This is a genomic window from Methylobacterium cerastii (genome assembly GCF_022179125.1).
In the GTDB taxonomy this organism is placed as follows: Bacteria; Pseudomonadota; Alphaproteobacteria; order Rhizobiales; family Beijerinckiaceae; genus Methylobacterium; species Methylobacterium cerastii.
Genome location: NZ_BPQG01000051.1, coordinates 1 through 104,087, shown reverse-complemented (window position 1 = coordinate 104,087; position 104,087 = coordinate 1). Strand labels below are relative to the sequence as shown.

Below are 104,087 nucleotides of genomic sequence, written 5' to 3'. Positions count from 1 at the left end.
CCCCTCGTCCGCAAGTACTGACATCGACGTCGGTGCGGGCTTCGTTCGCGAAGCCCGCGCAGCAAAAAGGGCTCCTCCCATGCCGCCGCGGCGGATGGGAGGAGCCCTTTTTTCGTTCCGACCGACGTCGAGCGTCGCGGCGCCTCCTCAGACCCAGGTGCGCTTGAGCGCGATGGTGACGCGCCCGCCGCCATGCTCCGCATCCGGGTTGCGCAGCTCGCGCAAGCCCGGAGCCCGGCCCGTCGTCAGGTAGACGACCACCGTCAGCGCCAGCACCACCTTCGTCCGCATCGACCCTGTCCCGCTTGGTTAAGCGAGGCTGTGTAGGATCGCTTGGTTTTGACGAAGTTGCGCCAGCGCACCCCGGCCGGGTGTCCGGGCGATTCCCGTCGAACGTGGTTTGCGGATCGTGAACGCGACGCCAGTGGCGGCGCGGTTCAGTTCACCTCGACCTGCACCACGCCCGGCACCGCGCGCAGCATCCCGGCGATCTGCGGGGTGGCCTGGTACTTGTCGCGCAGCTTGATCTCGACCTCGCGCCCGCCGCCGTCGAGGAGCAGGATGAGCGAGACCTCGCCCTCCCCGCGCATGGCGAGGCGCTGCTGCACGGCGCCGATCGGACCCTCGTCGCGCAGGTAGATCCGCATGCCCTTCTGGTAACGGGCCACCGCAGCGTCGAGGGGTTCGGCGGCCAGGATCCGCGCGCGAACGTCCTCGCCTTCGAGGTTGGCCTGGAGCTGCAGCACCAGCGGCTGGCCCGGCTCCAGGATCTCGCGGTAATGTCCGAGGCCTTCGGAGAAGATGATCGCCTCGAAATGCCCGGTCTGGTCCGAGAGCGTGACGATGCCGAGCTTGTTCCCGGTCTTGGTGCGGCGCTCCGAGCGATCGAGCACCGAGGCGGCGACCTTGCCGACGCTCGACGTGCCGGCGCGGACCGAGCGGCAGAACTCCGCCCAGCTCTGCACCCGGAGCTTGCCCAGCAGGTCCTGATACTCGTCGAGGGGATGGCCCGAGACGAAGAAGCCGATCGCCTCGTATTCGCGCTTCAGTTTCTCGGCCATCGGCCAGCCCTCGTAGGCCGGGATGCGCAGGCTCACGTCGGTGGAGGTGACGCCGCCGAACATGTCACTGATGCCGGCGGTCTCCGCCTCGGCCGCGCCCTGGGCGAGCTTCATCATCGGCTCGACCGCGGCGCACGCCCGGGCGCGATCCAGCTCGATGCCGTCCATGGCCCCGGCCGCCACCAGGCTCTCCAGGGTGCGCTTATTGACGTGACGCGGGTTGAGCCGGCGGGCGAGGCAGGCGAGGTCCTCGAACGGCCGCTCGCCGCGCGCCTCGACGATCGACTTCACCGCCTCGCGGCCGACGCCCTTGATCGCGGCCAGCGCGTAGCGGATGCGGCCCTCATGCACCTCGAAGGTGACGCCGGACGTGTTGATCGAGGGCGGCTCGACGACGATCTTGAGGCGCTGCGCATCCTGCCGGAATTCGGCGAGCTTGTCAGTGTTGTCCATGTCGAGGTTCATCGCGGCGGCGAGGAACTCGACCGGATAGTTCGCCTTCAGGTAGGCGGTCTGGTAGGTCAGCAGGGCGTAGGCGGCCGCGTGGCTCTTGTTGAAGCCGTAATCGGCGAACTTCGCCAGCAGGTCGAAGATCTCGTTAGCCTTGGGCTTGGTCAGCCCACCCTCGATGCAGCCCTTCACGAAGCGCTCGCGCTGGGCGTCCATCTCCGCGCGGATCTTCTTGCCCATGGCGCGCCGGAGCATGTCGGCCTCGCCCAGCGAGTAGCCGGCCAGGAGCTTGGCGATCTCCATCACCTGCTCCTGGTAGACGATGATTCCGAAGGTCTCCTTCAGCGCCGGCTCCAGCTTGGGGTGCGGATACCACGTCGCCTCGTTGCCGGCGTCGCGCCCGAGCTTGCGCTCGCAATAGACCGGGATGTTGGCCATCGGGCCCGGCCGATAGAGGGCGACCAGCGCGATGATGTCCTCGAAGCGGTCGGCCTGCATCTCGCAGAGCGCTTTTCGCATGCCGGCCGATTCCACCTGGAACACGCCGACCGTCTCGCCACGGCCCATCGGCGCGTAGGTCTTCTCGTCGTCCAGCGGCAGTGCCGCGAGGTCGACGATCACACCGCGCTGCGCCAACAGGTCGGTGCAGCACCGCAGCATGGTGAGCGTCTTGAGGCCCAAAAAGTCGAACTTCACGAGGCCCGCGGCCTCGACCCACTTCATGTTGAACTGGGTCACGCGCATCCCGGTCTTCGGGTCGCGGTAGAGCGGCACCAGCTGCTCCAGGGGCCGGTCGCCGATGACGACGCCGGCCGCGTGGGTCGAGGCGTGGCGATGCAGGCCCTCGAGCTTCTTGGCGATCTCCATGAGCCGGGCGACGACCGGCTCTTCCTCCATCGCCTGCTGCAGCTTGGGCTCGCCCTCGATCGCCTGGACCAGCGTCACCGGGTTGGCCGGGTTCTGCGGCACGAGCTTGGTCAGCTTGTCGACCTGCCCGTAGGGCATCTCGAGCACGCGGCCGACGTCGCGCAGCACGCCGCGCGCCTGTAGCGTACCGAAGGTGATGATCTGCGCCACCTGCTCGTGGCCGTAGCGCTCCTGCACGTACTGGATCACGCGCTCGCGCCCCTCGACGCAGAAGTCGATGTCGAAGTCCGGCATCGAGACGCGCTCGGGGTTGAGGAAGCGCTCGAACAGCAGGCCGAACCGCAGCGGGTCGAGGTCGGTGATCAGGAGCGCGTAGGCGACGAGCGAGCCCGCGCCCGAGCCGCGGCCGGGGCCGACGGGGATGTCGTGGTCCTTGGCCCACTTGATGAAGTCGGACACGATCAGGAAGTAGCCGGGGAACTTCATCCCGACGATCACGTCGAGCTCGAACGCCAGGCGGTCGCGGTAGCTCTGCTCGGTGAAGCCCTCGCACGGCCCGTGCTGCCGCAGGCGCAGCTCGAGGCCGGCCTCGGCCTGGCGCCGCAGCTCGGTCGGCTCGTCGGCGGCGACCTCGGCCGGCACGCCAGGCGCGGCCTCGGCCAGCGTGTCCTGCCTCGGGGCCGCCTCACCCGCCGCGACGCGGGAAAAGTTCGGCAGGATCGGCTTGCGGGTGCGGACGCGGACGGCGCAGCGCATCGCGATCTCGACGGTCGCCTGCAGGGCGTCCGGCAGGTCGGCGAAGAGCTCGGCCATCTCCGCGCGGGTCTTGAAGCCGTGCAGCCGGGTGAGCTTGCGGCGGCGGTCGTCGGAGACGACGCGGCCGTCGGCGATGGCGAGCAGGGCGTCGTGGGCGTCGTAATCGCCCGCCTTGCCGAAGAACGGCTCGTTGGCGGCGGCGATCGAGAGGCCGTCGCGGTCGGCCATGCGCAGCAGCTCGGCCTCGATCCGGCGCTCGTCGTCGAGGCCGTGGCGCTGCAACTCGACGTAGAGCCGGCTCTCGCCGAACGTCGCGCGCAGCGCCGCGAGGCGCGACTCGGCGAGGTCGGGGCGGTTGGCGCGCAAGGCCGCGTCGACCGGCCCGGTGAAGCCTCCGGTGAGCGCGATCAGCCCGTCCGACGCTTCAGCGAGAGCGGCGGCGGTCACGCAGGGCGCGTCGCCGAGGTTGGTGTCGAAGTAGGCGCGGCTCGCTAGCCGCAGCAGGTTGCCGTAGCCGACCTCGTCCTGGGCCAGCACCACGATGCTGCCGGGAGGCTTGGCGGCGCGTGCCATCGGGTCGATCGCCTCGAACGCCACCGAGAGCTGCATCCCGGCGATCGGCTGGATGCCGGCGCCGGCGGCCTTCTCGGAAAACTCCAGCGCGCCGAACAGGTTGTTGGTGTCGGTGAGCGCGAGCGCCGGCTGATGGTCGGCCAGCGCCGACTTCACGATGTCGCCGACCTTGAGGGCGCCTTCGAGCAGGGAATAGGACGAGTGGACGTGGAGGTGGACGAATCCGACCTCCTTGAGCTGGCGCGCCATGACGGTCCTTGTGCGGGTGCCCCAGGAATCCGTCCTTCGGCCGCAGGAGTCGATGGCTGGCGCGCTGCGATCTCCGATATCCACCGCCGATGTGGCGTTTGGGACGCTGGGTCCGCGACCGATTCTCCTGTGCACGGCCGCGCCGGCAACCTGTGCCGGCGAGCCGCCGTCAACGGATCGGCGCCAAGGCTACCGCCCACCCCGCCACCGCGACCGCGAGCAGCCCGAAGGCCATGAACTCCGCGACGCCGACCAGAACCATCCGCTTGAGCATGTCGGTCACTCCGTTTCGATGACCGTATTTTGTTCCTGTTTTGTTCTATGTAAAGCGTGCGCTCGTTCGACGTATCGACTTGGTTAGCGAAGCGTTACGAACGCATCCTTGGTCCGGAATCCCACCGATTCCACCCACCACCATAGTGTTCGGGCTTCTAACATCCAATATTAAGATTGACGCCGTGTCTTCGGTCCGCCGAGATCGCCTTGCGGTTGCGTCCTGCGACGGACCGCACGTCCGGTCCGGGCCGCCGTCGCAGACGGCCGGCGCGATCTTTCAGGCCTGGCCCGGTCGGGGCTTGTCGCCCGATTCGAAGCGGGAGTACGGTCCCTTCGCCCAGCCGCGCGATGACGTCGGCGGGCCCAGGGAGTGGAAGCATTGGATTTTTCCCCGTCCTCGACGCAGGAGCGCTGGCTCAAGCGCGTGCGCGACTTCATGGCCGCCGAGGTCTACCCGGCGCTCGACGCCGTGAAGGCCGAGACGGCGCAGACCGTGCCCGACCGCTGGGCGCCCTCCGAGGCGATCGAGGGCCTGAAGGCGAAGGCGCGCGCGGCCGGCCTATGGAACCTGTTCCTGCCGCCCTCGCCCGAGCACGACACCGAGGAATTCCGGGGTGCCGGGCTGACCAACCTCGACTACGCGCGCTGCGCCGAGGAGATGGGCCGGATCGCGTGGGCCTCGGAGGTGTTCAACTGCTCGGCGCCCGACACCGGCAACATGGAGGTGCTGCACCGCTACGGCAGCGCGATGCACAAGGAGCGCTGGCTCAAGCCCCTGATGGCCGGAGAGATCCGCTCCGCCTTCCTGATGACCGAGCCGGAGGTCGCCTCCTCGGACGCGACCAACATCGCGACCTCGATCCGCCGCGACGGCGACCACTACGTCGTCAACGGCCGCAAGTGGTGGTCCACCGGCGTCGGCGACCGGCGCTGCAAGGTCGCGATCGTCATGGGCAAGACCGACCCCGACGCGCCGCGCCACCAACAGCAATCCCAGATCTTCGTGCCCCTCGACGCGCCCGGCGTCGAGATCAAGCGGATGCTCTCGGTGTTCGGCTACGACGAGGCCCCACACGGCCACGCCGAGGTGATCCTGCGCGACGTGCGCGTGCCGGCCGAGAACCTGATCCTCGGCGAGGGCCGCGGCTTCGAGATCGCCCAGGGCCGCCTCGGGCCGGGGCGCATCCACCACTGCATGCGCACCATCGGCGCGGCCGAGGCCGCCCTGGAGGCGATGGTGCGCCGCCTGCTCTCGCGCACCGCCTTCGGTAAGCGGCTGGCCGACCAGTCGGTCTGGGAGCAGCGGGTGGCGGAAGCCCGCATCGACATCGAGATGACGCGGCTGCTCTGCCTGAAGGCCGCCGACATGATGGACAAGGTCGGCGCCAAGGCGGCCAAGCTCGAGATCGCGATGATCAAGGTCGCCGCCCCGCGCATCGCGCTGAAGGTGCTCGACGACGCGATCCAGGCCCATGGCGGCGCCGGCGTCTCCGACGACTTCGACCTGGCGCGGACCTACGCCCACGTCCGCACCCTGCGGCTGGCCGACGGACCGGACGAGGTGCACAACCGCTCGATCGCGCGCCTGGAATTCGCCCGGCACAGCAACGCGGGCCCCGCCGCGTGAGCGAGACCGGGGACGCCGCCTTCGCCGGCACCAAGCCGGTCGACCCGCGCCACCGGATCGACGAGGCCGCGCTGTCGGCCTGGATGGCCGGGCACGTGGCGGGCTTTCGCGGCCCGCTCGCGCTGCGCCAGTTCAAGGGCGGCCAATCGAACCCGACCTATCGGCTGGAGACGCCGGGCGGGGCCTACGTGCTGCGACGCAAGCCGTTCGGCCCGCTGTTGCCCTCGGCGCACGCGGTCGAGCGCGAATACCGCCTGATCCGGGCGCTGCACGGCACCGGCTTCCCGGTGCCCCGCGCCGACGCGCTGTGCGAGGATGCCGGCGTCATCGGCGCGGCCTTCTACGTGATGGAGGCGGTCGAGGGCGCGGTGCACTGGAACGCGGCCCTGCCCGACCTCGGGCCGGCGGAACGGCGCGGCGTCTACGAGGGGATGATCGCGACACTGGCGCGCCTGCACCAGACCGACCACACCGCGATCGGGCTCGGCAATTACGGGCGGCCGGGCAACTACTTCGCCCGCCAGGTCGATCGCTGGACCAGGCAGTACCGCGCCGCCGAGGGCGACCGGCTCGAGGCGGCCGAGCGGCTGATCGCGTGGCTGCCGCGGACCGTGCCGGAGCAGGACCGCGTCTCAATCGTCCACGGCGACTACCGCCTCGACAACATGATCTTTTCGGGCGGCCGCGTGGCCGCGGTGCTCGATTGGGAACTCTCGACGCTGGGCGATCCGCTCGCCGACTTCAGCTACCTGCTGATGCACTGGGTGCTGCCGGCGGACGGGCGCAGCGCGCTCGGCGGCCTCGACCTCGGGAGCCTCGGCATCCCGGCGCAGGCGGAGGCGGTGGCGCTCTACTGCCGCGAGACCGGGCGCGACGGCCTGCCCGACCTGAACTGGTACTTCGCCTACAACCTGTTCCGCCTGGTCGGCATCCTGCAGGGCATCGCCGGGCGGATGAAGGCCGGCACCGCCGCGAGCGACCACGCCGCCGACATGGCGGCCCGCGTCCCCAAGCTCGCCGACGCGGCCTGGTCCTTCGCCGTGAAGGCCGGGGCCTGACCGCGATGGCTCGGATCGTCGTCGTTACCGGCGCTGCGGGCGGCATCGGCCGCGCCCTCTGCGCGCGGTTCGCGGCGGACGGCGCGACGGTCGTCGCCGCCGACATCGATGCGGCCGGCGCTGCCGAGACCGCGGCCGAGGTCGGCGGCACGCCCGCGACCTGCGACGTGGGCGAGGCCGAGAGCGTCGCCGACCTCGTCGCGCACACGATCCGCAACCACGGCCGGGTGGATGTCTACGCCTCGAATGCCGGCATCCTGCTCCGCGATCCCGATCCCGAGAACGCGGCCTCCGCAGCGGAAGCCGACTGGGCCAGCGCCTGGGCCGTCAACGTCATGGGCCACGTCCACGCGGCGCGGGCGCTGCTGCCGGATTGGATCGCCCGGCGCTCCGGGAGCTTCCTCGCCACGGTTTCCGCGGCGGGGCTCCTCAGCCAGATCGGCAGCGCCACCTATTCCACCACCAAGCACGCTGCGCTCGGCTTCTGCGAGCACCTGGCGATCACCCATCGCGATCACGGCATCCGCGTCGCCGCGCTGTGTCCGCAGGGCGTCGACACGGCGATGGTGCGCGGCGCCTCCCCGCGCGAGCCGGCTCTGCGCGACGGCCTGCTCAGCCCTGACGCCGTAGCCGAGGCGGCGTTCACGGGGCTCGCGGAGGGCCGATTCCTGATCCTGCCGCACGGCCAAGTCGCCGCGTACGTGCGCCGCAAGGCCGACGACCACGACCGCTGGATCGGCGGCATGGCCAAGCTCAGACGCGCGAGAGGATGATCCGATGTCGCTGTTCGATCTCACCGGCAAGGTCGCCGTCATCACCGGCTCGTCCCGGGGAATCGGCCGCGCCATCGCCCTGCGCATGGCCGAGCAGGGGGCGCGGGTGGTGGTGTCGTCGCGCAAGCGCGAGGCCTGCGACGCGGTCGTGGCCGAGATCGAGGCGGCGCACGGCGCGGGCCGCGCGATGGCGGTGCCGGCCAGCATCTCGGTGAAGGACGACCTCGTCCGCCTGATCTTCGAAACCCGCGAAAAATTCGGGGAAGTGGACGTGCTGGTCTGCAATGCCGCCAGCAACCCGTATTACGGCCCGCTCGCCGAGATCAAGGACGAGCAATTCCAGAAGATCCTGTCGAACAACGTCGTCTCGAACCACTGGCTGATCCAGCTCGTGGCGCCGTCGATGATCGCCCGGCGGGACGGCGCGATCGTCATCGTCTCCTCGATCGGCGGCCTCAAGGGCTCGCCGGTGATCGGCGCCTACAACGTCTCGAAGGCCGCCGACATGCAGCTCGCCCGCAACTACGCGGTCGAGTACGGCCCGCACAACGTCCGCGTGAATTGCATCTGCCCCGGCTTGGTACGCACCGACTTCGCCCGCGCCCTCTGGGAGGACCCGAAGGTTCTGGAAGCCGCGACCTCGGGCGCCCCGTTGCGCCGCATCGGCGAGCCGGACGAGATCGCGGGCGCCGCGATCTTCCTCGCCTCCGCCGCGGGGCGGTTCACGACCGGTCAGGCGATCGTGGTGGATGGCGGCGTGACGATCGCCAGCGGGGCGATCGGGTAAGAGAGACGATCGCTCGAAGCCCTGTGCGGCCCCCTCTCCCGTTCGGGAGAGGGTTGGGGTGTGGGGTCAGGTCGATCCGGACAGGGCACGCCCCTCACCCTGTCCCTCTCCCGAACGGGAGAGGGGACCAGCGGCACCTTCGGCAACCCGAGAAGTCGCAGCCGCGCGAAGGTTGGAGGGTGGCGCTTTCAGCCTGCGTTCCGCGCCGCCTTGTCGTACCCGGCGAAGCTCCCGCCTTCCGCGACGAGCTTTTCCAACAGGGCCGAGGGTGTGAATTCCGGCCCGTGCTCGGCTTCGAAAGCCTTCATCCGAGCCAGGATCGTGTCGAGGCCGATGGCGTCGGCCCAGTGCATCGGGCCGCCGGTGTAGACCGGCCAGCCGTAGCCGTTGATCCACACCGTATCGATGTCGGAGGCCCGCAGCGCCTTGCCCTCTTCGAGGATCTTGGCGCCCTCGTTGACCATCGGATAGAGGCAGCGCTCCAGGATCTCCTGGTCCGTCACGGTGCGGCGGGCGATGCCCTTGCGCTCGGACACCTGACGGATCACCGCATCGACTTCGGACGAGGGCGTGGACTGCCGGTTCTCGTCGTAATCGTAGAAGCCGCGCCCGGTCTTCTGTCCGCGGCGGTCCTGCTCGCACAGGATGTCGCGCACGCTCTCGCCCTTCGAGGTCTCGGCCGACCAGCCGATGTCGAGGCCGGCGAGGTCGCTCATCGCGAACGGCCCCATCGGCAGACCGACGCCCTCGACCACGCGGTCCACGTCCTGCGGCAGGGCGCCTTCGAGGATCAGCTTGTTGGCCTCGCGTTGGCGCTGCTCCAGCATGCGGTTGCCGACGAAGCCGTGGCAGACGCCGACCAGCACCGCGACCTTGCCGATCCGCCGCCCCAGGGCCATCGCGGTGGCGATCACGTCTGGTGCGGTCTTCGCGCCGCGAACCACTTCGAGGAGCCGCATGACGTTGGCCGGCGAGAAGAAGTGCATGCCGATCACGTCCTGCGGGCGCTTCGTCATGCCGGCGATCACGTCGATGTCGAGGTAGGAGGTGTTGGAGGCGAGGATCGCGCCCGGCTTAGCGATGGCGTCGAGCTTCTCGAAGATCGTGCGCTTGAGGTCCGTGTCCTCGAACGCCGCCTCGATGATCAGGTCGCACGCGGCGAGGTCGGCGAAGTCGAGGCTGTCGGTGAGCAGCCCCATCCGGGTCTCGACGTCGGCGGCGGTGATGCGGCCCTTCTTGGCCGAGCCGTCGTAGTTCCTGCGGATCGTCTTCAGCCCGCGCTCCAGCGCCTCGGGCTTGGCCTCGACGATCGTCACCGGGATGCCGGCGTTGAGGAAGTTCATGCTGATGCCGCCACCCATCGTGCCGGCGCCGATGATGCCGACGCGGGCGACCGCGCGGGTCGGCGTGTCCTTGCCCAGGCCCGGGATCTTGGCGGCCTCGCGCTCGGCGAAGAAGACGTGGCGCTGGGCGATCGACTGGGCGCCGTGCATCAGCCGCTCGAAGGTCTCGCGCTCGAAGGCCATGCCTTCCGCGAACGGTCTATTGCAGGCCGCCTCGACGCAGCGGATGCAACCCTCCGGCGCCTCGAAGCCGCGGAACTTCTTCGCATTCGCCTTGCGGAAGGCCTCGAAAAGGCCGGGGTTGTCGCGACCCTCGGCGATCCGGTCGTCGCGGTCGCGGATGCGCGGCGAGGCCTGCCCCTCGGCCAGGACGCGCTCGGCGAAGGCGACCGCGTCGGCCACCAGCGTGTCCGCGCCGGTCAACGCATCGACGAGCCCCATCGCCTGCGCGGCCTTGGCGCCGACGGGCTGGCCCGAGGTGATGATTTCCAGAGCCTTCTGCGGGCCGACCACCCGCGGCAGGCGCTGCGTGCCGCCGGCGCCCGGCACGAGGCCGAGCTTGACCTCCGGCAGGCCGAGCTTGGCCGAGGGCGTCGCGACCCGGTGGTGGCAGGCGAGCGCAAGCTCGAGGCCGCCGCCGAGCGCCTGCCCGTGGATCGCGGCGACCACCGGCTTGAACGAGGTCTCGATGATGTCGAGCAGCTCACCCAGGCCCATGCCGCGAGGCGGCTTGCCGAACTCCGTGATGTCGGCGCCGCCCGAGAACAGCTTGCCCGAACCGGTGAGCACGATCGCGCCGACCGCCTCGTCCGCGCCCGCTTCCGCGATCCGGTCGCGCAGGCTCTCGCGGACGGCCGAGCCAAGCGCGTTCACCGGCGGCGAGGCCAGAGTGATCACGGCGATGCGGCCGTCGCGGCGGAGGGTGGTCGGGGTGTCGGTCATGCTGGCTTCCTCATCGTCGCCGCGCCCGGTTCGCTCCGGGCGTCGGCCGTTTTCGAGATCGGGGTCCGGCCCTGTCGGCGAGGCTCAGCCAGCGACGACGCCGCGTGCCCGCAGGTCCGCGATATGCTCCGAATCGAGGCCGAGTTCCGTGAGCAGCGCGTCGGTGTGCTCGCCGAGGCTCGGCGGCGGCCGGCGCACCGGCGGCCGGTCGCCGTCGAGGCGATAGGGCGGCGCGAGGACGGGCGAGCGGCCCGCGTGCAGCATGCCGGCCTGCGCCGTGCGCTCGGAGCGGAAAGCCTCGTGCAGGCCCGCGACCTCGCCGCAGGGGATGCCCGCGGCGCGAAGCGCCTCGATCAGCGCCGCCCGCGGGATGCGGGTGAGCTCGCGGTCGATCTCGGGGGCGAGCCGTGCGCGATGGCGCGAGCGGCCGAGGTTGGTCGCGAAGTCCGGGTCGGCGGCGAGGTCTTCGCGGCCGATCACCGTGCAGAAGCGGCGATACTGGCCGTTGTTGCCGACCGTGATCACGAGGGGACCGTCCGCCGCCTCGAACACGCCGTAGGGCACGATCGCCGGGTGGGCGTTGCCGACCCGCTCGGGATCGCGGCCGAGGGCGAGGGCCGCGAGGCCGACATAGGAGGTGAGGCTGAGGCCGGAATCGTAGAGCGCCATCTCGACGTGGCGGCCGCGCCCGGTGCGGTGGCGTTGCAGCAGCGCGGCGAGCACCGCCTGCGCCGCGTACTGGCCGGTGAACAGGTCCACCGCCGCCACGCCGAACTTCAGCGGCGGCTCCTCGGGCCGGCCGTTCAACGCCATCAGCCCGGACTCGCCCTGCACCACGAGGTCGTAGCCCGGCCGGTCCGCCTCCGGCCCGTCGCCGACGTAGCCGGCCACCGAGCAGTAGACCAAGCCCGGGTTCTCGGCCGAGAGGCGCGCGTAGCCGAGGCCGAGCTTGTCGGCGCCGCCGCGCTTGAAGTTCTGGATCAGCACGTCGCAGCCGGCGGCGATCCTGCGCGCCAGGTCCGCGCCCTCTTCGGTCGCGAGGTCGAGGCCGAGCGAGCGCTTGTTGCGGTTCACGCTGTCGAAATAGGTGGTGTTGCCCGGGCTGGTGGCGACGCCCCAGTCGCGGGTGTCGTCGCCGCGCTCGGGATGCTCGACCTTGATCACGTCGGCGCCGAGGTCGGCGAGCACCTGTCCACACCACGGGCCGGCCAGCACGCGCGACAGGTCGAGGACGCGGATGCCCGACAGCGGCAGGTCCTGTTCCGTCGTCGGCTCCATCGGTTCCTCCAGATCCTGAATTCGGCGCGTCTGCAGCGCCGCCCGGCGTCGCGCCCGGCCTTCCGGTTTCGAAAAACCGGTATGTTCGGTTGACAGCGACCGCCATCGGCATAAATCGAATTTCGCAATCATGGAACAGCGGCCCGCCCGAGGTCGCGTCTGGGAGGTTGGCGTGTCGCATCCGGCGATCCGAGAGGCCGAATCGCCAGCGGAGGCTCGGGCGGAGGCTCGGGCGCGGCACTTCCCCGAAGCCTGCGACTGGGACGGCGCGATCGAGGTCGGAACGATTCCGGACCTGCTCGCGGCCGGCGTCGCCGGGGCGAAGGGGCCGGCTTTCGATTTTCGCGGACGCGCGATCGGCTTTCCCGAATTCGCCGACCACGTCGAGGCGATCGCCGCCGGCCTGATCCGGCTCGGGTTGGCGCCCGACGCCACGATCGGCCTGCACCTGCCGAACACCCCGTTCCACCCTGTGGCGTTCTTCGCCGCAGCCCGCGCCGGGCTGCGGGTGGCGCACCTGTCCGGCCTCGATGCGCCGCGGGAACTTGCGCACAAGCTCGGCACCACCCGCGCCCGCGTCCTCGTGACCACCAACCTGCCCGGCTTCCTGCCGGTGGCGCTGACGCTGCTCGACGAGGGCGCCGTGGACACCGTCCTCGTCGGCGACGACGCGGAATGGGGCGCCTCCACCGTGCTGGAGCCCCTGCCGATCCCGGACCGCTCCGGCGTCGTACCGCTGGCCGCGTTGCGCAGCGCGCCGCGCCCGGCCGCCTGGCCGCAGCGCAAGCCCTCCGACGTGATGCTGCTGCAATTCACCGGCGGCACCACCGGCCTGCCGAAGGCGGCGATGCTGACCCACGGCAACCTGACGGCCGCCGTCTCGATGTACCGGCTCTGGACAGACGACGGCGACGAGGGCGAGGCCTCGGCCCGCGCCGTCTGCGTTCTGCCGCTGTTCCACATCTACGCGCTGACGACGGTGCTCCTGCGCGGCATCCGCGGCGGCACGCAGATCCTGCTGCGCCAGCGCTTCGACCCGGAGGAGATCGTCGCCGACATCGAAGTCCGCCGCGCCACGGCGCTGCCGGGGGTGCCGACGATGTGGTTCGCGCTGCTGAATCACCCCGGCATCGAGGCGGTGGACTTCTCGTCGCTCCGCTCGTGCATGAGCGGCGGCGCGCCCCTGCCCTTCGACGTGATGGGCCGCCTGAGCCGGCTGATGGGCGTCAACCTCGGGGTCGGCTGGGGCATGACCGAGACCTCGCCTGCCGGCACCCGCCTGCCGCGCGCGGCCGAGCGCCGGCCCGGCGTGATCGGCATCCCGTTGAAGGGCATCGCCATGCGGGTCGTCTCCCTCGACGACCCTTCGGTGGAGGTGCCGACCGGGGAGACCGGCGAGATCGCGATCCGCGGGCCCAACGTCTTCGCCGGCTACTTCGAGCAGCCGGACGCCACGGCCGAAGCGTTCCGCGACGGCTGGTTCCTCACCGGCGACATCGGGCGAGTGGACGAGAACGGCCTGTTCGACCTCGTCGACCGGCGCAAGAACATGATCATTTCGGGCGGCTACAACGTCTACCCGGTGCAGATCGAGAGCGCGATCTACGAGCATCCGGCGGTCGCCGAGACCATCGTCATCGGCATCCCTTGCAACTATCGCGGCCAGGCGGCCAAGGCCTTCGTCACCCTGAAGCCCGGCGCCGAGCGCTTCACCCTCGACGAGCTCAACGCCTTCCTCGCCAGCCGCATCGGCCGCCACGAGATCCCGCGGGCGCTCGAATTCCGGGACGCCCTCCCCCGTAGCCCGGCGGGCAAGCTGCTCGCCAGCGTGCTCGTCGCCGAAGAACAGGCCATGACGGCGCGCGACAACACCGGAGCCCGACCCGCATGATCGACGCCGTCATCGTCTCCACCGCCCGCACGCCGATCGGCAAGGCGTTCCGCGGCGCGCTGAACCTGACAGACGGCGCCGACCTCGGGGCGCACGCGATCCGCGCCGCGGTTGAGCGCGCCGGCGTCGAGCCGGCCGAGGTCGAGGAGGTCGTGCTCGGCTGCGGCTATCCTGAGAACGCGACCGGCGGCAACGTCGCGCGGCACGCGAGCCTCGTCGCCGGCATTCCGGTCGGGTCGGCCGGCGTGACGGTGTCGCGGTTCTGCGCCTCGGGCCTCGAGGCGATCGCCAGCGCCGCACGGCGCGTGATCCTCGACGGCGTGCCGGTGGCGGTGGCCGGCGGCCTCGAATCGATCAGCCTGGTGCAGCCGAAGGTGCAGAAGGAGCTGACCCGCAACGACTGGCTCTTCGCCCACCTGCCGGCGATCTACATGCCGATGATCGAGACCGCCGACATCGTCGCCGAGCGTTACGGCATTTCGCGCGAGGCCCAGGACGCGTTCGCGCTGGAAAGCCAGCGTCGCACCGCGGCGGCGCAGGAGCGCGGCCTGTTCGATGCCGAGATCGTGCCGATCTCCGCGATGATGTCGGTGACCGACAAGGCCACCGGCGAGACCCGCACCGTCGAGACGCGGCTCGCCAAGGACGAGGGCAACCGCCCCGACACGACGCTCGAAGGTCTGGCCAGGCTCAAGCCCGTGCGCGGCGAGACCGCGTTCATCACCGCCGGCAACGCCAGCCAGCTCTCGGACGGGGCCTCGGCCTGCGTGGTGATGTCGGGGGCGGAGGCCGTGAGGCGCGGGCTTGCCCCACTGGGCACCTTCCGCGGCTTCGCGTCGGCCGGCTGCGGCCCGGACGAGATGGGCATCGGCCCGGTCTTCGCGGTGCCGCGCCTGCTGGAGCGGCACGGGCTCAAGGTCGCCGACATCGACCTGTGGGAGCTGAACGAGGCCTTCGCGAGCCAGTCGCTGTACTGCCGCGACACGCTCGGGATCGACCCGGAGCGGGTCAACGTCAACGGCGGCGCCATCAGCGTCGGGCACCCCTTCGGCATGAGCGGCGCCCGCCTCGTCGGCCATGCCCTGCTCGAGGGCCGCCGCCGCGGGGCGCGCTACGCCGTCGTCACCATGTGCGTGGCCGGCGGCATGGGCTGCGCCGGCCTGTTCGAGATCGGGAACTGAGCCATGGACCTGCGCTTCACCGCCGAGGAGATCGCGTTTCGCGACGAGGTCCGCAGCTTCTGCCGCGAGAAGATCCCGGCCGAGATCCGCCGCAAGGTCTCGGAAGGCCGGGGCCTCGGCAAGGACGACGTCGTCACGGCCCAGCGCATCCTCAACGCCCGCGGCTGGGCCGTGCCGCATTGGCCGAAGGAATGGGGCGGCCAGGATTGGACGCCGATCCAGCGCTACATCTACACCGAGGAGCTGCTGCAGGCGGCGGTGCCGCTGCCGCAGCAGTTCAACTGCTACATGTTCGGCCCGGTGCTCGCGACCTTCGGCAACCAGGCGCAGAGGGAGCGCTTTCTGGCGCGCGCCGCGAACCTCGACGACTGGTGGTGCCAGGGCTTCTCCGAGCCCGGCGCCGGCTCCGACCTCGCCTCGCTCAAGACGAAGGCCGTGCGCGACGGCGACCACTACGTCGTCGACGGCCAGAAGACCTGGACGACGCTCGGCCAGCACGCCGACTGGATCTTCTGCCTCGTGCGCACCGACATGGAGGCGAAGAAGCAGCGCGGCATCTCCTTCCTGGTGATGGACATGACGACGCCCGGCATCACCGTGCGCCCAATCATCACCCTGGAGGGGCGCCACGAGGTCAACGAGGTGTTCTTCGATTCCGTGCGCGTGCCGGTCGAGAACCTGGTCGGCGAGGAGAACAAGGGCTGGGACTACGCCAAGTTCCTGCTCGCCAACGAGCGCACCGGCATCGCCCGGATCGGCCTGACCAAGGAGCGGATCCAGCGCATCAAGCGCTTGGCGCGGGAGATGCCGTCCGGCGCCGGCTCGATGTGGGACGACGGCGACTTCCGCGGACGCGTCGCCGAGGTCGAGATCGAGCTGAAGGCGTTGGAGATCACCCAGATGCGGGTCGCGGCCAAGCAGGGCCGCGCCGACTCGGTGCAACCCGACCCGGCCTCCTCGCTCCTCAAGATCCGCGGCTCGCAGCTCCAACAGGCCGCCACCGAACTGCTGGTGGAGCTGGCCGGCCCGTTCTCGCTCGCGGCGCCCGCCCGCGGCGGCGGCGGCAACAATCCGCCCGGCGGCTTCGACTGGGTGGATGCGGCCGCGCCGAGCTACTTCAACAACCGCAAGGTCTCGATCTACGGCGGCTCGAACGAGATCCAGCACAACGTCATCGCCAAGGGCATCTTGGGGCTTTGATTTCTGCTCCGTCCGGCGGGCGTGGCTCCGGACCACCCCCTCTCCCGGTGGGAGAGGGTTGGGGTGAGGGGCGTCACCTATCCGGAAAGGTCACGCCCCTCATCCTGTCCTTCTCCCCCTGGGAGAAGGGACCCGCGGCCGCATCGGTCGCGTCGAGCGTCTCGTAGAAAGCGGTTCGTTTCATGGATTTCGACTTCAGCGAAGAGCAGAACCTGTTGCGCGACAGCGTCGAGCGCTTCTGCGCCGACGGCTATCCCTCGCTGGAGGCGCGCCAGGCCCGGACCCGCGAGCCGATGGGGTTCTCCGAGGCGAACTGGGGCAAGCTCGCAGAGCTCGGCGTCTGCGGCCTGCCGTTCTCGGAAGAGGATGGTGGGTTCGGCGGCGGCGCGGTCGAGACGATGATCGTGATGGAGGCCATCGGCCGGAACCTCGCCGTCGAGCCGGTCTTCGCCAGCGGCGTCCTCGGCGCGACGGCGATTCGCCTCGGCGCCGATTCGGACCAGAAGGCGCGCTGGCTGCCCGGCCTGATCGAGGGCACCACGCGTCTCACGCTTGCCCACACGGAGCGGCAGTCCCGCTACGACCTTCACGATGTCGCGACGAAAGCCCGCCGCGAGGGCTCGCACTACGTGCTCGACGGCCAGAAGAGCGTGGTGCTGAACGCCGATTCCGCCGGCCTGATCGTGGTCAGCGCCCGCCTCTCGGGCGAGCGCCGCGACCGGCACGGCATCGGCCTGTTCGTGGTGCCGGCGGACGCGCCGGGCGTGACCATCGAAGCGTATCCGACCCAGGATGGCGGGCGGGCCGCGGAGGTCGCCTTCGCCAACGTCGCGGTCGGCGCGGACGCCGTCCTCGGCGATTCGGAGGACGGCCTGCCGCTCCTCGTGCGCGTGGCCGAGCACGGCATCGCGGCGCTGGCGGCAGAGGCGCTCGGCTCGATGTCGGCGCTGCACGCGCTCACCGTCGACTACCTCAAGCAGCGCAAGCAGTTCGGCGTGACAGTCGGCAGCTTCCAGGCGCTGCAGCACCGGGCGGTCGACATGCTGATCGCCCTGGAACAGGCGCGCTCGATGGCGATCTACGGGGCGATGATGGTGGATTCCGCCGACGCCGCCGAGCGCGCAGCCGCGCTCTCCGCGGTGAAGGTTCAGGTCAACAAGGCCTGCCGTTTCCTCGGCCAGGAGGCTGTGCAGCTCCACGGTGGCATCGGCATGACCATGGAGTACATCGGCGCGCACCACTTCAAGCGCTTGGCGATGATCGAGTACCAGCTCGGCGACACGCCCTACCACCTGCGCCGCGTCGCCGACGACGGCGGCCTGATCGCGGCCTAGAGCTTTTTCCGTGATCCCTGGATCACGGAAAAAGCTCTAACCTGATGTGTGGTCGCATTTTCTTCACGCGAGCCGGCATCCACCTCGCATGAAAATGCTCTAACCGGCCGGAGCGTAGACGCCGACGAACAGCGGGCGTGCGAAGACGTCCGCCGCGTGCGCCCCCTCGACCTCGCACCAGCGGTCGAGGTCTGAGGCCGCGTCGATCATGCTGCTCACGACCTGGGCCGCGATCGACGGGTCGATCGCGCGGATCGAGCCGTCGGCGATGCCGTCCCCGATCGGGAAGGCGAGGCGCTCCCACAGCCGCCGCATGGTCAGCGGGATCTCGGCCCGCAGGCTGTCCGGCAGGGCGCCGACCGCAGTGCAGCGCAGGAGCGGACCGCGCTCGGAGACCTGATGGCGCATCAGGGCGCGGGCGCAGGCGGTGATCCGCATCCAGCCGCTGCCGCCGGCGGCCTCCGCCGCCTCCTGCTCCCGCCGCAGGATTTCGAAGGTGCGCGCGAAGCACTGGGCGATCAGGTCGTCCTTGTTGTCGTTGTGGTGGTAGAACGAGCCCTTCGTCACGCTGAGCCGCGCCGAGATCTTCTCGACAGACGCGCCGCGATAGCCTTCCGCGTTGATGAGCGCGGTCGCCGCCCGCAGGAACGGCTCGGTCGGGTCGGCGGGCGCCGTGACGGGATCGGGCGCATCGCCGCTCCAGCGGCTCTCCGGCCCCGCGAGCCCGCGCAGCAGCAGGTCGGCGACGCGCTCGCCGACGCGGGGGTAGTCCGCCGCCTCGTAGCGGTCGATCCAGGCGCGGACTGTGTGGACCACCGAGATCACGAGATGCGTCCGCGCGTTCAGCGCGTCCCGGTCGAGACCCGGGAAGGCGGCTTCGGGGAAGAACGCCGTGCGCGCCTGCCGGAAGAAGGCGTTGTAGGCGGCATAGACCATCGCGCTCTGCGGCTCGGGCAGCGCGCGCATGTCGGTGAGCCGGACCTGCGGCGGCCGCGCCCCGATCTCGATCGCCGCCAGATCGCGGAAATACGCGGCGAGGAAGGCGGAGAGCCGCCGAGGCGGGTCGGCGGAGGCCGCCGTCTCGGCCAGCAGGGCCTCATGCCACGCGATGGTGCTGACGTAGCAGGCGGCCGCCAAGTCCTCCTTGCGGCGATAATAGTAGGTGATGCTGTTCGGCATGAGGCCGACGCTGCCGCCGACGTCGTTCAGCGCCGTGCCGCGGATGCCGCGGGCGTTGAAGTGCCGTGCCGCGGCGTCGAGGATGGCCTCGCGCTTCTGGGCGTAGCGTTTGGTCTGCCCCGCGGCGGGCCTGCCTCCATCGATCATCGTCGCGATTGAGCATGGCCTTACCCGGACTGACAAGCGGGCGGCCGCGAGACATGATACCCCGAAGCCACAGGGCGGCGGCTTCGTCGTTTAGCCAGTTGCGGTGCTCGCGCGCACGACTGATCCTGCCTCCATGATGATGCAGCACGACGCGGCGTATCAGCCCCAACCGGAAGCCGTGACCGCCCGCTCGTCGGGCCGGTCGCGCACGAGTGCACGCCCCATGCTGTACGACGCGTTCGACATGCAATGCGACATGGCCCAGCAGACGCGGGCCTGGGGACGGGTGCTGCACGATGCGGTCTCGCCCTGGGCCGGCTTCGGCGAGTCGATGAACTGGATGTCGGCCGGCGCCCGCATGATGATGCGCGCCGGCCTGACCTTCGCGCGCCCCTCCTTCGGCATCGACACGATCGCGGTCGGCAACCGCGAGGTCCCGGTGGTCGAGGAGCCGATGCTCTCGACGCCGTTCGGCACCCTGCTGCGCTTCCGCAAGGACATCGACACCGAGCAGCCGAAGGTGCTGGTGGTGGCCCCGCTCTCGGGCCACTTCGCGACGCTGCTGCGGAGCACGGTGAAGACCCTGCTGCCCGACCACGACGTCTACATCACCGATTGGCACAACGCCCGCGACGTGCCGCTCTCGGATGGCGCCTTCGGCTTCGACGACTATGTCGGCCACCTCGTGCAGTTCCTCGGGGCGATGGGCGGCCCCGCCCACGTGCTCGCCGTGTGCCAGCCGACCGTGCAGGCGCTCGCCGCCGCCGCAGTCATGGCCGAGACCAAGGATTCGGCCGCGCCCCGCAGCATGACGCTGATGGCCGGCCCGGTGGATTGCCGCATCAGCCCGACCTCGGTGAACGCGCTCGCCACCTCGAAGCCGATCGAGTGGTTCGAGAAGAACCTGATCTCCACCGTGCCCCGGCGCCACAAGGGCGCCGGCCGGCGCGTCTACCCCGGCTTCGTGCAGGTCTCGGCCTTCGTGTCGATGAACACCAAGCGACACATGCAGGGCCATGCGGACCTGTTCTGGCACATGGCCAACGGCGAGGTCGAGAAGGCCGACGCGATCGCCGGGTTCTACGACGAGTACTTCGCCGTGCTCGACCTGGCGGCGGAATTCTACATCGAGACGGTGAAGACGGTGTTCCAGGACTACACCCTGGCCAAGAACGAGCTGACCTACCGTGGCAACCCGATCGACATGCGCTCGATCCGCAAGACCGCGCTGATGACGGTCGAGGGCGAGCGCGACGACATCTGCGCCGTCGGACAGACCATGGCGGCGCACGACCTCTGCACCGGCCTGCCCCCGCACATGCGCAGCCACCACCTCCAGGCCGGCGTCGGCCACTATGGCGTGTTCTCGGGCCGCAAGTGGGAAGGGCAGACCTACCCGCTTGTGCGCAACTTCATCCAGTCGCACGACTAACGGCCCTTGCTCCGCCCTGAGCGGATTTGACCCGCACGCGCACGATGCCCACCATGCTAGCCTGCCTGCAGAAAGATGCAGGTTCGAGAGCGGCGAGGCGATTGCGGGCGTGAGCAGAACCGATCCGAAGCGATCCGACACCGCCGCGCAGCTCGACCGGCTCGTGGCGCAGGCCAGCGCCGCCGGCTTCTGGGAGCGGGCCTGGCCGCTGCTGTGGCGGGGCTTGGGCGTCGTGCTGGCGTTCCTCGCCGTGTCCTGGCTCGGTCTCTGGCTCGATCTCCCCGCCACCTGGCGCATCGTTGGCCTCGTCGCCTTCGCTGCCGCGCTCGTCGCCGTCCTGTCGCCGCTCGTGCGCCTGCGCCGGGCCGACCGGCGCGCCGCGCTCGCCCGCATCGACCGCGAGGCGGCCGCGCGCGACGGGGCGCTGACCCATGCGCCGGCCTCGACGATAGAGGATACGCTGGCCGTCGGCACCGCCGACCCCGACACGCGCGCCCTGTGGGCGTTGCACCAGGCCCGCGCCGCCGCCGCGGTCGCGCGGCTGCGCGTCGGCCTGCCGCGCCCGGGCATGCCGCGCCACGACCCGTTCGCCCTGCGCGCCGGCCTCGTGGTCGCGGCGGTGGCGAGCTTGTTCGTCGCCGGCCCGGAATGGCGCGAGCGCCTCGGCAGCGCGTTCGACTGGCGCGAAGCCGCATCCGCCGGGCCGAGCTACCGCATCGACGCCTGGATCGACCCGCCGCTCTACACCCGGCTTCCGCCGCTGGCGGTCGCCATGTCCGGGGGCGAGCAGCGCCTGCGCGTGCCGGTGAACTCGCAGCTGATCGTGCGCATCGCGGGCGAAAGTCCGGCGCAGACGGTGCTGACGCCGGATGCCGGCCTCAAGGCCGTGCCCGGCAAGGAGCCGCGGCCGGACCTGCGCGAGGACCGGTTCCAAATCGTCGGCCCGAGCGCCGCGCTGACCATCGCGGCGCCGGGCCAGATTCAGCGCCTGGTGGTCGAGGCGATCCCCGACCTGCCGCCGGAGGTCCACGCCGTCGGCGGGCCCGAGGTGAACGGGCGCGGCACCTTCAACCTCAGCTATCGCGCCAAGGACGATTACGGCATCGCCTCCGCCGAGGGGGTCGTCGAGCCGATCGAGGGTACGCGCTCGCTGGTGCCGCCGCCGCGGATCGCCCTGGCCCTGCCCGGCGACGCCAACGGCGAGACCGACACCAAGACGCTCGTCGACCTCACCGACAACCCCTGGTCCGGCGCGCGGGTGCGCTTCACGTACCTCGTCAAGGACGAGGCCGGCCAGGAAGGCCGCACGCCGACGACCGAGATGGTGCTGCCGGCTCGCCCGTTCCGCGATTCCCTGGCGCGGGCGCTGGCAGAAGAGCGCCGCCGCCTCGTCGTGACGCCGGACGAAGGTCGCGTCCGGGTGCAGATGGCGCTCGACGCCCTGCTTGTCGCACCGGATTTGTTCACGCCGCAGCCGGGCGTGTTCCTCGGCCTGAAGACCGCGGCGCGCCGCCTGCGCGCGGCCGGGAACGACGCCGCCCTCACCGAGGTGGCGGACCTGCTTTGGGAGATGGCTCTCAAGATCGAAGACGGCGACCTCTCGGACACCGAGAAGAAGCTTCGGCAGGCGCAGGACCGGCTCAAGGAAGCGATCGACAAGAGGGCCCCCGACGACGAGATCAAGCGCCTGACGCAGGACCTGAAGCAGGCGCTCGACAAATTCATGAAGGAGCTTGCCGAGAAGCAGAGCAAGCAGCCGCGCGAGCAGGGTTCGCGCGACAAGCAGGGCCAGCCATCGAAGTCGGTGACGCCGGACGACCTCGACAAGATGCTCAAGGACATGGCCGAGGCGATGAAGCGCGGCGACACCGCCGAGGCGCAGCGCCTGATGGAGCAGCTGCGCAACATCCTCGAGAACCTGCAGAGCGCCGAGCAGGGCGGCAAGTCCGATCCGACCGCCCGCGAGATGCAGAAGCAGATGAAGGAGCTCGACCAGATGGCCCGCGAGCAGCAGGGCCTGCGCGACGAGACCTTCAAGGAAGGCCAGGAGAAGCCCGGCCCCGAGCAGGGCCAGCGGCCGCCGAACCGCAGCCAGCAGGGGCAGAAGCCCGGCCAGCGGGGGCAGCAGAGCCCCGGCCAGCAGGGCCAAAGTCAACAGGGGCAAAGTCAACAGGGGCAAGGCCAACAGGGCCAAGGGGAGCCGGGTCAACAGGGACAGCAGCAGGGCAAGGGCCAGCAGAAGGGCCAGCAGGGCGGCGTCGGCGAACGCCAGCAGGCCCTGCGCGAGCGCCTGCAGGACCTGCAGAACCGCATGAAGGAGAACGGCATGAAGGGCGAGGAAGGCCTGTCCGATGCCGAGGATGCCATGCGCGAGGCCGAGAACGCGCTGAAGGACGGGCAAGAGGGCGACGCCGTCGACGCGCAGGGCCGTGCGCTGGACGGGCTCAAGCGCGGCGCCGACGGCATGCAGCAACAGATGCAGGAATCGGCCGAAGCCGAGGGCGAAGGCCAGGGCGACAAGCCCGACGGCCAGCAGCCGGGCCAGCAGGGCCAGGCCGGCGCCAAGGACGACGACCCGCTCGGCCGCCCGACCCGCGGGCGCGACATGAGCGATGGCCGCGTGCGCGTGCCGACGGCCGACGAATCCGCGGTCCAGCGGGCGCGCCGGATCATGGAGGAGTTGCGGCGCAAGCTCGGCGACCCGACGCGTCCGCAGGAAGAACTCGACTACTTCGAGCGGCTGCTGCGCCGGAACTGATGGCACGCCGCCGACCGTCCTGCGCGGCCCGTCATTCCGGGGCGCCGCAGGCGAGCCCGGAATGACGGCTCTGGAGGCGTCTCTGTGCTAGCGGGGGAGCCCGTCCTGGCGCCAGCGGCGCTTCGCCCCTGCCGCCGCCGCCGCGAAGCCTCTATAAGCGGCGCCGAACGCTCTGCGAGATCCCCCCACCATGTCCGGCAACACCCTCGTCCTCGTCGCCTGCCTCGCGGTGGCCGTCATCCTCCTCCTCGGCCTCGCCAACATGATGCGTGGCGGCGACGCGAACCTGTCGCAACGCCTGATGCGGCTGCGCGTGCTGCTGCAGTTCGTGGCGATCCTGGTGATCATGGGCGTGGCTTGGTGGCGCTCCGCCTGAGGGCGCGCGACTGTGACCGGCGGGCCGCACCGGTCGGCATTCCACCCCGGCGCGGATGAAACGGCGATCCGGGCGCAGCCAAGCATGCTAGGGATTCCGGGTTCAATCCGGATCCGTTCCCGCATGAAGCCCACCTTCCACCGTCTCGTCGCCGGCGCGCTGGCCCTCGCGATCGCCTCGCCCGTCGCGGCGGCCGATCTCGGGTACGCGCCGCGGCCCGCGGCCTACGCGCCGCCGGTGCAGCCCCTCAGCATCGTCTCCGAGGTTCGGATCGGTGGCTCGGTGCAGGATCCCGGAAGCGCCGAGGGCAAGCTTCCCGGCTTCGAGAAGCAGAACGTCAACGGCGAAATCCTATTCACGAAGCCGCTGGTGAGCGCCGACCCGTTCTGGCAGGCGTTCGTGCCGCGCGCGACCGTGGGCGGCAGCTACAACACCGGCGGCCGGACCAGCTATGCCTACCTCGGCGCCACCTGGTCGGTGGACCTGTTCCCCGAGACCTTCGACCGCCGCGTCTTCATCGACGGCTTCTTCGGCGGCGCCGCGCATAACGGCTATACCGGCCCGAAGGCGCTCGCCCCCTACGGCTTCAACTCGCTCGGCTGCTCGCCGCTGTTCCGCGAGGCGGCGGCGCTGGGCTTCCGCATCACCGAGCATTGGAGCGTGATGGCGACCGTCGAGCACATGTCGAACGCCGGCCTGTGCGGCGAGAATCGCGGCCTGACGAACTTCGGCGGCAAGCTCGGCTACACCTTCTGATCTGAAAGCGTCGGCGGACCCGTGGTCACCCTCAATCGCATCTACACACGGACCGGTGACAAGGGCACCACGGCGCTCGCCGACGGGCAGCGCCGCTCGAAGGCGGACCTGCGGGTCGAGACCTACGGCACCGTCGACGAGACCAACGCCTGCGTCGGGCTCGCCCGCCAGCACGCCGAGCCGCGCCTCGACGCGATGCTCGGCGCGATCCAGAACGACCTGTTCGACCTCGGCGCCGACCTCGCGACGCCGCCGAGCGACACGCCCCCGGCCTACGAGCCGCTGCGGATCGTGGCCTCGCAGGTCGCCCGGCTCGAAGCCGACATCGACGCGCTGAACGCTAACATCGCCCCGCTCAAGTCCTTCGTGCTGCCCGGCGGCTCCCCGGCGGCCGCCGCCCTCCACCTCGCCCGCACCGTCAGCCGCCGCGCCGAGCGGCTTGCTGTCGCGCTCGCGGCGACCGAGGGTGAGATCGTCTCCGCGGAAGCGCTCAAGTACCTCAACCGCCTTTCGGACTTCCTGTTCGTGGCGAGCCGCGCCGCCAACTCGGACGGCGTCGACGACGTGCTCTGGGTGCCGGGCAAGAACCGGTAGCAAGCACCGGCTGCAAAGAGCCGGGCCGCACGCGCCCATCTCCGTACCGTAGAAGCGAACGCCCTTCGTCGGCCGGCCGCGGCTTTTCGAAAGCGCGGGCGCGCGCCGCGTTGACAAGGCGGAAATGTGGCCGTTACGGTCCGCGCCCTGTGCGAGCGGCCGATCGCGGCGCTCCGGTTTCCACCGATCAAAACAATCCGAACGCGGAGGAAGTAGACCGCCATGAAGGTTCTGGTGCCCGTCAAGCGGGTCGTCGATTACAACGTCAAGATTCGCGTCAAGGCCGACGGCTCGGGGGTCGAACTCGCCAACGTGAAGATGTCGATGAACCCCTTCGACGAGATCGCGGTCGAGGAAGCGATTCGCCTGAAGGAGAAGGGCAAGGTCACCGAGATCGTGGCCGTGTCGATCGGGCCGCAGCAGGCCCAGGAGACGCTGCGCACCGCGCTCGCCATGGGTGCCGACCGTGCGATCCTGGTGAAGACCGATACGGTCTGCGAGCCCCTCGCGGTGGCCAAGATCCTGAAGGTGATCGTCGAGAAGGAGAGCCCCGAGCTGGTGATCCTCGGCAAGCAGGCGATCGACGACGATTCCAACCAGACCGGCCAGATGCTCGCGGCTTTGCTCGGCTGGCCGCAGGGCACCTTCGCCTTCAAGATCGAGGCGGGCGAAGGCAGCCTCGACGTGACTCGCGAGGTCGACGGCGGCCTGCAGACGGTGTCGCTCAAGCTGCCGGCGATCGTGACGACGGACCTGCGCCTCAACGAGCCGCGCTACGCCTCGCTGCCCAACATCATGAAGGCGAAGAAGAAGCCGCTGGAGGAGATGTCGCCCGACGCACTGGGCATCGACGTCACCCCGAAGCTCAAGGTGCTCAAGACCACCGAGCCGCCGGGCCGCTCCGCCGGCGTCAAGGTCGGCTCGGCCGCCGAGCTCGTGCAGAAGCTGAAGACCGAGGCCAACGTCATCTAGTCCCGACTGCGCGCGCTCCCGCTCCCGGTCGAGCGCGCGCCCCATCCGAGATCAGAGGTTTGAACCGATGACCACCCTCCTCCTCGTCGAGCACGGCCAGTCCGAGATCAAGGACGGCACCCTGAAGGCGCTCACCGCCGCCAAGGAACTCGGCGCCCCCATCCACGCCCTCGTCGTCGGCGCCGGCAGCAAGGGCGCCGCCGACGCGGCCGCCAAGCTCGACGGCGTCGACAAGGTGCTGCTCGCCGACGACGCGGCCTACGACCACGACATGGCCGAGCCGGTCGCCGCCCTGATCGTCGCCATCGCCGAGCCCTACGACGCGATCGTGTGCTCGGCGACCACCACCGGCAAGAACATCCTGCCGCGCGTGGCCGCCCTCCTCGACGTGGCGCAAATCTCCGACATCATGAAGGTGATCTCGCCCGACACGTTCGAGCGCCCGATCTACGCCGGCAACGCGATCCAGACGGTCCAGGCCGGCGCCGGCAAGAAGGTGATCACCGTCCGCACCGCCGCCTTCAAGGCGACCGGTGTGGGCGGCGCCGCGGCTCCGGTCGAGGCGGTCACGGCGGCGGCGCCCGCCGCCGGCGGCTCGACCTTCAAGGGCGAGGAGATCGCCAAGTCCGACCGGCCGGAGCTGGCCGCTGCCAAGAGCATCGTCTCCGGCGGGCGCTCGCTCGGCTCGGCCGACAAGTTCAAGGAGCTGATCGAGCCGCTGGCCGACACGCTCGGCGCCGCCGTCGGCGCCTCGCGCGCGGCCGTCGACGCCGGCTACGCCCCGAACGACTGGCAGGTCGGCCAGACCGGCAAGGTGGTGGCGCCCGACCTCTACGTCGCGGTCGGCATCTCCGGCGCGATTCAGCACCTGGCCGGCATGAAGGACTCGAAGGTCATCGTCGCGATCAACAAGGACGAGGACGCCCCGATCTTCCAGGTGGCGGATTACGGCCTCGTCGGCGACCTGTTCCAGATCGTGCCGGAGTTGCAGGCCGAGATCGGCAAGGCCAAAGGCAACTGAGGCGAGGCTTCAGTTCTCTGTCCCGATCCGTGCGATGACGGATCGGGGCGTCCCGTCGAACCTGTCGCGTCTTAAGTAGCGCGACGGGTTCCACCGGGGCCGGTGAAGGCGCTAAAAGATCTGCTGCGCAGTCCGTGCTGCTTTCGCGGTGGATCGGGGACCGTGCAGCGCAGGAAAGCTCGGCAGCCGCTCCGGTTGTGGGCGTCGGGGGCATGGATCGACAGATGGGCATCGATATCAAGCGGGTCGGCATCATCGGTGCCGGGCAGATGGGAAGCGGCATCGCCCACGTCTGCGCTGCGGCCGGCCTCGACGTTCTGCTGAACGACCGCGATCCCGATCGGCTCAACGCGGGGCTCGCCAACATCGACGGCACCCTCGCCCGCCAGGTCTCGAAGGGCACGATCGACGAGAGCCACCGCCGCGAGGTGCGCGAGCGCATCGTCGCCGCGCGCAGCTACGACGACCTCGGCCCCTGCGACCTCGTCATCGAGGCCGCCACCGAGCACGAGGCGACCAAGCGCCAGATCTTCTCGACCCTGTGCCCGTCGCTGCGCCCGGATGCGCTGATCGCGACCAACACCTCGTCGATCTCGATCACGCGGCTCGCCGCCTCGACCGACCGGCCGGAGCGCTTCATCGGCATCCACTTCATGAACCCGGTGCCGGTGATGCAGCTCGTCGAGCTGATCCGCGGCATCGCGACGGAGGACCCGACCTACGAGTCGGCCAAGGCCTTCATCGCCAAGCTCGGCAAGACCTCGACGATGTCGGAGGACTTCCCGGCCTTCATCGTCAACCGCATCCTGCTGCCGATGATCAACGAGGCGATCTACACGCTCTACGAGGGCGTGGGGTCGGTGGAGTCGATCGACACCGCCATGCGCCTCGGCGCGAACCACCCGATGGGCCCGCTGCAGCTCGCCGACTTCATCGGCCTCGATACCTGCCTCTCCGTGATGCAGGTGCTCTACGAGGGGCTGGCGGATTCGAAGTACCGGCCCTGCCCGCTCCTGGTGAAGTACGTCGAGGCCGGCTGGCTCGGCCGCAAGGTCAAGCGCGGCTTCTACGATTATCGCGGCGAAACGCCGGTCCCGACCCGCTGAGCGCGGGCCGGGCTGCGCACAGCGCCTACTTCGGCTGGTTGCCGTTCGCGCTCGGCTGGGCCGGCTGCGGGTAGGTCGGGTTGCCGGCCGGCACGCCGCTCGTGTTGCTCGAGGACGGCGCGTTGTTCGAGCCCGTCACCGACCCGGTGACCTCCTTGCGCGACGCGTCCTGGCTCTGGCTGGCGTAGTCCTTCGGCGCGTTGGCGCCGTTCCAGGTCAGCAGGCCGATCGTGGCCACGGCGAGCAGCACGAGGCTGCCGACCAGCACCCAGAGCATCGACTTGCCGCGCTCGCCCTGGCGTGCGTTCTGATTGGGAACCTGCTCGACCATTCTCACACCTCACCGAAACGCCGTAAGGGCGCCGCCGCGCGCCGAAGGCCGGCACGCGTTCTCGACCCGGCAAACGCGGGGCCTTTGCCGGGGGTTCCTGTGATGGCCGCCGCCGACCGCCCTCAGCGGCCGGTGACGAGCAGGATCTTGCCGAGGTGGGCGCTCGATTCCATCAGCTCGTGGGCCTTCTGCGCCTCCTCGAACGGGAAGGTCGCGTGGATCACCGGGCGGATGCGGCCGGCATCGAGCTCCGGCCACACGTCGCGGCGCAGACCGTCGGCGATGCCCGCCTTCTCGGCGCTCGGCCGCGGCCGAAGCGTCGCGCCGGTGAAGGTCAGCCGCTTGATCATGATCGGCGTGATGTTGAGGGTCTCGGCCTTGTTGCCGCCCATCAGCGCGATGAGCACGAGGCGCCCCTCGATCGCGAGCGAGGCGAGGTTCTTGGCGAGGTAGCTCGCGCCGATCATGTCGAGGATCACGTCGACGCCCTTGCCGTCGGTGAGGCGCTGGATCTCCTCGGCGAAGTCCGCCTCGCGGTAGTTGATCGCTGCGTCCGCACCGAGCTTTTCGCAGAAGGCGCACTTCTCGGCCGAGCCGGCGGTGGCGAACACGCGTGCGCCCATGTGCTTGGCGATCTGGATCGCGGTCGAGCCGATGCCGCTCGATCCGCCGTGGACCAGGAAGGTCTCGCCGGATGTGAGCCGGCCGCGCTGCACGACGTTGGAATAGACCGTGAAGAACGTCTCCGGGATGCCGCCGGCATCGACGAGCGACAGCGCCTTGGGCTTCGGCAGGCAATGGCCGGCCTCGGCGACGGCGAACTCGGCGTAGCCGCCGCTGATCACCAAGGCGCAGACCTCGTCGCCGAGCGACAGCCCGGACACGCCCTCGCCGAGGGCGGCGATGCGGCCGGCGACTTCCAGGCCCGGCACGGCGGTGGCGCCCTTCGGCGGCGGATACTTGCCGCCGCGCTGCATCACGTCGGGACGGTTGACGCCGGCCGACACCACCTCGATCAGCACCTGACCCGGACCGGCCTTCGGCAGCGGCACCGTCTCGGTGCCGATCACCTCGGGGCCGCCGAAGCCGTTGAAGCAGACCTGGCGCATGGTCTCGGGCAGCGTCGTCATCGGGCGGTCTCCTCCAAGGGGCTCGCCCCTAGTTGCCGCCATGCGCCCCGTTGGCAAGCCCGCCGGCTTCAGCGCGTGCCGTACATCCGGTCGCCGGCGTCGCCCAAGCCCGGCACGATGTAGCTGTGGTCGTTGAGGTGGCTGTCGATCGCTGCCGTCCAGATCGGCACGTCGGGATGGGCGGCCTGGAGCCGGGCGACGCCCTCGGGGGCGGCGAGCAGGCAGACGAAGCGCAGGTCCTGCGCGCCGCGCGCCTTCAGGCGCGTCAGTGCGGCGATGGCGGAGTTCGCGGTCGCCAGCATCGGGTCGAGCACCAGCACCGTGCGGTCGGCGAGGTCCGAGGGCGCCTTGAAGTAGTACTCGATCGCCTCCAGCGTCTCCGGGTCGCGATAAAGCCCGACATGGGCGACGCGGGCCGAGGGCAGCAGCGACAGCATGCCGTCGAGGAAGCCGACGCCGGCCCGCAGGATCGGGGCGAGCACCAGCTTCTTGCCCTGGATCTGCCGCCCCTCCATCACCTGGATCGGCGTCTCGATCGTAACCGGTTCCAGCGGCAGGTCGCGCGTCACCTCGTAGGCGAGCAGCATCCCGATCTCGTTGAGCAGGTTGCGGAAGCCCTGCGTCGAGCGGTTCTTGTCGCGCAGCAGCGTGAGCTTGTGCTGGACGAGGGGGTGTTCGACCACCGTGACCGTTGCCTGGCTCATCGTGTCCTCCCGTCGCACCCGCCTCCGCTTTGCCGAAGGGCGCGCGCCGGCGCAACGCGAGGACGACGAAAAAGGGCCTCCCGCTCGCGCGGAAGGCCCTCGATCCACCAACCCGGCGACGCCTCAGGCGTTGAAGGTCTTGCCCTCGCCGTCGGCCCGGCGCTTGGCCATGAAGGCGTCGAACTGGTCGCGGTCCTTGGCCCGCTTCAGCTCCTCGACGAACTCGGCGAAGGCGCGGCTCTCCTCCTGCAGGGCGCGGCGCTGGGCGTCGAGCCGGTCGAGCTCGGCCTTGCGGTACTCCTCGAAGGCCCAGTTGCCGGTGGCGCCGCGGCGGTTGGATGCGTCGAACGAACGGGCGAAGCGCGAAGCCCTGGCGGTGCCGCCCTCCCAGCCCGCGGCGCCGCGCTTGGCGTAGTCGCGCAGCTCCCCGAGCGCCGGATAGCCGGCGACCTTCCACGCCACGAGGGCGAGGCCGACGGGCCACCAGTAGATGAAGCTGACGACGATGGCGCCGATCTCGATCGAGCGGCGCGGGAACGGACCGCAACGGCTGACCTTGCCGCCCGTCCAGGGAGAGGAAGAGGATGTGCTCACGGTAAGGCTCCGCTGTTCATGTGAACAGCGTTAACATGCGGGTGCGTCAGATCGCTTTCAAGGGGCGGGCCCGGCGCCGGCCGATGGCTTTCCGGCGGCGGCACCGTGGACGAGGGCGAGGACGCCGGCGCGCAGCAATTCGTAGGTGTCGGGAATGCCCGGCCCCTTCGGCAGGTGGCCGGCGGCGGCGAGGGTCGCGAGCCCGTGCGACAGCGCCCAGACCTCCAGCGCGATGAAGCGCGGGGCGACCCCGCCGAACCCGTCCGGAAAGGTCGATTGCAGCGCTTCCACCAGCAGGTCGAACGGGCTCGGACGCGGGCCGGCTTCGTTCGGCACGTTGACGCCGCGGGTCTCGAAGATCGCCGCGTAGTAGCCGGGCTCCTCTTCGGCGAAGGCGAGGTAGGCTTCGCCCATCCGCGTGAATCGCTCCAAAGGGGTGCCGCGGGCGGTGAGCGCGCGCGCCAGCCGTTCGGCGAGCTCGGCGAAGCCGCGGCCGGCGAGTTCCTCGAGCAGCGCCTCGCGCCCACGGAAATGCCGGTAGAGCGCGGCCGGGGTGACGCCGACGAGGCGCGCCGCGTCGACCAGGGTGAAGCCGCCGATGCCGCGCTCGGCGATGAACCTGCGCGCCGCCTCGATCAGCGCCTCTTTCAGGTTGCCGTGGTGGTAGCCGCGTCGATCAGCGGGTCCGTCGCGCCAGGGTCGCACCGGGTACTCCTCACCTGCAGCCCCGGACACGGGCGCGCGACGTTTACGAGCGAACGTCGCGTTTGTTTCGGCGCAGGCGCGAGCTTACCAGAAAATGGGCGCGGCCCGACAGCGTTCGGTCTACCGGTAGACGATCCGTCGCCGGCTGAGGCTTGGTGGACACGGGTGATGCAACAGTGTTTCATCGCCTGCGCCGCAAAAAGGAAGGCGCCCGCGCCGCCACGCGACCGCAGGAAAAGATCCGGGGATTCGAGAGCATGGCCTTCGTCAGCCTGAAGGCGTGGCGCGCCCGCTCCGCCGAGCAGGTGCAGCTCGCCAAGCGCGTGAAAGCCGCCTGCACGGTGGCGCTGAGCCTCGGCGAAGGCGACGCGATCACCGTCAACGAGATCGCCTGCGCAGACCCCGGCTGCCCCGACATCGAGACTGTCGTGCTGGTGATGCGGGCCGGCGAGGCGACGCGGGCCATCCGCATCCGCGCGCCGATGGAGGCGGTCGGCGCGGCGGAGCTGCTGCAGCTCGCCGCGGACGAGCGGGCGCTGCGGGAAGCCGCGCCGTGACATCCCTAGCGCTGCCTCGGCCTCGCTCGCGACCGGGCGATCCGCGCCGCGCCGACCCGCTGCGCACTATAACTTGACCAGCCGCACCCCACGATTGTGACCGCGATCACAGACGCAGCGCGCGCGCGGCCCTATGACGTATTGGATAGGACGGTGTCACCAAGAGCACCGCTGCAACGAACAAGACCCCGAGGAGAACGCCATGCGCCGCCCGATCCGAGACTCCCTCTTCGCCGCCGCGATCCTCCTGCCCGCCTTCGCGTCGTCTGGCGCGGCGCTCGCGGCCGCCGGCGACGGCGAGGCCGAGCGCGCGGCCCGCTGGAAGGAGCTGCAGCAGCAGGTGTTCGGCGACCGCAAAGTCGAGGCGGGCAAGCTGGTGGCGATCGACATGCCGGTGCGCGCCGAAGACGCCGCCCTGGTTCCGGTGACGCTCACCGTCGCCGACAAGGACCAGGTGAAGGGCCTGTACCTGATCATCGACGACAACCCGGCGCCGCTCGCCGCCCACGTCGACTTCGGGCCCGCGGGCGACCCGGCGCAGCTCAAGATGCGCGTGCGGGTGAACACCTACTCCAACGTCCACGCGGTGGCCGAGACCCGGGACGGGCGCCTCGTGGCGTCGGAGATCTTCGTCAAGGCGTCCGGCGGCTGCTCGGCTCCCATGGGCATGACCGAAGCGGACGCGCTGAAGGGCATGGGCGACATGCGTATGAAGTTCGCCGACCCCGCCGCCGACAAGGTGGTGCAGGCGACGCTGATGATCCGCCACCCGAACTTCTCCGGCATGCAGATGAACCAGGTCTCGCGCGAGTATACGCCGGCGCGCTACCTCGACCGGATCAGCGTCAGCCAGGGCGCGCGGAACGTCTTCACGATGGAGGGCGACATCTCGATCTCGTCGAACCCGGTGATCGGCTTCGAGATGCGGCCCGAAGGCGCCGCGCCGGTCAAGGTGGCGGCCACGGATAGCCAGGGCGGCACGTTCGACCACACCTTCCCGGTGCCCGCCGCCAGCAACTGATCATCACGGATCTGCTTGGCCGCCCACGGCCAGGCCTTCGCCATCGGGAAACACCAGCCATGATCCGCCGTACGCTCCTGGCGCTCCTCGCCCTCGCGCCCTTGGCCCTCGAAGCTCTGACCGTCGCCACGGCGCAGGCCGGCGAGATGAAGCCCTACTCCCAGGAGGCGTTCGACGCCGCGCAAAAGGCCGGCAAGCCGATCCTCGTCGAGGTGAGCGCGCCCTGGTGCCCGATCTGCAAGACGCAGAAGCCGATCCTGGCCAAGCTCAGCACCGACCCGCGCTTCAAGGATCTGCAGATCTTCGACATCGACTTCGACAGCCAGAAGGACCTGCTTCGCAAGCTCGACGTCCGCACCCAAAGCACGCTGATCGCCTACAAGGGCAGCGTCGAGACCGGGCGCTCGGTCGGCGAGACCCAGCCCGAATGGATCGAGGGGCTGGTCGAGAAGACGCTTTGATCGGCTCGGGGGTTCGATGATCGTCAGCCTCGGCCTCGCGCTCCTCGCCGGCCTGCTCTCGACGCTCTCGCCCTGCGTCCTGCCCCTGCTGCCGCTGGTGCTCGGCGCGGCGGCCTCCGAGCACCGCTTCGGCCCGGCGGCGCTGGCGGGTGGGCTGGCGCTGTCGTTCGTGGCGATCGGCCTGTTCGTCGCGACGATCGGCTTCGGCCTCGGGCTCGACGGCGACGTGTTCCGCCGCGTCGCCGCGATCCTGTTGATCCTCGTCGGACTCGTATTGCTGGTCCCGATGGCGCAGACGCGCCTCGCGGTGGCCGCCGGCCCGGTGGCGAACTGGACCGAGACCCGCTTCGGCGGCTTCTCCACCACCGGCCTTTGGGGCCAGTTCGGCGTCGGGCTGCTGCTCGGCGCGGTCTGGAGCCCCTGCGTCGGCCCGACGCTCGGTGCCGCCTCGATCCTCGCCGCGCAGGGCCGCGACCTCTGGACGGTCGGGCTGACGATGCTGGTGTTCGGCCTCGGCGCGGCCCTGCCGCTCCTGGTCCTCGGCGCCCTGTCGCGATCCGTGCTGGTCGGCTGGCGCGACCGGCTGATGCGGGTCGGCAAGGGGATGAAGGCGGCGTTGGGCGCGATCCTCGTCGTCACCGGCCTCGTCATCGTGCTCGGCGCCGACAAGCGGATCGAGGCGGTGCTGGTCGACGCCGCGCCGGATTGGCTGAACGCGCTGACGACCCGCTACTGACGCGGCCGGCTTGCGCGTCAGCGCTTGAAGAACGCGTCCGCCGCGCCGAGCGCGTCCTGCTTCGCCGTCCGCGCGGCTTCGAGCCGCCGGATCTCGGCGTTCAGCAGCGCGATCCGGTGATCGATCTCGTCCACCGACAGGGTGTCGAGCGGCTGGCCGACCTCGTGGTGGACCGGGCGCTTCACCTGCTCGTCGTCGTCGCGCATCGAGAAGGTCCTCACAGGAGAGGCGTTCCGGCAACCGGCGGTAGGCCGAGATGGAGGGCGACCGCGGCGCCGATGTCGGCGAACGACGCCCGGCGTCCCAGCGCCCGCGGCGCGATGTCCGATCCGAAGGCCAGGACCGGCACCTGCTCACGGGTGTGCTCGGTGCCGTGCCAGGTCGGGTCGTTGCCGTGGTCGGCGGTGACGAGGCAGAGGTCGCCCGGGCGCAGCGCCGCGCGGATATCGGGGATGCGGGCGTCGAACGCTTCGAGCTCGGCGGCGTAGCCCGGCACATCGCGACGGTGGCCGTGCTCGCTGTCGAAGTCGACGAGGTTGGCGAAGACGAACCCGCCGTCGCGAAGGCGTCCGAGCGCGTCGATCGCGGCGTCGAGACAGGCGCCGTTACCGCCGGGCTTGACCTCGCGGCCGGTGGCGCGATGCGCGAAGATGTCGCCGATCTTGCCGACGCTGACCACGTCGCGGCCCGCAGTCGCGAGCCGGTCGAGCAGGGTGTCGCCGGGCGGGGCGACGGAGAAGTCTCGGCGGTTGCTCGTGCGGCGGAAGCCGGCTTCTCCCGTGCCGGTGAACGGTCGCGCGATCACGCGGCCGACGCGGTAGGCGTCGCACAACTGGCGCGCGGTCCGGCACAGCGCGTAGAGGCGCTCGAGGCCGAAGGCCTCCTCATGGGCCGCGATCTGGAAGACGCTGTCTGCGGAGGTGTAGCAGATCGGCTTGCCGGTCCGGAGGTGCTCGGCGCCGAGCGCGTCGATGATCGCGATGCCGGAGGCGTGGCTGTCGCCGAGGATGCCGGGCAGGTCGCCGAGGCGGATCAGGTCCCGGATCAAGGCCGCTGGGAAGGCCGGCCGCGTGTCGGGGAAGTACCCCCACGGCTCGCGCATCGCGAGGCCGGCGATCTCCCAATGGCCCGAGGGCGTGTCCTTGCCGGCGGCGGTCTCCACCGCATGGCCCCAGGCGCCGAGGATTTCCGCTGGCGGCGCGAGCCCCGGCGGCATCCGTCCCGACGCGCCCTCGCAGGCGAGCCCGAGCCCGAGGCCGGCCAGATGCGGCAGGCGCAACGGGCCGCTCCGCAGGCCGGCGCGGTCGGCGCGCCCCGCGGCGCAGGCCTCGGCGATGTGGCCGACCGTGTCGGAGCCCGCATCGCCGTAGCGCTCGGCATCCGGCGCACCGCCGATTCCGACGGAATCGAGCACGATGAGCAGCGCCCGCGCCATCGCCCTAGACCGGCTCGACGTCGGCGACGCTGTCGCTCTTCAGCGCGAAGGCCGCCGAGAACAGGGTGCGGGTGTAGTCGGTCCTGGGCCGGGAGAAGATCTCCTCGGCTGGGCCCTCCTCCACCACCACGCCGTTCTGCATGACCAGGACGTAGTTCGCGAGCGCGCGCACCACCTTCAGGTCGTGGCTGATGAACAGGTAGGCGAGGCCGCGCGCCCGCTGCAGGTCGCGCAGCAGCGTCACGATCTGCGCCTGCACCGAGCGGTCCAGCGCCGAGGTCGGCTCGTCGAGCACGACGAAGCGCGGCTCCAACACCATCGCGCGGGCGATGGCGATGCGCTGGCGCTGGCCGCCGGAGAACTCGTGCGGGTAGCGGTCCATCGCCGCCGGATCGAGCCCGACATCGGTGAGCGCCCGCGCGACGATGGCACGGTGCTCGCGCTTCGGCACGTCCTGCACCACCAAACCCTCGGCGACGATGTCGGCCACGGACATCCGCGGCGAGAGCGAGCCGTAGGGGTCCTGGAAGACCACCTGCATGTCCTTGCGCAGCGGCCGCATCGCCGCGACGCCGTAGCGCTCGATGTCCTGGCCGAGGAAGACGATCGGCCCCTCGCACGCGGTGAGCCGCAGCAGCGCGAGGCCGAGCGTCGTCTTGCCCGAGCCGGATTCGCCGACCACGCCCACGGTCTCGCCGGCGCGGACCCGCAGTGAGACGCCGTCGACGGCCTTGACGTAGCCGGCTTTGCGCCGGAGCCAGCCTTCCTTCAGGGGAAACCAGACCTTCAGCGGGCCGGCCTCGACCAGGGCCTCGGCGTCCGCCGCCACCGGGTTGCCGCGCCCCTCCGGCTCGGAGGCGATGAGGCGGCGGGTGTAGTCGTGCTGCGGGTTCGAGAACACTTCGGCGACCGGCCCGGCCTCGACGATCCGGCCTTTGAGCATCACGCAGACCCGCGCGGCGATGCGCTCGACGATGCCGAGGTCGTGGGTGATGAACAGCATCGCCATGCCGAGCCGCTTCTGCAGGTCGGCCAGCAGCGAGAGGATCTGCGCCTGCACGGTCACGTCGAGGGCGGTGGTCGGCTCGTCGGCGACGAGCAGGTCCGGCTCGCAGGCGAGCGCCATCGCGATCATCACCCGCTGGCGCTGGCCGCCGGAAAGCTCGTGCGGGTAGGCGCCCATGCGCCGCGCCGCGTCGCGCAGGCCCACGAGTTCCAGCAATTCGAGGATGCGCGCGCGCGCGGCCTTGCCCGAGAGGCCGCGGTGGAGCCCCAGCACCTCGCCGATCTGCCGCTCGATGCTGTGGAGCGGGTTCAGGGAGGTCATCGGCTCCTGGAACACCATGGTGATGTCGGCGCCGCGCACCTTGCGCATTTCGCGCTCGGGCAGCGCCAGCAGGTCGCGGCCCTTGAATACGATCCGCCCGCCCGGATGGTGGGCGGCCCCGTCCAGCAGCCGCAGGATCGAGAGCGCGGTCACCGACTTGCCCGAGCCGGATTCACCGACGAGCGCCACGGTCTCGCCCGGCAGGATCGTGAAGGACACGCCGTCGACGGCCCGGCTCTCGCCCTCGCGCGAGCGGAAGGCCACCGAGAGATCCTCGACGGAGAGCAGCGGCTCGGGCATCAATCGCGTTCGTTCCGGGACATGTCCCGTCTGTATAGCGCGGCGGCGGCCCGACGGCGAACCACGCGTGCGAACCGAACTCGGGTTGAACGAGGGGGCGGCATGTCGGCGGAGCGTTTCGCGGCGACGATCCAGGATGCGTTGGGCGGCCCCTCGGACCGGGTGGCCCTCGCCTTCGCGGGGACCGGCGCCCTGCCCTCGGCCTTTCCGGTGACCGATCTGGCGGCCGGCTCCATCGCCGCGGCGGGGCTGGCCATCGCCGACCTCGTCGGCACCGCGCCCGGCGTCACCGTCGATCGGCGCCTCGCCTCCCTGTGGTTCCGCACCTCGCTCCGCCCGATCGGGTGGGCGCTGCCGGCCCCGTGGGACCCGGTGGCGGGCGACTATCGCACCCGCGATGGCTGGATCCGGCTCCACACCAACGCTCCGCACCACCGCGCGGCGGCCGAGCGCGTGCTCGGCGCGCAATCCGACCGCGACGGCATGGCGCTCGCCGTCGCCGGCTGGGACAAGGCGGCGCTGGAGGCGGCGATCGTCGCGGAGGGCGGCTGCGCGGCGGAGATGCGCTCGATCGCAGCCTGGGCGGCGCATCCGCAGGGGGCGGCGGTGGCCGAAGAACCCCTCGTCGGCTTCGATCCCGCGGCGCCCGCCTCCACCGCCTGGAGGCCGAGGCCCGATCGGCCGCTCGCCGGCCTGCGGGTGCTCGACCTGACGCGGGTGCTCGCCGGCCCCGTCGCCACGCGATTCCTCGCCGGCTACGGCGCCGAGGTGCTGCGCGTCGACCCGCCGGACTGGAACGAGCCGGCCATCGAGCCGGACGTGACGCTCGGCAAGCGATGCGCCCGGCTCGACCTGCGCCGGGGCGCCGACCGCGCGGTGTTCGAGGCGATGCTCGCCGGCGCCGACCTCCTCCTGCACGGCTACCGGCCCGAAGCCCTCGACCGCCTCGGCTACGGCGCGGTCGCGCGCCGCGCCCTGGCGCCCGGCCTGATCGACGTGCGCCTCGACGCCTACGGCTGGACCGGCCCCTGGGCCGGCCGACGCGGCTTCGACAGCCTCGTGCAGATGAGCTGCGGCATCGCCGAGGCCGGCCAGGCCTGGCGCGGGGCCGACCGGCCGGTGCCGCTCCCGGTCCAGGCCCTCGACCACGCCACCGGCTACCTCCTCGCGGCGGCCGCGATCCGCCTCGTCGCGCGGCGCCTGCAGGACGGGGTCGCGGGCGGCGCGCGGTTGTCCCTGGCCCGCACGGCGCAGCTGCTCCTCGACACCGAGCCGACGGCGTCGGCAGGGGAACTCGCACCGGAATCCGACGGCGATTTCTCCGCCGCCGTCGAGGCGACGGCGTGGGGGCCGGCGCATCGCTTGCGGCCGCCCCTGGCGATCGACGGCGCGCCGATGGCCTGGCCGCTCCCGGCGCGGCGCCTCGGCACGGATCGCCCCGCCTGGGTGTGACCGCGTGGATTGATCGCCGGTCGCGGGATGCTAGATCGGAGCGGGTGACACGGGGCGGTCGCACGCCGACCGCCGCCAAAGGGCTCGATCGCGAGGCATGACGGTTTCCGCTCGAGCGTCCACGTCGTCACCGAAAGATACGCGTTCGCGCCCCGTCCCGCCTCCCTCTGCAGAATCGCGCATTCCCCCGTCTCATCGGAGCCGAGTGCGATCGTCCCCGATCGTCCCCTCCCCGTCATCCCGGGGCGCCGAAGGCGAGCCCAGGATCCAGAACCGCAGGTCGTGCTCGGTTCTGCGCTGTCGGCGGCTCTGGATCCCGGGCTCTGCTGCGCAGACACGGGATGACGGAGAGGGTGTGACGACTGGGTGTGCGAGGCTTGTGAGCCCGCTCGCCTCACCTACAGATGGGACAAGGAAGGCGCTGGCGCTTTCCGCACTCGCCGTCCTCCTCCTGGCCACGCCCGCGCACGCCCTCCCCTCCGACGGGGCGACCGAGACCGTCGAGCAGGCGTTGTGCCGGCTGATCGAGGGGGCGGCGCGGGCGCGAGACCTGCCGGTGCCGTTCCTGACGCGGCTGATCTGGCGCGAGAGCGCGTTCCGCGTCGGCGTGGTCAGCCCGGTCGGCGCGCAAGGCGTCGCCCAGTTCATGCCCGGCACGGCCCGCGAGCGCGGGCTCGTCGACCCGTTCGACCCCGAGCAGGCGATCCCGCACGCCGCCCACCTGCTCGCCGACCTGAAGCGGCAATTCGGCAACCTCGGCCTGGCGGCGGCCGCCTACAACGGCGGCCCGGGGCGGGTGACGAACTGGCTCGCCGGCAGCGGCGGCCTGCCCACCGAGACCCGCGCCTACGTGCTCGCGATCACCGGCGCTCCCCCCGAGGATTGGCGCGGGGGCGCCGCGCGGATCGAGATGGGGCCGCCGGAAGGCGGCGAGACCACGGGCGGCGCGGCCAAACTTGCGGAAACCAAGCCCGCGGAGACCAAGGCGCGGGAGGCCGCGAAGGCCGATCCTGCGCCCGAGCCGCAGACCTGCCTCCAGGTCACGGCGAGCCTGCGCATCCCGTCGCGCGGCGATCGCTTCGCCATCGGTGCCAACGAGGGGCCGGCCGCCCCGTGGGGCATCCAGCTCGCCGGCAACTTCTCGAAGTCCCTGGCGCTGGCGACCTTCTCCCGCGCGCGCGCCACCTACGCCAAGGTGATCGGCGAGGTCCGCCCGATGATCATCGGTACGCGCCTGCGCAACCGCGGCACCCGCGCGTTCTACCGCATCCGCATCCCGGCCGAGAGCCGGCAGGCGGCCGACGGCCTGTGCGGCCGCATCCGCAGCGTCGGCGGCGCCTGCATCGTGCTGCGCACCTGACGCACGAACGAAGTTCGGCGCGATCCGGTCATGAATCCGCCCCGAGCCGCGCGCCATCTGGCGTTCGCGGCCCAATCGGACATCGAATGACACGAATCTTCACGGCTCTCGCCAGCCTGGCATGCCTCGCGCTCGCGGCGATCGGCATCGCCGCCTGCTCCCCCCTCGCCCTGTTCGACGCGATCGGCCCGCGCGATGCCGGCGGACGGCAGGTGCTGCGCGACGAGCCCTTCGGCGAGGGCCCGCGCCGGAGGCTCGACGTCTACGTCCCGGTCAACGCCCCCGAGAACGCGCCGGTGCTGGTGTTCTTCTACGGCGGATCCTGGCAGAGCGGCTCGAAGGCGGATTACGCCTTCGTAGGCCAAGCGCTGGCCGCCCAGGGCTTCGTCACCGTGCTGCCGGACTACCGGCTCTACCCGGAGGCGCCCTTCCCCGGCTTCCTCGAGGACGGCGCCGCGGCCATCGCCTGGGTGCGCGACAACATCGCGGCCTATGGCGGCGACCCGCGCCGGATCGTGCTGGCCGGGCATTCGGCCGGCGCCTACAACGCCCTGATGCTCGGCCTCGACACGCGCTACCTCAAGGCGGCCGGCGTCGACCCGAAGGTGATCCGCGCGGTCGCGGGCCTGTCCGGCCCCTACGATTTCCTGCCCTTCGACCAGGACACCACCCGCAAGGTGTTCGGCCAGGCGCCCGATCCGCGCGCGACCCAGCCGGTGGCCTTCGTCGGGCCGAGCGCGCCGCCGGCCTTCCTCGCCACCGGCGCCGACGACACCCTCGTGCGCCCACGCAACACGCAGAGCCTCGCCGCGAAGCTGCGCGACGCCCGCGTGCCGGTGCAGGAGCGCGTCTATCCGGGCCTCGACCACGCCGACACGCTGCTCGCGCTCTCGGTGACCTTCCGCTCGAAGGCCCCGGAGCTCGCGGAGATGGCCGCCTTCCTCAAGACCCAGGCGGCGAGCCGGCAGTCCATGACGATCGGGCGGCGCTGAGCGGCGACCGCGCGTCAAGGTTATCGCGAAGTCGCGCGGTGGTTCGGGCTGGTTCTCGGTGACCGCCGGGCCGGTTCCGGGCTACGCTGGCTTGGTCAACCGACGAAACGCTCGGACGGAATGCTCGCTTGTCTTCTGCTCCAGGGATCGCAACGCGGATCGGACGGGTCGAGTCTTCCGCGGTTCCAGCCGCGGGCGACCTTCCGGACTGGATGCGCGTGCTCCTGAATGGGACGGTGCTGGTCGTGCTGTGGAACCACCTCTGGTTCCACGATCTCGCCAACCGCTCGACGCTCGCGGCCTCCGAGGACGGCAGCGGGCTCACGCAGGTGATCTTCCTCGGCCTGGGGGCGGCGATGGCGGCGGCCCTCTGGCGGCTCGGGCCGGCGCGGCTGCGACCGCTGGCGACCTGGCCGCTGCTGCTCTGCGCAGGCTGGCTCGGGACCACCGTGCTGCTGTCGATCGAGCCGTCGCTGTCGATCCGACGCGCCGTGCTCATGGCGATCGCCCTGATGCTGTCGGCCGGCGTGCTGATCGTCGCGCGCTCCCCGCGCCAATTCGCGATGACGCTCGCCGGCAGCGCCCTCGTCATCCTCGTCGCGTCATACCTCGCCGTGGCGCTCGTGCCCGACCTCGCGATTCACTCGTCCTTCGACCTGAACTCCGATCCGAGCCATCCCGGGCTGTGGCGGGGCATCTTCCCGCACAAGAACGAGGCGGGGGCGGCGATGGTGATCCTGATCATCTGCGGCCTCTACGTGCGGGCGACCGCGAGCCGGTTCCTCGGCTGGGCCATCGTCCTGCTCGCGGTCGGGTTCCTGGTGGCGTCCGGCTCGAAGACCGCCCTGCTGGTGACGCCGGTGATCCTCGCCGTCACCGCCCTATGCCGGGTGTTTCGCGGAAACCTCGCCCGGACGTCGCTGCTGCTCGGCCCCGTCGTCGCCTTCTCCGTCGTGTCGATCGGCTCCGTCGTGGTGCCGGCGATCCAGGAGAAGCTCGGTGCGTTGATGACCGACGCGACCTTCACCGGGCGCAACGAGATCTGGGAATTCGCGATCGACAACATCTTCATCCGGCCGTTCCGAGGCTGGGGCTACGGCGCGTTCTGGATGACGGAGCGGACGATGTACGCCGGGTCGGAGCAGCTGACCTGGGTCAACACCGCCAACCACGCGCACAACGCCTACCTCGACACCGCGCTGACGATGGGGTTCCCCGGCCTCGCCTTCACGCTCGTCGCCTTCATGCTGATGCCGCTGCGCGACCTGCAGGCGACGGCGGGCGGGCGCGACCTCGACCCGACGACGCTGCTGTTCGTCCGCCTGTGGTTCCTCGGCCTCGTCTCGGCGTCCTTCGAGACCGTGCTGTACAACGGCAACAACGCCACCTGCTGCATGTTCATGATGGCGGTGTTCGGCCTGCGCCTGCGCACCGCCTACCGCCCGGCCGCCTGACCGGGCCTCAGGCCACGCCCGGCTCCGGCGGCACCGGCCTCGGCTTCCGCTCGGAATCGATCGCGACGAAGGTGAACAGCGCCTGCGTCACCCGCATCGTTGCCTCGCTCTCGCGCTCGCGGCGCCAGACCTCGACCTGGATGCGGATCGACGTGCGGCCGACCCCGAGGATCCAGGCGTAGAGGCTGACCTCGTCGCCGACGAAGACCGGATGGTGGAAGGTCATCGCCTCGACCGAGATCGTGGCGCAGCGCCCGCGCGACCGGCGGGCGGCGACGTTGCCGGCGGCGAGGTCCATCTGCGCCATCAGCCAGCCGCCGAAGATGTCCCCGGCCGGGTTCGTATCCGACGGCATCGCGATCGTGCGGATCACCGGCGGTCCGCGGTCGGAGGGCTGCTGCGTCGGCGATGGGGCCGGCGCGCCGTTCGCGGTGTCGTGGGCCGGCATCGGGTCGAGCTCCCGCTGCGAATCGGAAGCCGCGGCGTCGCTTGAGCCTGACACAGGCCCGATCGGGACAAAACGCTCGCGCGATGCAGGCGGCGACAGGGGGCGCCCGACGTCCTATGTTGCGGGCATGATCGATTTCCAGACCGTCGGCGACCTCTGCAGCTCACGTCACATCGCCGAGGACGAGGTCGACGCAGCCGTCGCCGCCTACCTCGCCGACCCGCTGCCGCCGATCTTCGTGTTCCGGCAGGGCTACCGGCTGAACCTGATGAAGGCGGTGCGCAACCACCAGGGCGCGCGGGTCTTCATGGAGCGCGAGGACGTCGGCATCGCGCTCAAGCGTCCGTTCGTCCGCGCGGCGATCCTGCAGGCGCGGCCGAAGGGCTGAGCTCCTAATCGGGCAGCGCGAACACCACCAGCGCATCGCCGGTGCCGAAGCCGGAGGCCTTGGTGTAGGACGAGCCGCCGGCGGCGACGGCGACGTACTGCTTCCCATCGAGGCTGTAGGTGATCGCCGGGCCGCTGATGCCGGCCCCGCACTGGAAGCGCCACAGGATCGCGCCGGTACCGACATCGTGCGCATCGAGATGCCCGTCCTCCTCGCCGGAGAAGACGAGCCCGCCGGCCGTCGCCAGCGTGCCGCCCGCGAGCCGGCTCGCAGACTTCACCGACCACGCGATGCCGCCGCCCTTGGCGAGGTCGACGGCCGTGAGCGTGCTGAAGCTCGGTTCGCCCTTCGCCTCGCCGGTCTCGGTGTAGCGGATCTCCGGCCGGCCGGGGCCGCCGGGCACGGTCTTGACGGTGTAGGTCGTCGCCCCGTGCCGGACCTGGGCGTAGGCGAGGCCGCTTCCCGCATCGTAGGCGGTGGGCGGCCATGAGACGGCGCCGAGCGGCCCCGGCGCCACGACGGTGCCCTCCGCGGTCGGGGGCGCGAACAGGTTCTTCTGCGCGATGAGGGGCGCGGAGCGCTCGATCAGCCGGCCGGTGGCGCGGTCGTGGACGTAGATCCAGCCGGTCTTGCTCGCGGAGGCGACCGCCTTCACGGCGCCGTCCTTGCCCGGCAGGTCGAGCAGGAAGGGCGGGCTCGCCACGTCGTAGCCCCACTCGTCGTGCGGCACCTGCTGGTAGTACCAGCGCAGGCTTCCTGTCTTCACGTCGAGCGCCACGAGGCTCATCGTGTAGAGGTTGTCGCCCGGCCGCGAGAGGCCGAAGTTCTGCGGCGCCGGGTTGCCGGTGCCGAGGTAGATCAGGCCGAGTTCCGGGTCGAAGGCCGGGGTCATCCAGAGCGAGCCGCCGCCGACCCGCCAGGCCTCGCGGTTGGCCGGCGCCGCGGCCTTCTCGGCGGCGACGTCGCGATGGAGCGGGACGCCGTCGGCGGTGGTCTCGACGAAGTCGCCCTCCCAGCCGTCGGCCTTGGTGACGTACCAGCGCCAGCGCTCCGCGCCGGTCTTGGCATCGTAGGCGGCGAGCCACCCGCGGCGGCCGTAGCCGCCCTCGATGCCCACCACGGAGCCGCCGTCGAGGCCGCCCTTCTCGTCCTCGACGTGGAGCCCGTAGCCGGCGCCGCTGACGCCGACGATGACGAGCCCGTCGGCCACCAGCGGCGGCATCTTGAAGCCGAGCCGGCTCGAACCCTGCACCGGCTTGCCGCCGAGCTGCTGCGCGAGGCCCGAGGCGGTCTCGGACTCGCCCTCCTCCGGCCGCACCGCCTCGTGGTCCCACACGACCTTGCCGGTCTTGGCGTCGAGCGCGATCACCCGCCCGTCCATCGTCGCCTGGAACACGAGGCCACCGGAAACCGCGACGCCGCGGTTCGAGGGCGGCCCGAAGATCTTCTCGGTGCGCGCCTTGTGCGTGTAGGTCCACAGCACCCGGCCGGACTTGGCATCGAGCGCGGCGACGTTGTTCTGCGTGGTCGAGAGGTAGAGCGTGCCGTCGACCATCACCGGCTGAGCCTGGAAGTAGCCGGTGATGCCGGTCTGGAACATCCAGGCCGGGCGGAGCCGTGCGACGTTCGACCGGTCGATCGATGACAGCGCGGAGAAATTCCGGTTGGTGTGATCGTGCCCGAACATCGGCCACTCGCCCGAAGGTTCGGCCGCCCGCGCAGGCAGGGCGAGCGCCAGGAGCGCCAGGGCTGCGGACGTCAGTTTCGATGAACGCGGCACGCTCGGGCTCCTCCAGCTCGACACTTCCGGTCGAGGCTTCTGCTCGTTGGTGCAACCGGTAGGGCATGTCCCGGAGGGTGTCGAACCGGGCGATCGTGGCCGACGCGGCTCAGTGTCCGGCGGGCGCCTCGCCGCCGCGCTCGACCCGCTTCAGGATCATCGCCAGCGGGACGGCCGAGGCCGAGACGAGGCAGAGCGCCCAGAACACGTCGATGTAGGCGAAGAAGGCGGTCTGCGTCGCGAGTTGCTGCCCGATCCAGGCGGTGGCCTGTCCCTGCGCGTCGACGCCGGGGGTGCCGTGGACCGTGAAGTACTGCGTCACCTGCCGCATGGTCTCCTGGTAGGCCGGGCTCGTGGTCGTGACGCTCTCCGACAGCCGGCTCTGATGAAACTGGCTGCGGTAGGCGAGGATGTTCTGCGCCAGCGACACGCCCATCGACCCGCCGACGTTGCGGGCGACGTTGATCAAGGCCGAAGCCTGGTCGGTCTGCGACTTGTCGATGCCTTCGTAGGACGCCGCGGTGATCGAGATGAAGATCATCGGCAGGCCGATGCCGATGTAGATCCGCGACCAGGCGAAGAACCAGAACGTCGAGTCGCCGTAGATCCGCGTCAGGTCGTACATCGCCAGCGCGACGATGGCCGCGCCGGTGGCGATCAGCCATTTCGGTTGGAAGTAGCCGGAGACCTGCCCGATCACCAGCATCATCGCCACGGTGACGAGGCCGCCGGGCGCCAGCACGAGGCCCGAGATCGTGGCGGTGTAGCCGTAATAATCCTGCGTGATCTGCGGGATGAACTGCGTCGTCGCGATCAGGATCGCGCCGGTGGCGAGCATGACGAGGAAGCACGAGCCGAACTGGCGCTTGCCCAAGAGCCGCAGGTCCACGGCCGGGTTCTTCGCCGTCAGGAGCCACGGGATCATCGCGACGAACGAGATCACGGCGAGGACGGCGAAGACCTGGATCAGCGGCGAGCCGAACCAATCCTTGCGCTGGCCCTCGTCGAGGCAGACCTCCAGCGAACCGAGGAAGGTCGCAACCAGGAGGAAGCCGACGAGATCGAAGCGCACGCCCTTCTTGCGAAGGGCCTTGCGCTCCTTCACCGCGGATTCGGAATCCTCCAGCAGCCACCACATCAGCGCCAGCGCGATCACGCCGACGGGTCCGTTGATCAGGAAGCACCAGTGCCAGGAGACGTTGTCGGACAGCCAGCCGCCGAGCGTCGGCCCCACCACCGGCGCGACGACGATGGCGAGCCCGTAGAGCGCGAACGCCTGTCCGCGCTTCGCCGGGGGAAACGAGTCGGCCAGGATCGATTGCGCCAGCGGCGCCATCCCGCCGCCGCCGAGCCCCTGGATGACGCGGAAGAGCAGGAGCGAGTTCAGGTCCCAGGCGAAGCCGCAGGCTAGGGAGGCGACGGTGAACAGCGCGACGCTGGCGATGAAGAACGCCTTGCGGCCGTAGCGCTTGGCCAGGAAGCTCGATGCGGTGAGCGCGATCGCGTTGGCGACCAGGTAGCTCGTGACCACCCACGCCGCCTCGTCCGGCCCGACCGCGAGGCCGCCGGAGATGTAGCGGAGCGCGACGTTGGCGATGGTGGTGTCGAGCACCTCCATGAAGGTGGCCAGCGCCACGACCAGCGCCACCGACCAGGGGCTGTGGCCGCCCGCGGTGCGCGGCAATCCGCCGGACTTCGCCTTCGCGGCGCCACCGGATTTACCGCCCGCCTTGCGCGAACCGCCGTTCGCCGCGGCGGCGTCGGCGCTCATCGCACCCGCACCGTCGGCACGATCGACATGCCCGGGCCGATCGACACGTCTTGTGGCCACTCGTCGACGACGATCTTCACCGGCACGCGCTGCACCACCTTCACGTAGTTGCCGGTGGCGTTCTGCGCCGGCAGGAGGCTGAAGGCGGTGCCGGAGCCCGGCTGCACCGAGGCGACCTTGCCGCTGATCCTGCGGTCCGGATACGCGTCGATCTCGATCCGCACTGACTGGCCGGGGCGCATGTCGGTGATCTGCGTCTCCTTGTAGTTGGCGACGACCCACTTCTCGTCGGGCACGAACATCGCCAGCGACTGGCCGGCTTGGGCGTATTGCCCGACCGCGCCGGTGAGCTGGACGACACGGCCCGGCTGTGCCGCCGTCACCGTCGTGTAGCCGAGGTTGAGCACGGCCTGCGCCGCCTGCGCCTCGGCGTTGGCGAGGCTCGCCTCGGCCGACGCCCGCTGCGCTTGAAGCGAGCCGATCTGCTTCTGCGCCTGCGTGACGCTGGCATTCGCACTCGTGAGAGACGCCTGCCGCTGCTCGAGGGTCGAGGTCGAGGATTGCGATTGCTGGACGGTGCCGGCGCCGCGGCTCGCGAGATCCTTGTAGCGGGCCGCGTCCGCCTTCGCGAAGTCGAGCGCCGCCTGGTTCTGCGTCACCTGCGCCTTGGCGACCTCGACCTGCGCCTTCTGCGCTTCCACCTGCGCGTCGACGTTCTGGATCGAGGCCTTCGCCGACGCGATCTGCGCCTGCGCCTGCTCCAGGGCGACCTGGTAGTCGCGCCGGTCGATCTGGAACAGCGTCGCCCCGGTCTCGACGTGCTGGTTGTCGGTCACCGCGACGGCGACGACGTAGCCTGACACCTTCGGGGCGACCGAGAATTGGCGCGCGTCGACGAACGCGTCGTCGGTGGATTCGTAAGGATGCAAGTAGATCTGCCAGTAGAAGAACCCGGCCACCCCGAGCAGCACGATCGCGATGCCGCCGAGGACGAACCACCACGGATGACGCTTGAGGATGCCCGGGCGGTTTTCTTCGTCCTCGTCGTCCGAATCGTCCTCCTGTTCGGAGCCGGCCTTCGCTTTGTCCTGCGCCTCGTCGTCGACCGGGGCGTCGTCCTCCGGCGGCTTGAGGTCGATGATGTCGCGGCGCTCGGGCACGGCGCGGTCTTCGAGCGGGCGCGTCGGCTGATCCAGGGCCGTCGCCTGGCGCTGTTCGTCTAGCATCGGATAAGATAACCGCCCACGCGCGTCCCGCCACCCGTGAGTGGCCGGAGCGATCGAACACCCGCCTCGCGGACTCAAAAGCCGGCGCGGCCGCAAAGTTCCGGACCTCGCGCGCGCCCACCGCGTCGGTGCCGACGTCGCGGTGGGAACGCGCGTTTGCGGTGCGGCGTTCTGCGCCGGACCGACATTCCGAATTCTCAGCGAGCCGACACGATGGCCCTCTTCACCCGAACCAACCCGGCCGGCGTTCCGCTCGTCGGCATCGCGCGCCTCGATGCCATGAGCCGGACGCTCGCGCGCAACTGGTGGCTCGTCGCCCTGCGCGGCGTGGTCGCGATCCTGTTCGGCGTGCTCGCCTTCGTGGCGCCGGCAGCCTTCGTGCTCTCGCTGGTGTGGTTCTTCACGGCCTACATGGTCGCCGACGGCATCTTCGCAATCATCGCGTCCGTGCGGGCGGCGCAGGCGCACGAGCGCTGGGGCTTCCTGCTGATCGAAGGTCTGCTCGACATCCTCGTCGGCGTGGCGGCCTTCTTCGTGCCCGGCGCCGCCGTGTGGGCCTTCGTGCTGCTGGTGGCGATCTGGGCGATCGTGACGGGCGCCCTGATGATCGCGGCGGCCTTCCGCCTCCACCTGCATTTCGGCCGCTGGTGGCTCGGCCTCGGCGGCCTGGTCTCGATCCTGTTCGGTGGGGTGCTGCTGGTCGAGCCGGGCATGTCGGCCCTGGTGCTCACGTGGTGGCTCGGTGCCTACGCGGTCGCCTTCGGCGTGCTGCTGGTGATCCTCGGCGTCCGCCTGCGCGACCGCCACGAGGCGGCCGGCTCGCCGATGCCCTTCCGCCACGGGGTCTGATCCATCGCCAATTCCGCCGGGCGGCGAACGGCATAGCTTCGCCCGGCCCGATCGTTCTAGAACGGCGCAACCCGGGGGCGGTCGCTCCGCATGTGCACCGGTACAGATCTGTACCCGTTCAGGAACGCGATGAGCTCACCCGACCCGGATCGACGCCCCCCCGACGCTGCCCCGCCCGACACGGGCGCCGCGGCGCGGGAAGCGGCCGCCGCCGCCAAGGTCCTGGCGCGCCAGCTCGGCATCCTCGCCGCGGGAGCGGCGCGGGGTGCCGGCCGCACGGGTCGGGATGCGGCGCGCGCCACCGGCTCGCTCGTCGGCGGCCTCGCAGCGCGGCGCCGGGCGGCGGCGGCAGCTGATCCGGGCGCTCCGGTCGAGAGTGCGGAGGCGGCGCTGCCCGCCCGGTCACTTCTGGCGTTTCGTCGAAGGCCGCTGCGCCCCATCCTCATTGCGGCCGCGCTCGTCGTCGCCCTGCCGCTGGCGGCGCTGGCCGCCTACGTCCTGTTCGCCTTCCTGACTCTGCCGCCGCTCGGCGGCGTGGTGATCGACCAGGGCCAGCGGGCGCTCACCGTCGAGGCCGACGACGGCCGGGTCTTCGCCACGCGCGGCGCGTTCCGCGGGCAGCCGATCACCAAGGCCGACCTGCCGCCCCACCTCGCCCAGGCGATCGTCGCGATCGAGGACCGGCGCTTTTACAGCCACTGGGGCATCGACCTGCGCGGGCTGATGCGCGCGGCGTGGCGCAACGCCGTCGGCGGCGGCGTGCGCGAGGGCGGGTCGACGATCACCCAGCAATATGTCCGCCTCACCTCGCTCAACCAGGAGAAGTCCCTGCGCCGTAAGGTCCAGGAGGCGTTCCTGGCGCTGCGGGTCGAATCTGAGATGAGCAAGGACGACATCCTGCTCGGCTACCTCAACACCGCGTATTTCGGCGCCGGCGCCTACGGGATCGACGCTGCGGCGCGGCGCTACTTCGGCAAGGGCGCCAAGGCCCTGACCCTGCCGGAATCGGCGATGCTCGCCGGTTTGGTGCGGGCGCCCTCGCAGCTCGCCCCGACGCGCAACTTCGGCGGCGCCAAGGAGCGCGCCGACGTGGTGCTGCAGACCATGGTCGAGACCGGCGCGATCACCGCGGAAGCGGCCGACGCGGCGCGCGCCAAGACCGTGACCCTGCGCACGCCCCCCGAGACGCCGCCGGGCAGCAACTATTTCCTCGACCTCTTGGCGGCCGACGCCAAGAAGCTCACCGACGCGCCCGGCGACCTCACCGTGCGCTCGACCCTGAACCTCGACCTCCAAAGCCTCGCCGAAGGCGTCGTCGCCCGGCGCCTCGACGCCGAGGGCGGCAAGAAGAAGATCGGCCAGGGCGCCCTCGTCGCGATGTCCAAGGACGGCGCGATCCTCGCGATGGTGGGCGGGCGCGACTACGAGGACAGCCAGTTCAACCGCGCGACCCAGGCCAAGCGGCAGGCCGGCTCGCTGTTCAAGCTGTTCGTCTACCTCACGGCCTACGAGAACGGCCTGACGCCGGAGACCGTGCTGGTGGACCGCCCGGTGCAGATCGGCGACTGGGAGCCGCAGAATTCGAACAACCGCTTCCGCGGCGCGGTGCCGCTGCGGACCGCCTTCGCCCTGTCGATCAACACGGTGGCGGCCCAGCTCGGCGACGAGCTCGGCATCCCGGCGGTGATCGCGACGGCCAAAGGGCTCGGCGTCCAGTCCGAGCTGCCGAACGTGCCGAGCCTCTCCCTCGGCTCGGCCGAGGTGACGCTGCTGGAGATGACGCGCGCCTATGCCGGGGTGCTCGCCAACCGCACGCCGGTGGAGAGCTTCGACATCCACGCGATCCGCGGCGGCGCGGCGGCCCCGCTCTACGTCCACCCGGACGCCAAGCCCGCGGCCGGCCTGCCGGGCGACAGCCGCACGATGATGCTCGATTCGCTGCAGGCGGTGGTCGACGGCGGCACCGGCAAGGGCGCGCGCGTGTCCGGCCAGCCGGTCGGCGGCAAGACCGGGACGACGCAGGACTATCGCGACGCCTGGTTCATCGGCATGACGCCGGACATGGTCGTCGGCGTCTGGGTCGGCAACGACGACAACTCGTCGATGAACCGCGTCGGCGGCGGCGACGTCCCGGCCTCGATCTTCCGCGACTTCGTGCAGCGCGCCTCGGCCCAGATGGCGAAGGGCCGAAAGCGCCCCTCCGCGGCGAAGGCCGAGCCGCAGCCGGCCGAGCCGGCGACCGCCGCCCCCGCACCGGCTGCGCCCGCCGCACAGCCCCCCGGCTCCGAGGCGCGCGGCGTGCCCGAGGTGATCGACACCGGCACGCTCTCGTTCCGCGGCCGCACCGTGCGACTCACGGGCGTCGACGGCCAGGGCGGCCACCTCGCCCGCCAGCTCGCCCGATACCTGCGCCGCCGCGAGGTGGTGTGCACGCCCGATGCCGGCGGGACCCAAGGCACCCGGTGCCGCATCGACGGCGACGACCTCGCCGCCCTGATCCTCTCGGCCGGCGGCGCCCGCGCCACCGAGGACGCCCCGCCGGACCTGTTGGCGGCGGAAGAGCAGGCCCGCTCGGAACGCACCGGGATGTGGGGCGGGCGGCGGTGACGGACGCGTGCCGGGACAGACGGCCTTCGCCCTCTCGGTCCCCACTCCATCCGGCCTGACGCGAACGCTGTCCGGCTGCTAGCGTCCCATCCGACGCGAACAGAACGTCGATGGGAGGTCACGATGCGGAAACCCGTCCTGGGCGGCGTATGCGCGCTGCTGTGCTTCGGCTCGCTGGCCCTGGCCGAGCCCGCCCCCGACCACCCGGCGACCTTCAAGCCGGCGCAGCGCGAGGGCTACTTCTTCGTCGGGGGCACCTACGAGACGGCCGGCGGCAAGGCGGCTGCGGTCGGGCAGATGTTCGTCCAGTATCACGCGCCGGCGCAGGTGACGCAGCCCTACCCCGTGGTGATGGTGCACGGCACGGCGCAGACCGGTGTCAACTTCCTCGGCACGCCCGACGGCCGTCCCGGCTGGGTCGACCGCTTCGTCGAGAAGGGTTTTGCGGTCTACGTGGTCGATCAGGTCGGGCGCGGCCGATCCGGGGACAACCCGGAGGCCTACGGGCCCTATGCGCGCCTCGCGCCGAACGACCTCGAGACGATCTTCACGGGCCAGGAAAACTTCGGCCTGTTCCCGCAGGCCAAGCTCCACACCCGTTGGCCGGGCGGAGCCGGCGTGAAGGGCAACGCGGCGTTCGACCAGTTCTATTTCTCGCAGGTCCCGTTCATCGCCAGCGCCCTGCGCAGCGAGGAGCTCGTCGACCCGGCGCTGATCGCGCTTCTGGAGAAGATCGGTCCCTCCGTCCTGCTGACGCACTCGCAGGCCGGCGTGTTCGGCTGGGCGGTGTCCGACCGGCGGCCCGACCTCGTGAAGGCACACGTCGCCGTCGAGCCGAACGGGCCGACCTTCTACGACATCCGCTTCAAGGGCGGCGCCGACTGGTACGAGAAGGTCGGCGAGGCCCGCGCGCGGCCCTACGGGATCACCCGCGTGCCGCTGACCTTCGATCCGCCGGTCTCGTCTTCGACGGACTTGGTGGTGGCGCAGTCCGAGGCGCCGCTCCGCCCCGGCCAGATCCGCTGCTGGCTCCAGGCCGAGCCGGCACGCAAGCTGCCGAACCTCGCGCGCGTGCCCGCCGTGATCGTCACGGCCGAGGCGTCGTTCCGCGCGACTATGGACGATTGCACGGGCGCCTTCCTCGAACAGGCCGGCGCCAAGCCCGACCGGCTGGCGCTGGCCGAGCACGGCATCCACGGCAACGGCCACATGATGATGCTGGAGACCAACAACGGCGAGGTCGCCGACGCGATCATCGGCTGGATTGCCGGCACGCTGAAATAGCGAGGACGCTCTACCGGAACGGCGGCTCGTCGAAGCTCCTGAGTTTGCGCGAGTGCAGGCCGTGGCGGTCGCCGCGCAGGATGTCGAGGGCGGCGAGCCCGATCAGCAGGTGTTCGGCCACCGCGCGCTCGTAGAACGCGTTGGCCGCGCCCGGCAGCTTGATCTCGCCGTGCAGCGGCTTGTCGGAGACGCAGAGCAGGGTGCCGTAGGGGACGCGGAGCCGGTAGCCCTGCGCGGCGATCGTCCCGCTTTCCATGTCGACGCCGATGGCGCGGCTGAGGTTGATCCGGCGGCGCTCCTGGCTGAAGCGCAGCTCCCAGTTGCGGTCGTCGTAGGTGACGACGGTGCCGGTGCGCAGGCGGCGCTTGAGCGCGTCGGCCTTCTCGCCCGTCACCTGCGCGGCCGCGGCCTGCAGCGCGAGCTGCACCTCGGCGAGCGCCGGCACCGGCACGTCCGGCGGCACCAGCTCGTCGAGGATGCGGTCGCGGCGCATGTAGCCGTGGGCGAGCACGTAGTCGCCGATGGTCTGCGACTGCCGCAGGCCGCCGCAATGTCCGACCATCAGCCAGCAATGCGGACGCAGCACCGCGAGGTGGTCGGTGATCGTCTTCGCGTTCGACGGGCCGACGCCGATGTTGACGAGCGTGGTGCCCTGCGCGGTGCCGTCGGCACCTTCCGCGACGAGGTGGTAGGCCGGCATCTGGAAGCGATGCCAGGGCGAGGCCGCCATCAGCGCCGCCGGATCGGCCGACGCCGCCTCGCCGCGCGTCACGGTGATGCCGCCCGGCATGACCAGCTTGGTGAAGCCCTCCGCGCCCGAGGCCAGGCGCTCCAGTCCGTGGCGGACGAACTGGTCGACGTAGCGGTGGTAGTTGGTGAGCAGGATCCAGGGCTGCACCTCGCGCCAGTCGCAGCCGGTGTAGTGCACGAGGCGGCGCAGCGAGTAATCCACTCGCACGGCGTCGAACAGGGCGAGCGGGCGCGGCTCGTCGGCCATTGGCTGCCACAGGCCGTCGGCGATCTCGTCGCCGACGAGCGACAGCAGCGGCACCGGGAACCAGGTCGCGAGCTCGGCCGGGCTCACCCGCCCGGCGCCGAGGTCGGTGCCCGGCTCGAGCACGTAGGAATACGGGATCTCCTGCGCGCTCAGGCCGACCTCGAGCCCGACGCCGTAATCGGCCACCAGCGGCTCGAGCTGCGCCGTCAGGTAGGCGCGAAAGTCCGCGGGGCTGGTCACGGTGGTGCTGTAGGTGCCGGGCGCCTGCATCTTGGCGGTGGCGCGGCTGATCCGCGGCACCGGGCCGGCGGGCCGGTAGGTGACGCGCAGCTCGGGGTAGCGGAACTGCAGCCGCTCGGCGGCGTCCGGCGGCGTGCCGCCGTCGAGGGTCCGGGTCAGCGCCGTGCGCAGGGCCTGGGTCGCGCCGGCATGCAGCTCGACGAGCCGGTCCACGGCGGTCGCGACGTCGGCCACCGCCTCCATCGGGCGCAGTTCGTTCTCGATCACGCGCGATCCCCTTGCTGCTTCGTCTCGGCTCTACACCCCCCTGCCCGGTCGCGCGAGGCGGGGCTTGCGGTCCGCGCCGACTTGTCGGAAAGCCGCCGGACGGACCGGTCGGGACGCCATGGACGCTGACAGCAACGATTTCGCGCGCCGCGAGGGCGAGGAGGCAATCGCCCTCCCCGAGCAGGCCGATGCCGGCGTGCACTTCATCGGCCGTATCCGCACGCCGTGGACCATCCGCGGGCAGTGCCCGAAGAACGGGCTGCAGACCGACGCGGCCTGCACCGTCGAGGTCGATCCGGTTTACGCCGCGGGCCTCCGGAACGTCGAGGGCGCGAGCCATCTGATCCTGCTCTACTGGATGGACCGGGCCGAGCGCGGCCTCCTCGTCCAGCGCCCGCGCCACGCGAACGGGAGCCGCGGCACGTTCTCGCTGCGCTCGCCGGCGCGCCCCAACCCGATCGCGCTCTCTGTGGTGGAGTTGCTAGGGCGCGATGGCGCGACGTTGACGGTACGCGGGCTCGATTGCCTCGACGGCACGCCGCTCCTCGACATCAAGCCCTACTACGCCACCACCGATTCCCGGCCCGGGGCCACGGTCGACCGAGCCGGGACCGTCCGCGCATGAGGCGCCGGGTCGCGCTCGCCGCCACCGCCGTGCTGCTCGTCGGCGCCGGCATCCTGGTCGGGCGGATGCTCGCCACCGCCCCTGTCAACGTACGGGCCTACGCCCTGGGACGGCTCTACGCGGTGCAGGCGCATCTCGACGAGGCGCCGGCGGCCTACGTGTTCCTGGCCGGCGATTCCCACGCGGAGCTGCAGGCCCCGGCCCAGCGGCCCTGCGGCCTGGAACTCGTCAACGGCGGCGTCAGCGGCGCCACCGCACCGGTCTACGCCGACCTCGTCGCGACCCTGCGGTTTCCCGTGCGTCCGCGGGCCGCCGTGCTGACGATCGGCACCAACGACATCCTGTCCAAGAACGACCCGCGCGACCCGGCCGCGGCGGCGCGCTACGAGGCGGCCGCGACGCGGATCATCCGGCAGCTGACGGCCACGACGGATCGCCTCGTGGTCACCGCGCTTCCGCCGATCGGGCGCGAGCTCGACGGACGCCTCGACCCGCTGGCGGTCGGCGACTACTCGGAGCGCCTGAAGGCCCTGTGCACGCGCCTCGGCTGCCGCTTCGCCGACCCGTTCGCCGCCATCCGAGACGGGACCACGGGCTTCGCCAAGCCCGGCGCGATGCGCGACGGCTTGCACTTGTCAGCCTATCGCCCCGCGCTCGCCGCCCTCGCGCCCGCTCTGTGCAGCGCCGGCACGCCTTAAGCGAACTTCCGCCGGCAAATAAGGTTGTGTCGGCGGAGACAAGTTTCCACGTTGCAGGTGCGCAACGCCCGGGAACAGGTCTAAGTATTCCGGCGACCGGGACGATCCGGCATCGCGTGGCGATGAACGGGTGAACAAGTCCCGGCGGGGTGTGGCCAATGGGTCGATCGAACGAGGGCGCAGACGAGACGCCCGACGTAAACGGAAGCACGAGCGCCATGGTGGACCCGAAGGTCTACGTGCCGGCGCTGCTGACCCTGTTGTCCAACACGCTGACCAACAACGCGTCGATCTTCTACCGGCAGCATTTCGGCGTCGGCCTGACCGATTGGCGGATCATGTACCGGCTCGCCTCGGACCCGTGGATCACCGCACACCGGATCTGCGAGCTGTCCGCCCTCGACAAGGCGGTGGTGAGCCGCAGCATCGCCTGGATGGAAAGCCGCGGCCTCGTGTTGATCCGCGGCGACGCCGAGGACGCACGCCGCCGCCTGCTGGCGCTGTCGCCCGCCGGCCTCGACCTGCACGACCGCATCACCGTGGTGGCGCTGCAGCGCGAGCGCAACTTCCTCGCCGCGCTCAAGGAAGACGAGGTGGCCGAGACGATCCGCCTGCTGACGAAGCTGGTGGACAACCTGGGCGCGTTCTCGACGCCGGTGGCGATCCCGCCGCAGCGGGTCGCCCCGATCGAGTCCGCACCGCCGACCTCGCCGCGGCGGGCGATCAAGCCGCGTTAGGCTTCGGACCGTTCGCGGCCGGCGGGCGGATCCGGTACCACCCGACGTAGAGCGCCGGCAGGAAGAACAGCGTTAGGAAAGTCGCCGCGATGATGCCGCCGATCATCGCGTAGGCCATCGGCCCCCAGAACACCTCGCGGGCGATCGGCACCATGCCGAGGCTCGCCGCCGCCGCCGTCAGCAGGATCGGGCGCATGCGGTGGCGCGTCGCCTCCACCACCGCGTCCCAGGGCCCGAGCCCGTCGGCCTCGCATTCCTCGATCTGGCTCACCAGGATCACCGCGTTGCGGATGATGATGCCGATGAGCGCCAGGATGCCGAGGATCGCGACGAAGCCCATCGGCTTGCCCGAGGGCAGGAGCGCCGCGACGACGCCGATGAGCCCGAGTGGCGCCACGCTCGACACCAGGAACAGCTTCTGGACGCTCTGAAGCTGGATCATCAGGAACACCGCCATGGTCAGCAGCATCACCGGCACCACCGCCGCGATCGGTCCCTGGCCCTTGGCCGCCTCCTCGACGGCGCCGCCGGTGGCCAGCGCATAACCCTCGGGCAGCGCCTCCGTGAAGGCGGCGATGTCGGAGGCGAGCGCCGCCACGATCGTCGGCGGCTGAGTCGCGTCGACGATCGGTGCGCGAACCGTGAGCGTCGCGACCCGGTCGCGGCGCCAGACGATCGGCTGCTCCAGGTCGAAGCCGATCCGCGCGAAGGCGAGCAGCGGCACCACCGAGCCGTTGGCCAGGCTCACCTGCAGGCTCTGTAGGGTGTCCAGCGAGGTCCGCTCCGCCGCCTGCGCCCGGCCGACGACGTTGACGAGGTAGATCGAGTCCCGCACCTGTGTGATCGAGGAGCCGCCGACGACGCCGTTGAGGATGCCGGCGATGTCCTGACTGGTGACGCCGAGCTGGCGCGCCTTGTCCTGCAGGATCTCGACCCGCAGCACCTTGCCGGGCTCGTTCCAATCGAAGGTCGGCACGCCGACATGCGGGCTCTTGGCGACGATGTCGGCGAGCGCCAGCGCCTTGGCGCGCACCACCTGCAGGTCCGGCCCGCTGAGGCGGTACTGGATCGGCCGTCCCACCGGTGGGCCGAGCGAGAGCGGGTTCACGAACACGTCGGTGCCGACGAAGTCGCGCTTCGTCCGCGCCTCGAGCTTGGGGAACAGGCGGTCGCGCGCCTCCAGCGACGTCGTCACGACGACGACCTGCCCGAAGAAGCTGTTGGCGAGCTGCTGGTCGAGCGGCAGGTAGAAACGCACCGCGCCCTGTCCGACATAGGACGACCAGCGCTCGATGTCCGGGTCGCCCTTCAACGTGGCTTCGAACCGGTCCATCTGCGCCCGCGTCTCGGTGATGGTGGCGTTCTGCGGCAGGGTGAAGTCGACCAGGATCTCGGTGCGGTCGGAGGCCGGGAAGAACTGCTGCTGCACGAAGGTCATGCCGAAGATCGACAGGCCGAGCAGCGCGACGCAGGCAGCGACCGTGAGCCAGCGCCAGCGCATGGCGGCGACGAGCACGCGCAGGAACAGGCGCCCCATGCGGCCGGGCTCGTGGCTGTGCTTCTTCATGGTCTTGGGCAGCAATGTCACGCCGATCAGCGGCGCGAACAGCACGGCCACCACCCACGAGACCAGGAGCGAGGCCGCGATCACCACGAACAGCGAGTAGGTGTACTCGCCGGCCGAGGAGCCGTTGAAGCCGATCGGCAGGAAGCCGGCCACGGTCACCAGCGTGCCCGTCAGCATCGGGAAGGCGGTGGAGGTGTAGGCGAAGGTCGCAGCCTTCTTCAGCGAATCGCCGAGCTCGAGCCGCGCCACCATCATCTCGACGGTGATCATCGCGTCGTCGACCAGCAGGCCCAGCGCGATGATCAGCGCACCGAGCGAGATGCGCTGCAACGTGACGCCCATGATCTGCATCACCACGAAGACGATGGCGAGCACCAGCGGGATCGAGATCGAGACCACCAAGCCGGCGCGCACGCCTAGGCTGACGAAACTCACCGCGAGCACGATCACCACCGCCTCGACGAGCGCCTGGGTGAAGCCGCCGACCGCCTCCTCGACGATGCGGGGCTGGTCGGAGACCAAGTGGATGCCGACGCCGATCGGCAGCTTGGCCTCGATCAGGCGCATCCGCGCCTTCAGGTCCTCGCCGAAATGCAGCAGGTTGGCGTTCGGCCGCATGGCGATGGCGAGACCGATCGCCGGCTTGCCATCGACGCGGAACAGCGCCGCGGGCGGGTCCTCGTAGCCGCGGCTGATCTCGGCCACGTCCGAGAGGCGGAAGAAGCGGTCGTTGATCCGCAGGTTGATCGTCTCCAGCGAGGTCTCGGACGAGAACTGCCCGCTCACCCGCACCGAGACCCGCTCGGGGCCGGCCTGGACCACGCCCGAGGGCGAGATCGCGTTCTGGCTCTGCAGCGTCTTGATCAGGGACTGGATGTCGATGCCGTAGCCGGCGAGCTTGCGCGTGGAGAAGTCGAGGAAGATCGTTTCCTTCTGCGTGCCGAGCAGTTGCGTCTTGCCGATGTTGGGCACCTTGAGGATCTCGGTGCGCACGCCCTCGACGTAGTCGCGCAGCTGACGGTGGCTCAGGCCGTCGGCGGTGAAGCCGTAGACGTTGCCGTAGACGTCGCCGAACTCGTCGTTGAAGAACGGCCCCTGCATCCCCTGCGGGAAGGTGCCCTGGATGTCGCCGAGGCGCTTGCGGACCTGGTAGAACGACGGCTGGATCTCGGACGCCTTCGTGGTGTCGCGCAGCTGCACGAACACCGTGGCGTTGCCCGGCGTGGTGTAGCTGCGGACGTAGTCCAGGGTCGCGACCTGCTGCAGCTCCTTCTCGATCCGGTCGGTGACCTGCTCGAGGGTGTCGCCGATCGTGGCGCCGGGCCAGACCGCCTGCACCACCATCGTCTTGATCGCGAAGGGCGGGTCCTCCTCGCGGCCGAGGCCGCGATAGGCGAGCGTGCCGGCCACCAGGCAGATCGCCATGAGGAACCACACGAACGAGCGGTGCGACAGCGCCCATTCCGACGCGTTGAAGTTACCCACGATCGGAAATCCTGCCCACGATTCAAAATCCGCCCACGATCAAAGGTCCTGCGTGCCGGGAACGGCGATGGGCGTATCCGCGAGGCGGATCGCCTGGCCCTCGGCGAGGGAGTGGACGCCGGCGACCACGACGCGGTCGCCGGCCGAGAGGCCGCTCGCGACGCCGACGTAGTCGCCCCTCCGGTCGGCCACCGTGACCGCGACGCGCTTGGCCGCGTCGCCGGCGGCGTTGACGACCCAGACCGCGTCGCGGCCGTCTGCGCTCAGGATGGCGGTGGCGGGCAGGACGAAGCGCGGCGGGACCTTGCGCACCAGCGAGACGGTGATCGTCGCGCCGAGCCGGAAGGCGCCCGGCGGGTTCTCCAGCGACATCCGGATGCGCCGGGTGCGGGTGCTCGAATCGGCGAAGGGCGCCGTCTCGCGCACGGTGCCGACCGCCGTCACCGTGGGCGCGCTCTGGAGGGCGACGGTGAAGCGGCCGTCCTTGGGCATGGCCGCGACGAGGTCGTCGGGGATGTCCACCACCGCTTCGCGCACCTCGGGCCGGGCCACGGTCACCACCGTCTGCCCGGCGGTGAGATCCTGCCCGATCTCGGCGTTGCGCTGGGTGACGACGCCGTCGAAGTCGGCGTGGAGCTCGGTGTAGCCCATCTGGTCGCGGGCCTTCTGCAGGCTCGCCTGCGCCTGGGTCAGGCGCGCCTGCGCCGTGTCGCGGTTGGCCACCATGCCGTCGAGCTGGGCCTGGGTGACGTTGCCGCCCTCCATCAGGCGACGCGTCCGCGCCTCGGTGGCGGCGGCGTTCTCGGACTGCGCCTTGGCGTCGGCGACGTCGGCTTCGGCGCGGGTCATGGCGAAGCGCGGCACCACCGTGTCGAGGGCGGCGAGCCGCTGCCCCTTCTTCACGAGGTCGCCAACGGTCACGTCGCGGGCGACGACGCGGCCGCCGACCTGGAATCCGAGCTGCGACTGGTAGCGCGGCTCGACCGTGCCGGCGAACGGCCCGAACCGCACCGCCTCGATCGGCTTGGCGACGGCGTACAGCACCGGCCGCACCGGCGGCGCCTTCGCCTCCTCGGCGGGCTTGCAGGCGGCGAGTGCGAGCAGCGATGTCCCGGCGAGGATGGTGACGAGAGGCAGCTGGATGCCGCGAAACGCGGAATGCCTCACGCTTCCATCCTTCACCTGCGGCGCGGCGTGACACGCGGGTCCCCTCTCCCGAGCGGGAGAGGGACAGGGTGAGGGACGAGAACTCACCGGAGAGGTCACGCCCCTCACCCCAACCCTCTCGCCCTGGGAGAGGGGGCCGCGATGCGACGCGCGGAAACCGTCAGCGATCGGGTGAAACACCATCACTTCGCGGCTCCCGTCGCGACCTGCTCGGCCACCGTCACGGTCTGGCCCGGGCGAAGGAACTGGATGCCGGCGATGACGACCTCCTCGCCGGACGCGACGCCGCCCGCCAGGGCGATGCTGTCGGGGCCGTAGCGGTCGATGGTCACGACGCGCGGCGCGACCGTCCCGGCGCTTGGGTCGCGCACCCACACGGCGGGCTGGCTCTTCCAGCGGTAGAGGGCCGACCACGGCAGCACGACCGCCGCATGGCTCTGGAACCGGCCGCGACCGATCACCACCGCGCCGAGCGTCATCGCCGGCGGCGTCTCCTTGAGGCCGACCTTCACCCGCACCGTGCCGGAAGCCGGGTCGACGCTGGGCGAGATCTCGCGGACGCTGCCGAGGGCGGTGACCGTCGGGTTGCCCTGAAGCGTCACGTCCACGGTTCCCGATTGCGGCGGCGCGGCGAGCAGCGCCTCGTAGACGTTGAAGACCGCGTCGCGCGGCCCGTCCTGCGCCAGGGTCAGGACCGACTGCCCCGCCTGCACCACCTGGCCGACCTCCAGGGACCGGCTCAGCACCACGCCGGCCACGCCCGACCGCAGCTCGGTGTAGGACAGCTGCTCCTGCGCGGCCCCCAGCGCCGCCTTGGCCGAATCCACCGCGGCCTGGGTCGTGCGCAGCTGCTGCTCGGCGTTGTCGTAGGAGGGCCGCGTGGTGTAGCCGCTGGCCATCAGCTGCTCCTGGCGCTTGAACCCGAGCTTGGCCTGCGTCGACAGGGCCTCGGCCGAGGCGAGCGCGGCCTGCGCGTTGGCGAGGTTCGAGCGCTGCTCGCGCGGATCGAGCCGGGCCAGGACCTGGTCGGCGGCGACGTGGTCGCCGACCTCGACGAGGCGGGTCTCGATCTTGCCGGCGGTGCGGAACGAGACGCTGGTCTGCCCCTGGGCCTGGACGTCGCCGGTGAAGACGGCGTCGGAAGCGATCATGCTCTTCGTCGCGATCACGGTGCGCACCAGGGTCTGCGCCATGAGGCCGACCGGCGCACCGGCTTGCGGTTCGGCTTGTTCGGCGCTTGCCGCGGCCGCCGCGAGCAGCGCCGCGGCAAGAGCGGAGACAAGCACGACGGGGAAACTTCGGTTCACGGCGTTCCTCGGCTCCGCACGCTCTATCGCGGCGCGAACCTATCCACTATCTTACCGACCGTCCAGACGGTTTTTACGGGGTAGGGAGATGGACGACGTGACGGCCAAGGCGCGCAGCCGCCGGCAGGACCGCGCCGAGGTGATCCTCGACGCGGCCGAGGCGCTGCTGCGGCGCTCGGGCACCCGGACGCTGACCATCGACGCGGTCGCCGTGGAAGCCGGCTTGAGCAAGGGCGGGGTGCTGCACCACTACGCGTCCAAGGACGCGCTGTTGACCGCTCTGGCCGTCCGCAAGGTCGGCCGGATCCGCGTCGGCATCGCCGCGTGCCTCGCTTCCGCCCCCCACGGGCCGGCGGCGCTGCCGCTCGCGGTGGTCGCGCATGCACGCCAGGTCTACGCCGAGGAATGCGGCTTTCCCGATTCGCTGCTGATCGCGTCGGCCGACAACGCCGACGCGGCGGCGGCGTTCTCGCAGTTCCTGAGCGAGCTGCTCGCCGCCATGGGCGCGGCCGAGGCGCGGTCGGGCCAGGGGGCGGCGCTGACCTTCGCGGTGCTGGGGTTGATGCTGAGCCGGTCCCTCGACTTCCACCGCATCGACGGCGCGCCGCTGGACCGCCTGTTCGACGCGCTGGAGGCGCAGGCGCGCGCACTGCCGAAGGCTCAGTAGAGCGCGTTGGCGGCGAGCGCCTGGAACACCAGGGCGTGGCGGTTTGCGAGCGCGTCGACGTCGTGGGTGTAGCCGCCGCCGATCACCGCCACGAGGGGGATGCCCCGCGCCCGCGCCTGCCCGACGACGTAGCGGTCGCGCGCCAGCAGCCCGTCGTCGGTGAGCGCGAGACGCCCGAGGCGGTCGTCCCGGTGCGGGTCGACGCCGGCGTTGTAGAAGACGAGGTCGGGCGCCAGCGCGTCGAGCAACGGCGGAAGCCGCGCCTCGAGCACGGCGAGGTAGCCGGCATCGTCGAGCCCGTCGGGCAGGCCGACGTCGAGGTCGCCGGCGATCTTGGCGGTCGGATAGTTCTTCTCGCAATGGATCGACAGCGTGAACAGGTCTGGTGAGCGGGCGAGGCAGTCGGCGGTACCGTCGCCCTGGTGCACGTCGCAATCGACCACGAGCGCCCGACGGATCGCACCCTCGGCCTGCAGCGCGCGGGCCGCGACCGCCACGTCGTTGAACACGCAGAATCCCGCCCCCTGCTCGCGCCGGGCGTGGTGGCTGCCGCCGGCGGCGCTGCCGGCGAGTCCCTGCACCAGGGCGAGGCGCGCGGCGAGCAGCGTGCCGCCGACGGAGGCGCGCGAGCGTCGGACCACGCTCTCGTCCACGGGCAGGCCGATCGCCCGCTCGATCGCCCGCGGCACCGCGAGCCCGAGCACGGCTTCGACGTAGGACGCGTCGTGGGCGAACCGTAGGAGGTCGGGCGAGGCCGGCTCCGGCGTCGTGAACCCGCGCGGCGCCAGCCCGCGCTCCATCAGGACCTCGGCAAGCCGCCCGTACTTGCGCATCGGGAAGCGGTGCCCGGCCGGGAGGATCGCCTCGTAGGCCGGATGGAACACGATGGGCGGGATCACCGCCCGAACGTCAGGTCGGCGGCGATGCGGTCGGCGAGCGCCCGGCCGCTGTCGAAGGCCGCCTCGATCCGCGGACCCAGGCACCAGTCGCCGGCGGCACCCAGCCGCTGCGCCGGATCGTAGAGGCAGGGGTGGCCGAGCGCCGACTCGACCATGGCGTAGCGCCAGCGGTGGACGGCGGCGTAGGTCGGGCGGACCGACGTCCCCAGGCGCGCTTCGAGGGCGGCGACCAGGGCGGCCTGCACTGCCTCGCGCGCCTCCTCCAGGTGGGCGCGCGACCAATCCGGCGCGGCGTGGACCACGAGGCGATGCCCGGGCGCCCGGCCGGGCTTGGTCTCCTCGCGCGCGATCAGCGCGATCGGACTCTCCGGAAACGTGAGATGCGCTTCCGGGAAGCCTGGTGCCGCATCGAGGTCGAGCAGCAGCGACCAGCACGGCGCGTAGGATGCGCGCTCCGGCCCCGGCAGCGCGACGCCGCTCGTCTCCATCAGCGCCGTCACCTGCGGCGCCGGGAAGGTCACCGCCACGGCGGCGAATGGGCCTTCGGTCGCGCCCGCGGCATCCGTCAGCATCCAGCCGCGATCCCCCCGCGCGACGCAGGCGATCGTCGTCTCCAGCGACACCGGCAGCCCGTCGAGCAGGTGGCGGACAGGCGCCGGCATGCCGGGCAGGCCGACCTCGCGGCCCTCGACGTCCCAGGGCGCGGCGACGCCGGCGGCGATCCAGGCCGCGCATTGCGCGCGAAACGCCTCGCCCTTCGCGCGGAAGAACTGTGCGCCGTGGTCGAAGCGGGCGCCGGCTTGCGTGCGCCGCGTCGCCATGCGCCCGCCGATGCCGCGGCCCTTGTCGAAGACGCGGACGTCGAGGCCGGCCTCGGCGAGGCGCCGGGCGGCGGCGGCACCCGCCATGCCGGCCCCGAGGATCGCGACGGTTCCGCCTCCGGCCAAAGCTTCGCTCCCTCATCCGCTTGGTGCTGCTGTCATACGGCTGAAACGCGCGCGCTGTTAGGGGCAGTCAGCCGACGCGGCCGCGCGCCGCGGGACAGGCCGGTTCGGAGATGCCCGCCGCATGGGTCTCGTCAGCACCTTTCCGGCCCCGGACGGCACCACGGTCGCCCTCGTGCTCTGCGCACTCCTGACGGCCCTGCACCTCGCGAGCCTCGTCGTCGCCGGCCGGCGGATCGGGCGACATGCGTCCGGGACGACGTTTCCGGTGGGCGCGCCCGTCTCGCTGGTGCGTCCGGTCTGCGGCCTGGAGACCTTCAGCGAGGAGACGCTCGCCCGCGGCTTCGCCCTCGACTACCCGGCCTACGAGATCGTCTTCTGCGTCGCCGACGCCGCCGACCCCGTGCTGCCGCTGGTCCGCCGGCTGGTCGCGGCGCACCCGCGGGTCCCGGCCCGCATCCTCGTCGGCGACGAGCGCATCAGCGACAACCCGAAGCTCAACAATTGCGTGCGCGGATGGGAGGCGGCGCGGCACGATTGGATCGTCATCGCCGATTCGAACGTGCTGATGCCCACCGATTACCTGCAGCAACTGCAGGCCGCCTGGCGCGACGACACCGGCCTCGTCTGCTCGACGCCGATCGGCGCCCGCCCGGACGGGATCTGGGCCGCGGTCGAATGCGCCTTCCTCAACACCCTGCAAGCCCGCTGGCAATATGCCGGCGAGGCGGTGGGGCTCGGCTTCGCGCAGGGCAAGAGCATGCTCTGGCACCGCCCGTTCCTCGAGGCGCGGGGTGGCATCCGGGCGCTCGCCGCGGAGATCGCCGAGGACGCGGCGGCGACGAAGCTCGTGCGCGCGGCCGGCCGCCGGGTCCACCTCGTCGCCGCGCCGTTCGAGCAGCCGCTGGGGCGCCGCGCGGCGTTCGAGGTCTGGTCGCGGCAGATCCGCTGGGCGCGCCTGCGCCGGGTGACGTTCCCGCTGTTCTTCGCGCCCGAGATCGCCAGCGGTACCTTGCTGCCGTTCGTGATTGCGGGGTCGCTCGCGGGCACCTGGACAGCGGCGGCCGGGCTCGCGGCGCTGTCGGCTTTGGGCTACGCGGCCGAGTTCCGGCTCGCCGCGCGCGCCGGCTGGTTCCACGCGCCGCGGCTGCTCGTCGGCTTCCTGCTGCGCGACGCCCTGATCCCACTGGTCTGGTGCGCGGCCTGGACCCATCGCGCGATCGTCTGGCGCGGCAACGCCATGGACATCCGCCTGAAGGGCGCCGTCGGCCCGCGCGCGGTCCTCCGGCGGGCACGCGCCGCCTGAGGCGGTTGCATCGCGCTGTGAACGGCGCGATGCCGAGCCTGTCGCCCATAGCAACGGTCAGCCCGTGCGCATCGCCATCCTCGAAGCCGGCTCGCCGCCGACGCGGCTCGCCCGCTTCCCGTCCTACGGCGCGATGACCGCGCGCATGATCGGCCCGGCGCATGCCGCCACGATCCTCGACGTGCGCGCCGGCGAGCTACCAACAGACCCGGATGCCTTCGACGGCTACGCGGTCACCGGCTCGGCCGCCGGCGTCTACGATCCGCTGCCCTGGATCGCGCCGTTGATCGGGTTCCTGCGCGCGCTGCCACCGGGCAAGCCGCTGGTCGGCATCTGCTTCGGCCATCAGGTCATGGCGGAGGCCTATGGCGGCCGCGCGGTCCGCTCCGGGAAGGGCCGCGGGCTCGGGCTCCACAGCTATGCGGTGACCGAGCGGGCGCCGTACATGGACGACGCGGACCGGATCGCCGTGGCGGCCTTCCACCAGGATCAGGTCGTCGAGGCTCCGCCCGCCACCCGGGTGCTGGCGGCGAGCGCCTTCACCCCCTACGCGATGCTGGCCTATGAGGACCGTGCCGCGCTCTCGGTGCAGTTCCACCCGGAATTCGAGCCCGATTACACCCGCGCGCTGATCGCCGGCCATTCGGAGGCGCAGGACGACCCCGAACGCGCACGGGCCGCGCTCGTCTCCCTCGACGCACCGGACGACCGGCACCGGGTCGGAGGCTGGATCCGGCGGTTCCTCGAAGGCAAATAGCCCAAGGGACCAAGGGTCAGGTACGCCCCACGTCCTGCTCGATCAGCATGCGGACGTAGCGGGTGAAGGGGATTCCCTTCGCCTTGGCCTTCGCCTTCACGGCGTCGAGCAGAGGTTGCGGGATATGCATGTTGAAGGCCGCAGCCTTCGTCTCGAACGCGAACGGCACCGGAACCATCGCCGAAAAATCGTATTCGGTTAGGTCCGCCTCTGCGACGAAGCGCTCTGCCTCGTCATCTGTCGTCAGCACGGGCCATGGCGTCTTCATAGCTCTTCACTTCTTTCGCATGCATGTACCGCGAACTGATCGGTCGTATCATGGTCCGACCATCTATCTGGCGCAGCGTGAAAACCACGAACACGAAGCGCCCTGCCTCCGTCCGGCCGGCCGTTCGCAAGCGTTTCTCGATCGGGCTCGGATCGTCGACGACGAAACGCGCGGACGCGATGACGTGTTCGATCTCACCCTTCGAAACGCCGTGCCGGCCGCATTTGGGCCAGTTGCCCCCATCCCATTCGAAGCCCGCGACCGTCAGCATCGCCGTACAGACTGTTCGCTCGCGACGACGAACGCAACACAGGCCGAAAGTGACCGGCCGGCGACCAACCGCTTCCTGAGAGCGTCGGGAGACTGCATCGCCCCAACTTCAAAATCTGAATTTGTCATCGAGAAGCGGAGACTGACACCCGGCAAGGCATCGGGGCCGCTTTCGGATATGACACTTTTGGTGCGGGTAGAGGGAATCGAACCCCCACGCCTTGCGGCTGGCGATTTTGAGTCGCCCGCGTCTACCAGTTCCACCATACCCGCGACGGGGAGCCTTTTCGCACAGGTTCCGCGGTCGGGCCAAGCCCTTTCCGGGCTCGCGCCGCGTGCGCCGGCACGCTGGTGCGTTCGGGCCGGCTGTGCTCAAAGGGCGCCCTCTCCCCGAACCGGATGCAGACGGTCCCGATGATCCGCCGCCTCTACGAGTGGATACTCGCGCTCTCAGGCAAGCCGTCGGCGCCCTACGTGCTGGGTGCCGTGGCCTTCGCCGAAAGCTCGTTCTTCCCGGTTCCGCCCGATGCGATGCTGGTGCCGATGGCGGTGAGCCGGCCCGACCGGGTCTGGTTCTACGCGCTGATCGCCACGGTCGGCTCGGTGCTCGGGGGTCTCGTCGGCTACGCCATCGGCGCGCTGCTGTTCGACTCGCTCGGAACCTGGCTGATCCGCCTCTACGGGCTGCAGGACAAGGCCGCGACCTTCCAGCAATCCTATGCCGAGTACGGCCACTGGGTGATCCTGCTGAAGGGCCTCACGCCGATCCCCTACAAGCTCGTGACCATCACCTCGGGCTTCGCCCATTACAGCCTGTTCTGGTTCACGCTGCTGTCGATCGTCACCCGCGGGGCGCGCTTCTTCATCCTGGCGGGGCTGCTCGGGCGCTACGGCGTCCAGATCCGCGGCGTGCTTGACCGGCACCTCAACGCGGTCGTCGCGATCTCGGTCGCGGTGATCGTCCTCGGCTTCGTCCTGTTCAAGGTGATCCTCTAGATGAGCTACGCCGCCCTGCTGCGCCTGCGCCGCGCCGCGCTCAGCCTTCTGATCGGCTCCGTGCTCACGGTGGGCGCCGCCCTCGTGCTGCAGTTCGGCTACGGCTACGCGCCGTGCAAGCTCTGCCTGACCGAGCGCCTGCCCTACTATGCCGCCGTGCCGTTGAGCCTGCTGGCTCTCTTCCTGCCGGAGCGGCTCTCGCGCCTGGCCCTCGGGCTGGCCGCGGCCGGCCTGCTCTACGGGGCTGGGCTCGGCGCCTACCATGCCGGCGCGGAATGGGGGTTCTGGCCGGGGCCGACCGATTGCGGTGGCGGGACCGGCGCGAACCCGGCCGCCGTCGGCGACTTCCTGAACGCCCTCCAGACGACGAGGGTGGTCGATTGCTCGGTCGCGGCGATGAAGGTGCTCGGGATCTCGCTCGCGGGCTGGAACGCGGTCGTCGCCTTCGTGCTCGCCAGCGTCGCCGGCACGGCCGCGGCAAAGCCCTGACGCGACGACCGGCGCCGGCCCGTCCGGCGGTTCAATTGCGGTCGTCGGGCATCGGCGGGAGCGGTGCGACGTCGATGCCCTCGTCGATGAGGGCGCGGGCCTCGTCCGGGCTCGCCTGCCCGTAGATCGCACGCTCTTCCGTCTCGCCGTAATGGATCTTGCGCGCCTCCTCGGGGAAGCGCGTTCCGACATGCTCGGCCGAGGCGACGACCTGCTCGCGCAGGGTCCGGAGCATCGCGCGGATGCGCCGCTCGGGCTCGCCGGTCGTCGGCATCGCCGAGGGCGGCGCCGGGACGACAGGAGCCGCCTCGCCGTCCGCAGCGGCCCGCGCCCGGTCGGTGCGGGCGAGGCTCGGCGCCATCAGGCCCTTGGTGACGTGCGTCGAGTCGCAGACCGGGCACGTCACCAAGCCGCGCGCGGCCTGTTCGTCGAAGGAGTCGGAGGAGGGAAACCAGCTGTCGAAGCCGTGCCCGGCCTCGCACACGAGGTTGTACCGGATCATGCCGTCACGTCGTGGCGGCTCCGGGCGTGCCGACGCGCTCGACGGTGAAGGGCCGCCCGTGCTGGAGCGAGGGGATCCGCGCCCGCGCGTCGGCCACCGCGGCGAGGTCGATCTCGGCCAGGATCACGCCTGGCTCGGTGCCGCCCGCGTCGGCCAGCACCCGGCCCCAGGGATCGACGATGAGCGAGTGCCCGTAGGTCTCGCGCCCGTCCTCGTGCTTCCCGCCCTGCGCCGCCGAGATCATGAACGATCCGGTCTCGATGGCGCGGGCCCGGTGCAGCACGTGCCAATGCGCCTCGCCGGTCTGCTTGGTGAAGCAGGCAGGCGCCGTCAGCACCGAGGCGCCGGCTTCGGCGAGCGCCCGGTACAGCGCCGGGAAGCGGATGTCGTAGCAGATGCCGAGCCCGATCTCGGCCCACGGCGTCGGCGCCACGACGGCGCAGGCGCCGCCGGTATAGGTCGAGGATTCCCGCCAGCGCTCGCCGCTCGGCAGGTCCACGTCGAACAGGTGAAGCTTGTCGTAGGCCGCGACGATCGCGCCGTTGGCGTCGATCAAAAAGGCACGGTTGGCGACCTTCTCGCCCGCGAGGATGGCGAGGGAGCCGACCTGCACCACCGTCCCGGTCTCGCGCGCCACGTCGCGAAGCGCCGCCAGCGTCTCGTCCTCGTCCTGGCCGCGAACCACGGCGAACAGTCGCGCCCGATCGCGCTCGACGAGCGAGGTCATCTCCGGGGTCTGGACGAACTGCGCGCCGCGGGAGGCGGCCTCGCGCACGCCGGCCACCGCCGCGTCGCGGTTGGCGGCCGGGTTGCGCCCAGACCGCATCTGCACGCAGGCGGCGACGAAGCGCGGCTCAGGCATTGGCCGACGCCGTCAGCAGCGCATCGAGCTTGCCGGCCTTGTCGAGGGCGTAGAGGTCGTCGCACCCGCCGACATGGGTCTCGCCCACGAAGATCTGCGGCACGCTGGTGCGCCCGCCCGCCCGCGCCATCATGGTCGCGCGCTCGCCCGGCGCCTTCTCGACGTCGATTTCCCGGAACGCGGCGCCCTTCTCCTTCAGCAGGCTCTTGGCCGCCGAGCAGTAGGGGCACCACGCCGTGGTGTAGATCGTGATCGGATGCATTGGCGTGTTCGCGTCCCGCGGATGACACGAACCATATAGCGGCCTACGGTCCCGAACGCCTATGGCCGGAACGTCACGCCGGCCGCCTCAAGCGGCCAGGAGCTTCTCGACCTCGTTGACGAGGTCGCGCAGGTGGAAGGGCTTCGACAGCACCTTAGCGTCCTTGGGGGCCTTCGAATCCGGGTTCAGCGCCACGGCGGCGAAGCCCGTGATGAACATCACCTTGATGTCAGGGTCGAGCTCGGTCGCCCGGCGGGCGAGCTCGATCCCGTCCATCTCCGGCATCACGATGTCGGTCAAAAGCAGCTCGAAGGGCTCTTCGCGCAGGCGGTTGTAGGCCGAGAGGCCGTTGTCGAACGACAGCACGTCGAAGCCGGCGTTCTGCAACGCCTTGGCCAGGAACCGGCGCATGTCGTTGTCGTCTTCCGCCAAGAGAATTTTCATCAGACGGTTCCGAACCCTCGAATCGCAACGTTCTTTTCATAAAGGGCGGCTTCGGTAAACAGAACGTTAGGATTAGGTCGTCCGGCGAGGTGACAGGCCGCACCGCGCGTGCTCGACTTGGCCGGTTGGCATAGTGGACAGGCCGTCGCCGCCGCCGCACAGTGTGACCTGACGTTGGCCGTTCCCATCCCCGACGGTGCGCCTCCTGCCGATGACGCTGCCCCTCCCGCACCTGACCGACGCCTTCGGATTCTCGCCCGCCTTCGTCGTGGACGAACCGACGCGGCACAGCCTGCCCTTCGTCTTCAACACCGGCCATTCCGGCTCGGTGTACCCGGAGAGTTTCCTGAAGGCCTCGCGCCTCGATGCGCTGGCGCTCCGCCGCTCGGAGGACGCCCATGTCGACCGGCTGTTCGCCGGGGTCGTACAGCTCGGCGCGCCGCTTCTGCGCTGCAACTTCCCGCGCGCCTACCTCGACGTGAACCGTGAGCCCTACGAACTCGACCCGCGGATGTTCGAGGGCCGGCTGCCGCCCTTCGCCAACACCCGCTCGATGCGTGTGGCGGGCGGCCTCGGGACGGTGCCCCGCGTCGTCTCGGACGGACAGGAGATCTATGCCGGCCGCATGCCGGTGGACGAGGCGGTGGCGCGCATCGACGGGTTGTACAAGCCGTACCACCGGGCCTTGCGCGGGCTGATCCTGCGCACGGTTCGTGAATTCGGGCGCTGCCTGCTGATCGACTGCCACTCGATGCCGTCCTCGAGCCTCGGGCGCGACCACGACGCGCGGGCCGACTTCGTCCTCGGCGACCGCTTCGGCACCTCCTGCGATCCGGCCCTGATCGACGCCTTCGAGGCGGCGTTCCGCGCCCGCGGGTACAAGGTGGTGCGCAACAAGCCCTATGCCGGCGGCTTCATCACCGAGCATTACGGCGAGCCGAACATCGGCCGGCACGCGCTGCAGATCGAGATCAACCGCGCCCTCTACATGAACGAGGCGAGCCTTGCGATCACGCAGGGCTTCTCCGGCCTCGTCGCGGCGCTGCGGGGTGCGATCGTGGAGGTCGCCGACGAGCTCGGCTCGGAGACGCCGCTCGGCATCGCCGCGGAGTAGGTCGCGTCTAGGAAAACGACCCGCACAACACCGTCATTCCGGGACGCCGGAGGCGAGCCAGAAATCCAAAAGCACGGCTCATTTTCCAGCTGGCGCCGTCGGCGGCTCTGGATCTCAGCCTCCGCTGCGCGGCCTCGGGATGACGGAGAGGTTCCGAGGAAGGGGTCCGCACGGCCTGATGATTCAGGCGCGCCACGAAATGCCGTTCGGCCCTGCGACCAAGAAAAAAGGCCACTCCCGAAGGAGCGGCCCGAAGTCTAGGGAGGAAACACCCAAGAAGGGCTGCCGGACCGCGACGCCATCGCGATCCCGCAATGCACAAAGTAGATTGCGGCGCACAAAGCGCAAGCGAAATCCCCCTACCGCGCGCGCATACCCTGCCCGCACCGGCTGCACGTCCGGCGACGCTCAGTGATCTGCGAGCAGCTTGGCGATCTCCGCCTTGAGGGGCCCTGCGAGGTCCTTGCGATCGAGGGCGTAGGCGATGTTGGCGGTGAGGAAGCCGAGCTTGGAGCCGGTATCGTAGGTGCGGCCCTCGTAGCGCATGCCGAAGAAGTCCTGGCTTCCCATCAGCTTGATCATCGCATCGGTGAGCTGGATCTCGCCGCCCGCGCCCTTCTCGCCGTGCTCGAGGATTCCGAAGATCTCCGGCTGGAGGATGTAGCGGCCCGAGATGATGAAGTTCGACGGCGCGGTTCCCTGCTTCGGCTTCTCGACCATGCCGGTGACTTCGAAGGTCTGGCCGAAGGTCTCGCCGACGCTGACGATGCCGTACTGGTGCGTCTCCTCGGGCGCGACCTCTTCTACCGCGATGACGTTGCCGCCGTGCCGCTCGTAGGCGGAGAGCATCTGGCCCATGCAGCCGCGACTGAGCATGTCCGGCAGCAGCACGGCGAAGGGCTCGTCGCCGACGATCTCGCGGGCGCACCACACCGCGTGGCCGAGGCCGAGCGGCGCCTGCTGACGGGTGAAGCTGGTCTGGCCGGCGGCCGGCAGGTCGCGCTTCAGCTCCTCGTAGGCGGCCTGCTTGCCGCGCTCCTGCAGCATCCGGTCGAGCTCGAACGCGATGTCGAAATGGTCCTCGATCACCGCCTTGCCGCGGCCCGTGACGAAGATGAAGTGCTCGATGCCGGCTTCCCGCGCCTCGTCGACCACGTGCTGCACGACCGGCCGGTCGACCACCGTCAGCATCTCTTTCGGGACGGCCTTGGTGGCGGGCAGGAAGCGGGTGCCGAGGCCCGCAACGGGGAGGACGGCCTTTCGGATCGGTTTCATCAAGCAAAAACCCAAACGTGGGAGTTGGACGGGCCGGGCGTTCCTGGCAACACTAGCACGGCGAGCGATCGGCCATGGGCCGTCGCGGCGCACGATTGAGCATTATCGGTTAAAAGCAAGCTCGCGCAGGCCTGCGCGAGCGATTTCTTTCCAAGGGCGACGATGGCGGTTCTGGTCACGGGCGGTGCCGGCTATATCGGCAGCCACATGGTTCTGGCGCTTCAAGACGCCGGGCACGAGGAGGTGGTCGTCCTTGACGACCTTTCCACCGGCTTCGATTGGGCGCTGCCGCCGGAGGTGCCGCTCGTGCGCGGCGACGTCGGCGACCCCGCCCTCGTCACCGAGACGATCCTGCAGCATCGGGTCGACGCGATCGCCCACTTCGCCGCCCGCATCGTGGTGCCGGACTCTGTCGCCGACCCGCTGCACTACTACCTCGCCAACACGGTCAAGACCCGCGCCCTGATCGAGACCGCCGTCCGCACCGGCGTGAAGCACGTGATCTTCTCCTCGACCGCCGCGGTCTACGGCGAGCCGGAGACGGTGCCGGTGCCGGAGGACCTGCCCGCCAACCCGATCAACCCCTACGGCCGCTCGAAGCTGATGAGCGAGTGGATGATCCGGGACGCGGCCGCCGCGTACGGCTTCAGCTACGTCATCCTGCGCTACTTCAACGTCGCCGGCGCCGACCCGCGGGGGCGCACCGGGCAATCGACGCCGAACGCGACCCACCTGATCAAGGTCGCGACCCAGGCCGCGCTCGGCCAGCGCCCGCACCTCGAGGTGTTCGGGACCGACTACCCGACCCCGGACGGCTCGTGCCTGCGCGACTACATCCAGGTCTCGGACCTCGCCGAGGCGCACCGGGTCGCCCTCGACCACCTGCGCGCCGGCGGCGAGAGCCTGACGCTGAACTGCGGCTACGGCACCGGCTACTCGGTGCTGGAGGTGATCGACACGGTGAAGCGCGTGTCGGGGCGGGACTTCCCGGTTCGCGTCTCGACCCGCCGCCCGGGCGACCCGGCACGGATCGTCGCCGAGGCGTCGCGGATCCGCGACCGCCTCGGCTGGCGCCCGAAATACGACGACCTCGACGGGATCGTCCGGCAGGCGCTCGATTGGGAAGACGCCTTGTCCAAACGCAACCGGATCTGATGGCAATCCACCCGTTCCCCGCCGCGCTTCTCGCGCTCGGCCTCTGCATCGCCTCCGGGGCGTTCGCGGCACAGGCCGCCCCTGTCGGGAAGGCCGGCCAATCGGATGCGTTTCCGGCCTTCGTCGCCGCCCTGCGCGTCGACGCCCTGGCGAAGGGCATCACGCCCGCGACCTTCGATGCGGCGTTTCGGGGCGTGACGCCCGATCCAACTGTCCTCGCGCGGATCAAGGGTCAGAGCGAGTTCGGGCGGCCGGTCTGGGAATACCTCGTCGGCGCGGTCTCGCCCGGGCGGATCGCCCGCGGCCGGGCGCGTGCCGCAGCGCTCGGTCAGGCCCTGCCGGCGATCGAGGCGCGCTACGGCGTCCCGGCCTCGGTGCTGCTGGCGATTTGGGGCGTCGAGTCGGATTTTGGCGCGAGCGGCGGCACGGTACCAACGGTCCGCGCCCTGGCGACCCTCGCCGCCGCGCGGCACCGCGGCACGCTGTTCCGCGACGAGCTGCTGGCCGCCCTCGCGATCCTGCAGCGCGGCGACGTCGCGCCGGAGCGGATGCTCGGCAGCTGGGCCGGCGCCATGGGGCAGGTACAGTTCCTGCCCTCGACCTTCCTGGCGCACGCCGTCGACTTCGACGGCGACGGCCGGCGCGACATCTGGACGAGCGACGCCGACGCGCTCGCCTCCATCGCCGCCTACCTCAAGGATCTCGGGTGGAACTCCGCCATCTCTTGGGGTTACGCGGTCCGCCTCCCCGACCGGTTCGACCTGACCCGCTACGCGGCCGACCTCTCCGACTTCGCCCGCCGCGGCGTGCGCCGCATCGACGGCGGCGACCTGCCGGACAAGGGGGCCGCGTCCGTCTTCCTGCCCGGCGGCGCCGGCGGTCCCGCCTTCCTGATCACCGACAACTTCGAGGTGATCCGCGGCTACAACACCTCGGACTCGTATGCCCTCGCCATCGGGCACCTCGCCGACCGGCTGGCCGGAGGGCCGCCGCTCGCCGCCCCCTGGCCGAGCGCTGCCTCCCGCCTCGATAAGGCCGGGCTGCAGACGCTGCAGACGGGCCTTTCGCGCGAGGGACTCTATGCCGGCGAGGCCGACGGACGGGCGGGCCCGAAGCTGCGCGAGGCGATCCGCCGCTATCAGGTCCGCGAGGGCCTGACCGCCGACGGCTACGCGACGCCGGCGCTCCGTGACCGTCTATCGGGCAGGCCTTAGACGCGCAGTAAGGGCTCGGCTATGCTCAACCGCGGGTCGAAGTCCGCGGCACCGGAGGGCGCATGAACGGAGGGCGGATGAGACGCGATGCGACGAACCGAGTTGTGACAACCGCCAAGGGGCCCCGCATCGTCCTGGCGCTCGGGTTCGGCCTCGCTCTACCGCTCGTCCTCCTGCCGCCGTCGCCGGCCGAGGCGCAGTGGGGCGACAACTACGACCAGCCGCGCCGTCGCGGCCGCGACGCCTATTACCGCGAGGACGACGGCTATGCTCGGGCCCCGCGCCGTGCCACGGCGCCGGAGCCCGAACGAAGGCAGTTCTACTGGCCCTGGGAGGACAGGCCGAGCGCGCCCGAGCCGCGCCAGGTCGCCCCGACCTACCGTCCGCCACGTCCGCGCCCGCCGGTCGGTGCCGACGCTGCACCGCGCCAGATCCGGCGACCGCAGACCCGGCCGGCGCCCACGATCGCGGCCCCGACGCCGGCGTTGAAGAAGACCGAGGCGAAGGTGCAGATCGCGGTGTTCGGCGATTCGCTGGCCGACCACCTGAGCCGCGGACTCGACGACGTCTTCGCGGACAGCGCCGACATCGCGGTGATCGACAGGGCCAAAGGCGACAGCGGCCTCGTGCGCCGGGACGTCATCGACTGGCCGAAGGCCGCAGACGACTACCTCAAGGCGAACCCGAAGGTCGGCTACGCCGTGGTCATGCTCGGCGCCAACGATCGCCAGCCGATACGCGACGGCGACCAGACCCTCGACCCGCTCACCGATCGCTGGCGCGAGCTCTACCGCGCCCGCGTCGAGGCCTTGGTCAACGTGTTCGCCGACCGGAAGATCCCGCTGGTCTGGGTCGGCACCCCGCCGATGCGCAGCGAGAGCCTGACCCGCGACCTCGGCAGCATCAACGACATCATCCGGGACGCGGTCACCAAGGGCGGCGGCACCTACGTCGACGTCGGGCCGGGATTCTCCGACGACCGCAACCACTACACCGCCACCGGGCCGGACCTCGACGGGCAGACCGCCAAGCTGCGCACCGCCGACGGCGTGCACTTCACCCATGCCGGCGCCCGCAAGCTCGCGCATTTCGCCGACGTGGAGTTGAAGCGCCTGATGGGCGCGACGACGCCGGCCGCCCCGGAGCAGCCGGCGGCGGCCGTCTCGGCCCTGCCTGCGACGCCGCTGGATGCGGCGCCGACGAAGCTCGACGACGTCACCGCGATCGACCGGCAGATCACGGCGATGCTGCCGAGCCTGCCCGAGCCCCCGGGGGTGCCGGCGCTGCCGGTGAAGCCCGCGGCGGGTCCGGTCGTGCCGCTCGGCCGGGTCGAGCTCTCGCCGGGCGGCGTCCTCGTCAGCGGCCGGCCGCGCGACGGCGACGCAACCGGCACCGTCGAACGCGCGCTCCAACGCGGCGCGGCGCCGCTGCCGCAGCCCGGACGAGCCGACGACTTCCGCTGGCCCCCGGGCTGAACGCCCGGCAGAGACTCAGCGCGGCAGGATCGAGGCGCCCATCAGCGTCTCGTCGATCGAGCGGGCGGCCTGCCGGCCCTCGCGGATCGCCCACACGACCAGGGACTGGCCGCGGCGCATGTCGCCGGCCGCCCAGATCTTCGGATCGGAGGTGCGGTAATCCTCCTCGTTCGCCGTGACGTTGCCGCGCTTGTCGACCGTGATGCCGGACTGCTCCAGAAGCCCCTTCTGGATCGAGCCGGCGAATCCGATCGCCATGAACACGAGGTCGGCCGGCAGGACGAATTCCGAGCCCTCGATGGGCTGGCGCTTGGCGTCGACGCGGGCGCAGACGACCCCGGTGAGACGCCCCTTCTTGTTGCCTTCGAGCCGGAGGGTGGCCGCCTGGAACTCGCGCTCGGCGCCCTCGGCCTGGCTCGACGAGGTCCGCATCTTGGTCGGCCAGTACGGCCAGACCGAGAGCTTGTCCTCGCGCTCGGGCGGCCGCGGGCGGATGTCGAGCTGCGTCACCGACAGGGCGCCCTGACGGAACGCGGTGCCGACGCAGTCGGACGCGGTGTCACCGCCGCCGATCACCACCACGTTCTTGCCCGACGCCAGGATCGGCGCCTCGCCGTTGCCGCGCATCGGCTCGGCGCCGACCCGCCGGTTCGACTGGATCAGGTAGGGCATCGCGTAGTGCACGCCCTCGAGCTCCTGCCCCGGCAGCTGCGGGTTGCGCGGGTCCTCGGCGCCGCCGGAGAACAGCACAGCATCGTACTCGGCGGTCAGCTCCTCGACCGGCTTCGTCACGCCGACGTTCTGGTTGTAGTGGAAGACCACGCCTTCGGCTTCCATCTGCTTCACGCGCCGATCGATGTGGCGCTTCTCCATCTTGAAGTCGGGGATGCCGTAGCGGAGCAGACCGCCGGCCTTCGGCTCGCGCTCGTAGACGTGGACCGCGTGCCCGACGCGGGCGAGCTGCTGCGCCGCCGCGAGGCCGGCCGGACCCGAACCGATCACCGCCACCTTCTTGCCGGTGCGGATCGACGACGGCTCCGGCTTCACCCAGCCCATGTTCCAGGCCCGGTCGGCGATGGCCTGCTCGATCGTCTTGATCGCCACCGGCTGGTTCTCGAGGTTCAGCGTGCACGCCTCCTCGCACGGCGCCGGGCAGATGCGGCCGGTGAACTCCGGGAAGTTGTTGGTGGAGTGGAGGTTGCGCGCCGCCTCCTCCCAATCCGACTGGAAGACGAGGTCGTTCCAATCGGGAATCTGGTTGTGCACCGGGCAGCCGGTCGGCCCATGGCAGAACGGGATGCCGCAATCCATGCAGCGCGCCGCCTGCTTCTTCAGGTCGTGCTCGTCGAGCGGCAGGGTGAACTCGCGGAAGTGCCGCACGCGGTCGGCCGCGAGCTGGTACTTCTGGTCCTGCCGGTCGAATTCGAGGAAGCCGGTGATCTTGCCCATCGGTGTACTCAGCGTCGGTAGCGAAAAATCGGTGTCGCAGCTTTCCGGTCAGCGACCGGCGGCAGCGGCGATAGCGTCGGGTTCGAGCCGGAACGCGACCCTGCATCGGTCGAGCCAACCCCGGATCGCGGGCCTCCCCGCCAAGTCGAATCCACCCCCGTCGGCCCACTGGGTGTAGGCGAACAGGGCGACGTCGGCGATGGTCACGTCGTCGCCGACGAACCATTCGCTTTCCGCGAGGTGCCGCTCCATCAGGTCGAGCGCCGCCTCGCCGCGCGCGACCCGGCCCGGATCGCGCCCCTCGCGCGGCACGCCGCGAAACGTCATCTCAACGCGGCAGACCGCGATGGTCGGCTCGTGGCTGTACTGCTCCCAGAACAGCCACTGGTCGACGGTCGCCGCCGCGAACGGGTCGCCCGGAAGCAGCGCGCTCTCGCGGGCGAGATACCGCATGATGGCGTTCGACTGGGCGAGGCGCCGCCCGTCGTCGAACACCACCCCCGGGATCTGCCCGGCCGGGAACAGGGCGAGATACGCAGGCGTCCGCGTCTCGCCCTTCAGCGCATCGACCTGGACCCATTCGTAGGCGAGGCCGAGAACATCGGCGACGATCTTGATCTTCAGGCAGTTGCCCGAGGTGAGGTCGCCGTAGATCCGCATGGCGGCGGGCGGCGTCGTCGAGAACGTATCCGTCATGCGCCTCCCCTCGCGCTGTCCATCGTCGGCGGCGTCTTCCTTCATGGCCGACCGACTTCAAAGCCGGCCGGGGTGTTCGTTCAGCCATTCCTTCAGCGCGGTCTCGATGCGGATCTGCCAGTCCGGACCACCGCTCCGGAACCGTTCGACGAGGTTCGTCGGGAGGACAAGTCGCTCCGTCTCACCAGGGCGATGACCACGTTCGACCAAGCGACCGCCGACCCGAATATCCGCTTGTTCGAACCAAGCAGCATCCAGCTCCGGTGCGTCGTCGGGATCCCAGCCGATCTCATCGGGAAACATCGGTTGATCGGGTGCGGCCGCCGAATTGCGCCTGCTCTCGTTCATTGGCCTTCCTCAAGCTGATGATCCGTCGATCGCCGTCCCGTTCCGTCCAGACCACGATGACCATTCGGCCGTCGAGGAGACCGACTGTGATCCACCGTGTCTCCCTATAACTGAACCGCACGTCCTCACGCGTCGCTTCGGTCCCGTTGAAGACTTGCCCACATCGAGCGAAATCCAACCCGCGCTCACGCAACGCGTGCGCGCGCTGCTCGTCATCGTAGACGACGCGCAGGGGCGTCTCTCACCGAGAGAGCGACGGTCCTTACTCCGCCGCCACCGGCATCCGCGCCATCTCCATCTCGCGGAGCGCCCGGCGGTACTCCACCGGCATCACCTTGACGAACTTGGTGCGGTAGCCCGCCCAATCCTCGAGGATCGCCTTGGCGCGCGGGCTGCCCGTGTACTTCAGGTGGTTGGTGATGAGCTGCGACAGGCGCTCCTCGTCATGCCCCGACATGTCTGCGAGGATGTCGACGCGGCCCTTGGTCTCGAGGTCGCCGTCCTGGTGGAAGCGGCGCATCAGGTCGTCTTCCTCCTCGACGGGTTCGAGGTCGACCATCGAGAGGTTGCAGCGGGCCGAGAACGATCCGTCCTCGTCGAGCACGTAGGCGATGCCGCCGGACATGCCGGCCGCGAAGTTGCGCCCGGTCTCGCCGATCGACACGACGACGCCGCCGGTCATGTACTCGCAGCCATGGTCGCCCATGCCCTCGACCACGGTGATCGCGCCGGAGTTGCGCACGGCGAAGCGCTCGCCGGCCGAGCCGCGGATGTAGCACTCGCCGGCGATGGCGCCGTAGAGCACGGTGTTGCCGACCATGATCGTCCTGTCGGCGGGCGCCTTGAGCGAATCGCTCGGCCGGATGATCAGCTTGCCGCCCGACAGGCCCTTGCCGACGTAGTCGTTGCCGTGGCCGGTGAGCTCGATCGTCACGCCGGCCGCGACCCAGGCGCCGAAGCTCTGTCCGGCGGTGCCGGCGAGCTTCACCACGATGGTGTCGTCGGGCAGGCCTTCGTGGCCGTGCGCCTTGGCGACGGCGCCCGACAGCATCGCGCCCGCCGTCCGGTCGGAGTTGCGGATCACGTCGTGGAGGACCACCGGCTCGCCGGTGTCGATCGCGTTCTGCGCGCCGGCGATCAGGCGCCGGTCGAGGACGTCGTCGATCGGGTGCTTCTGCGTCTCGACCCAGCGGATCGCCACGTCCGGCCCGACGTCGGGCCGGTGGAACAACTTCGAGAAGTCGAGTCCACGCGCCTTCCAGTGCTGGATCGCCTCGACCTTGTCGAGGAAGTCCGAGCGGCCGACGAGGTCTTCGAGCTTGGTGAAGCCCATCGCCGCCATCAGCTCGCGCAGCTCCTCGGCGACGTAGAAGAAGTAGTTCACCACGTGCTCGGGCGTGCCTTTGAAGCGCTTGCGCAGAACCGGGTCCTGCGTCGCGACGCCGACCGGGCAGGTGTTGAGGTGGCACTTGCGCATCATGATGCAGCCGGCCGCGATCAGCGGCGCGGTGGAGAAGCCGAACTGGTCGGCGCCGAGGAGCGCCGCGATCAGCACGTCGCGGCCGGTGCGGATGCCGCCGTCGGCCTGCAGCGCGACGCGGCCGCGCAGGTGGTTCATCACCAGCGTCTGCTGCGTCTCGGCCAGCCCCGTTTCCCACGGACCGCCGGCGTGCTTCAGCGAGGTCAGCGGCGCCGCGCCGGTGCCGCCGTCGAAGCCCGAGATGGTGATGTGGTCGGCCCGCGCCTTGGCGACGCCGGTGGCGACCGTGCCGACGCCGACCTCGGAGACGAGCTTCACCGACACGTCGGCCGCCGGGTTCACGTTCTTCAGGTCGTAGATCAGCTGCGCCAGATCCTCGATCGAGTAGATGTCGTGGTGCGGCGGCGGCGAGATCAGGCCGACGCCCGGGGTGGCGTAGCGGACCTTCGCGATCTTGGCGTCGACCTTGTGGCCGGGCAGCTGGCCGCCCTCGCCGGGCTTGGCGCCCTGAGCGACCTTGATCTGCATCATGTCGGCGTTGACGAGGTACTCGGTGGTGACGCCGAAGCGCCCCGACGCGACCTGCTTGATCGCCGAGCGGCGCGAGCGCCCGTCCGGCAGCGGCTTGAAGCGCTCGACCTCCTCGCCGCCCTCGCCCGAGTTCGAGCGTCCGCCGAAGGAGTTCAGGGCGATGGCCAGCGTCTCGTGCGCCTCCTTCGAGATCGAGCCGTAGGACATCGCGCCGGTGGCGAAGCGCTTGACGATCTCGGAGGCCGGCTCGACGCTCTCCAGCGCCACCGGCTCGCGCCCGATCTCGGGGGCGAGCTTGATCCGGAACAGGCCGCGCAGGGTCTTGAGCTGCTGCTCCTGGTCGTTCACCAGCCGGGCGTATTCGCGGTAGCGCTCGGGCACGCCGAGACGCACCGCATGCTGAAGCGTCGCGACCGTGTCGGGGGTCCAGGTGTGGGCCTCGCCGCGCAGCCGGTAGGCGTACTCGCCGCCGACGTCGAGGGCGTTGCGATAGATCGGCGCGTCGCCGAACGCGTCGGCGTGGCGGCGCACGGTCTCCTCGGCGATCTCGGCCATGCCGACGCCCTCGACCATCGTCGCCGTGCCGAAGAAGTCGCGCGCGACGAAGGCCGAGTTCAGCCCGATCGCGTCGAAGATCTGCGCGCCGCAATAGGACTGGTAGGTCGAGATGCCCATCTTCGACATGACCTTCAGCAGGCCCTTATCGATCGACTTGATGTAGCGGTAGATGATCTCCTCATCCAAGAGGTCCGGCGGGAACTCGTGCTTCATCGCCACCAGCGTCTCGAAGGCGAGATACGGGTTGATCGCCTCGGCGCCGTAGCCGGCCAGGCAGGCGAAGTGATGGATCTCGCGCGGCTCGCCCGATTCGACCACGAGGCCGACCGAGGTGCGAAGCCCCTTGCGGATCAGGTAGTTGTGCACGGCCGCCGTCGCGAGCAGCGCCGGGATCGGGATACGATCGGGGCCGACCGCGCGGTCGGACAGGACGATGATGTTGTAGCCGCCGCGCACCGCGACTTCCGCGCGGTCGCAGAGCCGGTCGAGCGCGCCGTTCATCGCCGCCGCGCCGGTCTCGGCCGGATAGGTGATGTCGAGGGTCTTTGTGTCGAAGCGGTCCTCGAAATGGCCGATCGAGCGGATCTTCTCGAGGTCCGTGTTGGTCAGGATCGGTTGGCGGACTTCCAGGCGCTTGCGGCGGGAGGCGCCTTCCATGTCGAGCAGGTTCGGGCGCGGGCCGATGAACGAGACGAGGCTCATCACGGCCTCCTCGCGGATCGGGTCGATCGGCGGGTTGGTGACCTGCGCGAAGTTCTGCTTGAAGTAGGTGTAGAGCGACTTCGACTTGTCGGACAAAGCCGAGAGCGGCGTGTCGGTGCCCATGGAGCCGACCGCCTCCTGGCCGGTCACGGCCATCGGCGCCATGAGCAGCTTGAGGTCTTCCTGGCTGTAGCCGAACGCCTGCTGGCGATCGAGCAGCGACACGTCGGTGCGGCTCTCGCGAGCGGTGACGGGCTTGAGATCCTCCAGCACGATCTGGGTGTTCTTCACCCAGTCGGCGTAGGGGTGCGCGGCCGCGAGCTCGCCCTTGATCTCCTCGTCGTCGACGATGCGGCCCTTCTCCAGGTCGATCAGAAGCATCCGGCCCGGCTGCAGGCGCCAGGACTGGACGATCTTCTCATCCGGGATCGGCAGCACGCCCATTTCTGAGGCGAGCACGACGAGGCCGTCGTCGGTGACGATGTAGCGGGCGGGGCGCAGTCCGTTGCGGTCGAGGGTCGCGCCGATCTGGCGGCCGTCGGTGAAGGCGACCGCCGCCGGGCCGTCCCACGGCTCCATCAGCGCGGCGTGGTACTCGTAGAAGGCCCGCCGCTCCTCGCTCATCAGCGGGTTGCCGGCCCAGGCCTCGGGGATGAGCATCATCATCGCGTGGGCGAGCGGGTAGCCGCCCATGACGAGGAACTCGAGCGCGTTGTCGAAGCACGCGGTGTCGGACTGGCCCTCGTAGGAGATCGGCCACAGCTTCGAGATGTCGTTGCCGAACAGGTCCGAATCGACGCTCGCCTGGCGGGCGGCCATCCAGTTCACGTTGCCGCGCAGCGTGTTGATCTCGCCGTTGTGCGCGACCATCCGGTAGGGGTGCGACAGGCGCCAGGTCGGGAAGGTGTTGGTGGCGAAGCGCTGGTGCACGAGGGCGATCGCCGAGACGAAGCGCTCGTCCTTCAGGTCGAGGAAGTAGTTCCCGAGCTGGTTCACCAGCACCATGCCCTTGTAGACGATGGTCCGGCTCGACACGGAGACGGGATAGAACTCCATCACCCGCGGGTCCTTCAGGCCGTAGACGCGGCCGGAAATCACCTTACGGGCGACGTAGATCCGCCGCTCGAACGCGTCGCCGTCGGCCGCGGAGGCCGGGCGGCCGATGAAGAGCTGGCGGTGATGCGGCTCGGTCGCCTTCACGGCGACGCCGAGGTCCTCGGGATCGACCGGCACGTCGCGCCAGCCGAGCAGGGGAAGCCCCTCGGCGGCGAGCGACTGCTCGACGATGGATTCGATGATCGCGCGCGACTCCTCGGCCTTCGGCATGAACAGCTGCGCGATGGCGTAGTCGCCGGCCGGCGGCAGCTCGAAGCCGAGCCGCGAGCACTCCTCGGCGAAGAAGGCGTGCGGGATCTGCGTGAGGATGCCGCAACCGTCGCCCATCTTCGGGTCGGCGCCGACCGCGCCGCGATGGTCGAGGTTCTCCAGGATCTTCAGGCCCTGCTCGACGATGGCATGGGTGCGCCGGTCGTGCATGTCGGCGACGAAGCCGACGCCGCAGCCGTCCTTCTCGTTGCGCGGATCGTAGGCACCCTGGGCGACCGGCATCGCCGGATCGCGCACCACGAGCGGCGCGACGCCGTCGCGCGAAGCCGGCGCGGTGTCCGCGTCGAGGTTTCCGCTCACGGTCATGTCCGCATTCCCGAAAGCCGCCATGCCCACCATCCCCGAAAGTTCGAAAAGTTCGACCAGACCCGTCCGAACGTCCATGCCCGCCGACGCGAGCACGTTTCATGCCCGACACTCAAGCGAGGCCGGGCCAGTCATCTTGTCTCGTCGGGTCTCGGGAGGGTCCTCGGTGGAGGAAGCGCCCGCAACCCGCGGGCTCGCACCGGCCCGATGTCAGCCGGCGTGGGCCCGGATCGCCTCGACGGCGACCGGCTTGAGATCTCGTTTCGACGTCACGATGATCACGTGCCGAAACCCTCTACCCCGGACCCTTAGGTCCCGCTGCGCGGCGTCCATCGCGCGCGCCCACCGGAAATGGGACAGTCATACTGTCCTAACGCTGCAAACTGGCAGATTTCAAATATTCCAGCAAGGCCCACACACCGGCAAAAGCGGCGTTTTGATGCCGCATCCCACGCCTTCCCTGCTCGATCCCAGCGCCAGGAGCGACCGAACGCCGTCGAACTGCATCGGGAATCGGCCGCTTGGCGCCCGCATTCTCCCGCAATTGCGCCCGAATCGTCCGGTCAATGGCGTACGCCGAGCACAAGCGGCATGCGGGGCAACGACCCTGCCGGAATGGCCGAAGGACACGCGGGACGCGGTCCTTCGGCGCGGGGCCCGCTCCGGATCGTCGGCGGGCCTCGACGAAACTCCCCGGCGCGGGGCGAGCGCCGCAGGAGGTCGGGCGATTTGTGAGAGCGTGACCCGGATGTCAGCCGTGAACCCATTCCATCGTCGTCTTCGCGTGAGCCTCTCGGCCTGCGCCCTGCTGATCGGCGCCACCGGCGCGGCGCAGGCGCAATACGCCTTCGACGACGCGATCATGCCGCCCCGCGCGGTAGCCTGGCGCCTGGGCGAGCGCGGCTTCAGCGGCATCAGCCGGCCGCGCTTCGACGGCCGCGCCTACGTCGTCGAGGCGTTCAACCCGAACGGCGCCCGCGTGCGCCTGTTCGTCGACGCGCGAGACGGTGCGATCCTCGGCCGCCAGCGCCTCGACGACGGCCCGGTGGTGATCGCTCGCCCGGCCCCCGGCTACGGCTGGACCGAGGAGGACGCGATGCCGCGGAGCCCGATGCGGCAGGCCGAGCGACTTCTTCCGCCAGGCGACATCCCGATGCCGGAGAGCCGCGGCGTGCCCCCGCGCCGACCTGTGCCGGACGCAGACTTCGTACGGCCCGAGGGCGGACCAGACGCCTACGGCCGCACGCCTGCAGAGCCGAACCCGCACGGGATCAACCCGGATCGCCGCGGGCCGGTCGAGGCGCCGCGCCGGCTCGCACGCACCGGCAACCCGACCCGGGGGCCGGACGGTAGGACGCTCGACGGGAAGACGCTCGACGGCAAGAACCCGGAAGGCAGAGCGCAGGCGCGCACCGTTCCCGAGGTGCCGAAGCTGCGCCCGGTGGAGGCCGCCAAACCCGAGCCGAAGCCGGAAGCGCCCGTCGCGACGGCGGAGCCGCCGAAGGCGGCCGCGCCTGCCGTCATCGCGACGCCCGCAGCGGTTCAGCCGCCCGCGGACGGCACGGTGGCGAAATCCCCAGAGACCAAGGCTTCCGAGACCAAGGCGGCGGAAGCAAAGCCCCCCGCTGCGAAGGCGGCCGAGCAGACTTGGCAGAACCCGCCCGAGACCAAGCGCAACGTCCGCGTCATCGGCGGCGCGACCCTGGTGCCGGGTGCGCCCGACAAGGATGCGCAGACCCCGTAACCTGAAGCCTCAAGCTACCCAGGCGCCCAGGCGCTCGTCCCCGCAGAAGACCGTGAACGAATCGGCGCGGGCGATGGCGCAGAGCGTCATGCGGTGGAGGCGGGCCCGGTCGATGGCGAGCGAGGTCGGCGCCGAGATCGCGACCAGGACCGACGCGCCGAAATGCGCCGCCTTCTCGACCATCTCGAACGAGCAGCGGCTGGTGATCACCAGGAAACCTTCGGCCGGGTCGGTGCCTGCGCGGATCAGCGCGCCGATCAGCTTGTCGAGGGCGTTGTGCCGGCCGACATCTTCCCGCACAGCCACGAGGCTGCCGTCGAGACCTGCCCAGGCCGCCGCATGCACCGCGCGCGTCTCGCGCCCGAGCGCCTGGGCGTCACCGAGGTCGGACAGAGCGCGCGCGATCGCCTCCGGCCGGACGCTCACGGCGGTGGACGCGTCGCGCGTCTCCGCCCGCGGCAGGGCGGCGAGGTCCTCGATCCCGCAGACGCCGCAGCCGGTGCGCCCGCTGATCGCGCGCTTGCGGGCGAGGTGCTCGCGCAGCCGGCCCGGCGCGAGGTCCACCAGCAACCGTAGCCCGCCCTCGCCCCGCTCGACCGCGGCGCCGCGGATCTCGTCGGCCGAGGCGACGATGCCCTCGGTGAGGCTGAAGCCGTAGGCGAAATCCTCGAGATCGGCGGGCGTCGCCATCATCACCGCGTAGGGCACGCTTCCGTAGACGAGGTTGACCGGCATCTCGACGGCGAGCGCACGCTCGCCCTCGCGCGGCTCCGGCGCGGCGTAGGCGACGACGCGCGTCGCCACCCGCACCGCCGTCTCCGGTCTGCTCCGCCCGGTCCGCATTCCGTCCGCCATTCCGCTGGTCCCGCCGATCGCCCCCGCATCCGCCTCATAGCAGGCGGCGACCCGGACCGCGCCTGCGGCGATGCTGCCCCCGCCTCATGAATGCTTCCGGCCCCTGCGGCGATGCTTTCGGTGGTGCTGCGGCGCATCCGGAAAGCGTGCGATGCGACGCTTGTGCGGTTGCACCTTGCACGACCTTGTGGTCTGACACCGCGATCGGATACCCGGGCATCGCGCCGACAGGGCGTCCAACTCCGCCGGACGACACCGCGGGCCTCGTACAAGCAAGACGCGGGCGGTCGACGGAGCGTAACGTGACCAAGGGGAGCCACGAGAGGCACATGCGGACGGCGCAGACGAAACACCGCTCCAAGAGGGGGCTCGCCGCGTTCGGCGCGTTGCTCCTGACGTCGTCGCAGGCCCTGGCCGCCGGCATCGGCCAGCCCGAGCCCTGGCAGATGACCCGCCAGGTTCCGGTCACCGAGAACGCGCGCGACATCCTCCAGTTCGAGTCGTGGGTGCACTGGCTCTCGCTCGCGATCTGCGTGTTCGTGCTCGGACTGATCCTGTGGTGCATCTACCGCTTCAGCGAGAAGCGGAACCCGACGCCCTCGAAGACCACCCACAACACCCTGATCGAGGTGGCCTGGACGATCGTCCCGGTGCTGATCCTCGTCGCCGTCGCAATCCCCTCGTTCCGCCTGTTGCGCGTTCAGCTCTCGGATCCGAAGTCCGACGTGATGATCAAGGTGACCGGCCATGCCTGGTACTGGTCCTACGAGTACCCCGCAGACCAGGGCGGCGGCTTCTCGTTCGATGCCAACATCGACGAGGACAAGCAGCCGCGCCTGCTCCAGGCCGACAACGAGATGGTCGTGCCGGTGAACAAGATCGTGAAGATCCAGGTCACCGCCGCCGACGTGATGCACTCGTGGGCGATGCCGTCCTTCGGCTTCAAGATCGACGCCGTGCCGGGCCGCCTCAACCAGTTCTGGTTCAAGGCCGACCGCGAGGGCACGTATCACGGCCAGTGCTCCGAGCTCTGCGGCCAGCGCCACGCCTACATGCCGATTGTCGTGCGCGTCGTGAACGACGAGGCCTACGCGGCCTGGCTCGGCGAGGCGAAGACCAAGTACGCCCGCATCGACGACGGGTCCAAGTTCGCCGACGCCCGATAGAGGGCGCGCCTCGGGCCAGCACCGCGCCGGCCCGACCCACCGAGATCTCGAGAGACACGCACAAGGCTCAGCTCAGATGGCAATCGCCGCAGCGCATGCAGGGGCCCACGAGGCCCACGACCACAAACCTTCCTTCTTCGCCCGCTGGTTCCTCTCCACGAACCACAAGGATATCGGCACGCTCTACCTGCTGTTCGCGTTCTGCGCGGGCATGATCGGCGCGTTCCTATCCTTCGGCATCCGGATGGAGATGGAGGCGCCCGGTCTCCAGTACTTTTCCAATCCGCAGACCTACAACGTGTTCGTGACCGGCCACGGCCTCATCATGGTGTTCTTCATGGTGATGCCGGCCCTGATCGGCGGGTTCGGCAACTGGTTCGTCCCGCTGATGATCGGCGCGCCGGACATGGCCTTCCCGCGCATGAACAACGTCTCGTTCTGGCTGACGGTGGCGGGCTTCTGCAGCCTGATCTGCTCGCTGTTCGTCGAGGGCGCGCCCGGCGCGTCCGGCGCCGGCACCGGCTGGACCGTGTACCCGCCGCTCTCGACCGCGGGCCACCCCGGCCCGGCCGTCGATTTCGCGATCTTCGCGCTGCACCTGTCCGGCGCCGGCTCGATCCTCGGGGCGATCAACTTCATCACCACGATCCTGAACATGCGCGCCCCCGGCATGACGCTGCACAAGATGCCGCTCTTCGCCTGGGCCGAGCTCGTCACCGCCTTCCTGCTGCTGCTGTCGCTCCCGGTCCTCGCCGGCGCGATCACCATGCTGCTCACCGACCGCAACTTCGGCACCACCTTCTTCGACCCGGCCGGCGGCGGCGATCCGATCCTGTACCAGCACCTGTTCTGGTTCTTCGGTCACCCCGAAGTGTACATCATGATCCTGCCGGCCTTCGGCATCGTCTCGCACATCATCGCCACGTTCTCGCGCAAGCCCGTCTTCGGCTACCTCGCGATGGCTTACGCGATGGTCGCGATCGGCGTCGTCGGCTTCGTCGTGTGGGCGCACCACATGTATACGGTGGGCCTGTCGCTGCAGACGCAATCGTACTTCGTCTTCGCCACCATGGTCATCGCGGTGCCCACCGGCGTGAAGATCTTCTCCTGGATCGCGACGATGTGGGGCGGCTCGATCCGCTTCACCGCGGCGATGCACTGGGCGGTGGGCTTCATCTTCCTGTTCACGGTCGGCGGCGTCACCGGCGTCGTGCTCGCGAACTCGGCTGTCGACAAGTACCTGCACGACACCTACTACGTCGTCGCGCACTTCCACTACGTGCTCTCGCTCGGCGCCGTGTTCATCATCTTCGCGGGTATCTACTACTGGTTCCCGAAGATGACCGGCCACATCATCCCCGAGTGGGCCGGAAAGCTGCACTTCTGGCTGGCCTTCATCGGCGCGAACGTCCTGTTCTTCCCGATGCACTTCCTCGGTCTCGCCGGCATGCCGCGTCGTTACGCCGACTACCCGGAGGCCTTCGCCGGCTGGCACAAGGTCTCGACCTACGGCGGCCACATCTTCGGCCTCGGCATGATGGTGTTCGTCATCGGCGTGATCCTCGCCTTCCGCTCGAAGGAGCGGGCTGCGGACAACCCCTGGGGTCCCGGTGCGACCACGTTGGAGTGGACGCTGTCCTCGCCGCCGCCCTTCCACCAGTTCGAGACGCTGCCCCGCATCGTCGACGAGCCGGGCCACCACTGATCGGAAGCGTTTTCGAGTGAGGTGGAATCCGGCTCACGTGAAGAAAACGCGACCAACTGGAAACGAAGTGGGTTTCGCGTAAGCGGAATCGACGACCATGGCGGGGGCTGCGCTTGCAGCCCCCGCCCTTCCCCGGACCCTTCCCGCGAAGGGTCCCGGCAAGGGCGGTGCGACGGTCCCGTCTGAGCGAAGCTCGGCGGGATCCCCCCTTTTCCGGGTGAGCCTTGCCCGGACGTTTGGACCTGTTCCGGTTCGCGTCTACCCGCGGCGGAACGAGCGCTCCCGCCGCGCGGGCTTGAGTGCGAAAAGCAGAATGGTTGCGGTGTCCATGACCACCCTGTCGAACAGCATGCCCGTCGGAGTGCCGCCGGTCCCCGTCGTCGGCGGCGACGTGCCGGACTATTTCGCTCTCCTGAAGCCGCGGGTGATGGTGCTGGTGATCTTCACCGCGCTGGTCGGCATGGTCGTGTCGCACGGCCACGTCCCGCCGGCCGTGGCCGTGATCTCGCTGCTGATGATCGCGATCGGCGCGGGCGCGTCGGGCTGCCTCAACATGTGGTGGGACGCCGACATCGACGCGATCATGACGCGCACCGCCAAGCGCCCGATCCCCGACGGCCGCATCCAGCCGAACGAGGCCCTGGCCTTCGGCCTAGTGCTCTCGGTCGGCTCGGTGATGGTACTCGGGCTCGCCGCCAACTGGCTCTCGGCGGGCCTGCTCGCCTTCACCATCGTGTTCTACGCGGTGATCTACTCGATGTGGCTGAAGCGGGCGACCGCGCAGAACATCGTCATCGGCGGTGCGGCCGGCGCCCTCCCCCCGGTGATCGGCCAGGCGGTCGTCAGCGGTTCGGTCGGCATCGAGTCGCTGGTCCTGTTCGCGATCATCTTCATCTGGACGCCGCCGCACTTCTGGGCGCTCGCCCTGGTGAAGGCTGGTGAGTACGCCAAGGCCGGCATCCCGATGATGCCGAACACCGCCGGCCCGACCTCGACCCGCCGCCAGATCATCTACTACACGCTGCTGCTCGCGCCGCTCGGCCTCGTGCCGGTCTGGATCGGCTTTGCCGGCCTGCTCTACGCGGTGGTCGCCGTGGTCGGCGGCCTCGGGATGCTCGCCTTCAGCGTGCAGGTCTACCGCAACCGCGAGGGCGAGGCGGAGAAGAAGGCCGCGATGGGGATGTTCGGCTTCTCGATCCTCTACCTGTTCGTGCTATTCTCGGCGCTGCTCGCCGAGCAGAGCCTCGGCCTGTTCCGCCCGGTCTTCGCCTGATGGAATACGATCCGCACGGCTTCCCCAAGATCGAGATGCGCCCCCTCACCCCCGAGGAGGAGGCGCGCCGACGCAAGCGTTCGATCGCGATCGCCCTGGCGCTCGGCGCCATGGTGCTGCTGTTCTTCGTCCTGACGATCGCCAAGCTCGGACCGCAAATCCTGAACCGGCCGCTGTAGAATGAGCATGCCGAACCCGAACCGGACGATGCTGCGCACCGCCTTCGCATGCGCGGGCATGGCTGTCGGCATGATCGGCCTCGCCTTCGCGTCGGTGCCGCTCTACGACGCGTTCTGTAAGGCGACCGGCTACGACGGCACGCCGCGCCAAGGGCCGGCGCTCACGGCCGGCGTTTCGACCGACGACAGCATGGTCGTACACTTCGACACCAACGTGTCGGCCTCGCTGCCGTGGCGGTTCAAGGCGGAATCGCGTCGCGTCGAGGCGCGACTCGGCGAGACCAAGACGGTGTTCTTCCAGGTGAAGAACACCGGCGCGACGCCCTCCACCGGCGTCGCCACCTTCAACGTCCAACCCGGCCTGATGGGCAGCTACTTCGTCAAGATCGAGTGCTTCTGCTTCAAGGAGCAGACGCTGCAGCCGGGCGAGACCCTGGACGTGCCGGTGGTGTTCTACATCGACCCCGAAGTGCGCAAGGATTCGAACACGGCGCACCTTTCGGAGATGACGCTGTCCTACACCTACTTCGCGTCGAAGAACGGTGAGCCGATTCCGGCGTCAGTCGCCGCCACGGGCACCACCGGCACGAAGCGCGACTTCTGACTGCGCGCGGATTTCCGGGCGCACCCGGTTTTCCCCACGCGGGAAGCGTGACAACACGCGCCCGCCTCCGCTAAGGGTGCGGGCAGACCGGACGGGTCGAACGGCCCGAATTCGGCGTATTAGAGTACACGGACCGCGAGCCGGCGACGGCGCAGGACCGACGGGGTCGAGGAGAGACGGGTAAGATGGCCGAGGCGCACGCCAAGAATCACGACTTCCACATCCTTGCACCGAGCCCTTGGCCGCTCATCGGCGCCTTCTCCGGCTTCGTGATGGCCTTCGGCGCCGTGTTCTGGATGAAGAGCCTGCAGATCGGCACGCTCACCCCGGGCCCCTACATCTTCGGCGCCGGCACGCTCGGCGTGCTCTACACCATGTTCTCGTGGTGGAAGGACGTGGTCCACGAGGCCAACCACGGCGACCACACACGCGTGGTGCAGCTTCACCACCGCTACGGCATGATAATGTTCATCGCCTCCGAGGTGATGTTCTTCGTCGCTTGGTTCTGGGCCTACTTCGAGGCGGCGCTCTACACCGCCGACCCGATCCAGGCTTCCCGCGTCGGCTTCACCGGCGGCGTCTGGCCGCCGAAGGGCATCGAGGCCTTCGACCCCTGGCACCTGCCGCTGCTCAACACGCTGATCCTGCTCACCTCGGGCACGACGGTGACCTGGGCACACCACGCCCTGCTGCACGACGATCGCAAGGGTCTGAAGTACGGCCTGTGGCTCACCGTCATCCTCGGCGTGCTGTTCACCGCGTGCCAGGCCTACGAGTACGGCCACGCGCATTTCGGCTTCGCCGGCAGCATCTACTCCTCGACCTTCTTCATGGCGACGGGCTTCCACGGTGCGCACGTCCTCATCGGCACGATCTTCCTCGGGATCTGCCTGTACCGCGCCTATCTCGGCCAGTTCACGGTCAAGCAGCACCTCGGCTTCGAGTTCGCCGCCTGGTATTGGCACTTCGTCGACGTGGTGTGGCTGTTCCTGTTTGCCGCCATCTACGTCTGGGGTTCGGGCGCCGGCCACGCGGCCCACTGACCGCGACCGGGCCTCGATCCCCTGTGACGCAGGGCGGGATTGCGTGGAAGGGCGGCTCAGGCCGCCCTTTTTCGTATCCAAGACCCCATATCGTGGTGGAGGCCGACGTATCGTTCGTCGCCGGGGGGCCTCACCTCATGCAAGGAACCTGAGCTTGGCCCGGACCTACACGCCACAAGCCCCGATCTCGACCGGCCTGCGGGGCCGCTGCCCCCGCTGTGGCGAAGGCCACCTGTTCAAGGGCTTCCTCACCGTCGCCCCCTCCTGCGAAGCCTGCGGCCTCGATTATGGGATGTTCGATTCCGGCGACGGCCCGGCCTTCTTTGTGATGTCGATCGTCGGCATCTTCGTGGTCGGCCTCGCCCTTTGGATGGAGATCACCTACCAGCCGCCGATGTGGGTCCACGGCCTCGTGGCGGGATCGCTCTCCGTAGGCTTGAGCCTCCTTCTGGTACGCCCGCTGAAGGGCATGCTCCTCGCCCTGCAATATGCGAACAAGGCCGAGCAGGGGCGCTTCGAGCCGTGACCGCGGCCGAGACCGCCCCGCGCACGCGCCCCGGCGCGATCCGCGATCTGTTCCCCCCGGCGCTCGCGACGCTGATCGCCCTGGCGATCCTGCTCGGGCTCGGCGTGTGGCAGCTCGAGCGCAAAGGCGAGAAGGAGGCGCTGATCGCCCGCATCGTCTCGCGCTCGCAGGCCGAACCGGTGACGACGCCCGCCGACTGGAACCCCACGCGCGACGAGTTCGAGCACGTCCGCGTCGCCGGGCGCTTCCTCAACGACCGCGAGACCCTGGTGCACGGGCTCGCGGCCGGTGAGACGCCGGGCCGGGCGCTGCAGGGCTACTACGTGATCACGCCGTTCCGGCGCGACGACGGCGCGATCGTGCTGGTCAACCGCGGCTTCGTGCCGACCGAGCTGAAGGACCAGGCCGACCGTCGCGACGGGCTGGTCGAAGGCGAGACCACCATCGTCGGCCTGCTGCGCGGAAGCGAGCCGAGGACGATGTTCGTGCCGGCGCCGGACCCCGTGCGCAACGAGTGGTTCAACCGCGACGTGCCCGGCATCGCCGCCGCGCGCGGGTTCCCGGACGCCACGCCCTACCTGATCGAGGTCGACGCCACCCCCGGGAGCAAGACCTGGCCGCGCGGCGGGCAGCTCCGGGTCGACCTGCCGAACAACCACCTGCAATACGCCTTCACTTGGTTCGGCATCGCCGCCTGCCTGCTCGGTGTCTTTTCCGTTTTCGCCTGGAAGCGCCTGCACGAGCTCGAGCCGCCTGCCGCCTGAGTCGCACTTGCGGCGGCGGTGAGGCCGGCTACACTCGCCGCGTTCGATGGCGGAGTGGTCCCCGATGCGCTGCTGGCTCGCCTTGTTCCTCGCCTTCGCACTGACGCCGGCGCACGCGGCCGACGACGGCGCGCGTGACGCAGCGCGTGCGACCATCACGCGCCAGGCCGAAGCGCTGGTGCGCGACGACGCCACCACCGCCTACGCTCAGGCGGCGCCGTCGATCCAGGGCATGTTCCCGACCGCGGACGTGTTCCTCGGCATGGTCCGCAACAGCTACCGCCCGGTCTACCGCCACCGCAGCTTCGTCTTCGGCAAGCTGCTCGACCTCGGCGACGGCGCCCTGTCGCAGGACGTGGCGATCCAGGACGAGGACGGCATCGATTGGACCGCCGTCTACAGCCTCGAGCGCGGCGCGGACGGCCAATGGCGCATCAGCGGCTGCCGGCTGATGAAGGCCGAGGGCACGAACGCCTGAACGGCGACGGCCTGCGTAGAGCCCTCGATCCTGCAGGGCGCTTGCAGAAGGCACGACACCGTCATTCCGGGTCGCCATAGGCGAGCCTGGAATCCAGAACCGCCGATGGTGGAAAGTCCTGCTCGACCTGTGGTTCTGGATCCAGGGCTCCGCTGCGCGGCTCCGGGATGACGCAGTGGTGCCAGTGAGTTTCCGAACGGCGAATCGCCGTCTGCGATCCTCCCTCGGTTCAGGCGAGAGGCCGCCGAGCCGTGTGGCGGACGCCGAGGATGACGATCTCGTCGTCCCCGATGCGGTCGGCGACGGCATAGGAATAGGGCCGGACGACCATCCGCCGCCCCCCTGGGCGAGCCGTCGCGGCGCCGGCCTGGGGTTGTTGCTGCAACACATCGATCACGGCGCGGATACGTTCCTGCACGTTGTGCGCGCCGGTCGGATGCTGCTCGCCGATCGTCGTCAGGATGCGGTCGAGCTGACGTGCGGCTGGAAGGGTGAAACGCAGCCTCACAGGCCGTGCTTGGCCCAGATGGCGCGCACCTCGGCATCCGTGGCGAACTCGGGGCGGTCGGCGGCCCGCTCGGATTCGTCCAGTCCCGCAGTTTCCTCAGGCGTGAACCGATAAACGGCCGTGTCGTCGCCGACGAAGGCCAGCACCACCCGCGCGACCTCGTCCTGCATCTCGGGGGAAAGCCCGCGCGCGGTGGCCACCGCCTTTTCAAGGAGATCCGTCATGCTCGCACGATGGCCGGAATCGGCGGACGGCAAAAGCGGAATCGATGGCGTCGCCACAGGCTCGGTCGGCCATCGCGAGCGCGATCCTTCTCAGGCGGCCGCGAAAGCCGAGGGCGATCTGTGGCCGACCCCGTTTCGACAGGCCCGAACCGATCGTGTAGAGGGGGCGCCTTCCCCGGAGGCCCCCGTGCTGCACGTCTCGACCCGCGGATCCGCCGCGCCGCTCTCGTTTTCCGATGCCCTGCTCGCCGGGCTCGCCCGCGACGGCGGGCTCTACGTGCCCGAGGCGTGGCCGACGATCACGAAACCGGAAATCGCGGGGCTCGCGGGCAAGCGCTACGCCGACGCCGCCAAGCTGGTGCTGCGCCCCCTGATCGACGGCGAGATCGCCGACGCCGACCTCGATCGGATGATCGAGGAGGCCTACGCCACCTTCCGCCACCCGGCGATCTGCCCGCTGACCCAGCTCGACGACAACCTGTTCCTGCTCGAGCTCTTCCACGGCCCGACGCTCGCGTTCAAGGACGTGGCGATGCAGCTGCTCGGGCGCCTGATGGACCACGTGCTCCGCGCCCGCGGCAGCCGCGCCACCATCGTCGGCGCGACCTCGGGCGACACCGGCAGCGCCGCGGTCGAAGCCTTCGGCGGGCTCGACCAGGTCGACGTCTTCATCCTGTTCCCGCACGGCCGCGTGTCGGAGGTGCAGCGTCGACAGATGACCTCGGTCGACGCGCCCAACGTCCACGCGCTCGCGGTCGACGGCAACTTCGACGACTGCCAGAACATGGTGAAGGCCATGTTCCAGCACGGCGACTTCGCCGACGCGGTGAAGCTCTCGGGCGTGAACTCGATCAACTGGGCCCGGGTCGCGGCGCAGGCGGTGTACTACTTCACCAGCGCGGTGGCGCTCGGCGCGCCGCACCGCAAGGTGTCGTTTTCGGTGCCGACGGGCAATTTCGGCGACGTGCTGGCGGGCTGGGTCGCCAAGCGCATGGGGCTGCCGATCGAGCGCCTGATGATCGGCACCAACGCCAACGACATCCTGGCGCGTACCCTGGAGCACGGCGCCTACGAGCTGCGCGGCGTCCACGCGACCACCTCGCCCTCGATGGACATCCAGATCTCCTCGAACTTCGAGCGGCTTCTGTTCGAGGCGCTCGGCCGCGACGCGTCCGCCCTCGGCCGGCTGATGGCGGGCCTGAAGCAGTCCGGCGGCTTCACCCTCGACGACGCGGTGCTCTCTGCGGTGCGGGCGGAGTTCGACGCCACCGCCGTGTCCGAGCCCGACGTGATGGACGAGATCGCCCAGACCCATGCTGCCACCGGCATGGTGCTCGACCCCCACAGCGCCATCGGCGTACGCGCCGCCCGCCGCCTGCTGAAGCGGGACCCGGCGACGCCGGTCGTCGCGCTGGCCACGGCGCATGCCGCGAAGTTCCCCGACGCGGTGAGCCGCGCCACCGGGGGCCTGCGCCCCGCCCTCCCCCCGCACCTCGCCGACCTGATGGACCGGCCGGAGCGCATGACACGAGTGGGCAACGACCAGGCCGAGGTCGAGGCCCTGATCCGGGATCGCGCTCGCATCACGAGGAGCGCATGAACGACGGGCAGGATTCGGTCGGCCACTCCGACGGGAAACCGTCGGCAAGCGCGAATGCGCATCGGCGCCGGTGCGCCGGAACGCCCTTGAGGCGTCTGCATCGAGGGCAACAACGATGAACCAGCACTTCGCCACACACGCCGCCTCGCCGGGCCTGCGCATCACCACCTTGGACAACGGCGTCACCGTCGCGACGGAGGCGATGCCCGGCGTCGCCACCGCGACGCTCGGCGTCTGGGTCGGGGCCGGATCGCGCCACGAGCGTCCGGACGAGAGCGGCCTGAGCCACCTCATCGAGCACATGGCGTTCAAGGGCACGCGCACGCGCTCGGCCCGCGCCATCGCCGAGGACATCGAGAACCTCGGCGGCGAGATCAACGCCGCGACCTCGGCCGAAGGCACGAGCTACACGGCGCGGGTGCTCGGCGAGGATGTCGGCACCGCGCTCGACGTGCTCGGCGACATCCTGACCGATTCCGTGTTCGACGCGGGCGAGCTCGCCCGCGAGAAGGGGGTGATCCTTCAGGAGCATGCCGGGATCGAGGATACGCCGGACGACGTGGTCTACGACGCCTTCACCGAGGCCGCGTTCCCCGACCAGCCGATCGGCCGCCCGATCATCGGCCGGCCCGAGACGATCAAGAGCTTCGACGAGGCCGGCATCCGCGCCTACCTCGCCCGCGAATACACCCCCGACCGCTTCGTGGTGGCCGCCGCCGGCGCCGTCGAGCACGAGGCCTTCGTGGCGTCGGCCGAGCGCCATTTCGGCGGCATGGCGAAGGCGGCGGCGCCCGAGGCGATCCCGGGAACCTACGGCGGCGGCGAGCGGCGCATGCCGAAGAAGCTCGAGCAGGCCAACCTCGTGATCGGCCTGCCCGGCCTGTCGTTCCGCGACGAGGCCTACTACGCCCTTCACATGTTCTCGCAGGTGCTCGGCGGCGGGCTGACTTCGCGGCTGTGGCAGGAGGTGCGCGAGACCCGCGGCCTCGCCTACGAGATCCAGGCCTTCCACTGGCCGTTCTCCGATTGCGGCCTGTTCGGCATCGGCGCGGCGACCTCCGGCGCGGACCTGCCCGAGCTCGTCGAGGTGACGCTGGAGGCGACCGCGCGGGCCGCCCGCGACCTCGACACCGTCGAGATCGCCCGGGCCAAGGCGCAGCTGAAGGTCTCGCTGCTCTCCGCGCTGGAGACGCCGGGCGGCCGGATCGAGCGCAACGCCCGCCAGATCCTCGCCTGGGGCCGGGTGATCCCGGCGGACGAAGTGATCGCCAAGGTCGACGCCGTGACGGTGGACCACGTGCGCGCGGCGGGCCGAGCGGTCCTCGCGGGCGCGCCGACGCTCGCCGCCATCGGCCCGATCAAGAAGCTGCCGTCCCTCGACCGGATCACCGCGGCTTTACGCGCCGCCTGAACGCGGCCGGGGACGCCCCCCTCAGGAGCGTCCCGAAACTTGTTTTAGCCGCAAAAGCGGGCGATCTGCGGCCCGGACGATCGCGCATACCAGCGGTGGGTGACGCCGGCCGCCGGGCCTCAGCCGCCTTGCTCACGGTTAATCCCGCCTCTACCACTGCGCGGAACCTGAGCCGTACTCGCCGCTGTACCCGGCCGGAACACTCGCCCGTTGCGCATCCTCGCCCTCTCCCTCGCACTCCTCGGCGGCCTTCTGTTCAGCGGTTCCGCGCGGGCCGTCGAGGCGGTGCGGGTCACCCTCGACGCGCCGGTCATCGACCTGACCACGGCGATCGAGCGTTACCGCTCGGACGGCGACCTGATCCAGATCTCCACGGCGCCCGGCAAGGACGGCATCGTCCGCCGCATCGTCGTGAAGGCGCGCGATGCCGGCGCGCGGCCCGACTGGATGGTGTTCGCGCTCACCAACGACACCGACGAGCAGATCGAGCGCATCCTCGTGGCGCCGCACTTCCGGCTGGTCGATTCCGGCGTGGTCTGGCCCGATCTCGGCGGCTCGCGCATCGCCGCGATCACCGCGAGCCAGGGCATCCGGCCCGAGCGCAACGAGAACCCCGAGGCGGACGAGTTCGTCATCACCCTCGATCCCGGCACGACGATCACCTACGTCGCCGAGCTGCGCGGCCCCAACATCCCGCAGGTGCACCTCTGGGATCAGGACGCCTACCGCAAGAAGGCCGCCGGGCTGACGCTGTACAAGGGAATCATCATCGGCATCAGCGGCTTGCTGGCGCTGTTCCTGACGATCGTCTTCGTGGTCAAGGGCGCGATCATCTTCCCCGCGGCCGCCGCCCTGGCGTGGTCGGTGCTGGCCTACGCCTGCATCGACTTCGGCTTCCTGCAGCGGGTCTTTCCGGTCACCGAGCTGGCCGAGCGGGTCTACCGCGCCTCCGCCGAGGCGGTGCTGGCGGCGACCCTGCTGGTGTTCCTGTTCGCTTACCTCAACCTTTCGCGTTGGCACGTGCGCTACAGCCACGTGGCGTTCTTCTGGCTGACCTTCCTCGCCGGCCTCGTCGGGCTGGCCCTGTTCGATCCGCCGGTGGCGGCGGGCGTGGCGCGCATCTCGATCGCGGCGGTGGCCGGCGTCGGGCTGCTGCTGATCGCGTACCTTGCCGCCCACAACGGCTACGACCGCGCCATCCTGCTCGTCCCGACCTGGACGCTTCTGGTGGTCTGGGTCACCGCCGCGGGCTTCGCGGTGACCGGACAGATCGGCAGCGAGCTGACCCAGCCCGCGCTGATCGGCGGCCTGGTGCTGATCGTCATGCTGATCGGCTTCACGGTGATGCAGCACGCCTTCGCCGGCGGCGGTCTCACCCACGCCCTGGTCTCCGACACCGAGCGGCGGGCGCTGGCGCTCACCGGCGCCGGCGACGTGGTGTTCGACTGGGACGTGCCGGGCGACCGCGTCTTCGCCGGCCAGGAGATCGAGGTCCAGCTCGGCCTCAAGCGTGGGGCGCTCGAAGGCCCGGCGGCGAACTGGCTCGGGCTGCTCCACCCGTTCGACATCGAGCGCTACTCGGCGACCCTCGACACCATGATCGAGGAGCGCCGCGGTCGCATCGTGCACGACTTCCGCCTGCGCACCACCGGCGGGGCCTACTATTGGTATCGCCTCAAGGCGCGCCCCGTGATCGGCAACGACGGCGAGGTCATCCGCATCGTCGGCACCATCGCCGACGTCACCGAGATCAAGACCGCCGAGGAGCGCCTGCTGCACGACGCCGTGCACGACAGCCTGACCGGCCTGCCCAATCGCGAGCTGTTCGGCGACCGGCTCGACGCGGCGCTCGCCTTCGCAAGCCAGGACCCGCGCCTGAAGCCGACGGTGATCGTCCTCGACATCGACCGATTCAAGGGCATCAACGACGCGATCGGCCTCTCGGCCGGCGATTCGATCCTGCTCACCCTGTCGCGCCGGCTCGGGCGCCTGCTGCGGCCGCAGGACACGCTGGCGCGAGTGGCCGGCGACGAGTTCGCGGTCATCCTCCTGTCGGAGCGCGAATCCGACCGCATCCTGGCCTTCGCCGAGATGATCCGCCGCGCCATCGCGACGCCGATCACCTATGCCGACCGCGAGATCTTCCTCACCGTCTCGATCGGCTTGGCGCTGCACGAGACCGGCGCCAGCCTGAAGCGCGACGAGGTGTTCAAGAACGCCGAGACGGCGATGGTCCAGGCCAAGCGCGGCGGCGGCGACCGCATCGACGTGTTCCGCGCCGACATGCGTGCGGAGCGCTCGGACCGGCTGATGCTGGAGAGCGACCTGCGCCGTTCGCTGGAACGCAACGAGATGAAGGTGCTGTTCCAGCCGGTGGTCCGCCTGGAGGACCGCACGGTGGCGGGTTTCGAGGCGATCCTGCGCTGGGACCACCCGAAGCTCGGCCGCATCCCGCCGGCTACCTTCATGCCGGTGGCGGAGGAGAGCGGCTTCGTCGTGAACCTCGGCATCTTCGCCCTGGAACGCACCGCGCTCGAACTCGCGGCCTGGCAGCGCTCGCTCGAGGTCGACCCGCCGATCTTCGCCTCGGTCAACGTCTCCTCGCGCCAGCTGCTGCGGCACGACCTACTGCACGACGTGAAGACGGTGCTCGCCCGCTCGGGCGTGATCCCGGGCTCGCTGAAGCTCGAGCTCACCGAAAGCCTGGTAATGGAGAACCCGGAATACGCCGCCCAGATGCTGACCCGCATCCACGACCTCGGCGCAGGGCTCTCCCTCGACGGCTTCGGCACCGGCTATTCGGCGCTGTCCTATCTCCAGCGCTTCCCGTTCGACACGATCAAGATCGACCAATCCTTCGTGCGCCAGATGGCGTCGGGCAAGACCGCGATCCTGCGCTCGATCGTGCGGATGGCCAACGAGCTGAACCTCGCCATCGTTGCCGAGGGTGCCGAGTCGGAAGCCGACGCCCAGGCCCTGGCCGAACTCGGCTGCGACTACGCTCAGGGCTACGCCTTCGGCGAGCCGATGACGATGCTCCAGGCCCGCCAGCTCGTCGGCGCGGCACCGGAAGCGGCCTGATCTAAATTCGATCCACAGGGCGCTTGTCGTGGCGTCCCGATCTCTTGCCCAACCGTCCCAAGGCTGCGGTTCGCGTTGAACGCGTCGGCGCCGCGCCCTAACGCTCGACCACCGGCCGATCCCCCAGCACCATGCGTGGCCGGGTTGCCGACAGGGCTGCGAACATCATGAAAAAACTACTCTTCTCCGCCGAAGGCCGGATCGGCCGCGGGACCTTCTGGAAGGGCGTCATCGTCTCGGTCTTCGGTGCCATGCTCGTCGCGGCGGCGTTGAACTACGCCCTGGCTCAGGCGATCCCGAACGAGGCCGGCGCGGGCGAAGGCTTCTCGGTCAACGGCGCCAACGCGGTCCCGTTCTTGGTCCTGAACCTGCTCACCACGGTCTTCATCGTCTGGTCGTCGGTCTGCCTCGGGATCAAGCGCTACCACGACCGCAACAAGCCCGGCGTGTGGGTGCTGCTGTCGCTCGTGCCGCTGGCCAACATCTGGTACTTCATCGAGACCGGGTTCCTCGGCGGCACCGTCGGCCCGAACAATTTCGGTCCCGATCCGCGCGGCCGCAGCCTCGCCGCCCCGACGGGCCTTTCGCCGGCGATCTGACGCCGCGCGACCGCCGCTTCGAAGGGGCCGGATGCCGGACTGCGAAGCGATTCGCGAGGAAGACGCGCGTCCGCTCCCGGGTTCCTCGGGGATGGGCGCTCGTCGTGTCTCGGTCGCCAAATGGGCGCCGCGTGCGCCTGTCGAAAGGCGGCCGACGTGACCGGTTCCGCATGCCATTTAAACCTCCCTTAACCATGCCGACGCAAGGTTGTGTGGAGAAATGGCGGGGCGCACGGCGTGCCCCCTGCGTGCTGGAGAACAGTGATGGCCGAAGCGGCAAGGCGGTTTCGCGAGACGAGCGGATCCGATGTGGTGCGCCGGCTGATCGCGCGCCCGATCCGCCTCGACCCGCCGCACATGGTCGCGGCGATGCCCACCCCGACCGCGTTCGAGCGGCGCGCCGAGGCTTCGTTTTCCGAGACGATCGCGGACGAGGCCGCCCTCGAAGCCGTCGAGGCCGAGGATGCGGACTTCGATGACGAGGTCGAGGAGGACGTCGTCGAGCGTCTCCAGGCCGAGATGGCCGTGATGAAGGCGATCCTGATGGCCGAGCGGGCCGAAGCCGCCTCGCTTCGCGCCCGGATGGAACAGTACGTCGAGCCGGAGCCGATCGGCGCGGAAGCGCGCGCCACCCGCGAGCGCTGGGCCGGGATGGTCGACCGCCTCCTGATGTCCGCGCGCTGATCGCTGCCATCCTCATGACATTCGGGAGACGACCATGAGCGCGCGCTGCTCGCTCGTCGTCAACGGCAAGTCCGTGCGCGTCGCCACCGGCGACACCCCGCTCGATGCGGCCGTCGAAGACGGGATGATCGCCTACGCCCAGGCCACCCACGGCGCCGCCGTGCCGGGACAGGGCGCAAGCCCGGGCGCGCGCCGCGTGCCGGGCCGGCGCGAGCGCACCGACCCGATCCGGCTGGCCCTGCCCGCCGGCCCCGCGATCCTCGCGCAGGCCGAGGAACCGGCGCCTGCGGTCGCGATGCGCACGGGCACCGTCACCGACGTCCGCGCGCTGACCACACACGTGATCGAGCTGGTCGTCACCGTGAACAAGGACCTGCCGCTCGGCCCCGGCGCCCAGGTCGCCCTCGCGCTCGACGGCGTCGGCCTGCGCACCCTGTGCCCGACCCTGCGCGTCGACGGCTCGGCGGAGCTGAACGAGCTCGTGTTCCACCTCGCGCGGGACGAGGACGGCTGGTCGCTCGCCGACTCGCTGCCGCTGCACGCCGACGTGAAGGTCCGCGGACCGGTCGGGCGAGCCCAGTACCGCCCCGGCGGCGGGCGCCTCGTCCTCGTCTCCGCCGGCTGCGGTTTCGGCCAGATCTGGTCGATCGCCCGGGCGGCGCGCTACATCGAGCCGACCCGCGACATGTGCGTCGTCGTCGGCGCGCGCGATCCCCTCGACCTCTACATGCGCGAGAGCCTGGAATGGCTGCGGGCCACCGGCGTCGGGCGCATCGTGCTCAGCGCCGACCGGAGCCGCCAGCGACCGCCGGACGTGCGGCCGGGCCCGCTCACCGCCCACCTTCCGGCGCTCCGAGCCACCGACGTGGTGCACGTGGCCGGCGACAGCTCGACCGTCGGCGCCGTGCAGGTGCTGGCCGCCGCCGTCGGCGCGCGCTGCTACCCGGTTCTGGTCGACGCGTAGACCGCGCGCCGCGCCGCCTTGTTTGACGCTTTCGGGCCGCGGTGTTTCACGCATCGCCGCGCAACGGTCCCGGATGGATCGCTCGAAGCACCGCGCGGCTCCCTCTCCCATGGGGAGAGGGTTGGAGTGAGGGGCGTGACCTCTCCGGACGGTTCTCGTCCCTCACCCTGCCCCTCTCCCGCTCGGGAGAGGGGACCCGCGTGCGACCTGCACGGTTGAGGAGGCCGTCCGCCCCGACCCAGGATCGAAACCGGCGAAGCCGCGCTTAGACCCCGTTTCATAATGGGGTGAGCGGCAGGTGTCGCGGGCGTTGAGAGAGTGTCTGACGCTCACCC

The 104,087-nt window shown here is 70.4% G+C and carries 94 protein-coding genes and 1 tRNA gene; 56 read left to right on the top strand and 39 right to left on the bottom strand.

Annotated elements, in window-relative coordinates:
* Nucleotides 1-147: 147 nt before the first annotated feature.
* Together MFF13_RS16850 and dnaE are read right to left on the bottom strand one after the other, a co-directional pair.
* The gene (locus tag MFF13_RS16850; protein WP_187275110.1) at nt 148-291 is read right to left on the bottom strand and encodes a hypothetical protein; all 144 of its coding nucleotides are present in this window, start codon (nt 289-291) and stop codon (nt 148-150) included.
* 146 nt (nt 292-437) lie between these two features.
* Nucleotides 438-3,956, bottom strand: coding sequence for a DNA polymerase III subunit alpha (gene dnaE, locus MFF13_RS16845; protein ID WP_147827950.1), 3,519 nt, complete (start codon nt 3,954-3,956; stop codon nt 438-440).
* 655 nt (nt 3,957-4,611) lie between these two features.
* Between dnaE and MFF13_RS16840 the strand changes: the two genes are divergently transcribed.
* The 4 genes from MFF13_RS16840 to MFF13_RS16825 are packed head-to-tail and all read left to right on the top strand — an operon-like array spanning nt 4,612 to nt 8,477.
* Nucleotides 4,612-5,859: an acyl-CoA dehydrogenase family protein gene (locus tag MFF13_RS16840; protein ID WP_147764893.1), complete on the top strand. Its 1,248-nt coding sequence runs from the start codon at nt 4,612-4,614 to the stop codon at nt 5,857-5,859.
* Nucleotides 5,856-6,917: a phosphotransferase family protein gene (locus MFF13_RS16835; RefSeq protein WP_238272553.1), complete on the top strand. Its 1,062-nt coding sequence runs from the start codon at nt 5,856-5,858 to the stop codon at nt 6,915-6,917. The genes MFF13_RS16840 and MFF13_RS16835 overlap by 4 nt, the downstream gene beginning before the upstream one ends.
* On the top strand, nt 6,914-7,690 hold the full coding sequence (locus MFF13_RS16830; protein WP_373322564.1) for an SDR family NAD(P)-dependent oxidoreductase: 777 nt from the start codon (nt 6,914-6,916) through the stop codon (nt 7,688-7,690). Before MFF13_RS16835 ends, MFF13_RS16830 begins: the two co-directional genes overlap by 4 nt.
* 4 nt (nt 7,691-7,694) lie before the next feature.
* Nucleotides 7,695-8,477 (top strand): SDR family NAD(P)-dependent oxidoreductase, encoded by a 783-nt coding sequence (locus MFF13_RS16825; RefSeq protein ID WP_147764895.1) that lies wholly within the window; start codon nt 7,695-7,697, stop codon nt 8,475-8,477.
* Between the two features lie 188 nt (nt 8,478-8,665).
* On the opposite strand, the gene MFF13_RS16820 is transcribed toward MFF13_RS16825, so the two are convergent.
* On the bottom strand, nt 8,666-10,762 hold the full coding sequence (locus MFF13_RS16820; RefSeq protein ID WP_238272552.1) for a 3-hydroxyacyl-CoA dehydrogenase NAD-binding domain-containing protein: 2,097 nt from the start codon (nt 10,760-10,762) through the stop codon (nt 8,666-8,668).
* Nucleotides 10,763-10,846: 84 nt separating this feature from the next.
* Nucleotides 10,847-12,040, bottom strand: a complete 1,194-nt coding sequence (locus tag MFF13_RS16815; protein WP_147827942.1) for a CaiB/BaiF CoA transferase family protein — start codon at nt 12,038-12,040, stop codon at nt 10,847-10,849.
* Between the two features lie 187 nt (nt 12,041-12,227).
* On the opposite strand from MFF13_RS16815, the gene MFF13_RS16810 reads away from it, so the two are divergent.
* The 4 genes from MFF13_RS16810 to MFF13_RS16795 all read left to right on the top strand — a co-directional run bounded on the left by MFF13_RS16810 (nt 12,228) and on the right by MFF13_RS16795 (nt 17,646).
* Nucleotides 12,228-13,931, top strand: a complete 1,704-nt coding sequence (locus MFF13_RS16810; protein ID WP_373322563.1) for an AMP-binding protein — start codon at nt 12,228-12,230, stop codon at nt 13,929-13,931.
* Nucleotides 13,928-15,112 carry an acetyl-CoA C-acyltransferase gene (locus MFF13_RS16805; protein ID WP_147764900.1) on the top strand — a complete coding sequence of 395 codons (1,185 nt, stop codon included), beginning with the start codon at nt 13,928-13,930 and terminating at the stop codon, nt 15,110-15,112. Before MFF13_RS16810 ends, MFF13_RS16805 begins: the two co-directional genes overlap by 4 nt.
* A 3-nt stretch (nt 15,113-15,115) precedes the next feature.
* Nucleotides 15,116-16,312, top strand: coding sequence for an acyl-CoA dehydrogenase family protein (locus tag MFF13_RS16800; protein WP_238272550.1), 1,197 nt, complete (start codon nt 15,116-15,118; stop codon nt 16,310-16,312).
* Nucleotides 16,313-16,494: 182 nt separating this feature from the next.
* The gene (locus MFF13_RS16795) at nt 16,495-17,646 is read left to right on the top strand and encodes an acyl-CoA dehydrogenase family protein (protein ID WP_147764902.1); all 1,152 of its coding nucleotides are present in this window, start codon (nt 16,495-16,497) and stop codon (nt 17,644-17,646) included.
* 99 nt (nt 17,647-17,745) lie between these two features.
* Here MFF13_RS16795 and MFF13_RS16790 read toward each other — a convergent pair whose 3' ends face one another.
* Nucleotides 17,746-18,972: a TetR/AcrR family transcriptional regulator gene (locus MFF13_RS16790; RefSeq protein ID WP_147763950.1), complete on the bottom strand. Its 1,227-nt coding sequence runs from the start codon at nt 18,970-18,972 to the stop codon at nt 17,746-17,748.
* 223 nt (nt 18,973-19,195) lie between these two features.
* On the opposite strand from MFF13_RS16790, the gene MFF13_RS16785 reads away from it, so the two are divergent.
* The 8 genes from MFF13_RS16785 (at nt 19,196) to MFF13_RS16750 (ending at nt 27,987) form a co-directional block, all read left to right on the top strand.
* Nucleotides 19,196-20,404 carry a polyhydroxyalkanoate depolymerase gene (locus MFF13_RS16785; RefSeq protein ID WP_147763949.1) on the top strand — a complete coding sequence of 403 codons (1,209 nt, stop codon included), beginning with the start codon at nt 19,196-19,198 and terminating at the stop codon, nt 20,402-20,404.
* A 100-nt stretch (nt 20,405-20,504) separates the two neighbouring features.
* Nucleotides 20,505-23,162, top strand: coding sequence for a TIGR02302 family protein (locus MFF13_RS16780; RefSeq protein ID WP_373322562.1), 2,658 nt, complete (start codon nt 20,505-20,507; stop codon nt 23,160-23,162).
* A 190-nt stretch (nt 23,163-23,352) separates the two neighbouring features.
* Complete coding sequence (locus tag MFF13_RS16775) at nt 23,353-23,538, top strand: twin transmembrane helix small protein (protein WP_147763947.1); 186 nt, start codon at nt 23,353-23,355, stop codon at nt 23,536-23,538.
* Between the two features lie 123 nt (nt 23,539-23,661).
* Nucleotides 23,662-24,294, top strand: coding sequence for an acyloxyacyl hydrolase (locus MFF13_RS16770; protein ID WP_147752274.1), 633 nt, complete (start codon nt 23,662-23,664; stop codon nt 24,292-24,294).
* Between the two features lie 21 nt (nt 24,295-24,315).
* Complete coding sequence (locus MFF13_RS16765; protein ID WP_147752273.1) at nt 24,316-24,888, top strand: cob(I)yrinic acid a,c-diamide adenosyltransferase; 573 nt, start codon at nt 24,316-24,318, stop codon at nt 24,886-24,888.
* 222 nt (nt 24,889-25,110) lie between these two features.
* Nucleotides 25,111-25,860: an electron transfer flavoprotein subunit beta/FixA family protein gene (locus tag MFF13_RS16760; protein WP_147763946.1), complete on the top strand. Its 750-nt coding sequence runs from the start codon at nt 25,111-25,113 to the stop codon at nt 25,858-25,860.
* A 67-nt stretch (nt 25,861-25,927) separates the two neighbouring features.
* Nucleotides 25,928-26,881 carry an electron transfer flavoprotein subunit alpha/FixB family protein gene (locus MFF13_RS16755; RefSeq protein WP_147827938.1) on the top strand — a complete coding sequence of 318 codons (954 nt, stop codon included), beginning with the start codon at nt 25,928-25,930 and terminating at the stop codon, nt 26,879-26,881.
* Nucleotides 26,882-27,105: 224 nt separating this feature from the next.
* Complete coding sequence (locus MFF13_RS16750) at nt 27,106-27,987, top strand: 3-hydroxybutyryl-CoA dehydrogenase (RefSeq protein WP_147752270.1); 882 nt, start codon at nt 27,106-27,108, stop codon at nt 27,985-27,987.
* 25 nt (nt 27,988-28,012) lie between these two features.
* Here MFF13_RS16750 and MFF13_RS16745 read toward each other — a convergent pair whose 3' ends face one another.
* The 5 genes from MFF13_RS16745 to MFF13_RS16725 all read right to left on the bottom strand — a co-directional run bounded on the left by MFF13_RS16745 (nt 28,013) and on the right by MFF13_RS16725 (nt 31,451).
* Nucleotides 28,013-28,318, bottom strand: a complete 306-nt coding sequence (locus MFF13_RS16745; protein WP_147752269.1) for a hypothetical protein — start codon at nt 28,316-28,318, stop codon at nt 28,013-28,015.
* A 122-nt stretch (nt 28,319-28,440) separates the two neighbouring features.
* A complete protein-coding gene (locus tag MFF13_RS16740; protein WP_147763944.1) occupies nt 28,441-29,448 on the bottom strand; it encodes an NAD(P)H-quinone oxidoreductase in 1,008 nt (335 codons plus the stop codon).
* Nucleotides 29,449-29,516: 68 nt separating this feature from the next.
* Entirely contained in the window at nt 29,517-30,152 is a 636-nt protein-coding gene (gene upp, locus MFF13_RS16735) for a uracil phosphoribosyltransferase (RefSeq protein WP_147752267.1), read from the bottom strand.
* 123 nt (nt 30,153-30,275) lie between these two features.
* A complete protein-coding gene (locus MFF13_RS16730) occupies nt 30,276-30,746 on the bottom strand; it encodes a DUF2852 domain-containing protein (RefSeq protein ID WP_147763943.1) in 471 nt (156 codons plus the stop codon).
* A 57-nt stretch (nt 30,747-30,803) separates the two neighbouring features.
* Entirely contained in the window at nt 30,804-31,451 is a 648-nt protein-coding gene (locus MFF13_RS16725; RefSeq protein ID WP_147827937.1) for a TetR/AcrR family transcriptional regulator, read from the bottom strand.
* A 257-nt stretch (nt 31,452-31,708) separates the two neighbouring features.
* On the opposite strand from MFF13_RS16725, the gene MFF13_RS16720 reads away from it, so the two are divergent.
* From MFF13_RS16720 to MFF13_RS16705, 4 genes are all read left to right on the top strand, one after another.
* Nucleotides 31,709-32,008, top strand: coding sequence for a hypothetical protein (locus MFF13_RS16720; RefSeq protein WP_147763941.1), 300 nt, complete (start codon nt 31,709-31,711; stop codon nt 32,006-32,008).
* Between the two features lie 202 nt (nt 32,009-32,210).
* Complete coding sequence (locus MFF13_RS16715) at nt 32,211-33,029, top strand: quinoprotein dehydrogenase-associated SoxYZ-like carrier (RefSeq protein ID WP_187273550.1); 819 nt, start codon at nt 32,211-32,213, stop codon at nt 33,027-33,029.
* A gap of 59 nt (nt 33,030-33,088) precedes the next feature.
* A complete protein-coding gene (locus tag MFF13_RS16710) occupies nt 33,089-33,490 on the top strand; it encodes a thioredoxin family protein (RefSeq protein WP_147763940.1) in 402 nt (133 codons plus the stop codon).
* Nucleotides 33,491-33,506: 16 nt separating this feature from the next.
* The gene (locus MFF13_RS16705; RefSeq protein ID WP_147763939.1) at nt 33,507-34,226 is read left to right on the top strand and encodes a cytochrome c biogenesis CcdA family protein; all 720 of its coding nucleotides are present in this window, start codon (nt 33,507-33,509) and stop codon (nt 34,224-34,226) included.
* A 17-nt stretch (nt 34,227-34,243) separates the two neighbouring features.
* Here MFF13_RS16705 and MFF13_RS16700 read toward each other — a convergent pair whose 3' ends face one another.
* The 3 genes from MFF13_RS16700 to MFF13_RS16690 are packed head-to-tail and all read right to left on the bottom strand — an operon-like array spanning nt 34,244 to nt 37,288.
* Nucleotides 34,244-34,432 carry a DUF1192 domain-containing protein gene (locus tag MFF13_RS16700; protein ID WP_147763938.1) on the bottom strand — a complete coding sequence of 63 codons (189 nt, stop codon included), beginning with the start codon at nt 34,430-34,432 and terminating at the stop codon, nt 34,244-34,246.
* 11 nt (nt 34,433-34,443) lie between these two features.
* Nucleotides 34,444-35,661, bottom strand: coding sequence for a phosphopentomutase (locus MFF13_RS16695; protein WP_147763937.1), 1,218 nt, complete (start codon nt 35,659-35,661; stop codon nt 34,444-34,446).
* Between the two features lie 4 nt (nt 35,662-35,665).
* Nucleotides 35,666-37,288 carry an ABC transporter ATP-binding protein gene (locus tag MFF13_RS16690; protein ID WP_147763936.1) on the bottom strand — a complete coding sequence of 541 codons (1,623 nt, stop codon included), beginning with the start codon at nt 37,286-37,288 and terminating at the stop codon, nt 35,666-35,668.
* A gap of 102 nt (nt 37,289-37,390) precedes the next feature.
* Between MFF13_RS16690 and MFF13_RS26420 the strand changes: the two genes are divergently transcribed.
* From MFF13_RS26420 to MFF13_RS16670, 4 genes are all read left to right on the top strand, one after another.
* Nucleotides 37,391-38,740 (top strand): CoA transferase, encoded by a 1,350-nt coding sequence (locus MFF13_RS26420; RefSeq protein ID WP_283205827.1) that lies wholly within the window; start codon nt 37,391-37,393, stop codon nt 38,738-38,740.
* A 379-nt stretch (nt 38,741-39,119) separates the two neighbouring features.
* Complete coding sequence (locus MFF13_RS16680) at nt 39,120-40,100, top strand: lytic transglycosylase domain-containing protein (RefSeq protein WP_147763934.1); 981 nt, start codon at nt 39,120-39,122, stop codon at nt 40,098-40,100.
* A gap of 86 nt (nt 40,101-40,186) precedes the next feature.
* Nucleotides 40,187-41,092, top strand: coding sequence for an alpha/beta hydrolase (locus MFF13_RS16675; protein ID WP_147752256.1), 906 nt, complete (start codon nt 40,187-40,189; stop codon nt 41,090-41,092).
* 212 nt (nt 41,093-41,304) lie between these two features.
* On the top strand, nt 41,305-42,546 hold the full coding sequence (locus MFF13_RS16670; RefSeq protein ID WP_147763933.1) for an O-antigen ligase family protein: 1,242 nt from the start codon (nt 41,305-41,307) through the stop codon (nt 42,544-42,546).
* 7 nt (nt 42,547-42,553) lie between these two features.
* Here the strand turns inward: MFF13_RS16670 and MFF13_RS16665 are convergent, their stop codons facing one another.
* On the bottom strand, nt 42,554-42,994 hold the full coding sequence (locus tag MFF13_RS16665; RefSeq protein ID WP_147763932.1) for an acyl-CoA thioesterase: 441 nt from the start codon (nt 42,992-42,994) through the stop codon (nt 42,554-42,556).
* Between the two features lie 127 nt (nt 42,995-43,121).
* Here MFF13_RS16665 and MFF13_RS16660 point away from each other — a divergent pair, with 127 nt between their 5' ends.
* A complete protein-coding gene (locus MFF13_RS16660) occupies nt 43,122-43,382 on the top strand; it encodes a hypothetical protein (protein ID WP_147752253.1) in 261 nt (86 codons plus the stop codon).
* A gap of 4 nt (nt 43,383-43,386) precedes the next feature.
* Here MFF13_RS16660 and MFF13_RS16655 read toward each other — a convergent pair whose 3' ends face one another.
* The 3 genes from MFF13_RS16655 to MFF13_RS16645 all read right to left on the bottom strand — a co-directional run bounded on the left by MFF13_RS16655 (nt 43,387) and on the right by MFF13_RS16645 (nt 48,159).
* Complete coding sequence (locus MFF13_RS16655; protein WP_373322561.1) at nt 43,387-45,144, bottom strand: pyrroloquinoline quinone-dependent dehydrogenase; 1,758 nt, start codon at nt 45,142-45,144, stop codon at nt 43,387-43,389.
* A gap of 127 nt (nt 45,145-45,271) precedes the next feature.
* The gene (locus MFF13_RS16650; RefSeq protein WP_147763931.1) at nt 45,272-46,933 is read right to left on the bottom strand and encodes a DHA2 family efflux MFS transporter permease subunit; all 1,662 of its coding nucleotides are present in this window, start codon (nt 46,931-46,933) and stop codon (nt 45,272-45,274) included.
* The gene (locus MFF13_RS16645) at nt 46,930-48,159 is read right to left on the bottom strand and encodes an HlyD family secretion protein (protein WP_147763930.1); all 1,230 of its coding nucleotides are present in this window, start codon (nt 48,157-48,159) and stop codon (nt 46,930-46,932) included. The genes MFF13_RS16650 and MFF13_RS16645 overlap by 4 nt, the downstream gene beginning before the upstream one ends.
* A gap of 213 nt (nt 48,160-48,372) precedes the next feature.
* Between MFF13_RS16645 and MFF13_RS16640 the strand changes: the two genes are divergently transcribed.
* The 3 genes from MFF13_RS16640 to MFF13_RS16630 all read left to right on the top strand — a co-directional run bounded on the left by MFF13_RS16640 (nt 48,373) and on the right by MFF13_RS16630 (nt 52,899).
* Nucleotides 48,373-49,008 (top strand): HdeD family acid-resistance protein, encoded by a 636-nt coding sequence (locus tag MFF13_RS16640; protein WP_147763929.1) that lies wholly within the window; start codon nt 48,373-48,375, stop codon nt 49,006-49,008.
* A 129-nt stretch (nt 49,009-49,137) separates the two neighbouring features.
* A complete protein-coding gene (locus MFF13_RS16635; protein WP_238272548.1) occupies nt 49,138-51,615 on the top strand; it encodes a PBP1A family penicillin-binding protein in 2,478 nt (825 codons plus the stop codon).
* Nucleotides 51,616-51,738: 123 nt separating this feature from the next.
* Entirely contained in the window at nt 51,739-52,899 is a 1,161-nt protein-coding gene (locus MFF13_RS16630) for an alpha/beta hydrolase (protein WP_147827932.1), read from the top strand.
* A gap of 10 nt (nt 52,900-52,909) precedes the next feature.
* On the opposite strand, the gene MFF13_RS16625 is transcribed toward MFF13_RS16630, so the two are convergent.
* Entirely contained in the window at nt 52,910-54,403 is a 1,494-nt protein-coding gene (locus MFF13_RS16625) for an AMP nucleosidase (protein ID WP_147763318.1), read from the bottom strand.
* A gap of 118 nt (nt 54,404-54,521) precedes the next feature.
* Between MFF13_RS16625 and tsaA the strand changes: the two genes are divergently transcribed.
* From tsaA to MFF13_RS16610, 3 genes are all read left to right on the top strand, one after another.
* Nucleotides 54,522-55,028, top strand: a complete 507-nt coding sequence (tsaA, locus tag MFF13_RS16620; RefSeq protein WP_147763319.1) for a tRNA (N6-threonylcarbamoyladenosine(37)-N6)-methyltransferase TrmO — start codon at nt 54,522-54,524, stop codon at nt 55,026-55,028.
* On the top strand, nt 55,025-55,726 hold the full coding sequence (locus MFF13_RS16615) for an SGNH/GDSL hydrolase family protein (protein WP_147763320.1): 702 nt from the start codon (nt 55,025-55,027) through the stop codon (nt 55,724-55,726). Before tsaA ends, MFF13_RS16615 begins: the two co-directional genes overlap by 4 nt.
* Before the next feature lie 218 nt (nt 55,727-55,944).
* Complete coding sequence (locus MFF13_RS16610; RefSeq protein WP_187273549.1) at nt 55,945-56,463, top strand: MarR family winged helix-turn-helix transcriptional regulator; 519 nt, start codon at nt 55,945-55,947, stop codon at nt 56,461-56,463.
* Here the strand turns inward: MFF13_RS16610 and MFF13_RS16605 are convergent.
* The 3 genes from MFF13_RS16605 to MFF13_RS16595 all read right to left on the bottom strand — a co-directional run bounded on the left by MFF13_RS16605 (nt 56,450) and on the right by MFF13_RS16595 (nt 61,989).
* Nucleotides 56,450-59,515 carry an efflux RND transporter permease subunit gene (locus MFF13_RS16605; protein ID WP_147763322.1) on the bottom strand — a complete coding sequence of 1,022 codons (3,066 nt, stop codon included), beginning with the start codon at nt 59,513-59,515 and terminating at the stop codon, nt 56,450-56,452. The genes MFF13_RS16610 and MFF13_RS16605 overlap by 14 nt on opposite strands.
* 39 nt (nt 59,516-59,554) lie before the next feature.
* Complete coding sequence (locus tag MFF13_RS16600) at nt 59,555-60,682, bottom strand: efflux RND transporter periplasmic adaptor subunit (protein WP_238272547.1); 1,128 nt, start codon at nt 60,680-60,682, stop codon at nt 59,555-59,557.
* Between the two features lie 182 nt (nt 60,683-60,864).
* Nucleotides 60,865-61,989 (bottom strand): efflux RND transporter periplasmic adaptor subunit, encoded by a 1,125-nt coding sequence (locus tag MFF13_RS16595; RefSeq protein ID WP_238272546.1) that lies wholly within the window; start codon nt 61,987-61,989, stop codon nt 60,865-60,867.
* Nucleotides 61,990-62,077: 88 nt separating this feature from the next.
* On the opposite strand from MFF13_RS16595, the gene MFF13_RS16590 reads away from it, so the two are divergent.
* Complete coding sequence (locus MFF13_RS16590; RefSeq protein ID WP_306422431.1) at nt 62,078-62,656, top strand: TetR/AcrR family transcriptional regulator; 579 nt, start codon at nt 62,078-62,080, stop codon at nt 62,654-62,656.
* Here MFF13_RS16590 and MFF13_RS16585 read toward each other — a convergent pair.
* Both MFF13_RS16585 and MFF13_RS16580 read right to left on the bottom strand, forming a co-directional pair.
* The gene (locus MFF13_RS16585; RefSeq protein WP_373322559.1) at nt 62,650-63,555 is read right to left on the bottom strand and encodes a histone deacetylase family protein; all 906 of its coding nucleotides are present in this window, start codon (nt 63,553-63,555) and stop codon (nt 62,650-62,652) included. The two genes, MFF13_RS16590 and MFF13_RS16585, sit on opposite strands and share 7 nt — an antisense overlap.
* Entirely contained in the window at nt 63,552-64,502 is a 951-nt protein-coding gene (locus MFF13_RS16580; protein ID WP_147763324.1) for an NAD(P)/FAD-dependent oxidoreductase, read from the bottom strand. The genes MFF13_RS16585 and MFF13_RS16580 overlap by 4 nt, the downstream gene beginning before the upstream one ends.
* 121 nt (nt 64,503-64,623) lie before the next feature.
* Between MFF13_RS16580 and MFF13_RS16575 the strand changes: the two genes are divergently transcribed.
* Both MFF13_RS16575 and MFF13_RS16570 read left to right on the top strand, forming a co-directional pair.
* Nucleotides 64,624-65,805: a ceramide glucosyltransferase gene (locus MFF13_RS16575; protein ID WP_147763325.1), complete on the top strand. Its 1,182-nt coding sequence runs from the start codon at nt 64,624-64,626 to the stop codon at nt 65,803-65,805.
* Between the two features lie 64 nt (nt 65,806-65,869).
* Complete coding sequence (locus tag MFF13_RS16570; protein ID WP_147815609.1) at nt 65,870-66,562, top strand: type 1 glutamine amidotransferase; 693 nt, start codon at nt 65,870-65,872, stop codon at nt 66,560-66,562.
* Nucleotides 66,563-66,578: 16 nt separating this feature from the next.
* Here the strand turns inward: MFF13_RS16570 and MFF13_RS16565 are convergent, their stop codons facing one another.
* The 3 genes from MFF13_RS16565 to MFF13_RS16555 form a co-directional block, all read right to left on the bottom strand.
* Nucleotides 66,579-66,812, bottom strand: a complete 234-nt coding sequence (locus MFF13_RS16565) for a CopG family antitoxin (RefSeq protein WP_238272545.1) — start codon at nt 66,810-66,812, stop codon at nt 66,579-66,581.
* Entirely contained in the window at nt 66,796-67,101 is a 306-nt protein-coding gene (locus MFF13_RS16560; protein ID WP_210246516.1) for a BrnT family toxin, read from the bottom strand. The genes MFF13_RS16565 and MFF13_RS16560 overlap by 17 nt, the downstream gene beginning before the upstream one ends.
* A 187-nt stretch (nt 67,102-67,288) precedes the next feature.
* A tRNA-Leu gene (locus MFF13_RS16555) sits at nt 67,289-67,373 on the bottom strand.
* 141 nt (nt 67,374-67,514) lie between these two features.
* Between MFF13_RS16555 and MFF13_RS16550 the strand changes: the two genes are divergently transcribed.
* Together MFF13_RS16550 and MFF13_RS16545 are read left to right on the top strand one after the other, a co-directional pair.
* A complete protein-coding gene (locus MFF13_RS16550; RefSeq protein ID WP_147727379.1) occupies nt 67,515-68,096 on the top strand; it encodes a YqaA family protein in 582 nt (193 codons plus the stop codon).
* Nucleotides 68,097-68,585 (top strand): disulfide bond formation protein B, encoded by a 489-nt coding sequence (locus tag MFF13_RS16545; protein WP_147763328.1) that lies wholly within the window; start codon nt 68,097-68,099, stop codon nt 68,583-68,585.
* Between the two features lie 31 nt (nt 68,586-68,616).
* On the opposite strand, the gene MFF13_RS16540 is transcribed toward MFF13_RS16545, so the two are convergent.
* The 4 genes from MFF13_RS16540 to cpdR all read right to left on the bottom strand — a co-directional run bounded on the left by MFF13_RS16540 (nt 68,617) and on the right by cpdR (nt 70,655).
* On the bottom strand, nt 68,617-69,087 hold the full coding sequence (locus MFF13_RS16540; protein WP_147750888.1) for a DUF1178 family protein: 471 nt from the start codon (nt 69,085-69,087) through the stop codon (nt 68,617-68,619).
* A 4-nt stretch (nt 69,088-69,091) separates the two neighbouring features.
* Nucleotides 69,092-69,949, bottom strand: a complete 858-nt coding sequence (locus tag MFF13_RS16535; RefSeq protein WP_147763330.1) for a carbon-nitrogen hydrolase family protein — start codon at nt 69,947-69,949, stop codon at nt 69,092-69,094.
* Nucleotides 69,942-70,211, bottom strand: a complete 270-nt coding sequence (gene grxC / locus MFF13_RS16530) for a glutaredoxin 3 (protein WP_147763331.1) — start codon at nt 70,209-70,211, stop codon at nt 69,942-69,944. Before grxC ends, MFF13_RS16535 begins: the two co-directional genes overlap by 8 nt.
* Nucleotides 70,212-70,298: 87 nt before the next feature.
* The gene (gene cpdR, locus MFF13_RS16525; RefSeq protein ID WP_147727374.1) at nt 70,299-70,655 is read right to left on the bottom strand and encodes a cell cycle two-component system response regulator CpdR; all 357 of its coding nucleotides are present in this window, start codon (nt 70,653-70,655) and stop codon (nt 70,299-70,301) included.
* 211 nt (nt 70,656-70,866) lie between these two features.
* Between cpdR and MFF13_RS16520 the strand changes: the two genes are divergently transcribed.
* Complete coding sequence (locus tag MFF13_RS16520) at nt 70,867-71,769, top strand: N-formylglutamate amidohydrolase (RefSeq protein ID WP_147763332.1); 903 nt, start codon at nt 70,867-70,869, stop codon at nt 71,767-71,769.
* A gap of 408 nt (nt 71,770-72,177) precedes the next feature.
* Here the strand turns inward: MFF13_RS16520 and MFF13_RS16515 are convergent, their stop codons facing one another.
* Entirely contained in the window at nt 72,178-73,044 is an 867-nt protein-coding gene (locus tag MFF13_RS16515) for a UTP--glucose-1-phosphate uridylyltransferase (protein ID WP_147763333.1), read from the bottom strand.
* A 162-nt stretch (nt 73,045-73,206) separates the two neighbouring features.
* Between MFF13_RS16515 and galE the strand changes: the two genes are divergently transcribed.
* The 3 genes from galE to MFF13_RS16500 all read left to right on the top strand — a co-directional run bounded on the left by galE (nt 73,207) and on the right by MFF13_RS16500 (nt 76,888).
* Nucleotides 73,207-74,199 carry a UDP-glucose 4-epimerase GalE gene (gene galE, locus MFF13_RS16510; protein WP_147763334.1) on the top strand — a complete coding sequence of 331 codons (993 nt, stop codon included), beginning with the start codon at nt 73,207-73,209 and terminating at the stop codon, nt 74,197-74,199.
* Nucleotides 74,199-75,413, top strand: coding sequence for a lytic murein transglycosylase (locus MFF13_RS16505; protein WP_147814437.1), 1,215 nt, complete (start codon nt 74,199-74,201; stop codon nt 75,411-75,413). Before galE ends, MFF13_RS16505 begins: the two co-directional genes overlap by 1 nt.
* Before the next feature lie 77 nt (nt 75,414-75,490).
* On the top strand, nt 75,491-76,888 hold the full coding sequence (locus MFF13_RS16500; RefSeq protein WP_373322558.1) for an SGNH/GDSL hydrolase family protein: 1,398 nt from the start codon (nt 75,491-75,493) through the stop codon (nt 76,886-76,888).
* A 15-nt stretch (nt 76,889-76,903) separates the two neighbouring features.
* Here the strand turns inward: MFF13_RS16500 and MFF13_RS16495 are convergent, their stop codons facing one another.
* The 5 genes from MFF13_RS16495 to gltB form a co-directional block, all read right to left on the bottom strand.
* Nucleotides 76,904-78,337 carry a glutamate synthase subunit beta gene (locus tag MFF13_RS16495; protein ID WP_147763337.1) on the bottom strand — a complete coding sequence of 478 codons (1,434 nt, stop codon included), beginning with the start codon at nt 78,335-78,337 and terminating at the stop codon, nt 76,904-76,906.
* A gap of 48 nt (nt 78,338-78,385) precedes the next feature.
* Nucleotides 78,386-78,997, bottom strand: a complete 612-nt coding sequence (locus MFF13_RS16490) for a glutathione S-transferase family protein (RefSeq protein ID WP_238272554.1) — start codon at nt 78,995-78,997, stop codon at nt 78,386-78,388.
* 93 nt (nt 78,998-79,090) lie between these two features.
* Complete coding sequence (locus tag MFF13_RS16485; protein ID WP_210246517.1) at nt 79,091-79,381, bottom strand: BrnA antitoxin family protein; 291 nt, start codon at nt 79,379-79,381, stop codon at nt 79,091-79,093.
* Entirely contained in the window at nt 79,323-79,559 is a 237-nt protein-coding gene (locus MFF13_RS16480) for a BrnT family toxin (RefSeq protein ID WP_238272544.1), read from the bottom strand. The genes MFF13_RS16485 and MFF13_RS16480 overlap by 59 nt, the downstream gene beginning before the upstream one ends.
* 84 nt (nt 79,560-79,643) lie before the next feature.
* A complete protein-coding gene (gene gltB, locus MFF13_RS16475; RefSeq protein ID WP_147763338.1) occupies nt 79,644-84,344 on the bottom strand; it encodes a glutamate synthase large subunit in 4,701 nt (1,566 codons plus the stop codon).
* Between the two features lie 757 nt (nt 84,345-85,101).
* On the opposite strand from gltB, the gene MFF13_RS16470 reads away from it, so the two are divergent.
* Nucleotides 85,102-86,088: a hypothetical protein gene (locus MFF13_RS16470; protein ID WP_238272560.1), complete on the top strand. Its 987-nt coding sequence runs from the start codon at nt 85,102-85,104 to the stop codon at nt 86,086-86,088.
* 9 nt (nt 86,089-86,097) lie between these two features.
* Here MFF13_RS16470 and fdhD read toward each other — a convergent pair whose 3' ends face one another.
* Nucleotides 86,098-86,943 carry a formate dehydrogenase accessory sulfurtransferase FdhD gene (gene fdhD, locus MFF13_RS16465; protein WP_147763340.1) on the bottom strand — a complete coding sequence of 282 codons (846 nt, stop codon included), beginning with the start codon at nt 86,941-86,943 and terminating at the stop codon, nt 86,098-86,100.
* A 329-nt stretch (nt 86,944-87,272) separates the two neighbouring features.
* Here fdhD and coxB point away from each other — a divergent pair, with 329 nt between their 5' ends.
* The 9 genes from coxB to MFF13_RS16420 all read left to right on the top strand — a co-directional run bounded on the left by coxB (nt 87,273) and on the right by MFF13_RS16420 (nt 94,681).
* A complete protein-coding gene (coxB, locus tag MFF13_RS16460) occupies nt 87,273-88,109 on the top strand; it encodes a cytochrome c oxidase subunit II (RefSeq protein WP_147750900.1) in 837 nt (278 codons plus the stop codon).
* Nucleotides 88,110-88,185: 76 nt separating this feature from the next.
* Nucleotides 88,186-89,814, top strand: a complete 1,629-nt coding sequence (gene ctaD, locus MFF13_RS16455; protein ID WP_238272543.1) for a cytochrome c oxidase subunit I — start codon at nt 88,186-88,188, stop codon at nt 89,812-89,814.
* A gap of 328 nt (nt 89,815-90,142) precedes the next feature.
* Nucleotides 90,143-91,087 (top strand): heme o synthase, encoded by a 945-nt coding sequence (locus MFF13_RS16450; RefSeq protein ID WP_147763357.1) that lies wholly within the window; start codon nt 90,143-90,145, stop codon nt 91,085-91,087.
* Nucleotides 91,087-91,266: a cytochrome c oxidase system small membrane protein gene (locus tag MFF13_RS16445; protein ID WP_147725195.1), complete on the top strand. Its 180-nt coding sequence runs from the start codon at nt 91,087-91,089 to the stop codon at nt 91,264-91,266. The genes MFF13_RS16450 and MFF13_RS16445 overlap by 1 nt, the downstream gene beginning before the upstream one ends.
* A 1-nt stretch (nt 91,267) precedes the next feature.
* A complete protein-coding gene (locus MFF13_RS16440) occupies nt 91,268-91,870 on the top strand; it encodes a cytochrome c oxidase assembly protein (protein WP_147763342.1) in 603 nt (200 codons plus the stop codon).
* A gap of 185 nt (nt 91,871-92,055) precedes the next feature.
* On the top strand, nt 92,056-92,913 hold the full coding sequence (locus tag MFF13_RS16435) for a cytochrome c oxidase subunit 3 (protein WP_147750903.1): 858 nt from the start codon (nt 92,056-92,058) through the stop codon (nt 92,911-92,913).
* 154 nt (nt 92,914-93,067) lie between these two features.
* Nucleotides 93,068-93,439 (top strand): DUF983 domain-containing protein, encoded by a 372-nt coding sequence (locus MFF13_RS16430; protein ID WP_147750904.1) that lies wholly within the window; start codon nt 93,068-93,070, stop codon nt 93,437-93,439.
* Nucleotides 93,436-94,203 carry an SURF1 family protein gene (locus MFF13_RS16425; protein WP_147763343.1) on the top strand — a complete coding sequence of 256 codons (768 nt, stop codon included), beginning with the start codon at nt 93,436-93,438 and terminating at the stop codon, nt 94,201-94,203. Before MFF13_RS16430 ends, MFF13_RS16425 begins: the two co-directional genes overlap by 4 nt.
* Nucleotides 94,204-94,267: 64 nt before the next feature.
* Nucleotides 94,268-94,681, top strand: coding sequence for a DUF4864 domain-containing protein (locus tag MFF13_RS16420; protein WP_147750906.1), 414 nt, complete (start codon nt 94,268-94,270; stop codon nt 94,679-94,681).
* Nucleotides 94,682-94,910: 229 nt separating this feature from the next.
* Here MFF13_RS16420 and MFF13_RS16415 read toward each other — a convergent pair whose 3' ends face one another.
* Complete coding sequence (locus tag MFF13_RS16415) at nt 94,911-95,189, bottom strand: type II toxin-antitoxin system RelE/ParE family toxin (RefSeq protein WP_147763344.1); 279 nt, start codon at nt 95,187-95,189, stop codon at nt 94,911-94,913.
* Complete coding sequence (locus MFF13_RS16410; RefSeq protein ID WP_147750908.1) at nt 95,186-95,413, bottom strand: hypothetical protein; 228 nt, start codon at nt 95,411-95,413, stop codon at nt 95,186-95,188. The genes MFF13_RS16415 and MFF13_RS16410 overlap by 4 nt, the downstream gene beginning before the upstream one ends.
* Nucleotides 95,414-95,600: 187 nt before the next feature.
* On the opposite strand from MFF13_RS16410, the gene thrC reads away from it, so the two are divergent.
* The 6 genes from thrC to MFF13_RS16380 all read left to right on the top strand — a co-directional run bounded on the left by thrC (nt 95,601) and on the right by MFF13_RS16380 (nt 103,752).
* The gene (thrC, locus tag MFF13_RS16405) at nt 95,601-97,013 is read left to right on the top strand and encodes a threonine synthase (protein ID WP_147763345.1); all 1,413 of its coding nucleotides are present in this window, start codon (nt 95,601-95,603) and stop codon (nt 97,011-97,013) included.
* Between the two features lie 115 nt (nt 97,014-97,128).
* A complete protein-coding gene (locus MFF13_RS16400; protein ID WP_147763346.1) occupies nt 97,129-98,424 on the top strand; it encodes a M16 family metallopeptidase in 1,296 nt (431 codons plus the stop codon).
* Between the two features lie 210 nt (nt 98,425-98,634).
* Nucleotides 98,635-101,505, top strand: a complete 2,871-nt coding sequence (locus MFF13_RS16395) for a sensor domain-containing phosphodiesterase (RefSeq protein WP_147750911.1) — start codon at nt 98,635-98,637, stop codon at nt 101,503-101,505.
* Nucleotides 101,506-101,672: 167 nt separating this feature from the next.
* Nucleotides 101,673-102,104, top strand: a complete 432-nt coding sequence (locus tag MFF13_RS16390; protein ID WP_187273548.1) for a DUF805 domain-containing protein — start codon at nt 101,673-101,675, stop codon at nt 102,102-102,104.
* A gap of 264 nt (nt 102,105-102,368) precedes the next feature.
* The gene (locus MFF13_RS16385; RefSeq protein ID WP_147763347.1) at nt 102,369-102,788 is read left to right on the top strand and encodes a hypothetical protein; all 420 of its coding nucleotides are present in this window, start codon (nt 102,369-102,371) and stop codon (nt 102,786-102,788) included.
* A gap of 34 nt (nt 102,789-102,822) precedes the next feature.
* Nucleotides 102,823-103,752: a ferredoxin reductase domain-containing protein gene (locus MFF13_RS16380; protein WP_187273547.1), complete on the top strand. Its 930-nt coding sequence runs from the start codon at nt 102,823-102,825 to the stop codon at nt 103,750-103,752.
* Nucleotides 103,753-104,087: the final 335 nt, after the last annotated feature.

What these genes read in the sequence shown, in the direction of transcription:
- MFF13_RS16850 (WP_187275110.1), bottom strand. Translation starts at nt 291, where the DNA reads ATGCGGACGAAGGTGGTGCTGGCGCTGACGGTGGTCGTCTACCTGACG.
- dnaE (WP_147827950.1), bottom strand. Translation starts at nt 3,956, where the DNA reads ATGGCGCGCCAGCTCAAGGAGGTCGGATTCGTCCACCTCCACGTCCAC.
- MFF13_RS16825 (WP_147764895.1), top strand. Translation starts at nt 7,695, where the DNA reads ATGTCGCTGTTCGATCTCACCGGCAAGGTCGCCGTCATCACCGGCTCG.
- MFF13_RS16820 (WP_238272552.1), bottom strand. Translation starts at nt 10,762, where the DNA reads ATGACCGACACCCCGACCACCCTCCGCCGCGACGGCCGCATCGCCGTG.
- MFF13_RS16815 (WP_147827942.1), bottom strand. Translation starts at nt 12,040, where the DNA reads ATGGAGCCGACGACGGAACAGGACCTGCCGCTGTCGGGCATCCGCGTC.
- MFF13_RS16805 (WP_147764900.1), top strand. Translation starts at nt 13,928, where the DNA reads ATGATCGACGCCGTCATCGTCTCCACCGCCCGCACGCCGATCGGCAAG.
- MFF13_RS16800 (WP_238272550.1), top strand. Translation starts at nt 15,116, where the DNA reads ATGGACCTGCGCTTCACCGCCGAGGAGATCGCGTTTCGCGACGAGGTC.
- MFF13_RS16795 (WP_147764902.1), top strand. Translation starts at nt 16,495, where the DNA reads ATGGATTTCGACTTCAGCGAAGAGCAGAACCTGTTGCGCGACAGCGTC.
- MFF13_RS16790 (WP_147763950.1), bottom strand. Translation starts at nt 18,972, where the DNA reads ATGATCGATGGAGGCAGGCCCGCCGCGGGGCAGACCAAACGCTACGCC.
- MFF13_RS16785 (WP_147763949.1), top strand. Translation starts at nt 19,196, where the DNA reads ATGCTGTACGACGCGTTCGACATGCAATGCGACATGGCCCAGCAGACG.
- MFF13_RS16775 (WP_147763947.1), top strand. Translation starts at nt 23,353, where the DNA reads ATGTCCGGCAACACCCTCGTCCTCGTCGCCTGCCTCGCGGTGGCCGTC.
- MFF13_RS16770 (WP_147752274.1), top strand. Translation starts at nt 23,662, where the DNA reads ATGAAGCCCACCTTCCACCGTCTCGTCGCCGGCGCGCTGGCCCTCGCG.
- MFF13_RS16760 (WP_147763946.1), top strand. Translation starts at nt 25,111, where the DNA reads ATGAAGGTTCTGGTGCCCGTCAAGCGGGTCGTCGATTACAACGTCAAG.
- MFF13_RS16755 (WP_147827938.1), top strand. Translation starts at nt 25,928, where the DNA reads ATGACCACCCTCCTCCTCGTCGAGCACGGCCAGTCCGAGATCAAGGAC.
- MFF13_RS16750 (WP_147752270.1), top strand. Translation starts at nt 27,106, where the DNA reads ATGGGCATCGATATCAAGCGGGTCGGCATCATCGGTGCCGGGCAGATG.
- MFF13_RS16745 (WP_147752269.1), bottom strand. Translation starts at nt 28,318, where the DNA reads ATGGTCGAGCAGGTTCCCAATCAGAACGCACGCCAGGGCGAGCGCGGC.
- MFF13_RS16740 (WP_147763944.1), bottom strand. Translation starts at nt 29,448, where the DNA reads ATGACGACGCTGCCCGAGACCATGCGCCAGGTCTGCTTCAACGGCTTC.
- upp (WP_147752267.1), bottom strand. Translation starts at nt 30,152, where the DNA reads ATGAGCCAGGCAACGGTCACGGTGGTCGAACACCCCCTCGTCCAGCAC.
- MFF13_RS16720 (WP_147763941.1), top strand. Translation starts at nt 31,709, where the DNA reads ATGGCCTTCGTCAGCCTGAAGGCGTGGCGCGCCCGCTCCGCCGAGCAG.
- MFF13_RS16715 (WP_187273550.1), top strand. Translation starts at nt 32,211, where the DNA reads ATGCGCCGCCCGATCCGAGACTCCCTCTTCGCCGCCGCGATCCTCCTG.
- MFF13_RS16710 (WP_147763940.1), top strand. Translation starts at nt 33,089, where the DNA reads ATGATCCGCCGTACGCTCCTGGCGCTCCTCGCCCTCGCGCCCTTGGCC.
- MFF13_RS16705 (WP_147763939.1), top strand. Translation starts at nt 33,507, where the DNA reads ATGATCGTCAGCCTCGGCCTCGCGCTCCTCGCCGGCCTGCTCTCGACG.
- MFF13_RS16700 (WP_147763938.1), bottom strand. Translation starts at nt 34,432, where the DNA reads ATGCGCGACGACGACGAGCAGGTGAAGCGCCCGGTCCACCACGAGGTC.
- MFF13_RS16695 (WP_147763937.1), bottom strand. Translation starts at nt 35,661, where the DNA reads ATGGCGCGGGCGCTGCTCATCGTGCTCGATTCCGTCGGAATCGGCGGT.
- MFF13_RS16690 (WP_147763936.1), bottom strand. Translation starts at nt 37,288, where the DNA reads ATGCCCGAGCCGCTGCTCTCCGTCGAGGATCTCTCGGTGGCCTTCCGC.
- MFF13_RS26420 (WP_283205827.1), top strand. Translation starts at nt 37,391, where the DNA reads ATGTCGGCGGAGCGTTTCGCGGCGACGATCCAGGATGCGTTGGGCGGC.
- MFF13_RS16675 (WP_147752256.1), top strand. Translation starts at nt 40,187, where the DNA reads ATGACACGAATCTTCACGGCTCTCGCCAGCCTGGCATGCCTCGCGCTC.
- MFF13_RS16670 (WP_147763933.1), top strand. Translation starts at nt 41,305, where the DNA reads ATGCGCGTGCTCCTGAATGGGACGGTGCTGGTCGTGCTGTGGAACCAC.
- MFF13_RS16665 (WP_147763932.1), bottom strand. Translation starts at nt 42,994, where the DNA reads ATGCCGGCCCACGACACCGCGAACGGCGCGCCGGCCCCATCGCCGACG.
- MFF13_RS16660 (WP_147752253.1), top strand. Translation starts at nt 43,122, where the DNA reads ATGATCGATTTCCAGACCGTCGGCGACCTCTGCAGCTCACGTCACATC.
- MFF13_RS16650 (WP_147763931.1), bottom strand. Translation starts at nt 46,933, where the DNA reads ATGAGCGCCGACGCCGCCGCGGCGAACGGCGGTTCGCGCAAGGCGGGC.
- MFF13_RS16645 (WP_147763930.1), bottom strand. Translation starts at nt 48,159, where the DNA reads ATGCTAGACGAACAGCGCCAGGCGACGGCCCTGGATCAGCCGACGCGC.
- MFF13_RS16640 (WP_147763929.1), top strand. Translation starts at nt 48,373, where the DNA reads ATGGCCCTCTTCACCCGAACCAACCCGGCCGGCGTTCCGCTCGTCGGC.
- MFF13_RS16635 (WP_238272548.1), top strand. Translation starts at nt 49,138, where the DNA reads ATGAGCTCACCCGACCCGGATCGACGCCCCCCCGACGCTGCCCCGCCC.
- MFF13_RS16630 (WP_147827932.1), top strand. Translation starts at nt 51,739, where the DNA reads ATGCGGAAACCCGTCCTGGGCGGCGTATGCGCGCTGCTGTGCTTCGGC.
- tsaA (WP_147763319.1), top strand. Translation starts at nt 54,522, where the DNA reads ATGGACGCTGACAGCAACGATTTCGCGCGCCGCGAGGGCGAGGAGGCA.
- MFF13_RS16615 (WP_147763320.1), top strand. Translation starts at nt 55,025, where the DNA reads ATGAGGCGCCGGGTCGCGCTCGCCGCCACCGCCGTGCTGCTCGTCGGC.
- MFF13_RS16610 (WP_187273549.1), top strand. Translation starts at nt 55,945, where the DNA reads ATGGTGGACCCGAAGGTCTACGTGCCGGCGCTGCTGACCCTGTTGTCC.
- MFF13_RS16590 (WP_306422431.1), top strand. Translation starts at nt 62,078, where the DNA reads ATGGACGACGTGACGGCCAAGGCGCGCAGCCGCCGGCAGGACCGCGCC.
- MFF13_RS16575 (WP_147763325.1), top strand. Translation starts at nt 64,624, where the DNA reads ATGGGTCTCGTCAGCACCTTTCCGGCCCCGGACGGCACCACGGTCGCC.
- MFF13_RS16560 (WP_210246516.1), bottom strand. Translation starts at nt 67,101, where the DNA reads ATGCTGACGGTCGCGGGCTTCGAATGGGATGGGGGCAACTGGCCCAAA.
- MFF13_RS16550 (WP_147727379.1), top strand. Translation starts at nt 67,515, where the DNA reads ATGATCCGCCGCCTCTACGAGTGGATACTCGCGCTCTCAGGCAAGCCG.
- MFF13_RS16545 (WP_147763328.1), top strand. Translation starts at nt 68,097, where the DNA reads ATGAGCTACGCCGCCCTGCTGCGCCTGCGCCGCGCCGCGCTCAGCCTT.
- MFF13_RS16540 (WP_147750888.1), bottom strand. Translation starts at nt 69,087, where the DNA reads ATGATCCGGTACAACCTCGTGTGCGAGGCCGGGCACGGCTTCGACAGC.
- MFF13_RS16535 (WP_147763330.1), bottom strand. Translation starts at nt 69,949, where the DNA reads ATGCCTGAGCCGCGCTTCGTCGCCGCCTGCGTGCAGATGCGGTCTGGG.
- grxC (WP_147763331.1), bottom strand. Translation starts at nt 70,211, where the DNA reads ATGCATCCGATCACGATCTACACCACGGCGTGGTGCCCCTACTGCTCG.
- cpdR (WP_147727374.1), bottom strand. Translation starts at nt 70,655, where the DNA reads ATGAAAATTCTCTTGGCGGAAGACGACAACGACATGCGCCGGTTCCTG.
- MFF13_RS16520 (WP_147763332.1), top strand. Translation starts at nt 70,867, where the DNA reads ATGACGCTGCCCCTCCCGCACCTGACCGACGCCTTCGGATTCTCGCCC.
- MFF13_RS16515 (WP_147763333.1), bottom strand. Translation starts at nt 73,044, where the DNA reads ATGAAACCGATCCGAAAGGCCGTCCTCCCCGTTGCGGGCCTCGGCACC.
- galE (WP_147763334.1), top strand. Translation starts at nt 73,207, where the DNA reads ATGGCGGTTCTGGTCACGGGCGGTGCCGGCTATATCGGCAGCCACATG.
- MFF13_RS16505 (WP_147814437.1), top strand. Translation starts at nt 74,199, where the DNA reads ATGGCAATCCACCCGTTCCCCGCCGCGCTTCTCGCGCTCGGCCTCTGC.
- MFF13_RS16500 (WP_373322558.1), top strand. Translation starts at nt 75,491, where the DNA reads ATGAGACGCGATGCGACGAACCGAGTTGTGACAACCGCCAAGGGGCCC.
- MFF13_RS16495 (WP_147763337.1), bottom strand. Translation starts at nt 78,337, where the DNA reads ATGGGCAAGATCACCGGCTTCCTCGAATTCGACCGGCAGGACCAGAAG.
- MFF13_RS16490 (WP_238272554.1), bottom strand. Translation starts at nt 78,997, where the DNA reads ATGCGGATCTACGGCGACCTCACCTCGGGCAACTGCCTGAAGATCAAG.
- MFF13_RS16485 (WP_210246517.1), bottom strand. Translation starts at nt 79,381, where the DNA reads ATGAACGAGAGCAGGCGCAATTCGGCGGCCGCACCCGATCAACCGATG.
- gltB (WP_147763338.1), bottom strand. Translation starts at nt 84,344, where the DNA reads ATGACCGTGAGCGGAAACCTCGACGCGGACACCGCGCCGGCTTCGCGC.
- fdhD (WP_147763340.1), bottom strand. Translation starts at nt 86,943, where the DNA reads ATGGCGGACGGAATGCGGACCGGGCGGAGCAGACCGGAGACGGCGGTG.
- coxB (WP_147750900.1), top strand. Translation starts at nt 87,273, where the DNA reads ATGCGGACGGCGCAGACGAAACACCGCTCCAAGAGGGGGCTCGCCGCG.
- ctaD (WP_238272543.1), top strand. Translation starts at nt 88,186, where the DNA reads ATGGCAATCGCCGCAGCGCATGCAGGGGCCCACGAGGCCCACGACCAC.
- MFF13_RS16450 (WP_147763357.1), top strand. Translation starts at nt 90,143, where the DNA reads ATGACCACCCTGTCGAACAGCATGCCCGTCGGAGTGCCGCCGGTCCCC.
- MFF13_RS16445 (WP_147725195.1), top strand. Translation starts at nt 91,087, where the DNA reads ATGGAATACGATCCGCACGGCTTCCCCAAGATCGAGATGCGCCCCCTC.
- MFF13_RS16440 (WP_147763342.1), top strand. Translation starts at nt 91,268, where the DNA reads ATGAGCATGCCGAACCCGAACCGGACGATGCTGCGCACCGCCTTCGCA.
- MFF13_RS16435 (WP_147750903.1), top strand. Translation starts at nt 92,056, where the DNA reads ATGGCCGAGGCGCACGCCAAGAATCACGACTTCCACATCCTTGCACCG.
- MFF13_RS16420 (WP_147750906.1), top strand. Translation starts at nt 94,268, where the DNA reads ATGCGCTGCTGGCTCGCCTTGTTCCTCGCCTTCGCACTGACGCCGGCG.
- MFF13_RS16410 (WP_147750908.1), bottom strand. Translation starts at nt 95,413, where the DNA reads ATGACGGATCTCCTTGAAAAGGCGGTGGCCACCGCGCGCGGGCTTTCC.
- MFF13_RS16400 (WP_147763346.1), top strand. Translation starts at nt 97,129, where the DNA reads ATGAACCAGCACTTCGCCACACACGCCGCCTCGCCGGGCCTGCGCATC.
- MFF13_RS16390 (WP_187273548.1), top strand. Translation starts at nt 101,673, where the DNA reads ATGAAAAAACTACTCTTCTCCGCCGAAGGCCGGATCGGCCGCGGGACC.
- MFF13_RS16385 (WP_147763347.1), top strand. Translation starts at nt 102,369, where the DNA reads ATGGCCGAAGCGGCAAGGCGGTTTCGCGAGACGAGCGGATCCGATGTG.
- MFF13_RS16380 (WP_187273547.1), top strand. Translation starts at nt 102,823, where the DNA reads ATGAGCGCGCGCTGCTCGCTCGTCGTCAACGGCAAGTCCGTGCGCGTC.